This window comes from Scandinavium sp. (genome assembly GCF_051650185.1).
Classification (GTDB): Bacteria; Pseudomonadota; Gammaproteobacteria; order Enterobacterales; family Enterobacteriaceae; genus Scandinavium.
In genome coordinates this window covers 1-102,308 of sequence record NZ_JBOFIN010000077.1, presented here as the reverse complement: position 1 = coordinate 102,308, position 102,308 = coordinate 1, and the positions used below count along the sequence as shown (strand labels likewise).

Below are 102,308 nucleotides of genomic sequence, written 5' to 3'. Positions count from 1 at the left end.
CGCCGCGTTACGGGGTCAGGAGGCAACAGGGGCTTGATGATGGTCCATGCTTCATCGGAAAGGTCGTAGCGAGCCATAGTTCAATGTGTTGAGAAAACAGCTGGTTACTATAGCTCAGGCAATTAAGGGACACAGCCTAATGAAAAAGGTCGAAAATGAATGCGATTTTCCTTGCCACATAGACCCTGTTTATTGAGCAATGCGCTTCAAAAAGGGTAAATTATGCGCGGGCAAATCAGCCGTTTTGGATGGCAGATCCAAAGGAGAAATGAGGGAACTCATGGGCAATCGCGTTGACTATCAAATTGAGAAATACGTGTTCACGGAATTGAACGAATCGCCGCGAATCGCTCGCCAGTGGGCTGAAGTGGTTGAGGAATGCCGTGAGGAAAAAGCAGGAAGCGAAGAGCGCCTGCGGATTGCCTTGCTCAACGTGGATTATGTCAGCAGCTTCGAATTGCCTTTTCGGCTGCTATTGATTCGCACGCCCCAGCTTATTGAACGCCTGCGTAATGAGCTGCAGCTCAATCAAAAAACGGTGCTGGTCAATGATAAAAAACGCTGTCAGGTCTACAGCCTGAAGGCGGATTTAAGCCAGGTGCCGGATGAGGTTCGCTACCGTTTTTCGAACCGTATCCGTCGCAATGAAGAGGGCGTGGAAGCGAACTTATTGCCGCAGATAGCAAAGCAGGTGAAAGATCCCAAACAGCGTTTGAAGCTGGCGCTGGAAACCGGGCTTACGGTCAATGCGCTTGATGGGCTTTTCTGGCTGGGCAGCCAGCGTATTGCCGCGGATGTTTCGACGCTGCGAACCTCAGGCATGAACATCACCACGTCAGAGGTTGAGGTTTATGACGACCTGACTGCGACCACCCGAACCATTTCGGCCTATCGACTTTAGCGAAGCAGCTCGGCTTTGGCTTCGCTCAGTTCGCTCAATGCCTCTTGCAATTTACGCTCGCGCTTTTCAATTTTATCGCTGCGCCCTGAAGCCTGTGCTTCTTTAAGTTCCTGCTGGCGCTCCGCCACTTTTTGCTCTTTATCCTGCACATTCTCTTCGCGCTGTGCCTGAAGTGAGGCATCAGTACAATTCGCCCGAACTTCCGACAGGGCTTTTTCAAGCCCGGCGATGCGTCCGCTGTTATTGTGCGCTTTCGCGTAATCGAGCTGCTGTTGAATATTCGCCTCTTTGGCGGCACAGCCTTTGAGCGGCGTCTGAGCCAGCGTGGCGAACGAAGCGGTGCTCAGCAGAACCAGCGCGAGGGTATTTTTTACGGTGAAAGTCATGGCTTCTCCCTGAGGACTTTTCCAAACAAAAATCCAGTGTAGCGGGGAGTTCTTAACGGTTTCTTAAATGCCGCACATTATGTACGGCAAAACTGTCATTTTTTCACCAACCCTTGACCCGCAGCAAAGTTGAAAAAGGGCAACTCTCGCATACTCCGCGCGTCTTTCCTTTTCCCGGTGCGAGTGTATGGCTTACCAACTGAATCTGAACTGGCCAGAATTTTTAGAGAAATACTGGCAGAAAAAACCTGTGGTCCTGAAGAACGCTTTTCCTGGCTTCGTTGATCCGATTACCCCAGATGAACTGGCCGGGCTTGCGATGGAGCCCGAAGTCGACAGCCGTCTGGTCAGCCATCAGGGCGGTAAGTGGCAGGCAAGCCATGGTCCCTTCGAAGATTTTGACGGGCTGGGGGAAACCGACTGGTCGCTGCTGGCGCAGGCGGTAAACCACTGGCACATGCCGGCGGCTGAGCTGGTGCGTCCTTTCCGCGTGTTGCCGGAATGGCGTCTGGACGATCTGATGATCTCCTACTCGGTGCCGGGTGGTGGCGTGGGTCCACATATCGATAACTACGATGTGTTCATTATCCAGGGCATGGGCCGCCGTCGCTGGCGCGTGGGCGATGCGCTGCCAATGCGTCAGTTCTGCCCGCATCCTGCGCTGCTGCATGTCGATCCTTTTGAGCCCATCATCGATGTCGAAATGTCGCCGGGCGATATCCTCTATATTCCACCAGGATTCCCGCACGACGGCTTCACCTATGAAGATACGCTGAACTATTCCGTGGGCTTCCGTGGCCCGAATGGCCGCGATTTAATCAGCAGCTTTGCCGATTACGCGCTGGAAAACGATCTGGGTGGCGCACACTACAGCGACCCGGATCTCACCGTCCGTGAGCACGCGGGCAGGGTAGAACAGTACGAACTGGACCGTCTGCGTGAGCAGATGATGGCGGTCATCAACCAGCCAGAAGATTTCAAACAGTGGTTTGGCCGTTTTGCCAGCACGCCACGCCACGAGCTGGACATCGCCCCGGCAGAGCCGCCGTATCAGCCAGAAGAAGTGCAGGAAGCGTTGCTTAGCGGCGAAACCCTGATGCGTCTGAGCGGCCTGCGCGTGCTGAACGTTGAGGGCTGTTTCTTTGTGAATGCCGAACGTCTGACGATTTCTGATCTCAAAGCGGCGGACGCGTTGTCCCGTTACACCGAATTAGGTCAACAAGAATTGGGCGATGCTGTGAATCAGGCAGAATTTATCGCCGAACTGACCGAAGTGATCAACCACGGCTACTGGTTCTTCGAAGAGTAATCCCATTGCCCGGCGGCGAGGTGAACAGTAAAAATCCTCTCTTGAGAGGATTTTTTTGTGTTTGCTCCCCTCGCCCTGTGGGAGAGGGGCCGGGGGGAGAGGGCATCAGACCGCACAGCCGTACGCCCCGCCATCCTCGCTGGAGTCAGTTCACCGAAACAGGCCGTCCTTCCGGCTGTTGCTTCTCATCCTCAGACACCGCATGACGCCGCAGCGCCAGCAGGCGGCAGATCTCCGCATGCTTCTCTTCGGTGAAGGTGAAGCGCGACATAAATCCAAGGCGAATCAATGAGCCGATCGCCGGAAGCAGGCAAATCCCAAAGAACAACCCGTTCAGCACTGCATCGCTCTGGCTTTGCGCCTGTGGCACATAGCCGATCACCGTCAGGAAAATGCCGATTAACCCGCCGCCTACCGCGACAGACATCTTGCCGGTAAAGGTTTGCCCGGAGAAGGTGATCGCCGCGCAGCGCTTGTTGGTGTGGTACTCCGCGTATTCGATGGTGTCTGCAATCATCGACGACGTAAGAATGTTGGTCATCATCACGAAAATGGTGCTCAGTCCCAGCAGCAGGAACAGTACTGCCGTGTGCTGATAACCGGCAAACCACATCACCACGCGCACCGCGACATCCAGTCCGCAAAGGATCATGAACAGTTTTCGTTTCTGCATTTTTCGCGTCAGCATCGGCGCGACCAGACACACCACGGCAGCCACGATGCCCATCAGGCCAATCACCATTTGCAGGCTGGCATCGCCCATGTTGTAGATAAAGAAATAGATATAGATGCCGTTGGCAACGTTATGGAACACACAGAAAAAGAACGACAGCAGAATGATAAACAGCGGCTTGTTCTGCCTTAAGTTACGGAAGGTGTCACGTATCGTGACTTTTTCCGGGCTTGGCGGCACGCGCTCTTTGATTTGCAGAAAACCATTCAGCATCAGCGGCAGGCCGACCAGCATCATCACTAACGCCGCCATAAAGTAGCCTTTGTCATTGCTGTACTGCGCAAAGAAAGCGGCCAGTTTCGGGAAGAAAATATTGGCGCAGGCAATCCCGGCATTCACGCCAAGCATCGCGGCAGTCACCGCCCGAGTACGTTGCCCGGAATCGTTGGTCATCACGGATGACATCGACCAGAACGGAATATCGGAAATGGCGTACAGCGTGCCCCATAAAATGTAGGTCACTCCGGCGTACAAAATTTTGGTGGTGGTGTCGGCCTCGATCTTATAGAACGACAGCAGCGTCACGCCGGTTATCAGCAGCGGCGCAATCAGCATAAAGTGGCGGAACTTGCCGAAGCGGCTGTTAATGGTGTCCATGAAGCTGGCGAACAGCGGATCGTGGATGGCATCCCAGGCGCGGGCGATAAGGAAAATGGTACTGGCGGCGAGGGCAGAAATACCCAGCACGTCAGTATAGAAATAGTTAATAAACGAACCCACTAAACCAAAGCTAAAACACTGACCTAAACCATAGCCAAAATAGGACCACAACTCGCGAGACGGTATTTTCATCGTATTTGCCATAGTGCGTACCTTTGCACCCGGCGGCAGGCCGCCGGGCTGCTGTCATCAATATTATTATTAACGGGAAGGATGCAGACCAATGCGGCTCAGTTTGCGCACCAGCGCCATTTCCGCTTGTGAGAAAGGAATGCCGTTTTCTTCAAATACGTCATGGAACCACAGGCGGCAATAGTCCGGTGAGTTAGTCATCACTACCGGCCACGGCAGCCAGGTCTGGGTCTTGCCGCGCACCAGCCCCCATTGATAAGGCGCCACATTGGCGGCGTGCATCAGCGGCAATTGTTCCTCAATGGTGCTGCCCACGTGGCGCGCCAGCCACTCTGTGCAGAACATCGGGCGGTCCAGCTGTTCCAACTGGTGAATGATGGCGACCATTCTCGCGGTGTTGGTGTAAGCGTGGAAGCTCACCACGTCAGACAGCGCCAGTGCGGTCTGATCCAGCGGGTGCTGATAGAATGTTTCGCCTTCCGCTTCATGCGGCAAGCGCCACGCACAGACAGTGAGTGGTTGCTCCGGGTTTTCATCGCGCACCCATTCGAATGCTTTACGCATCAGCTCGTGGGCGAACGCTTCCAGCTTTTCGTCGTACTGCACTTCCACGGTACCGGTGGCGAAAATGCCGCGGTTGCCCGGCTCGTTGTACAAATCCCACAGCAGCACGCGCTTGTCGCTGCGGAATTCACGCACGATGTCACGCACGTAACGTTCGATGTGCGGCCATTCATCACGATTGCACACTTTCGCACGCCCCGGACTCGCGGCGGCCTGGCTATTGTGTTTGCCCGGAACGGGCGCTTTTTGTGGGCCAAGATAGGGTTCATCGCCTGAAAAGCCGCAATCGTCCATCAGCGTCAGCATGGTGCGAAAACCGTGTTTATCCGCAATCTGCAAAAACTGATTGATGCGGGCAATCAGCCCGTCGCGGTCAACTTCCCAGACAATAAACGGCAGGTTGATGCGCAGGCTGTTGTAACCCGCTTCAGCGGCCCACCCAAGCTCGCGTTCGATGGTCGGGGCGTCGAAGGTTTCTTTCTGCCAGATATCTGTCCAGTTCACCGCCGTTGACGGCAGATAATTAAAACCGCACAGCCAACCCTGTTGCTGATACCAGGCCTGCGCCTGTTCCTTTGTCCACTGCTGTTTCATGATGACCTCTCTGCTGATAATATTTAGCTAATAAATATTAGTTGACGCATTCATGAGCAATTACGATGAGCGGAAAAAGCGACAATCCTCACAAAGTTGGCGACGCTGTGAGGAAGAAACGTGATCGGCAACGCACAGCGCTGCCACCGGGTGAAGATGATGAGTATGATGTGGCCATCAAAAACCGTGGGCAGGGATTATGAAGCGGAAAAATAAAGTCACCATGAACGATATCGCACGCGCAGCCGGGGTGTCCCAGGCGACGGTATCGTTAGTGCTTAATCAGTCTCGCAATATCAAACTCAGCGACGAAACGCGCCAGCGGGTGATTAATGTGGCAGGGGAGCTGGGCTACGATCGCCTGCCAGCCATTCATTCTCCGAGGAATCAGGAAGAGATCGCGCTGCTGATCAGTTCATTGCAAAGCTACGATCCCTTTATTGACGCCATCAGCCAGGCGCGTGATGCGGCCTGGCGCAGCGAAGTGTTGCTCACGGTGTACGATTACGGCGACGACAGCGAGCTGGCGCTGAACATCATTCGCCAGTTAGAAAAGCGCAACTGCGTGGGGATCATTCTGGCCTCGCCGGTGACCACGGTGGTGGAACTGAGCGCCTTTCAGGACTGCACCACGCTGCCGTTGGTGCTGCTCAACCAGCGCGATCCGGATTCTCCGCTGCTGCCGTCCTTTGAGCCGGATGATTACGCCAACGCCTTTCAGGTCACCCGACATCTGGTGAATCAGGGCGCAAAGCGCATCGCACACATTACGGGAGAGAGCTGGATGGAAGCCACGCGTCAGCGCCTGGCGGGCTATCAGGCGGCGCTCACCCAATCGGGCATTACGCCGCAGGATGCGTGGGTGCAGCAAACCAACTGGCAGTTCAACGAATCTTATCAGGCCACCGTGGCGTTGCTGGCCCAGGCCGAACGCCCGGATGCCATTTTCTGCGCCAGCGACTGGCTGGCTATTGGCTGCTACCAGGCAATTTCCGACCACGGATTACGCATCCCGGACGACGTGCTGGTGGTGGGTTATGACGACCAAAAAATCTCAGAGCAATTAACGCCGCCGCTTACCAGTATTCAACTGCCTTATGGCGAGCTGGGAAGACTGGCGGTGGAATATCTCTGTAACGCTGAAGATGCCGCGACGCATTTAACGCTCGCCGGGCGTTTGAAAATACGGCGCTCCAGCCAGCCAAATTTATAATTAAACCCCGAATAGCACAGCCTGCTTAGTTTACAATAAGCAGGCTAATTATATTTATCGCATCAATAAATCAGCGATATCTGCCCACTCCGCCCTGATGAAACCTGCCACCGCGCAGGGCGTCAGCGTCTGTTTTTGCCTCACCTTTCCGACTCTGGTATCGCGCAAATAAAGAGATTTGCACATGAAAATGAAAAAGCTGCGTTTTATTTTATTGCTTGTCATACCGACGCTGGGAATTGCTGCGGGTAGCTGGGTTTATTTTTCCGGCGGCCGTTATGTGGAAACAGATAACGCTTATGTTAAAGCGGATAAAACAACCATCGGCGCTGAAGTGTCTGGTCGGGTATTGCATGTGACGGTGAAAGAAAACCAGCATGTGAATAAAGGCGATTTGCTTTTTAGCGTCGATCCTAAACCGTATGAATTAGCGGTCGCGCAGGCAACGTCTGAACTGAATAATACCGTTATCGATCTGAATACCATTAAATCGCAATACCGCAGTAAGCTTGCGAATATCGAGGTATCAAAAAGCCAGCTGGCTTACGCGCAGCGTGAAGAAGGGCGCTTGCATCGCCTGACCGGGCCGGGCTACGTGTCTGCATCAGACCTCGACGGTGCGCACCAGAAAAGCCTGCTGATGTCGCTGGAAGTGAACATGCTGCAAAAACAATTACAGGAAGTGGCCGACAGCTTTGGCGGGGATATTTCGATGCCCGTTGAGCAGCATCCACGTTATAAAAAAGCGCTGGCGGAATTGAATACGGCAAAAAATAATCTCGCGCATGTGAACGAATATGCGCCTTCTTCCGGCACTATCACCAAAGTCTTGCAAACCGGGGAATATGTGCAGAGTGGCAGCACCGCGATGTTGCTGGTGGCTGACAGCCATTTGTATGTAGAAGCCAACTTCACGGAAAAAGATCTCACGCATATTCGCGACAATCAGCCAGCGGAAATCAGCGTCGACTATGCCCCGGGCGTGACCTGGCACGGCAAAGTCAGCAGCATCAGCCCGGCGACGGGGGCGGAGTACTCAGTGATCCCCGCTGAAAATGCCACAGGGAACTGGGTGAAAGTGACGCAGCGTGTGCCCGTCCGCATTCGTCTGCAAACGGATGCCAACCAGCCGCAGCTACGTGCCGGGCTGAGTGCCACCATCAAAATTGATACTCAGGCAAACGCCAACAACGCTTCCTGAGGAGGTGGTTTATGACTGAAGTCATCGCGGCTCCGCTGCCGCAGAAGCAAAGCGCTGACCGCCGCCTGTTGATCACCTTCTCGGTGATGCTGGCGACCATCATGCAGGCGCTGGATACCACCATCGCCAACGTCGCACTGCCGCATATGCAAGGGGCGATGGGCGCAACGCAGGACCAAACCTCGTGGGTGCTCACGTCCTATATTGTGGCGGCCGCCATTGCGATGCCGCTGACGGGTTTTGTGTCGGCTCGCATTGGGCGCAAGCGTCTCTTTGCCTGGTCGGTGGTAGGCTTTACCGTCGCGTCCATGCTCTGCGGGGCGGCGCAGTCGCTCGACCAGATTGTGATTTTCCGCCTGATGCAGGGTATTTTCGGCGCAAGCCTGGTACCGCTGTCGCAATCCGTGATGCTCGACGCGTGGCCGAAAGAGAAACACGGCTCAGCCATGGCGATGTGGGGCATGGGCGTCATGGTCGGGCCGATCCTCGGCCCATCGCTCGGCGGCTGGCTGACGGAGTATTACAGCTGGCGCTGGGTGTTCTATATCAACATCCCGTTTGGCGTGCTGGCGTGGCTTGGGATCACCTCGTTTGTCAGCGAAACCGCGCTCGACAGCAAACGCAAATTTGACCTGTTGGGCTTCTTCTTTTTGAGCGTAGCGATTGGCAGCCTGCAGTTGTTCCTCGATCGTGGGGAATCAAAAGAGTGGTTTGCCAGCGGCGAAATTATCATTGAAGCGGTGCTGGCCGGGGTGGCGCTGTATCTGTTTGTCGCGCATATCTTCACGGCGAAAAAGCCATTTATCGAGCCGGGTATTTTCCGCGATAAAAATTTTGTGGTAGGGCTCCTGTTCAGCTTCGGCATGGGGACGATATTGCTGGCGACGATGGCGTTAATGCCGCCGCTGTTGCAGGGGTTTATGCATTATCCGGTGATTGATGTTGGGTTGCTGATGACCCCACGCGGCTTCGGTACCATGCTCAGTATGATGATAGTCGGGCGCATAGCCGGGAAAGTTGATTTGCGTTATGTCATTGCGATTGGCGTAGTGATCATGGCGATTTCGCTGTGGCAGATGACCCATTTCACCATGTGGATGAGCCCGTGGGACATTATCAGCTCCGGCGTGGTGCAGGGCGTGGGGATGGGATTAACCTTCGTGCCGCTATCCACACTGACCTTTTCGACACTGGTGCCGCAGTACCGCACCGAAGGCGCATCGCTCTACTCGCTGATCCGTAATATCGGCAGCAGCATCGGGATTTCCGTGGTGACGACCTACCTCGCACAGCAAAGTCAGCGCAATCACAGCGTGTTCTCCGGCTTTATTAATCCGTTCAACAAGGCGCTTCAGCATATGATGCAGCACGGTGTGTACAACCTGCATCAAACCTCCGGCCTGATGGCGATCAACGGCGAAGTCTCACGGCAGGCAACGGTGCTGGCCTACTATCAGGATTTCCGCCTGATGATGTTTCTGTGCTTCATTCTGCTGCCGCTGGTGCTGCTGTTTTCGAAGCCGACGCGGGTGGAAGAGCCGATTCTGGAGTAAAAAAAGCCGGGTGTCGCTACGCTTACCCGGCCTACGATCGCCGCCGTTGTCGGCCGGGCAAGCAAGGCGCCGCCCGGCAGTGGGGAGGGTTACTTCTGGCTACAACCTGCGCACTGTTTATTCTGAATCTGCTGGAAGAAGTCGTTACCTTTGTCATCCACGAGGATAAACGCCGGGAAGTTTTCCACTTCAATTTTCCAGATAGCTTCCATGCCTAACTCCGGATAAGCCACGCATTCAAGGCTCTTAATGCTTTGCTGTGCCAGAACCGCCGCCGGGCCACCGATGCTGCCCAAATAGAAACCGCCGTGTTTATGGCAGGCGTCAGTCACTTGCTGGCTGCGGTTGCCTTTTGCCAGCATCACCATGCTTGCGCCGTGGGATTGCAGAAGATCAACATAGGAGTCCATGCGCCCGGCGGTGGTTGGGCCGAGTGATCCTGATGCATAGCCTTCCGGCGTTTTCGCCGGGCCCGCGTAATAGATTGGGTGATCTTTCACGTACTGCGGCAGGGCTTCACCGTTATCGAGCAGCTCTTTCAGCTTCGCGTGCGCAATATCGCGCGCCACGATGATGGTGCCGTTCAGCATCACGCGAGTCGAAACCGGGTGCGCGGAAAGCTGAGCCTGAATGGCTTCCATCGGCTGATTCAGATTGATGCTGACCACCTCGCCTTCACCCTGCTGACGCAAAGCTTGCGGAATGTACTGGCCAGGGTTGGATTCCAGTTTTTCGATCCAGATCCCGTCACGGTTGATTTTCGCTTTGATGTTGCGGTCTGCCGAGCAGGACACGCCCATGCCGATAGGGCAGGATGCACCGTGGCGTGGCAGGCGGATCACGCGGATATCGTGGGCGAAGTATTTGCCGCCGAACTGTGCGCCGAGACCCAGATTTTGCGCTTCCTGCAACAGTTCCTGTTCCAGCTGTACGTCGCGGAAAGCCTGACCGTGTTCGTTGCCTTCGGTTGGCAGTTCATCGTAATAACGGGCTGAAGCCAGTTTCACCGTTTTCAGCGTGGCTTCTGCGGAAGTGCCGCCAATCACGAACGCAATGTGGTACGGCGGGCAGGCTGCCGTCCCGAGGGTACGCATTTTCTCGACCAGATAGTTTTTCAGCTTCGCCGGGGTGATCAGCGCTTTGGTTTCCTGATACAGGTAGGTTTTGTTGGCCGAACCGCCGCCTTTTGCCATGCACAGGAATTTGTATTCGTTGCCGTCCACGCTGTAGAGGTCGATTTGCGCCGGCAGATTGGTGCCGGTATTCACCTCTTTGTACATGTCCAGCGGCGCGTTTTGGGAATAGCGCAGATTGTCTTCGGTGTAGGTGTTGTACACGCCGCGCGCCAGGGCCGCTTCGTCGCCGCCTCCGGTCCACACGTTCTGCCCTTTTTTGCCCATGATGATGGCGGAGCCGGTGTCCTGACAGGTCGGCAGCACGCCTTTAGCCGCAATCTCAGAGTTGCGCAGGAATTGCAGGGCGACGTATTTGTCGTTATCGCTGGCTTGTGGGTCGAGCAGAATCGAGGCGACCTGTTTCTGGTGGGAAACTCGCAGCATAAAGGAAGCATCATGGAAGGCTTGTTGCGCCAGCAGCGTCAGCGCTTCAGGGGCGACTTTCAGCACTTCCTGACCGTCAAACTCCGCGACAGAAACGTGTTCGCGGCTCAGCAGGTAATACTCAGTGTCATCTTTGGCGAGCGGGAAAGGGGTCTGAAAGACAAACGGTTTATTCGACATACTCAACTCCAGAATCGTTATTTTTGCCTGATGGCGCTTCGCTTATCAGGCCTACGACACGCCCGGCTTGTAGGCCCGGTAAGCGCCAGCGCCACCGGGCAATCAGTACCACCGGGCATTGTCGAGGTATCAGAAGATCATCGACATCCACGGATAACCAATCAGCAGCAGGGCGGCGAGGAAGATAGCCCCGAAGAGGGTGCCCAGACGCCAGTAGTCTTTGGTCGGCAGATAGCCGCTGCCGTAATAGATTGGGCTAGGGCCGGTGCCGTACGGGGTGATAATCCCCATCACGCCGAGCGAGGTCACCATCAGCAAACAGAACACTTCCATATTCATGCCCGGAATGGTGGAGGCGATGGTCAGCATCGCTGGCAGCAGCGCCGTGGTGTGCGCGGTGGTGCTGGCAAATAAGTAGTGCAGCAGGTAGAACGCCAGCAGCAGAACAATGGTCGCTGTGCCCGGAGAGATACCGCCCATCAGCGCGCCGCCCTCTTTACCCAGCCAGGCGATAAAGCCAGTCGAAGAAAGACCATCAGCCAGCGCAACCAGCGTCGCAAACCACACAAAGGTGTTCCATGCCGCTTTGTTGCTGGTGATGTCGTTCCAGTTCAGCACGCCAGTCCACAGCATCAGCCCGATAACCAACAGGGCCGCCATTGCCGGTTCGATAAAGTCGGCGGCGAAGATCCACATCATCAGCGCACAGCACACGAACACCAGCAGAAGGATCTCATTGCGCGACAGTTTGCCGAGTTTTTCCAGCTCGCGTGCGGCCCACAGCGGCACCTCGTTGTTCACTTTCACTTCCGGCGGATAGAACCAGTAAGCCAGCAGCGGCATCACCAGAATCAGGATCACGCCGAGCGGCAGGAACGCCAGGAACCACATCCCCCAGGAAATATTCAGACCCACAATGCTTTTCACCAGCGCCAGCGCCAGCAGGTTAGGGGCCAGCGCAGACAGGAACATCGAGCTGGTGATACAGGCCGCGGTAATCGCCACCCACATCAGATAAGAGCCGATTTTACGCGCGCTTGGGTCATTCGGTTTTGAGCCGTACAGCGGCGGCAGGTTAGCGATGATCGGGTAGATAGTCCCGCCGCTACGCGCGGTGTTAGACGGGGTGAACGGGGCCAACAGCAGGTCGGCGAAGGTGATGGCATAACCCAGCGTCAGGCTGCGGCGACCGAGGTATTTCACCAGGATCAGCGCCAGACGGCGGCCAAACTGCGTTTTGTCGTAACCGGCGGCAAACATAAAGGCGCCGAAAATCAGCCAAACGGTGGAGTTACCAAACCCACTGACTGCCCATTTAAAGGAGGCGGTGGCCAGTTTAAATTTCGGCTCCAGCATTTGTTCCGGGCTGAACAACAGCCACTGGCTACACAGCGCGATAACGACCACGCCGGTTAAACCGATTACGGCACCCGGAAGCGGTTCAAAGATAAGGCCAACAATCACGCCGACGAAGATAGCGAAGTAGTGCCAGGCGTACGGAGGAAGCCCGTCCGGAACCGGAACGAACAGCAAAAGTACCGCGACGATGACGGGCAGAGCCATCATCAGCAGACGGTTCTTATTACCGGTTTTTGCGCTTGCTGAAGGAGCGGGCGCGGGGGTTGCAGTTTTGTCTTTCATAGTGAGACTCGACAAGTAGTTAAGAATTCGGTGGTGGCCCGAAAATAACGCGTTTGTTTTTTTAGTTTCGAAAGTTTCTTTAATTATAAATGACGCGGTTTACTTTTTCCGGATATCGCCATTTAACGCAATTGTGTCTGCGTTAAATAAAATATTTGGGTTATTTATATATTGCGCTTTCACTCTGCGTTGCAATTGATCGAGATCAAGAAATCGAAAATAGTCGCCGTTTTTTTTCATTATCGAATAACCCTATTGTGGCATGGGGTTATTTTCATAAATTCTCTATTATTGTTAACTTATTATTGAGATAAATTATCATTTGATTTTTTATTTATGGTTATCTTGTTGATTTGCATGTGTGTGGTATTGTGTTTTTGCCGTGACTTGACGTTAACAAACGTAACCGTATTGTTATCGGCGATGGCGAGGATGTGAATGCGCTATTTTAAAATGCTAATACCGTGGTGGTATCTCTGTTATATCAGGTATTAAATAGTTTTATAACTAACGTAATAACTTTAGTAATTAAAGAAAGCGTATATTAATAAGCATGAAATCGGACCACTAAATAAAACGCAGAAACTGTCCGTCACCGAATTCTTAAATTTCAATCTTAAAATCTGGAGTTCTATTATGACCAGTAACGAACGCATTCTGAGCCCTTTCACTTTACCGAATGGGACCGAGCTGAAAAACCGTTTGTTAATGGCTCCGATGACCACCTGCACAGGTTATTTCGACGGAACCGTCACCAGCGAGCTGGTGGAGTATTATCGGGTTCGTGCAGGCAGCATCGGCACCATCATTGTGGAATGCTGCTTTATTGACGATCTGGGCCTCGCGTTCCCGGGCGCCATTGGTATCGATAACGACGAGAAAATTGCCGGCCTGGCAAACATTGCCGCCGCGATCAAAGCCGAAGGCTCTAAGGCGATTTTGCAGATTTACCACGGCGGCCGCATGGTTGATCCGAAACTGATCGGCGGGCGTACTCCGGTTGGCCCAAGCGCTGTGGCTGCTCCGCGTGATGGCGCAGCCACCCCAGTTGCCCTGACCACGGAAGAAGTGGCAGGCATGGTAACCAAATTTGGTGACGGTGTGCGTCGTGCGATTCAGGCCGGTTTTGACGGGGTCGAAATCCATGGCGCGAACACCTATCTGATTCAACAATTCTACTCACCCAACTCTAACCAGCGTGACGACGAGTGGGGCGGCAGCCGCGACAACCGCGCGAAATTCCCTCTGGCGGTGCTGGATATCACTCACAAAATGGTCCGCCAGTACGCTGACGACAGCTTCATTATCGGCTATCGCTTCTCGCCGGAAGAGATGGAAGTCCCGGGCATCCGTTTTGACGACACGATGTATCTGCTGGAAAAACTGGCGGCGCGTGGCCTCGATTATCTGCACTTCTCGCTGGGGGCCAGCCTGCGTCCTTCCATCGTGGACACACAGGACCCGACTCCACTGATTGAAAAGTTCTGCTCGCTACGCTCTGACGCGCTGGCGCAAATTCCGGTGATGGGCGTGGGCGGCGTGGTGAACGCCAAAGATGCCGAAGAAGGCATCGATCATGGCTATGATCTGATTGCTGTCGGGCGCGCCACCATCGCTTATCCGGACTGGACTGACCGCATTGCTAACGGCGAAGAACTGGAGCTGTTCATCGACAGCACACAGCGTGAAGCCCTGAACATCCCTGAGCCTCTGTGGCGCTTCTCGCTGGTGGAAGCGATGATCCGCGACATGAGCATGGGTGACGCGAAATTCAAACCGGGCGTGTTCTGCGAAACCGTGAACGACGACGCCAGTGAACTGGTGATTAACGTCAGCCTCGACAGCGACAGCATTGCCGATATCGAACTGGTGTCCGGCCCATCTCAGGTTGAGTTCATCACCAGCTTTGAAGAAATCAAAACCCGCATTCTGGATGCCAATACCCCGCACGTGGACGCTATCTCTGGCGCAACCAGTCAGAGTGAAGCGGTGAAAAAAGCCGTCTCCAAAGCGATGCTCAAATCCACCAAAGCCCGCGTAGCGGAAGAGGGTGGCGACGAACAGGCACCGAAAAACTACGACGTGGTGGTTGTGGGCAGCGGCGGGGCTGGTCTGGCGGCGGCGATTCAGGCGCACGACGAAGGGGCGAGAGTGCTGATCGTAGAGAAAATGCCAACCATCGGCGGCAACACCATTAAAGCCTCTGCGGGGATGAACGCCGCGGAAACTCGCTTCCAGCGCGTGAAAGGCATTCAGGACAGCAAAGAGCTGTTCTATGCCGAAACCCTGAAAGGCGGCGGCAACAAAAACAACCCTGAGCTGCTGCGTCGCTTTGTGGAAAATGCACCGGAAGCCATCGAATGGCTGGCTCGTCGCGGCATCATGCTGAACGACATCACCACCACCGGTGGCATGAGCATCGACCGTACTCACCGCCCGCGTGATGGATCGGCTGTCGGCGGCTACCTGATTAGCGGCCTGGTTCGTAACATCACCAAACGCGGCATTGACGTGATGCTGGACACTTCCGTCGACGACATTCTGTTTGTTGAGGGCGAAGTGAGCGGCGTGCGTCTGCTGAACGACGAAAACGAAACCCTCACCGTGCAGACAAAAAGCGTGGTGGTGGCAACCGGTGGCTTCAGCGCCAACAGCGCAATGGTGGTGAAATACCGTCCTGATCTCGAAGGGTTCGTGACCACCAACCATAAAGGCGCTACTGGCGGCGGTATCGCGCTGCTGGAACGCATCGGGGCGGGCACTGTCGACATGGGCGAAATTCAGATCCACCCAACCGTCGAGCAGAAAACCTCATACCTGATTTCTGAATCTATCCGCGGTGGCGGCGCGATTCTGGTTAATCAGCAGGGCAGCCGTTTCTACAACGAAATGTCGACCCGCGATAAAGTCTCTGCGGCGATTATCGCGCTGCCGGAACACTTCGCTTACATCGTGTTTGATGAACACGTGAGGGCGAAAAACAAAGCGGCCGACGAGTACATCGCCAAAGGCCTGGTGGTCAGCGCCAGCTCACCGCGTGAACTGGCGGCGAAACTGGGCATGGATGAGCATGCTTTCCTCGCCACGCTGGAACGCTACAATGGCTTTGTGGAGAAACAGCACGACGACGATTTTGGCCGTACCACCGCGCTGCGTGCGCCCATCAACGAAGGCCCGTTCCACGCCATTCAGATTGCCCCAGGCGTACACCACACCATGGGCGGCGTGACCATCAACACCCAAACGGAAGTGTTGAACGCTGAGCATCAGGTTATCCCGGGTGCGTACGCGGCGGGCGAAGTGGTCGGCGGTATCCACGGTGGTAACCGTATCGGCGGGAACGCGGTAGCGGATATCATTATCTTTGGTACGCTGGCGGGCCATCAGGCGGCCGTTCGCGCCCGGGGTTAAGTCAGGCGCGTGCCCCTCTCCCTAACCCTCTCCCAAAGGGAGAGGGAATTGCCGGTTCTCTCCCTCTCTCTGGGGAGATGGCTGGGGAGAGTGAAGCACCCTTTCTCCCTCTCCCTTTGGGAGAGGGCAGGGGAGAGGGGGAACAAATCGACGCTATTGCCAAACGACTTTTGAACAATAAGAGCAGTAACCATGATGAGGGCAACCGCGATGCCAACAGATGAATCGGTTTACAGCTACTCCGCCGTCCTGATGGGCTCGCCCATTCTTCTTAAACTCTTCAGCGATAACCCGACGCTGGCTTCCCGCGTGTTTGGCCTGATTAAACAGTATGAAGACCTGTTCACCGTTAACCGGGCTGAATCGCAGGTGATGGATATCAACCACGCTGCGGGCGTTCGCCCGGTCGTCGTGAGCCGGGCTGTCTACCAGCTTATCAAGTGCGCGAAAGCCGCGAGCATTCTGCCGGGCAGCGCGTTCAATCTGGCTATCGGCCCGTTGGTGAAACGCTGGCGAATTGGTTTTAAAGGCGACAGCGTGCCGCCTGAAGAGGAGATTGCTTCGCTGCTGGCGATAACACAACCGCAGGATGTCATCCTCGACGACGCTCAACTCAGCGTGTTTCTGACCCATAAAGGGATGGAAATCGATCTTGGCGCGATAGCCAAAGGCTACATTGCCGACCGGGTTCGTGATTTGCTGCGTCGGGAAGGCGTCACCGAAGGGCTGATTAATCTTGGCGGTAACGTCCAGACGCTGGGTTCGCCCCAGGGGCACTGGAGCATCGGGCTGAAAAAACCGTTTTCTGCTGCTGATGCGTTAGTTGGCGCGATGGAAGTGAGCAATAAATCCGTCGTCACGTCTGGTACTTATGAGCGCTATTTCGAACAGGACGGCCGCCGCTATCATCACATCCTGAGTCCGCAAACCGGCTATCCGCTGGATAACGAACTGGACAGCGTGACCATCATCTCCACCGATTCGCTCGACGGCGATATCTGGACCACGCTGATTTACGGCGCGGGCATTGAGAAAGGCTGCCAGATGCTGAAAGGCAGGGACGACATCGAAGCGATTTTCGTTACGAAAGCGCGGGAAGTGGTGCTTTCTTCCCGGCGCCAGTTCCGTTTTACGCTGCTGGACGACAGCTACCGGCTTATTGACCGTACTGTTTGAGCAAGCCGTACTGCTCCGCCACCAGGCGATAGCGATACACCGGTCGCCCGGTGGCGCCGTAGTGAATGCTGGTGAAGAGAATGTTGATCTGCGCCAGCCAAATCAGGTATTTGCGACACGATACGCGGGAAATATTTACCGCCTGCGCCAGATCGTCTGTCGAAAACTCCTGCTCGGGGTGAGCGTCAATCCACTGGCAAATCGTGCGCAGCGTTTGCGGCGTTAATCCTTTGGGCAGCTTCTTGCTGTCGGCTACTTCCGGCGTGCCGCCGTGCAGCAATCTGTCGACGTCGGCCTGCTCATAATAAGCATGGCTGCCCATCAGGTTTTTCTTCTCACGCCACGCGCTCAGCGCCTCTTCAAAACGCGGGAACTGGAACGGTTTAATCAGATAATCCACCACGCCATAGTGAATGGAGGTCTGAATGGTGGCGGCATCGGCTGCCGAAGAGATCATGATGACGTCGATAGCGCGGCCAGAGGCGCGGATAACGGGCAGCAGATCCAGCCCATTGTCCTGCTGCATATAAACGTCGAGCAGCACCAGATCGATGGCAAGCGAAGTGTCGTTGATCATCATTGTGGCCTGGGCCAGCGTGGAAGCCGTGCCGCAGCAGGAGAAACCGGGCACCCGGGCGACGTACATCCGGTTCAGCTCGGTGACCATCGCGTCATCGTCAACAATCAATACATTTATCACGCACTCTTCCTTTCACTGTCCCACGGGAGATGAACAAAAAATTGGGTAAACACGCCGGGCTCGGATTCCACCGTCAGGGTGCCGCCCAGCTCGTCAAGTTGTTGGCTGGCGAGGAATAACCCGACGCCGCGGTTCTCGCCTTTGGTCGAGAAGCCTTTGGCAAAAATGGCCTCCAGATTGGCCTGTGGAATGCCCGGGCCGTCGTCGCTCACTTCGCCCATCAGCCAGCCATTCTGGTAATGCAGCAGCAGGCTCACTTCCCCTTCGGGCTGATCGCTCATGGCATCGAGCGCATTCTCAATCAGATTTCCCAGCACGGTCACCAGCACCGTGACCTGTTGTTCATTAGGATTATCCGGCACCAGGCTCTCTTCTGCCAGCGTCAGGCTGAAACCGCGCTCTTTGGCACGGCTGATTTTGCCGAGCAGGAAGCCCGCCACGACAGGGGATTTCACCTGGTGCTGAATGGCCCCAATGTCGGTCTGGTAAGTTTGTGCGGTTTGCAGCACGTACTTCTCAAGGCTGTCATAGCTTTTCATACTGAGCAGGCCGAGGATCACATGCAGCTTATTCATAAATTCATGCGACGTGGTACGCAGCGCATCCACGTAGTTCACCATGCCATCAAGACGCTGAAGCAGCTGGCTGACCTCGGTTTTATCGCGGAAAGTGCTGATGGCGCCAATCACGCGGCCCTGGCTGCGCACCGGCACGGTGTTGCTGAGCAGCAGCCGTCCGTTGCAGCCAAGCTCGCGGTCCTGAATCGCGTTGCCGCTGGCGAGCACTTCTTTCAGGCTGGCGACCAGCGCGGCTTGCCCCGGTTCGCCCTGCATCAGGCTCGAAGACGAAAGGAGTATCTGGCGTGCGGCGTGGTTGATCACCGTGACTCGCCCCTGGGCATCCACCGCCATAACGCCTTCTTTAAGCGATTGCAACATGGCCTGCCGCTGTTGATACAGGCTGGAGATCTCCGCTGGTTCTAACCCCAGCAGCACGCGTTTTAACACGCGCACCAGGCAGAGAATGCCAAAGGTGCCGACAATTACGCTGAAAAGGGCGCTCCACACCACGCTCCAGCGGCTGCGGCTCACCTGTTCATCCACTTTGCTCAGCGATATCCCGACCACCACCACGCCGATTTGCTGATGATTATCGTCATACACCGGCGTGAACACGCGCAGGGCTTCCGCCAGCACGCCATGGTTGATGGAGACGTTCTCTTTGCCTGCCAGCGCCGGATTCAGATCTTCGCCGATAAACGGTTTGCCGATGATGGCGTTATCCGGATGCGAGAAGCGAATGCCGTGCATGTCCGTCACCACCACAAACAGCAGGTCGTTGCGCTGCTTCACCGCCTGCGCCAGCGGCTCAATGATATTGTCCTGGGGCGACTGGCTCAGGCCACGCTTCGCTTCCGGTGAATCGGCAACCGTGCGGGCAATCGCCAGCGCGGTCTCTTTCACGCCGTCGCGGGTGGTGCTGCTAATCTGCCCAAGCCACAAGGCATAGACAAGGATAAGCACTGCACCCATCACGCAGCACACCATGATGGTGACTAACGTACTCAGTTTCATCGGGCGCTTAGCGGCGCTGCCGGGAAGAGGCGAATCGCTCATGTGAGGTCCAGGATAACCACAAAGTCATCATTATCGCCGTCAGGGTGGTTTTTTTAAAGGCTGGTAAAGAAAAGGAAAGTTATGCGGCTTCCCGGGGAAGCGTGACGGTACTCGCAGGTTCTTTCCAGGAATATCCTTATAGTGGCTATGGATGCTTACAAAGGAGGGTGTTATGAGCATAAAGCCAAGGGGTCATGCAATGGAACGTCGCAACGCCGCCACCGTGGATATCGATAAACTCGCTACCCACGACATGCTGGCACTTATCAACAGGGAAGATAAACAGGTCAACGATGCTATTGCCTCCTGTCTGCCGGACATCACACGTCTGGTGGACAATGCCGCCGCTACGCTGAGCCGGGGTGGGCGCGTCATTCTGGCGGGAGCCGGAGCCTCCGGGCGCGCAGCGGTAATTGCCGCAGGAGAATTTGCGCCGGATAACAAGCACTCGCTGATGGCGCTGATTGCCGGCGGCGCGCAGTCGATGATCAAAACCGAAGAGGGCGTCGCTTCTGATTACGAGCGCGGCGTGAAGGATCTTGAGGTTATTGCCTTCAGCAATAGCGACATGCTGGTGGGCCTGAGCGTCAGCGGGAAAACCCCGTGGCTGTGGGGCGCGCTGCGCTATGCGTGGTCGATCGGTGCAAGAACCGCCATCATCACTCAGGACGCGGCAAGTGAAGCTGCGCAGTTAGCCGATATCGCCGTCGTGCCACCGACAGGAGCGGAAGTGGTCGCCGGGTTCAACAACCCGAAAGCCCATCTCGCGCAGAAGCAAATTCTGACCATGCTGACAACCGGCATCGCTATCCGCAGCGGGCGGGTTTACAGCAACGTGCGTGTCGACGTGCAGGCCAACACCACGCGCTGGCAGGAAAGGCAGATTGCGCTGGTGATGGAGATTACCGGCTGCCAGCGTGCTCAGGCCAAAACGGCGCTGGAACAGTGTAACCATCATTGCCGCACGGCGATGCTGATGCTGATGAGCGGGCTGGATGCGTGGCAGGCGCGCGAAATACTGAGTGAGAACAACGACAACCTGCGCATCGCATTGCGCGAAGCACAGGCCCTGAAAGCCAGTTAACCGTCATACTTCCCGGCGGCGAGCCTCAGAAGAGGTTTGCTGCCGGGCAAGCTTCGCTAAAGGGCAAACTGACGGTGACCGTCTGGTCACGGTAGTGATAGCGATAGGCAAACTGAAAATCTTCCGGCACGCCCGGTTTCGTCTCCCCCAGACTGCACACCTTCTTCAGGTTGCCGTGATCGAAGGCATCCAGCAAATTCTGCCGTAATCGGGCTTTTGAATAGCCTTTACTGAAGCTGGCGTTAACCGTAAAGACGTACATCAGCGTGTTCTCTTCAGCCTGAAGCGCATCGAGCGTCACGCCTTTTGAGGCGGTTTTCGGCAATTGCTGGTTGGCCTGCGCGATATAGTCTTTCATCCCCTGATAAAACGTCGCCAGATTATCTTCGCGAGTGGGCGCAGCAGGCGCAACATAGTTTGTGGCCTGGCTTTGTGATGCGCCTTTCATGGCCTCGTTGATGATCCCCACCGCGCCGCCCGCGAGGATTAATCCGCCAATCCCCAATGCAATTTTCACCAACCGACGTACAAGCTTTTTGCTGCGATCAACCACTCGCGTTTCAGCGATAAACGATTTCACGGCGGCTGATTTCTCCGCAATGTCATTGCGCAAATCTTCCCGACGGCGTTCCCTGAACCACTGCTCCTTGCACTTCTGTAGCTGGTATTCTTCTTCCCACAGCGATTCCACCTGCCGCCAGAATTCGGCGTACTCCTGCTCGGTTCTTTTTTGTTGCTCCCACCACGCGCTGTCGTACTGCGCGCCTGCGGTTTGCCTTTCAGTGGCTTGCTGCTGATCGAGCCACTGGTCATAGCGCCTGCGCGATTCGCTGTCGCCCAGGATCCGCCATGCTTCGTTGATGGCTTTGATTATCTCGGTCTGGGCCTGCCGTTTATCTTCCGGAAAACGGTCCGGATGATTAAGGAAGGATAAACGTTTCCAGGCGCGTTTAAGTTCTTCCGTCGTCGCGTGGTGAGTGACCTTTAACGTATCGTAATGGCTGTGCATTCAGGGTCTGTGAAATCGAATTGAGGGGAGTTTCCATTGTAAACAGCCCGCCAAAAAGCGCGAGCTACCCGTTTTGATAGTTAAGTTTGACTTAAATACTGCTACGCCTCTTTGCCAAATCCCGTTTGCTGGATCAGCATCAAAATAATGCTGTTCAGCCAGCGGTGCGCGAGGCTTTGTTTCTCCGTGTTGATCGCAACCTGCACCGTCTGCTCATGGCCCACGTTGTGGTCAGCGGTTTCGCCCTCAATGGACACGCGATACCAGACGCTGTCCGGGCGCAGATCTTTCACCGGAGCCTGAGCGTTGAGAGTAACCGGGCCGCCGTGATTTTTGGCCAGGATCAGCGAAGGCAGCGTTTTCACAGCTTCATGATCGACGGATACAACTTCCCCAATCAGAGGTTCCCACCGCCCGCTCAACCAGACTTTTGCTCGCGCGCCTGTGGTGATGCGGGAGAGATCTTCCTCGCGCACCAGTGCTCGCACACGCCAGTGGCGATCGTCTATCACTCTCGCGATGGGCTCACCGGGTGAAACCCAGTTTCCCGGCTGTAAAGTGATATCGCTGTCGGTCACCACGCCGTCTTCTGCGGCAACCAGTCTTAACCGTTGCAGCTCAATGGCTCCGGCGCTGGCTTCAAGCTGATACTGGCGCATCATCTGCTCGGCCACGACCTGTTTGGCCGGGCCGTCTTTTGCCAGAGCTAGTGCACCCCGCGCACTGTTTTCCCATGCCTGATGCAGGGCGCGAGCGCGATCCTGCGCATCCTGCGGCACAGAGGCCTGAAGCTCGAAAAGCGCCTGTCCGGCTTTCACTCGTTCGCCATCGCTGACGTGAATTTGCGTCAGCTTCGCCGGGAAAGGGGTGTAGACAGGCTGCACCAGCGCACTTTCAAACACGCCGTCGAGCGACACACGCCCGGACCACGGAACAAAGAGCAATACCGCCAGAACCGCCAGCAGCGCTAGCAGTCGCCAGCGGCGGCGGGGCTGAATTTCACTGCGACGCTCACACCAGATGCGCAGCTCGCGCCACACGGGGTACACCACAAAAGTCATGATTTCCACCAGAAAAAGAATGACGCCCAGCGCTTTAAAAAACGCGTGATAGACCACTAACGCGATGCCGATGAACAGCATCAAACGGTAGATCCAGGTGACAAAAGCAAACAGGGTAAGGAAGCGGGCGAAGGCTGGAGTGACGTTATCCGGCAGCGGATCGCGCAGGCCAATAAGATGCCAGCGCAGCCAGCGTTTGGCCCAGTTGCCCGCACGTTCGTGCAGGCCGGGAAAATCGAGCAGATCGCTGAGAATAAAATAGCCGTCAAAGCGCATAAACGGGCTGGCATTGACCACCACGGTCATCACCCAGGCGGTAGTGGCGAGGAAAAACAGCGCATTTTTGATGCTGCCTTCGGGCGCGAAGGACCACAAAAAGGTGGCCCAGCCAGCTAACACCAGTTCGGAAACAATCCCGGCGGCGGCGATGCGAAAACGCTCAGTAGAGCGTGAGAGCTTCCAGCTTTCGCCCGTGTCGGTGTACGCCATCGGCAGCATGACTAACAACGCCACACCCATATGCCCGACGCGCACGCCGTGCCGGGTGGCCGTAAAGGCGTGGCCTAATTCGTGCCAGAGTTTGGAAAAAACCAGCGCGACAGCGAAGGCCAGCGCCCCGTGCCAGCTCACCGCATTGTGCAGGCTGGCGACAACGCTATCCCACTGACGTGTTGCCAGCACGATCCCGGTCAGCGCCACCAACAGCGTCAGCAGCAAAAACGGCAGGCTGAACAAGCCGTTCACCCACGGCAGCAGCGCCTGCAGCATTCGTTGCGGGTGGATAAGGGGAATGCGGATAAACAGATAGGTATGCAGCAGGTGCTGCCAGAGCGATTTTTCCGGGCGATAGCGGGCATTGCGCAGCAGCTGCTGTTGCTGGAGATAAACCACGAACTCCACCACGTCCTGCTCTTCAACAAACAGCGTGGTTTCCGTCTCGATAGCGGCGGCAATTTTTTCCGCCGACCCCAGTGACCAGCGCTGGAGGATTTCCATCTCCAGCCAGCCGAGGCGAAAGAACAGATTGCGCACCGGGTCAGCCAGATGCCAGGCCGGGGAGCCATCGCGGTTGGCGCTGGCCGAATGCAGGCGCAGTTCGTCGCGCAGCTGCGGCCAGGGCGGGGTCTGCGTGGCTGGAGTGAGAAGAGGGCGTGCGGCGTCCATTACACGCCAACCCACGCCCGGACGGTGGCCAAAGGCCGGCGCAGTAACAGATAGCCCAGCGGCCGCCAGTCGCCAGCGACTCGCGCTGTGCCTTGCAGACCAATGCGGGCCACGCTTTGATCGCCTTCGAGCGAACCACGAAGCAGGTAGCTCGCCACGCCGTTGGGGGCTTCGGTGGCCTTATAGCCCGCCCAGTTGAGCTTGCCCTCCAGCGGACTGAGCGGGGCGACTTTCAGAAACAGCGTCATCGGTGCGCCCTGACGCAGGTTGACGGATTCCGCCACCGGGGCCCAGGCGCGAATGCCAAGGGTAGCCGGGTCCGCCAGCAGGCCGATTCGCTCGCCGGTTTGTACCGGGCGTCCGGCCCAGTCATCGGGATCGGAATAGACGAACACGCCGTCCGTCGGGGAGCGGATCGTCAGCTTTGCCAGCTCGCGTTTGAGGGCGTCCACTTCAACCTGTTTCTCGCGCATTTTACCCATCGCCATCGCCAGGTCGGCTTTGGCGGACTGATCCTCAATGGCCTGCTGTGACGCCTGATGCAGCGTGACGTTGGCGGTTTGCAGTTCGGCGTTTGCCACAGCAAGACGGTTTTGCAGGGTGGTATCGTCGAGCAGCGCCAGCACCTGATCTTTTTTCACCTCGGTGTTGGGCTGCACCAGCATGCGCTTGAGCACACCGTCATTGGGCGCGGCGATCACATCGCTGTGCAGGGAGATAATTTCAGCGGGCACCAGGGTGTAGTCTCGCACCGGGATGCAGAGCGCAATCAGCACCAGCGCCAGTAACCCGAGCACGGCGCGTTTGCGATTCAGACCCAGCCAGCGCCTGGCTCGCGCAGGTTTCACCGCCAGCGACCACCAGGCGTAGCCGTAGGTTCCGCACAGTTGCAGCAGGGAATACTCAGCGCTGTCCATGTTCAGGCTGGCAGGCCACGGCTCGTCACGGGCCAGCAGAAGCAGGGCGTGAGCCTGCTGATCCGGCCCACGCAGGGCGATCGCCCAGACATTCGGCGGCAGCCACTCCTGCCAGTCGGCCGCCAGCTTTTCGTCGAGCATCTCCGCGCTGAGCGGCAAAACAGGCGCGGCTTCAGGCAGTGCTTTGATGCGAGGCGCGAGCTGCTGGCACACCTGCACCAGCCACAGCGCATAAGGGGTATTGCGGTCGAGCGTGCTTAAGCCTGAATGCCCGACCAGTTTTGGCGCGCCGGTAGCGGAAAGGCTGAGTAGCGCCGCCTGGCGATAGCTCACCAGCTGGCGCGTATCGTTACAGATGGCGAAGCCCAGTTCGCTCGCTTTCTCAATACGTTCCAGACGCGTCAGCAGGGCATAAAAAACGGGCAGGTGACTCATGAACTTGTCGTTCCTTTGCCCGCGCAATCGGCTTTGTCCGCCGGGCATACCGGAACGGCCTGGCCGCTCATGCCCGGAAGCAGATCTTTCACTTCGGGGCTGAAGGTGGTTTCAATCTCGATAGTCTGACTGACGGCATCCACGCGTCCGCTGATATGGGTCACCGTCAGCGGATAATGCTGACCGGTTTCCGCGACCAGCGCATTCAGCGTGGAACCCGTTTTCAGCCACACTATCCACGCTGAGGGCACATTCAGCCGGGCTTTCAGCGTGCCGCTTGCCACCAGATCGATAACCTGACCGCCAGCGGATACGCCCTGGCCTTCGCGGACATAAATTCTGGCCACTCGTCCGTCGAACGGCGCGACAAATTTGCACTGCGCCAGTTGGGCATCAAAGATCCCCATCTGGCCTTTGGTGCGGTTGACGTCAGCCGCAGCAAGGCCAACTTCCAGCGCAGCCGCCGATTGCAGGCCCTGAAGTTTGGCTTTCGCCTCATAGCGCAGCTGTGCCGCCCGGTATTCCGCCTGTGCCGCAGCACGGCGAGCGGTCAGATCGCTGCAATCCAGCTCTGCCAGTTGCTCTCCTTTTTTCACCGTGTCACCCAGCTGGACGTTGACCTTGTCAATGCGCCCTGGCACCACGCTGGAAAGCGGACTTTCGCGATTGGCGAGCACCAGAAAACGGACGGCGTTGTCGTCAGACCCCGGTTCCTGCGCCTGAACGCTGGTCACCGTCAGCAGCATCAGCAGCCCGCAAAGCAACTTTATTTTCATCTTCACACTCCTTCAGACAGCTTTCCTACGGGGTACCGACAGGTGTTGGGATCACGCCGCTTTGCTGTTGAACTTCACCGGTGATCGACAGGGTGGCAGCTTCCGCCAGCGCCTGCACCGAGCCTGTGGACACGGTATCTGGCAGATAGCTTTGGTACTGACGCTGCAACACCAGCGTGCCTTTCGGGTCAACCAGCTGCATTTGCCACTGCCCGCGCTGTGCGCCCGGGCTTGCCAGCGACACGAAATCCATCTGCAGCTGGAGCGTTTGCGGGCCAGAGCCCAGCGTGACCTGATTGGCTTCCAGTACGTGGCGAATCGACTGAGCAACCGCATTGCGATCGACCCCTCGCGGCAGGCGGCCCAGATGCAGCTCAACCGGATGATTTTGTGCCACCAGATTCGCCTGCTGCATAAACACTTCGCTTTCCGCCGTTTTCAGGCTGGTATCAATCTGGCGGGAGAGCGAGGCAATGTCCGTTTTCTGCACGTTATCCGGCGTTAAATCGATGCCGACGGAGTTCAGCACTCGCCCATAGGCAGACTGCGCCTGAGCGTAGGAGGAAGCCTGCTGGAAGCGTGAAACGATGGAGCGGGCTTGCGTGCGCAAGGTTTCGAGATCGCTGGTCAGTGAGTTATCCGAACCCGCGCGGGAGATGCTGGCGAGACGCTGATCGACCCATGCCGATTGCTGGGAAATCTGGTAGTCGTAAACCGACAGGCGGTAGCGCTCAAGCGACAGGCGAACCTGAGTGAGGACCGCCATACTGAGCGCCATCCGGCGGGCATCGCCGGTTTTTTCACGCGCATCGTTGGTTTCGCTGATAGCCGGAATGCTCAGCAGCTTAAACAGGTTCATCGACACGCCGACGCCGCCCTGCACCCAGTTGTTGTTGTAGAGGTAGTCGTTGGTGTCGTAGTTGATCCCGGCGAACAGGTTCAGGTTCGGGAACAGCGAGGCAATCTGGCGTTTGGTTTCGTAGCTGTCGATGCGGGCTTTGTAATCCTCTTCACGCAGCTCCGGACGCCGCTCCAGCGCCATCTGTTCAAGCTGGCTGGCGTCTTTCGGCATCTGCGTCAGCGGCGCAGGCGTTTCCACTTTCAGGGTGTAAGGCGTGCCCGGCGGCAGGTTGATCAGCGCCGCCAGCTGGCTTTTTGCCAGCTCCATCTCTTCGCGTTTCTGGTTAAGCAGGCTCATGGCGTCGAGCAGCGAACGCTGATATTCCAGCCCCTCAACCGGCGGCAGGATCCCGGCCTGTTCGGCTTTGCGGGTTTTCTCCAGCGCATCGTTGATCTGGTCCGCGAGCGGTGCGCTTTCCGCCAGAAGCTGTTGAGCACCTAACGCTCGCCAGTAAGCATCCCGCACTTCCTGGACGATGTTTTGCAGCACTTTGCGACGGCGCTCTTCGGCGATATTGACGTCATCCGCCTGCTGACGGGCGCGAAAATAGCTCATGCCGAAGTCCAGCACATCCCAGGAGAACGTCGCATCGGCGATAAAATGTTCGCGCTCCTCTGAGGTGGAAGGGCGCAGGCTCACCAGCCCATCGTCGATCCCCACGCTGGTACCGCCGGAGTCGTTATTTCGCCAGCGGTAGCCTGCATCGGTCATCAGCTTCGGCAGCATGTCCTGCTGAGACACATCCAGCAGACCGCGGGCCAGCGCGGTCTCCATCAGTTTCAGCCGGTAGTCGAGGTTGTATTTCAGCGCGCGCGCCATCGCATCGGAGAGCGACAGCGGGGCGGAAATCGGCTCCTGATCTTTATACATCGCCGCGCGATCTTTATTCACCCGCGCGGTGATCTCATCCTGGGTAAACGGCTCCGGTTTGACGGTGCCGCAGCCTGCCAGAATCGTCAGACTGACCAGCACCGCCAGGCTGGCTTTGAGCGGGACGCGGTTCACATTGCCACTGAACAGGACAGATTCATTCTTCATTTTATGATTCTTCTCGTCTTTATTCACAAACCCTGCTCCCCATCAGCGAGTGGCTGACGGAGGAGGCACAATAACAATCTGTTCCGGCAGGGACGCTGCACGGCTGGCACTCTTAAGTTGAGCGGATAAAGACGGTGCGCCGCGCTGTTCTGCGTGCGCCGCCGGGTGAGCGTGTTGCGTTTTGTCGCGCTCGGCGGCTTTCGCCACTGAGAACGGGCTAAAGGCATCCCACAAGAGATTCTCGCCGAGACCGTTTCCGCTCAGCGTTGGCGGCGTTTCGCGACGTGCGCGATCCTGTTCTGCCAGCATCCCTTCAAACAGCACCGCGTTTTGTAACACCGGGGCGCTGGCGTCCGTCAGCCCGTAACCGCTTTGTGCTTCGGCCCATGAACGCCCGCTGGCGCTGTTATCCTGGCTGTAAATCATCGGCAGAATAAACAGCGCGGGCTGATAGCTCAGGCGTTGGCCTGTTTGCGCCTGGCTGCCGTAGTCGTAGCGCTGCCACGGATCGATAAAGCGGTTGTCCGTTGAGGGGGGTATCGGCGGCGTGGTGCCATAAATGGTCACCGTCAGCGTAGCGGTTGAGGTATCGCCGTCGCTGTCGGTTATGGTGTAGGTGAAGACTTCTGTCAGCGATGCGCTGGCATCCAGTGCGGCAACCTTGCTGTTGCTGCGATCGAGTTCGTACTGCCAGTTGCCGTTTTTATCCAGTCGAAGCGTGCCGTATTCGCCCTGGGTGCTGCCGCCAATCACGCCATTGCGTCCGGTGTTGCCGGACTGCACGGCCGTCACCGGGCCATTGGCCGCCGGGCCGTCGGCACCGATGCGGTCGTCGTTGAACAGGTTGCCCTGAGCGCTTTGCTCGCTGCGGTCCTGAATGATTTCCGCATTGTTGTTGCGCGCGGTCGGCACATCGTCGATGACGGTGATGGTCAGCACGCCGCCAATCTGATCGTTGTTGCCGTTGATGTGCCAGGTGATGGTATCGCTGGTTTGACCGACCCCCGGCTGATGCAGCGCGTGCTGCAAAATAAAGCGGTAGCTCAGCAGCCCGGTGTCGCCCCGGTTGACATAGTTGAACAGCTGCACCAGCCCCTGCTTGCTGTTGAGCAGAAGCGGATTTTCCGACAGCTGTTGCAGGCGTGCGAGGCTCAGGATCGTGCCGTTAAACGACAGCTGGTTAATCGGCGTGAGGGAGACCAGCTGCACGCTGGTCACCACTTCGCTGAGATCGCGGTTGCCCGAGGTCAGGCTGGACTCGCGCACGGTGATATTGACCACCGGCGTGACGGCAATGCGCAGCAGGCTGGTGGCGGTGCCGCCGTCGTTGCCGTCGCTGGCTCGCCAGCTCACCAGCGGGATCACCCCGGAGTAGCTGGCTTCTGGCACAAAGCGCCAGCTGCCGTCGCGGTTGATGGTCAGGCGGCCTTGTCCGGCAAGCGTCACGCTTTGCCCGGCGGTAAAGGTTTCGCCGTTGACGGTAAACTGCTGGACGAAAATTTTGTCGCCGTCCGGATCGCGGCTGTTATCCAGCAGGTTGCCGCCAACAGGCACGCCTTCGCCGGTGATAGCGCCTTTCGGCGTCACAATCGGCAAGCTGTTGGTGACGGCAATGGTCACCGTGGCGGTTTCGGTGACGCCGCCGCTGGTGACGGTATAGGTGAATTTATCCTGGCCGACAAACCCGGTTGACGGCGTGTAAACCAACTGACCGTTCACCATCCGCACGCTGCCGTGGCTGCCCTGAGTGAAGCCGCTCAGGGTTTTATCGCTGTTGCTGAAGGTGTCGTTTGCCAGCACGTCGACGCTGATCGGCTGATTAGCATGGGTGCTGGCGCTGTCATCGATGGCATCCCGCACGGGCAGAATACCGAGCAGCAGCGCTGCCGAAGAGGTTCCTCCCTGGTTGCCATCGCTGATGGTGTAGGTGATGCGAGGCACCACGCCGTTCCAGTCGGCTATTGGCGTCAGGCTGTAGCTGCCGTCAGCGCGCAGGGTAAAGGTGCCGACCCCGGTTATTGTGACGGAATCGCCAGCATTGGCGGTCTGACCGTTGACGGTAAACTGGGTCACTACCAGCGGATCGTTATCCGGGTCGCTGTCATTGACCAGCACGTTTCCGCTCAGCACGTGATCTTCCTGCGCCAGATTCAGGTCATCTACCGCTTGCGGCACCGTGTCGGTGACGGTGACATGCACTGTCGCCGTTTCGGTGATCCCGGCGCTGGTCACGGTGTAGGTATAGGTGTCGTTGCCGACATAACCCGCGTCAGGCGTATAGCGCAATTCACCGTTCACCAGCGTGACCGTGCCGTGTGCGCCGTTGCTCCAGGCGCTGATGGCCGCATTCGGGTTGCTGAAGGTGTCATTCGCCAGCACATCCGTATCAACAGGATTGCCCGCGTGGGTGGTGGCCGTATCGTCAAAGGCATCCTGAACCGGAAGTACGGTGATAGCCAGGGGGCTGCTGCGCACGCCATTGCTGTTACCGTCGGTCAGGGTGTAGGTGATAACGGGCAGCGTGCCGTTCCAGTCGTTGACCGGGTTGAACAGCCAGACGCCGTTGGCAAGCAGCGTCAGCGAGCCTTTCCCGGCAATCGTGACGGCGGTTCCGGCGGCGTGAACCGTGCTGTCGCCCGCCACGGTGTACGACACCACTTTTAGCGTGTCGCCATCCAGATCGCGGTCATTGGTCAGTACGTTACCCGCCTGAAGCCTGTCTTCATTCCCTTGCGCGACATCCGGCAGCGGCGTTGGCGCGGTGTTGGTGACGTTCACCGTGACGGTAGTGGTTTCATTCACGCCGCCGCTGGTGACGGTATAGGTGAAGGTATCGGTGCCGACATATCCCGCCGCCGGGGTGTAGCGCAGTTGGCCGTTTTCAATGGTAACCGTTCCCCAGGAGCCGTTGCTGGTGGCGGTGAGGGTATGATCGCTGTTCTCGAACGTGTCGTTTCGCAGCGGATTAAACAGGATCGACACGCCCGAGTGGGTAGAAACGGTATCCGGCACGATATCCGCGACGGGGATGACGGTCAGATCCAGTGTGCTGCTGCTGGTGCCACCGGTGTTGCCGTCGCTGAGGTTATAGGTGATGGTCGGCACCACGCCGTTCCAGTCGGCAATCGGTGTGAAGCGCCACGTGCCGTCGCTGTTGACGACAATCGTTCCTTTCCCGGCAATCAACACGCTGCTGCCTGCGGCGTGGGTGGCCGTTTCGCCGGGGAGCTGGAAGCTGGTGACTCGCAGGGTGTCGCTATTGGCATCGGTATCATTGCTCAGTACGTTGCCGCTGAGCACGGTGTCTTCGTTGCCGCTGCTGATATCCGGAACGCCCACTGGCGGGGTGTTGGTGACAGTGACCGTTACGGTCGCGGTTTCCGTTACGCCGCCGCTGGTGACCGTGTAAGTGTAGGTATCGTTGCCGACGTAACCCGCAGTCGGGGTGTAGACCACCTGGTTATTCACAATACTGACGGTACCGTGGCCTGGCTGAGTGACGCCCGTTATCTGCGGATTGCCGGACTCGAAGGTGTCGTTCGCCAGCAGGTTGCTGGTCACTGGCGTCCCGGCGTGGGTGGTGATGCTGTCGTTAACGATATCGGCAACAGGCAGCACGGTGATAAACACTTTCCCTGAGACTTCGCCTGCGCCCGTGTCGTCGGTGGCGAAAATAGTGACGGTCGGCACCAGCCCGTTCCAGTCGGCGGCCGGGACGAACGTCAGCTGGTGATCCGCCGCGATCGTAATGCGGCCCACGCCGCTGATATCGGCAAAGGCGCTGCCGCTCAGGTCTCCCGGTGAACCGGGAATATCGTAGCGGGTGCCGTTGATTGAGAAGCCCGTAAAGCGTACTACGTCGGTGTCCTGATCCAGCGTCCCGATAGTGTCGGTGAGCGTGTGATCTTCCTGGACGGCAAGAACAGCGTCGATAACCACCGGAGTGGCGTTGGTGATATAGACCGTGACGGTGGCGGTTTCAGTCACACCACCGCTGGTGACGGTGTAGGTAAACGTGTCCTGTCCGGTCGGCACGCCCGCAGGCGGCTCATAATGCACAATACCGTTGGCATCCACGCTGACCGTGCCACCAAGCGCGGTGCTGCTTTGCGGCAGCGAAACCGTGCGGTCGCTGTTGCTGAAGGTGTCGTTTTCCAGCACGTCGATGTCGACCGCAGTGCCCGCGTGCGTGGCGGCCATATCGTCGTAGGCATCCTGCGCCGGAGTGACGGTGATGTTCAGGGTGTTATTGACGGAGCCGTTGCTGCTGCCATCGCTGACGGTGAAGCTGATCCCCGTTACTGTGCCATGCCAGTCACCCACGGGCGTAAAGGTGTAGCTGCCGTTGGCATTCAGGGTAAATGCACCCTGACCGGCGATTTGGACGGTGGTGCCTGCGGCAACCGTGGTGCCGTTTATCGTGAAGTTGCTGACGCTCAGGCTGTCACCGTCGCTGTCAATCGCATTCCCGAGCACGCTGCCGTTAAGCGGCGTGTCCTCCGCAGTGCTGACGACCAGCGGGGTTACCGTCGGCGCGATGTTCACCACATCAATGGTGATGGTGGCCGTTTCCGTTACGCCGCCGCTGGTGACGGTATAGGTAAAGGTATCGCGACCGACAAAGCCCGCTGCCGGGGTGTAAATCAGCTGATTGCCGTTTTGCACCACGCTGCCGTGTTGCGGCGTGCCGAGTGCGGTAATGGCGGCATTGCTGTTTTCGAAACTGTCATTGGCGAGCGGCGAGAGAGTCAGCGTTTTTCCGGCGTGGACCGTTGCGCTGTCGTTCGCAATATCGGCGACCGGCGTGACGGTTATATCCAGCGAGCTGCTGTTGGTGCCGCCTTCGTTGCCATCGCTGACGGTGAAATCAATGTGCGGCACGGTGCCGTTCCAGTCGGCAACCGGAATGAACTGCCAGCTGCCGTTAGTCTGGATAGTCAGTGCGCCGTAGCCCGCCAGCGTGATGGTTTGCCCGGCCTGGTAGGTTTGTCCGTTGACGGTGAAATCGGTGACCTGAATCGGGTCGCCGTCCGGATCCTGAATACGCGCCAGCAGATTACCGCTGACGGTGGTGTCTTCCGGCGTGCTGACAATGATGTTGTCTGCGGTAGGTTCGGTGTTGGTCACGTTGATGAACACCGTGCCGCGCTCCGTGACGCCGCCGCTGGTCACGGTGTAGGTGTAGGAGTCGGTGCCGACGAACCCGGCATCCGGCGTGTAGATAACCTGATTGTTCGCGCCAATCGTCACCGTGCCGTGGGTGCCCTGGCTGACCGCCGTGACCCTCTGGTCAGGGTTGCTGAAGCTGTCGTTGGCCAGCACGTCGGTGCTGACCTCGACCCCGGCGTGGGTGCTGCTGGCATCGTTCACGATATCCGGGACCGGGGTCACGATAAGTCCGATGTTGGTGCTTTTCTGCCCACCGTTATTGCCGTCGCTGACCACATAGCTCAGGCTGACCACGCCGTGCCAGTCGCTCACCGGCGTGTAGGTAAAGGTGCCGTTGGCGTTGAGTTGCAACGTACCGCGATTGTTGGTCAGCGTGACCAGCGTCCCGGCAGCATAGCTTTGCCCGTCAATCGTGAAGCTGGTGACGGTGAGCGGGTCACCGTCGGCGTCGGTGTCGTTATCCAGCACGTTGTCGGTAAACGGCGTGTCTTCCGGGGTGATAAACAGATCGGCGGCCGGGGCAGGCACGGTATTGGTGACGTGGATCGTCACGGTTGCTGTTTCGGTCACGCCGCCGCTGGTGACGGTGTAGACATAGCTGTCATCGCCCACGTAGCCCTGCGAAGGCTGGTAGGTCAGCACGCCGTTGACGAAAGTGAGCGTGCCATGCTGAGGCTGAGTCACGGCGGTAATCTGCCGTCCGGCGTTTTCGAAGGTGTCATTCGCCAGCAGATCGGCCGTGGTTTTCACCAGCGTATTGTTGGCGTGGATCGTGTAATCGTCTTTAAACGCATCCTGCACGGGCGTAATGCTGATGCCGATAGTGTTGCTGTTCGACCAGTGGCTGGTGGCGGTGTCGAGATTGGTCAGGGTGTAGATATCACCCGGCGAGTTGACGCCGGTGTCCGCGCTGGTGTTCGAGTCCGAGCCGCGTACCGTCAGGCCGCCGCTGACCGGGCCGTTGTAGTTTGCGAGCGGCACAAAACGAATCAGCGTGCTGCTGCTCAATACCAGCGCCCGGCTGTCACTGAGGCCAGTTGGCAACTGGAGCCAGGTGGTGCCGTTGAGCGAGTATTCCCAGTGGCCTTTGCTGCTGTCCACGCTGTTGCCCGTGATGGCGACGTATTGCAGCGTGCCGTCGGCTTTGCCCCCGCCTGCAATCGACGACTGATCGTCCGTTTTATCGCTCCAGGTGGTTTGCAGCAGTTGACCGAGCGTCAGGTTAGTTTGCGGTGAATCTTCGTTAATGGTGGTGTTGGTGACCCCGAGCGTCGGGCGATCGTTCACGCCAGTCACTGAGGTGCTTAATACGATCACGCCATCGCTAAAACGCGAGGTGCCGCCGTGATTGCTGCCGATGTTAAAGCTCGCGCCGTTGGTCGGTTCTGTGGTGGTGCTGGTCTGATCGTTATTGCTGTTGCCTTCAACCAGACGAACGCCGAGCGTTGTCGGCGTGCCGAAGAAGTTGGCAGCAGGCACAAAGCGGATCAGCGCGGTGCCGTTGAGGATCAGCGCATTGCTGTCGCTGCGCGCGCCGACGGCAGCCCAGCTTGCGCCGCCATCCAGCGAGTATTGCCACACGCCCTGAGCGGCATTTGGCGTGAGCTGGGTAATGGCAACGCCAAAGAAGCCATCGCTGCCCGTGCCCCCTGTGGCGCCATTGCCGCTGTTGCTGACTAAATCTTTGCTGTCATTGAATTTGCTCAGAAACAGGCTGCTCACTGAGCTGCCGCCGATGCTGCTTGCCGCGCTATCTTCGCTGACGGCTGGCAGGGTTTGCGTCGGCGTGCCGTTCACCACCGGTGCGTCGTTCACTGGATTGACGGTAAAGGTAAATTCGCGCGTGGTGACCAGCGCGGCCGAGGTGCCGTCCTGATAGGAAACGGAACCCGGATCGGCATTCGGATCGTCAGGCTGGTTAGCAATGTTCGACGGACGTCCGCCGCTGTTGCCCAAATCATTGACCACCACCGTGACGCCAAACGCGCCGTTCCAGTCTGCGGCGGTGGCAGAACCTGGCACATCTGGCAGCTGCACGACCAGCGAAGCCAGCCGGGAGTTGATCTGATCGGTGGTGCCGGTCAGGGTAATATGCCCGGTGCCGACGCCTGTTAACGTGCCGCCGCTGCCGCCGACGGAAGAGAACACAAACCCGTTGGCGAGCGTGACATCGACCTGAATCACGTCATCCAGCGCATCGATATCGTCGACGTTGATGGCAGGAAGGTTAACCGTGGCGCTGCCTTCATTGGCGGTCAGGGCAGGGTTATCGCCCAGCGTGACGCGAGCCGGATCGTTGGTGCTGTTCTGGAATACGCGAACAAAGCCGAAGGTCACGTTTTGCGTGAGCCCGCCTGGCACTGCCGCAAAAGGATTCACTTCGGTTGAAGGAGGGGCAACCGTACCCACGCCTCCGCTGGCATTGTCCGGGCCACCGTTGGCATCTGCGCCGACAATCAGGTTGCCGCTGGCATCGCGGGCGCGGTCATCGGCGATCACTTCGACATGAAGATAGTCGTTCATGTTGTCGACCTGAATGCCGGTCAGCTGCACCTGTAACCCGGCGAGGAAGGCGTTGATTTGCGCCACGGTGCCGCGAACGACTAACGGCATTCTGTCGCCGTTGTACGGTGGGTTGCCGTCGACGGACGTGCTTTGAATGGTGACGCCGGAGCTGGCGGCGTTGGTGGAGGTAATGGTTACCGCCGAGTTTTGCAGGTCGCGGTACTGAATCAGCGACAGCGGTACGCCGTTATCGTCCGTTAAACGGATGGTGACCTGAATCTGATCGCTTTCGCCAGGCTGAATGCCTCCGGCATCGGTCACATCGACATCGCCAATGGAGAAGCCGGGAACGTTATTGCCTCCCGGCGTGCCGTTTTGCAACTGAATGACCGTGCTGCTCGGTGGCGTCACAGTCGGCGCGTCGTTGACGATGCCAATGGTGACCGCAATCTGCTGGTCCGCAGGCGCAGGCCCGGTATCGCTGCCGATATGCGAGGCGCTGGTGTCCATGTGCATGTTGATGGTGACATCGCCCGCTGCCGCGCCGTTCTGATCCTGGTTGGCGTTTAACGCCGATTTATAGGTCAGGCCGAGGCTGTTGTCGTTGAGCAGAGCTTCGATATCTCGCGCCACGCCCGTCAGCACCAGCGTTCCCGTATTGTCGCCCGTGATCGTCACGCCATTCACGAGGGTCTGCGAGCCGTTCCCGCCGATGCCCAGCGTGCCCTGAGCCACCGTCAGTGTGACGGTCACCGGCAAATTGAAGGCGTTGGATTCCACATCGCTGACGACAAACTGCCCGCGCCCGATAGGCGAGTTCTGATCTTCCAGCGCATTAGCGCTGGTGGGGGCGGTGAAATTGCCCGGATCGTCTGTCTGCGAAGCGCGGATCACTACCGATGAGGCGGTGATGTTGCCGTCGCTGGCTGGTACAGCGTCGGCGTACCAGTTATAGATCCTGGCATCGACCGGCAGCGGGTTGCCCGGGAGCGGATTGGGCTGGTTGACCGGGCCGCCGTTGGCGCTGCCGGAGAGCGAGCCGTCCGGGTTCCGCAGGCGGTCGTCGGCAATCACCTGGAGCTGATACTGCTCGTTATGGTCGCCGCTGAAGGCGACGGTCAGGCTGGCGAGCGCGGCGTTGATTTGGGCGACCGTGCCGCTGAAGACCAGATAGCCGCCCTGCACGCTGGGGCTGCCCGTCACACCGCTTGCGGCATTGATAGCCAGCGTGACATCGCTGTAGTCCACCTGGCTAAAGGCGCTGCCGTCGTTGTGTAACAGGCGGACGATAACCGTGGTGTTGTCCGTTATGTTTCCTGCGCCGACGCTTAAATCCGGGTCGCTAAGGCTGAAGCCCGGCACGTTGGTTGGCGTATCGCCGCCGACGTTCACCGGCGCGGAAGGCCCGGACACGGCTGGCGGATCGTTAGCCGGGAGCTGATTAATGGCAAAGTGAACGTTGGTCTGCTCTTTGTTGCCGTCGGAGAGCGTGAAGTTAAAGCCGTCGGTGGTGTTGCCCTCGGTGCCGTTATTCACATACCAGATGTAGCCGTTGTTGATGTCCTGCTGAGTGAAGGACGAGCCGACCCCGATGGTGCTGAAATGCACGCCATCGGTGGAGTAGAGCAGGCGGCCCTGAGTCGGCACGCTGGTGATAGTGAACTGCACCTGATCGGCTGTGCTGTCCGGATCGTAAGCCTGCAACAGGCCGTTAGTGATTTGGCCGTAGCTGCCTTCCACCACGCTTAAAGGGTTATTCGCCGGAGGCCCGCCGATATTATTGGGCGAGTCCGGAGGCACCACCGGATCGGCTCCGTCAGGGGTTGGCGCGATCGTTGGGCCATCGTTCACGTTGGTGATGACGATGTTCACGGTGGCGACGCCGCTGGAAACCGCACCCCAGCGATCGACCGCCGACACGGTGAAGGAGGTTGAACGCGTTTCGCCGCCGTTGCTCACAAAACGCAGACCGGTCGTGCCTGCCGATGCCGTCAGCAAGGAAAGATCTAACTGTGTGTTACCGATATCCGCCTGCGTCAGCGTGATCCAGGTCCCGTTGCTCAGGTATTGCAACGAGCCGCCCTGCGGCAGGCTTTCGATAATAAATTTCAGGGCGTCTGCGCCACTGGCGGCATTGTTCAGCGCGTAGTTGGTATTGCCATCAAGCGTAGGGCTGGTTTCCCACGGCGAGCCGCTGTTGGCGTCATCCGGGTCGGTTATCGAAATCAGCCCAGTGGTGATGGGCAGCGTGTCACCTTCTTTGATAACCGCCTGCGTTGTGCCGCTGGCGTCTGGCGCATCGTTTACCGGCGTGACGTAGATGTCGATAACAGGATGCCAGGCGTCATCGAGCGGGTTGCCGTTGCTGTCCAGCCCGACTAATCCCGCCGATACTGAGAAGGTGGCCTGGAAATGGAAGGTTTCATTGCCGTCGTGCACGATGCGGATCAAGCCGTCATTGAGGTCGGCCTGGGTGAACGAGCCATACGGCTGAATGGTTATCCAGCCGCCGTTGCTGTCGGATTTTTGCAGCGTCAGGCCCGGGGTATTGAAGCCTTCAAAGGTATAGACGACCTGGTTTTCCGGGATGCCGCTGACGGTATAAGTCATGCCAGGATTTGTGGTGTTGGTGCTGTCGCCTGAGAGGGTTAGCGTCCCGCCTTCGCTAAAACTGCCGTGCGAGGTGCTGCCGGGATTATTGACGTTATCACCGAAATAATCGGGATCGCCGATAGTCACCTGGGGGTCGATAACCGGTACGTCTCCCGGCGGTGGCTCAAGCTGGCCGTTGGTCTGGTTGGTGTCAATCAGGTCGACGGTAAAGCGGAAATGGGTGACCGACGAATCGGGCTCGGTGCCGTCCCAGATCCCGCCGTTGCGATCGTGCGGGTTGCCTTCGCTGTCCCAGTAGCGGCTTTCGGAGTGGTCGATCACCACAAAATCAAAGCTGTCCTGCTGGCCGTCGAAATCCGCATCGGCGTACTGGTGATAGACCACTTTGCCGTCCAGCACGTCCTGTAAGGTAAAGCTGTCGCCATTCTGCACGCGCTCGCCGTTCACCGTCAGGTAGCCGTGCGTCATGTTGGTGGTATCAACGATAAAACTGATGCTGCCGGGGGAGGAGTCGGCGTCGGTGGCGTTGATCATGCCCGGCGTCAGCACCAGGGTGGCATTGCTGTCATCCACCGCGCCGTTACTGGTCATGTCCGGATCGATGACCGGTTCGTCATTCACCGGGCGCACATCAAGCGTAATCACGCCGTCGCTGCTGGCTGGCGTGCCCGTTCCGCCGCCGTTATCGGTGACGCGGATGCCAAAGTCATCCTGCGTGACGCCTTCTTCCCCGTAGTTTTGATAGGTCAGATATTGTTTGTCGGCGTAGCTGAACGTTTGCCCAATGGTGACCGGTTGACCGCGAAAATAGAGCGTACCGTGCGTGGGCAGCGAGGTAATGGTCAGGGTTAAATTTGTGTCCTGCGGATCGCCACCGCCGTCTGCGGTGATGTACTGCCCGACGTTGCCGGTATCCGTTGCATTCGCAGGCTGGCCTTCATACACCAGCCCTTCGCCGCTGACGGTCGGCGGCTGGTTCACCGGGGCGACGTTCAGCGTGACGGTGACCGACTCTGAGGCGCTGGCAGGTGTAGCGCCATCGTTGACGACGGCGGTGAAGTTATCGCTGCTGTTCTGCGTCGCGCCGGTGGCGGTATGCACGTATTGCAGACGTCCACTGATCACATCCTGCTGCGTAAAGACAGACCCGACGCCGAGCCGCTGCCCGTTAAGCGTCAGGTAGCCGTACTGCGGCATGGCGCTCAGTTCGTACACCACCTGGCTCCACGTTTGCCCACCTGCGGTGACATCGCTGTCCTGAGCATTCAGCGCACTCGTGTCGATGGTGGTGCTGCCATTTTCACGCACAGAGAGCGTACCGTCCGGAACCGTTGTGGGATCGTTGGCGGGGGTAATGGTGATGCCCAGTTCGCTGGCCGAAGAGCCGGACTCGCTGCTGATATTGACGTCTAAAAACGTGGAGGCTGATGTTTTACCGGTTTCGATATCTGCTGCGGTGAACGTCAACGAGTTAAGCCAGTTCTGCGCCTGAGCCGCCGTGCCGGTGAAGCTCAGCGTTGAGCCCTGATGAGTGCCATCACTCAGGCTGCCAAGCGTGGTATCACGGACGCTGATGCTGACGGTGACGCTGTCATCGGTGGCGGTCACCTGCCAGCCGCTAAGCTGCCCGCGTTCTGCCCCAGGGTTAAGCACAGTGGGTTCGGAAACCGTGAGCCCGCTGCTGCTGGTGCGGACTTCGGGGACCTCCAGCAGACGGTCATAGTCCAGCGCCAGGCTTCGGGTATCAATAGTGCCAATATGGCTTTCCAGCACCCAGTCTCCGCCGAGTGCGGCAGACCCTGTCATATCTGTCGAGGAGGCAACATCTGCCTGAGTGAGGCTGGCAATGCGGGTTACGAGCGCCGTGTCGCGCGAGCTGATATCACAGCCATAAAGAAGAATATCGCCGTCAGCGCTGAGGTGGCTGCCGAGCGTGTTGAGCTGCTGGCTGTACTTCGCCAGGTTTTGCGCGGTAAGCGTGTCGCTTCCCAGACCCAGCGTGTCGGACGCGCCATGGCTGAGAATATGGATTGCCTGAATGTTCTCGCTGCCCTGTAGCGCCTTGTTGATCTGATCGAGGCCCGAGCTGTTGTCGTTTAACACCACGACTTTGCTGCCCTGCGGCAGCTGGCTGACGAGCGATTGCCAGTTCTGAATATGGCTGTCGACAACGTAGACTTCGGCAGGTGCCGCGGAAACCGCTTTTGGGGCAGGGGGGGCGACGGTGATCGCTTTTGGCGCTTCGGCAACGCTGTCGTGATGCAGCGTGTCAGTATCCGCGTGGTGCGCCGTTTCCGTGACCGCCGCGCCATCAAACAGCTGGCGTGCTTCCAGAGCAAAACGGTGGCGGCGCGGACTCAGCGCGCGCAATCTTTCATTCATTGTCATTCAGGTACCCAACTCAGCTCAGCACGACGTTGCAACAACGATAAATACACAGCGTTAACAGGGTCTTATCGGGGTAAAAGCAGCGAGTATCCGCCTTTTTTAATCCTAAGCAGGAATGGCGGAATTTGCCTTAGAGTGGGTGAAAAAAAAGATACAAAAATGTGATGGGTTTGTAGCGGTGTAAAAAAATCCCCTGCGAAGGGCTTCGCAGGGGAAGGGCAGGGATTATGGCGTGACGATGTTGAACCAGAACTCGAATTTATCCATTGAGTTCAGCAGTTCATCCAGCTTGCCTGCGTCGCCGGTGATTTTGACGTCACCTTTGTCTTTGGCCTGCTGCAGCGTCTCTTCTTTCAGCACGATTTTGTTCAGCGTATCGCGAGAAAGGGTAATGGTCGCATCGGCTTTATCAGACTGCGCATTAGCCGTGTGGTTCAGCACCCCGTTTTCCAGCTCAAGCTTGTACTTGTCGCCGGTATCGGTGAAGTCGAAGTTCAGCACGGCCGTTTTGCCTGCGGCTTTCTCGCCGTTAACGTGAACCGCCAGATAGTCGAAGAACATTTCCGGCGTCATCGCACGGACGGTATCCGGGCTTGCGGTATTCGGCGTAGCCGCTTTTACCACACCGTTACGCAATTCCTGCGCACCGCTCAGGTAGAAGTTACGCCATGGGCCTGATTCTGCCTGGTAACCCAGCTGTTCCAGCGCGTCAGCTTCGAGGTTTTTCGCCTCCTGGTTGCTCGGATCGGCGAACACCACTTTGCTGACCACCTGCGCTACCCAGCGGTAGTTACCCTGGTCGTAGTCGGTTTTCGCTTTCTTCAGGATGGCATCCGCGCCGCCCATGTAATCGACGTATTTCTTCGCGGCATCTTCCGGTGGCAGTTCGTCGAGGGTTGCCGGGTTGCCGTCAAACCAGCCGAGGTACAACACGTAGGTGGCTTTGACGTCATGGCTGACGGAACCGTAGTAGCCACGGTTGGCCCAGGTATTCGCGAGGTCTGGTGGCAGCTTGAACTTAGCGGCGATTTCGTCGCGGGTCAGGCCTTCGTTTGCCATACGCAGCGTCTGGTCGTTGATGTAACGGTACAGGTCACGCTGCGATTTCAGCAGTTTGTTGATGTTGTCGTTACCCCAGGTCGGCCAGTGGTGTTGCGCCATCAGCACTTCCGCTTTGTCGCCCCAACGAACAATGGCTTCGTTGATGTATTTCGACCACGGCAGCGGTTCACGAATTTTCGCGCCGCGCAGGGAGTAGGTGTTGTGCAGGGTGTGCGTCACGTCTTCTGCGGTTTCGATGAGTTTTTTCTCTTCGATATACCACAGCATTTCAGACGGCGCTTCGGAGCCCGGCGCCAGCATGAAGTCATAGGTCAGACCGTCAATGACTTCTTTCTGACCGTCTTTCTCGATGATGTTGGTTGGCGCAATCAGGGTCACCGTACCCGCAGAGGTGGTGGTCCCCAGACCGGCACCGACCTGGCCTTTGGCATCAGGTTTCAGCAGGTTGCCGTACATGTAACTTGCGCGACGGCTCATTACGTTACCTGCCATGACGTTTTCTGCAACGGCGGCATCCATAAATCCGGTTGGGGCATAAATTTTCACTTTGCCGGCTTTAACGTCGGCTTCATCAATCACGCCGCGCACACCGCCATAGTGGTCAATGTGGCTATGGGTGTAGATAACCGCAACGATCGGTTTTTTACCGCGGTTTTTAAAGTAAAGATCCATCCCGGCTTTGGCGGTTTCCGCAGACACCAATGGGTCAACCACGGTGATGCCTTCTTTACCCTCGATGATGGTCATATTCGACAAATCGAGGTTACGAATCTGGTAGACGCCGTCGGTGACTTCAAACAGCCCGCTGATGTTGATCAACTGCGACTGACGCCACAGGCTTGGGTTGACAGTGTCAGGGGCTTTTTCGCCTTCTTTGATGAAGGCGTATTTAGCCGGATCCCAGATGACGTTGCCCTGCTCACCTTTGAGAACCTCCTGCGGCAGCGCGGCGATAAAGCCTTTGTGCGCGTTGGTGAAGTCGGTGTTATCAGAGAACGGCAGTTGGTTGTAGAGGGCATCGTTGGCTTGTTTTGTCGCCGCGGTAGCATCTTTTGGCTCTACCTGTGCAAAGGCAGGCGCTGTAACCGTGGTTAACATCCCTGCAAGCGCCAGGCTTTTAACAATGGCATTCAGTCTCATCTTGTTAGCCTCATGAGGAGTGCGATCGAAAAGGTATTATGTAAAACAACTGTGAATAAGTGATTCTTTTTATAACTACATATTTACACGACTAGTGTAGGCCAGAATGATAAATTTTCCTGTTCGAGTGATAAAAAAGCAGAATATATCGCTACCGCCCGTCATTACTCATGTAAGCGGGCGTCAGTTGCGTGAAAGGAAAGGGAAAACCGAAAAGTTGCCCATGTATATGATATAAATCAAGGTGTTGTTGCCTGGCTTATACGGTTACGGCCCTCGCGTTTAGCCTGATAAAGCGCTTTATCAGCCGACTCCAGCAACAAATCAAGCGACATGCCCGGTTGCCATTCTGCAATGCCCTGACTCACAGTCACCCGATCAGAAACCGTTGATCCGGCATGGCGTACGCGTGTATCGGAAATGGCCTGCTGTATGCGTTTGGCGATAGTGACGGCGTTGGGCATTCCGTCGCATACCGCCAGCACCACAAACTCTTCACCCCCGTAACGGAACGCGGCATCGCTGGCTTTACGTAGCGATTGTTCGATGCAGCGGGACACCTGAACGAGGCATTTATCTCCTTCAACATGGCCGTAAATGTCGTTGTACTGCTTGAAGAAATCGATATCTAACACGATCAGAAACAGCGATTTTCGGGTTTGTCCAAGCTGCTGAATGCTTTGCGTGAAATAGTCCGCGAAGCTGCGGCGGTTGAACAGGCCGGTTAAGGTGTCATAGTTCGCCAGCTTGACCAGTTTTTTGATCAACAGGCTTTTTTCATATTCGCTGCGCTGGGTGCGAAGCCAGGACTCCAGCAGGATGTAGCGAGCGGAAAGCACCACTGCCAAAATGATGACCGCGCCAATACCCTGAATCAGAGTAAATTTCACCGGCGAGAGGAGTTCGCCGTAAATCAGCGAGAAAATGATGGGCGCGGTGAACAGCGCCAGCAATCGGGCGGAAAGATAGAACGTAATGGTGGCGGGCAGCAGGATGATCACCAGAATCACCATGGTGATGGTCGGCTGGCTAAAGTCATTCAGCAGGTTATAAAAAATGATCGACCACAGAATGCTGAACACCAGCACGATACCCGGCAGGCATTTTCGGTACAGGCCTTTGTTGATGTTCTCGCGAAGCCGCAAGGTGAGCAGCATGTTAATCACCGAAAAGACCATCACCGCAATCAGCGTATAAGCATAGTCGCTGGTCTCAAGCAGGATCATGCCGCCGCCATAAACCCGCATCACCAGCCACGCGCCAAAGATAATATTCAGGCACAGAAACCAGAGATACCCCTTGACGCTGGCAATCGTTATTTCTCGTGTTCCGTGCTTGATATCCATGAAAAGGCTCCAGATTTTGTTACTGATGAGGATAGTTGAAGCCTCGGTTTCACTCAAATAGCCACCACAATGAAGGCTGAAAATTTTACACGCTAAAGACGTTGAATCTTTGGCTATGTACTACTTTTACAAAAAGTAACATCCCCGCCTGTTATCTGATGACGTTTTCGCCATTTTCGAACTTATTGATTTTTATGGAAGACGTATGAATAAAATTTATCGCCTGATCTGGAGTCCTGTCGCAGGAGCGTTGATCCCCGTCGCAGAATTTACTGCCGGGAAAAAAGGGAAGTCGCTACGTTCTGCTCAGCGCCGCATTATGCTGCTGGGGATGTTGCTTGCGTTATCTCACTTCGCTTTGGCTGACGATGTCCAGTGGTCGGCGGTCTATCCGGATTATGCGTTTCCAACCGATCCGAACTACGACTTCGACCAGGTTATCAGCACCGGATATGCCTTCACCGTGGCGGGCACGCCGGGCGCGAACAACTACGTGGCGGGCACTACGCTGAATATCCTTGGCCCGATACCGCTGTTTCCGGATTTCACTTCGGGTAATGGGGTCAGCGGGACTTCTGTTGCGGTGGTTGATGCGCTACCCGGTGCCAGCGCACCGGAAGGCAATCGCATTATTCAGATAACGGCTACCGACTCGCAGGGTGTGACCACGCCAATTACCGCCGCCAATATTAACGAATACAACTACTCACCTGCGCCAGCGAACCCACAGCAAGATCAGGAGCTGAACGTTGAAGTGCCTGGGCTCGATGGCAGCTATCAGGTTATCAGCGTCTACGATTCGACGACCTTTATTCCGGCGGAGGATACGCCGGTTTCAGGTATGCAACTGCCCGTCTATGATCCGTCATCGGTGCGCATTCTGTATCAGTTCGGCATCGTGAATGTGTCTGCTGGCGGCGGGACGGCGAACATCAATATTGGTGCCGACACCGCGGGTGATACGCCGATTTCAGCGGCGATGAACACGCTTGATTTACTGGCAAAAGAATCCACTTTGGCGCGGGCTGATGGCGGCGCAGGCGAACAAAGCGCCGTGAACTGGCAGTCAGATAACTATATTCATTTCCGCCCGGCGGCCGTCATCGCCAACAGTGACCAGGAAGTCACTGCCCAGAGTACGGCGTATAACTACAGCCTGACATTGCCAAACTATGAGGTAGGGCCACTGGGCAATGTACGTCGCCTGGCCGACAAAACCTTCACCATTAACTCGGCGACGGATATCGCCGACGTGAATGATTATCTGATCGGCCAGGGAAACTACGCGGGAAAAGCACAAATCCAGTACTGGCTTACCGCCGGGGCGACGGTCGACGGTGAAGTGATTGATTCCTCAGTAGAAGCCCAGCAGGTCTATAACACTATCATCACCAATCTGCTGTCTCAGGCTGAGAGCACCTCCATCGACATGCGCTATTACGTCTGGGACGATCGCGGAGTGCATAGCAACAATGCAACGGAGGGAACTGGCGACCTGCGGGTAATTTATGCCAATGGGGAAGGAACCAGCGGCACCGTAACCAGTACGGGGAGTCTGGCGGTGGATGGGGCTTCGGCTGTTATGGAGGCCCTTTCCGGGGGCGTGATTACTAACAACGGTGCCATTAATGCGTGGCGCAGCAGCGGTAACAGCCCGCTTCCCGTTGGCATGCTGGCGACGGATTCAGTGGCGATCAACAACGGCGTGCTGAATGCCGGGCTGTTTCTGGAAAAAAATGGCGTCAATCAGAATGTGAACAACGCTGGCGCGATGGGTATGGCAAGCCAGGGCGACAGTACCCTGACCAACAACGGCATTATCAACATCGCCGTTACGGACTCAGCCACGCATAACGCCTGGGGCATGATTGCTGCGGGGAATACGCAGGGCAGTAACAGCGCCACCGGGACGATTGTGTTGACCGGAAACAGCCATAATACCGACGGGCACGGCGGTGGCTACGGCGTGCTGGTGGGCGACGACGCAACCTTTACCAACAGCGGCAATATCTACCTTGGCGGTTCGCCGTTAACCAGCAGCGGCACGCCTGCCGCAGTGAACCTGGTCGGGAGCGGCGATCTTAGCGCCGGGATTTTCACCCAGAGCAGCGGGGCGGTAGAAAACAGCGCCGCGGGCACTATCACGATCCTTGATAACGTCCGCAACGCTGCCGGGATGATTGCCAGCGGCAACACCGGCCCGGTGACCAATAACGGAAACATTAACGTGCTGGGCCAACTGACCTCCGGCTCGGCGGCCGCCAACTATGGCATGTATGTGCAGGACAACACCGGTATCGTCACCAACAACGGCGACATTCAGGTGGACGGCGATAATAATATTGCCCTCAGCGTGCTGGCGTTGAATACCGATGCCAGTCTCACGTCTACCAACAGCAGTGCCATCACGGTCGGCAGCACCGGCGATCTGGGGGGGACGGACAGTAACCCTTATTCCTATCGCAATTATGCCGTTTATGCCGAAGGGCTTGACGGCAATGACGCGACGGTCCAGCTGGATTCCACGATTCGCCTGCTCTCAGCCGGAGCCATCGGCGTGCATGCCCGTGGTGACGCCACCATCAACATCGGCAATGATTCCACGCTGACCTTTGAGAACCAGAAGCAAATCGGCTACTACGCCTGGGGCCAGGGGGCGAACATCAACATCAGCAACCCGACGATCACCGACAGCGGGATGGCGGATTCGATCCTGTTTGCCGTCGACAGCGGGGCGATTTTCACCGGCGCGACCACCGGTGGCGCTTATGTGCTGAACGTTAACGGCAGTGGCTCGACTGGGGTGTTTGCCAACGGTGTGGATGATTTGAACACGGAAGATGAAAGCGACGATGTGCCCACGAAAATGTCGACGGGGGCCGCGAAAATTACCGTTACCGGCAATAACGCGGTCGGCGTAAAAGTCACGGGCGGCGCTGAAGGGACCATTGATGATGGCTCCATTGTCCTGGCGGGAAATAACACCACCGCCGTGTTGGTGGATGGGCGTGATTACGGCATTAACGGCGATATTGGCGAGACGCCTCGGGCGACGAATGTCACTTCCGCCGCGGTGATCGGTTCCGCGTCCGGGCAGAGTGGGATCGTCGGTTACAACGTGTCGAATCTGGGGAATTTAACGCTGAATGCCGGAGCGAATCTCAACCTGTCAGGCACCAACAGCAGCGGCATTGTGTTACACGATGCCGGGATTGCGACGGTTAACTCTAATGTCAGTGTTTCCGGCAGCGGCAACATCGGGGTGGATATTCAAAACAGCGGCACACTGACCAACAACGGCACCATTTCAGTGTCAGGCACGACGGGCAGCAACAACGTCGGGGTTCGCGTTCAGGGAGGCGGAGCGGTGGTTGACCGTCTCGGCGTCGTGAATGCCAGCGGGGGTAAGGCGGCTGTTCAGCTCACCGGCGACGGTGCGCAGCTCACCGTCAACGGCACCGGTAACCACATCACTGCGGGCGGTGATGCCGATGGTGTGCTGATTGACAGCACGGGCGCATCTTCGTTTACGGCGAGCGACACCGTTATCGATTTGACCGGTACCGGCGCAGGCATTAATAACAATGCCAGCTCAAGTAACATCAATCTTAACCGTGTCACCATCAATGCTGCCAATGGCCCCGCTATCCGCACGGCGGTGACTTTTGATGCCGAAGGCACCGGCAATATCCTGAATGTGAGCGGCAGCGGTAGCGGGTTCGCCTTTATGAAGGGCGATGGCTCAGCCACCACCGGGAACCTGACCATTGGCAACGGCTACACCATTAATGGCAACGGGGCCAATAGCGTGGGCGTGCTGGCGAAAACCAACGGCACCGTCAACAGTGGAACCAATATCACCATGGGATCTTCGGCGGGGGCGGCTATTGATGCGACTAATGCCAGCAGCCTGACTAATAGCGGTAATATCCAGACTACAAGCAATACCGGCAGCACGATCCTCGCCGCCAATACCGGCTCCTTCACCAACAGCGGCACCATCAATTCCAGCAGTACCAGCAACAGCAGTTCGCTGATTGTGCTTAACGGCACGGCGGCAAATCGCACCATTAACAACACCGGCACTATCACCAGCCAGAGCCAGAACGCGAAAGTGATTGATGCTTCAGGCGCGGCGAATAATACCGTCACCAACAGCGGCACCTTGCAGGCGGCGAGTTCGACGGCGCAGGCCATTCTTACGGGCAGCGGAAATGACAGCGTGACGCTGAGCGGCGGCAATACCCGTGGGGAGATCACCCTGGGAAGCGGCAGCGACCAGTTCACCTGGAACAGCGGGGTGTTCGCCGGGGGCGTGACCTTTAGCGGCAACGATGGGCAGGACCGGGCGACTGTCGGGAATGTCGATTTGAGTCAGACGACCCATATTTTGAGCCAGGGCGGAACGGGCAGTACGCTCACGCTGAACGGCACAAATGCAGGCGCTGATCCGGCTAAAATCGGCACCCTTACTGCGGATAACACCAGCGTGGCAACCAATATCGGCAGCGGCTGGAGCACGTTGACGCTGGACGGTGCAACAACCGATGTACGGGTAGTGAACGACCTGACGCTTTCCGGCACGCCAGTGATTAACGTGAATAACGGCGCGACGTTAAGAACAGGCGACAGCGCGACGCAAAGCGCACAGGCCACTATCCACAACTACAACATCAGTACGCTCGGTGCAGACAGCCTGGTCTCCTTTGATGGGGCTCTCGATCAAACCTACAGCGGGGTGATTTCCGGCAGCGGCGGGATGGAACGCATCAACAGCGGCGACACTGTTCTGCTCGGCAATAATACCTATACCGGCAATACGCTGATCGGCAGTAATTCAGAGCTGACTTTAGGTGCTGGCGGCACCACGGGCAGCCTGTCGACCGCCACCAACATTACCGATAACGGCACGTTCACCGTGAACCGTTCTGATGCAGTGGCGCTGAATGGCGTCATCTCCGGCAGCGGGAATTTCCACCAGATTGGGGCGGGGGTGACGCGTCTTGGCGGCAATAACACCTACGCAGGCACCACGAATGTTGAGCAGGGCACCTTGCTTATCAACGGCGTGCAGACGGGCTCCGGGCTGACAACTGTTTACAGCGGCAGCACGCTGGGCGGTAACGGCACGATCGGCGGCGACGTCGTGTTCCAGACGGGTACAACCATCAAACCGGGCGATGATAATCAGGGCAACGGCACGGGCACGCTGACGGTCAACGGCAGCCTGACGCTGGCGAGCGACACCAACAGCCAGTTCCAGCTGGGGCAGGCCTATCAGCCTGGCGGGGCGTTGAATGACCTGGTGCAGGTGAACGGCAATCTGACGCTGGACGGTACGGTCAATGTCGCCCTGACCGACGGCGGCAGCTTCCTGCCGGGGGTCTACCGGCTCTATAACTACACCGGCTTGTTGACCAATAACACTCTGGAGATAGGCTCGCTGCCCACCAATTTCCCGGGGCGGTACTCGGTTCAGACCAATATCAATCACGAAGTGAATCTGGTGCAAAACTTTACGCTGCCGCTTAACCAACAGCAGTTCTGGGACGGTGATATTTTGGGGAATAACCACGGTCCGAGCGGTACGGAAGGGAACGACGTGGTCGACGGGGGGAATGGCTACTGGTTCAGCGGATTAGGGAGTACCTCAAATAACTGGACCGTGTCTGACGGTGATGGCAATGCGCCATGGGCGGATAATGCCTTCGCCATCTTCCAGGGACTCAAAGGGAATGTGACTGTCACTAACGCCTTCGGTCAGGTCCGAACCTCCGGAATGCAATTTACGACGGATGGCTACGTTGTCAGCACTGACCCCCTTAACCCGGATTCCGACCTGGCGATGATCTTCACCCAGATTGGCGGCAATAGCACCCCGGATAACACCTATGCTGCACAAGGGCAGACTGCGGCCGATCGCTACTTCCTGATCCGCGTGGGTGACGGGGCGACGGGCGCGGATGTGACGGCGACCATCGACACCAACCTGGTGAAGAATAACCTTGATCTTTTCGATCTGCGTTTGCTCAAAACCGATCCGGGTCGGCTGATCCTCAACGGGGATAACGCTTACGCAGGTGGCACCGAAATTTGGGGCGGCACGCTGCAGGTCAGCAAGGACACCAGCCTGGGTGATGCTGGCACCTCCATCACCATCAGCAACGGCGCCGCTCTTCAGTCTGGTGCGGACTTCACCACTGACCGCCTGATTTTCCTGGATGCTGATGGCGGCGGCACGCTGGACCCTTACGGCCATACCTTTACGCCAGCGGGCGTGATTGGCGGGGATGGCGATCTGGCTGTGGTCGATACCTCGGTGGGTACAGCGGGCGCGCTGGATCTTAACGTGGCGAATACTTACAAAGGCGACACCACCCTCACCGGCAAAAACGGCAACGGCACTCTGACGGTCAACGCGAACACCACCGGGACGCTCGGGGGAACGGCAAACAGTGCGGTGACAATGACTAATCAGGCGCGGCTGAACTTCAACAACAGCGCCAGCGCACAGTCTCACGTCTTTGACGTCACTAACTCGACGCTGGCCTTCGCCAATAGCGCCAGCGCCGGGCAGAGCAACATTGGGCTGACAGGCGGCACGGCTATTTTTGCTGACAGCAGTAATGCCGGAAGCGCGGCGATAATCGTCGATGCCACTTCTCAGACTCTCTATTCGGGTTCGGCTGACGGCGGCACCAGCACCACAGCCAACGCAGGACTTGTCGCCTTCTCCGGCAATGCGCAGGCGGCTAACGCCAGCATCAGCAACCAAAGCGGCGGGAACGTCACCCTGGCGGATTCCTCCGGGAAGACGTCCATCGGTTCGCTTTCTGGCGCAGGCACGGTCAATCTTGGCGATGCCACCCTCAGCGAAGGCAATCTCAATCGCAATGACACCCTCAGTGGCCTGATTTCCGGTGTGGGCGGCGGGCTTGAAAAAGTGGGCACCGGCATTCTGACCCTGACCGCAGATAACACGTTTACCGGCGCGGCCTCCGTGCTGAAAGGCGTATTGCTGATTAACGGTAATCAGAGTGCGGCGACAGGGGCAACCAGCGTGGCAGGCAATGCCACTCTCGGTGGCAATGGCACACTCGGCGGCAATGTCAGCGTGGTGGATAACGGGCATCTGGCGCCGGGCAGCACCCTCGGGAGCGTCGGGGAGTTGACCATGCAGAGCCTTACGCTGGCCAGCAATGCCCAGCTCGATTTCCAGTTCGGCCAGTCCGGTACCCCGGGCGGGGCGCTGAACGACCTGCTCAACGTGAACGGCGATCTGACCCTCGACGGTAAGCTCAATATCACCCAGACCCCGGGCGGGAATTTTGACGTCGGCGTTTATCGCGTCATCAACTACACCGGTGCTTTAACCCACCGTATTCTGGAGATAGGCGCAGCCCCGGAGGCGGCAGACGATCTGTATGTCCAGACCTCGATTGACGGTCAGGTCAACCTCGTCAACCGCACGGGTTACACCATGCGCTTCTGGGATGGCACCGGCGGCGCAGGCGGGGTGCTGAAGAACAACGGCAAAATCGACGGCGGCGACGGCGTCTGGCAAAACAGCAACGGCAACGATAACTGGACGACGGATTTGACCGATCCGGGAGGCAAATTCAATACCCGTTTCAGCGATGGTGCCTTTGCGGTGTTCAGCGGGGAAGTGGGAAATGTGACGGTCGATAACAGCCTCGGTGCGATCGTCATCAGCGGCGCACAGTTCACGACCGACGGGTATGTGATAAACGACGGGACGATCACCACCAACACCGCGGACACATTGATTCGCGTCGGGGATGGAACCCTTGCAGGTAAAGGCTATACCGCCACGATTAACTCCGTGATTAACGGCAGCGGCGGGCTGGACAAAGCCGATCTCGGCACGCTGATCCTGACGGCGGATAACCAGTATCAGGGCGGCACCACCGTCAGTGATGGCGTGCTGCAGGTGGCGAAAGACAGCAATCTGGGGGCATCCGGCACCGGCATTACGCTGAACGGCGGGACATTCCGTTACGCATCAGCCTTTGAGACTTCCCGCGCCTGGACGCTGAGCGGCGACGGCGGCACCCTCGATACCAACGGCAACAACGTGTCGTTACTGGCGGCAGTCGGTGGCAGCGGCGATTTGACCAAAGCAGGCGACGGCACCCTCACCCTGACCAAAGACAGCACTTTCGAGGGCAAGACCACCATTCTTAATGGCACGCTGCAACTGGGAACGGGCGGAGGCAGCGGCAGCGTGACGGGCAATATCGTTAACCTGGGCGACCTGGTGGTGAACCGTAATAACACTTTGGATCTCGACGGCACTATCTCCGGCACCGGTGATTTCATCCAGCGCGGCAGCGGCACCACGGTGCTGAATGGCATCAATACCTGGCGAGGTATGACGCTGGTGGAAAACGGCACGCTGCTGGCGGGAGGCGTTTCTCGCTTCAGCGCTAACTCGCTGCATATCGTCAGCCAGAACGGGACACTTGATACAGGCGGGCGTAATCAAACGGTGGCGGGCCTGGTGAACCAGGGAACGGTCAATCTGCGCGGCGGAAACGTCGGTTCAACGCTGACCGTGAACGGGGATTACGTTGGGATGGACGGCACGCTGAAAATCGCCGCTCAGCAGCACAGTCCTGGTGTCGCAGACAAGCTGGTGATCAACGGCGGAACGGCGACCGGACGCACGCTGCTGGATATTGACGTGAGCCAACTTGGTGAACCGACAACCGGCGATGGCATTATGGTGGTGGAAGCCCTCAATGGCGCGACGACGACCGCACAAACCACCAAAGACGCGTTTTCCATTGGCGAGCAAAAGCTGATCGCCGGAGCCTGGCAGTATCAGCTGTACGCCGGGAATGCGAGCGGAGCAGGGGAAGACTGGTTCCTGCGGGCGGGTTACAGCCCGGTGGTTCCGGGCTTCGATACGCTGCCGTCGATTGTGCGTCAGGCTGATTTGTTTGTACTCGGCACGTTGCATCAGCGCGTCGGCGACGAACAGCCGTGGCGTGCCGATGTGCCGGAAGATCAGGAAGGGCGCTTCTGGGCGCGTTACCTGACCAAAACGGTGGATCAGCATCTGAACGACGCAACCAGCAGCAAAAGTCATTCGCAGTACGATGGCATGCAGATGGGGCTCGATCTGTGGCAGAACGACAAATGGCGTTCAGGTATTTACACCACCTTTATGGATCTCGACAGCTCCGTCAGCGGCAACACCGGAATGGGCGGCGGTTCAGCCTATAACTCCACCTTCTCTTCTTATCTTGGCGGGTATGCGACCTGGACAGACACCGACGGCCTGTATGTCGATAACGTCCTGCAATACGGCTATCACTCTGTCGATTTGAAAAGTGAAGGCAGCAACGACACCTATCATCCGGACGGCAACACCCTTACTGCCTCCGTTGAAGTGGGCAAACCGTGGCAAATTGGCGACAGCAACTGGGCCTTTGAGCCGCAGGCACAACTGGTCTGGCAGTGGAGCAACTTCGACGACACCACGCTCAATGACGGCGTCAACACCAAAGTAACCGTGGATGCCGACAGTGCCGTGATTGGACGTCTTGGCGCACGCCTGACAGCCGATTACGACACCAACATGGGCAAGGTAAAACCCTATGTTCGGGTGAACTACTGGCAGGAGCTGAGCGACGGGGAAGACGGCGTGACCTACCGCAGCGGCGACAACAGCAACGGGAAAACAACGCTGAAATCCAGTCAGAAGTTTTCTGCGACGGAAGCCGCTGTTGGCGCCACCTGGACCGTCACCAGTGACGTTCAGGCTTACACCGAAGTGGGCAAAACCTGGGATAACGGGGGCGATTCCAGCCTCGACGCGAACCTCTCCGCGTCAGTGGGGATGAAAATCCGTTTCTGAGGCGTCTTGAAATAGCCTAAGGCTGGTCTATGCTCAACAAAGAGTAAGCCAGCCTTTTGCTTTTGAGCTTATGAATAATAACGAAAATATTCACTTCTGCGGGTGTTGATTATGAACAGGATGCGGCATGTTTTGCTGGCGTGGATCTCATTGTTGCTCGCGTTTCCGCTTTTTGCCGCTGAGCCCCGGCAGCAGCCGACCGACCAGGAACGGGCGCGAACGGTTTATATTTTCCATCAACCCATCGTCATGCTTCAGGCCACCTTTGGCCTCAGTACGCCGGAAGAGCGCGTGCTGCGCATTCGTAATACGCTACGAGCCTTCACCCGTGAGGATGTCAGCAAACCGCTGACCATCGAACCTGTCACCCGTTACCACCAGCCTGCGCGGCTGTTCCTGATGAACGGCAAACCCATCATGCTGCTCAGCCAGGCTGACCTTGATGAAGGCGACGATTTAACGCTCGATCAGGCGGCACAGCGAGTGTTGGCGCGAATGGAGTTGCAGCGTACCGCGCTGCGTGACCAGTACAACACCGGCTATCTGGCACTGGCAGGGGTGAAATCAGTACTGGGCGCGGGGGTTCTGGCGCTGTTTTGTTACGGTGCTTACCGCGCCTGGCGCTGGGTGCAGCGTTATAACCGCCGGATGCTGTTGGAAAAACGCGGCCTCATCCCGCACAGCTGGCGGCGTTTTCTTGGGGCCATTGAGTCAAAGCTGTTTGGCCTGTTGATGATCCTGTTGAGCCTGGTGGCGGCTTACCTGTGGCTTGGCTGGATGTTCAGCCTTTTCCCGTGGACCCGGGTGTGGGGCGAATCGCTCGGCGACTGGACCGTACTGGTGCTGCAAAAGATTGCGTTGTCGATAGTCTCTGCGCTGCCGGGTTTAGTTATCGTCTTGATAATCTTCCTGATTACTTCGTTTATAATTAAATTACTCAAGGTTTTACTCAACCAGGTTGAGGCGGGTAAAGTTCAGGTCCCTGGTCTTCACCCCGAAACGGTCGGTGCGACGCGAAGGCTGATCACGGTCATGGTCTGGTTATTCGCTTTGTCTGCCGCTTATCCCTTCTTACCCGGAGCCAACTCGCTGGCCTTTAAAGGCATCAGTGTCTTTTTCGGTTTGATGCTGACGTTAGGATCGGCCGGGTTGATGAACCATGCAATGAGCGGTCTGGTGCTGATTTACTCCCGGGCGCTGCGTAAGGGCGATGTGATTCGTATTGCGGATAACGAAGGACAGGTGAGTGAAATCGGCATGCTGGCAACCAAAATCATCACCCGTGAAAACTATGTGGTGACCGTCCCCAATGCGGTGGTGGTCAGCGGCAAAATTACCAACCTCAGTGCACAGAATCCTGGCGGGGGCGTCAATCTCACTACCGGTGTCACTATCGGTTATGACACACCCTGGCGGCAGGTTCACGCCATGCTTGAACTGGCGGCCCGTCGAGCTGAAGGCATTGACCACAGTCAGCCGCCGATTGTGCGGCAATTGAGCCTGATGGACTGGTATATTTCCTATGAACTGCAGGTGAAGTTGCTGCCTGGCACCTCCCTGGCGGTGGCTCGTAATGCGCTGCACAGCCACATCCAGGATGTCTTCAACGAATTTAACGTACAGATAATGTCGCCAAACTTTGTGCTGCAACCGGAAGGCGCCGTGATGGTCGCCAAAGAGAACTGGTATGCGGCTCCGGCCACACCGCCTCAAAGGACCGATGCATGAGACTACCCCGGCTGGGATGGCTGCTGATGCTGCTGTTGTACGCCAGCACAAGCCCGGCGGCGAGCCTGTTCGACCCCGAAGATGGGATGCTCGATATGAGCGCTTACCTGCGGGATAACCCGTACGGATTTCTTCCCGTACCGATGATCATTACCGAGCCCGCGGTCGGTTACGGCGGCGGCCTGTTCGGGTTGTTTTTGCATGGCAAAGGGACGCAGCAAGGAGGGCGGTACATTCCGCCTGCCTTCAGCGCCTTTGGCGGCGGCGGCACGCAAAACGGCACCTGGTTTGTCGGCGGCGGGCATCGCCATACATGGAATAACGACCGCATTCGCTGGCTGGGCGGCGCAGGCTACGCCAACGTCAACATCGATATTTATTCGGGTGATGTGGCGGGGTTTGGCCACGATAAGGCGATCAACACCACCTCCAAAGGCTATGGCGGAATGCAAAAGTTGCAGTTTCGCGTGGGGGATTCCCCGGTGTTTGTCGGCGTGAGTCAGGTCTGGATAAACCTGGACGTGTCGGCCGACAACAACCCCGTTATTAATAAAGTCTGGAAACGCGTGCTGGGTGATAACAGCACCTCGTCGGCGGTAGGGCTGGTGGCAGAGTATGACACCACCAATAATCTGTTTTGGCCAAGCGACGGGCTTTCACTGAGCGGAGAGTACCGTTTTTACAGCAGTTTTTTGGGGGGCGACTATCGTTATAACCAGCTCGAGCTTGACGGGAAGTATTTCATGCCGCTCAGCTCAACCCTGACGCTGTCCCTTGCCGGAAACTATCAGTCGCTCACCCACAGCGATGCGCATCTCCCGCCGATGGCGCGACCGTTTATCGATTTGCGCGGCATCTCGCGTTATCGCTATCAGGGCGATTATGTCGGCACGTTGCAAACCCAGCTGGCCTGGAATGTCACGCCGCGCTGGGTGCTGCTTGGCTTTGTCGGTGCAGGCAGCGCCAGCGACGAGGCCAGCCATCTGTTTGATGAGACCCAGGTCGCCTGGGGCACAGGGTTTCGCTATTTGATTGCCCGGGAGTACGGGCTGCATACGGGAGTAGACGTCGCTTTCAGTGACCATGAGCAGGCGGTCTATTTTAATGTCGGTTCCGGGCTGTGACCGGGGCGACGACCTGACGAGAAACGATGATGAAATGGAACCGAATTCTGGTCTCGCTGGTGCTGCTCTCCGGAGCGGCGAGCGCTGCGACGACCACGAGCAGTGCGGCAGACGACACAACCTCAAGCGACAGTATGTTCCCCATCTGGGGTGATGAAGCGCGCGCGCGTGGGTATTCCATCCCGCTGCCATTTGGCGTCAACCTGAGCTACATGAATATGCGTCAGGACGTGAACGTCGAGAGCATCGCGCTGAGCGGGCTTCAGGTTGGCGGCAGGCCTATTCCGGACGACATGTTCATGATTGGCGTGGGCGATACCCGTGAAAAAAGCAAAACCGAGAACCTGCGCCTGGACATGTGGGTGTTTCCGTTCCTGAACGTCTATGGGATCGTCGGTCATACCAAGGGATCGTCGGTGTCGCAGATCTCGGTCAATGCCGATCCGTCGCAGTACGGCCGCCTTGATCCTAATCGCCTGATTGCTCAGGCGGTTCATGCCGGATATGAAAGCGGCGCTTTGCAGGATTTGAATTTCACCCTCAACTTCGAAGGCACCACTTACGGCACGGGTGTGACGCTGGCAGGAGGCTATCAGAACTGGTTTGGGCTGATTGATACCAACTACACGCAGACCAGTTTCGACATTCTTGACGGCAAAATTTCAGCCCTCACCGTGTCGCCACGCGTGGGATATCGCTTTGAGTTCCAGGGGATTTCCGGGCCTTCGCATCTGGGCATCTGGATTGGCGCCATGTACCAGGACGTTGAGCAGGAATTTAAAGGCAATTTGTCCGATCTCAACCTGCCTTCCGCACTGGATAACGTGGTGGAGAATGGGCGCTTTGATGTTAAACAGCACCTCACTTCGCCGTGGAATATGCTGGTGGGCGCGCAGTATGAAATTACCCAAAACTTCAACGTGTTGACTGAATTTGGCTTTAACGACCGCAACAGCTTCTTTCTCGCGGGTGAATACCGATTCTGATGAAAAAATGGATGATGGCAACGTTGGGCGTTATGAGCGTGAGCTGGACGCCCTTAACGCTTGCAGCGCTGGATGAAAAAACCATTGATGACTTTCTGGGAAAACTGGGCGCAGACAATCAGTACGATCCTGGCAAAGGCATTGACTGGAGCGTGCTGCCGGGGCCGTTTTACACCCCGGAGCTTCGCCTTGGGTTAGGGACGGCGGTGGCCGGGATTTACCGTGTTGATTCGAACGATAAAACCACGCAAAACTCATCCCTCTCTTTTACCGGCTTTGTCAGCACCAGCGGCGCGCTGGGATTGGGGTTACACAATTACACCTTTTTTACCGACGATCGCTGGCGGCTGTTTGTGGATGGCGGTGTGGCGAGAGTGCCAACCAAATTCTGGGGCGTGGGCTACGACGCGGCACAGGGCAGCTCGCAAAAATACGACAACAATTCCATTCAGGTGCATCCGCAGCTGATGCGACAGCTGGCGCCCAATTTATATCTCGGTGCGGGCTGGGACTTCTCCGCGATGAACGCCAATGTGGAAGACCGGCAGCCGAACGATAAATTCTCGCAATATGCTGACTCCACGACGCCTGTCAGTTCTGGCGCGACAATCAGCCTGAACTACGATTCCCGCGATGTGATTACCCGGCCGCAGCGCGGGCAATTTATCAGCATTGAATACAGCTATTTCGACCCGGCGCTGGGGTCGGATACCCATTTCACCGCCACGCAGCTGCAATACAATTACTATCATCCGATAGATGATAAACGCGTGCTGGCGTTCGATTTATGGGGGCGCTTTACTCACGGTGATGTGCCGTGGGACAGGCTTTCGCAGGCAGGCGATGACAGCCGCCTTCGTGGTTATTACCAGGGGCGCTACCGCGATAATGACGTGGTCAGCGGCCAGGTGGAGTACCGTCAAAAGCTAAACTGGCGACACGGCTATGTGCTGTGGGCAGGGGTGGGGGCGCTGGGCAGTTCTCCGGCAGATTTAGGTGAACACCCGCTACTGCCCACGGTGGGTGTCGGGTATCGTTTCGAAGTGAAGCCGTCGATGAACATCCGGCTCGATTTAGGGTTTGGTCGCGAGAGCGCCGGTTTTTATTTTCAGGTTGCGGAGGCGTTTTGATGCGAGGGTGGTGGCTGAGTCTGATGATGTTAAGCAGTGCAGCGATGGCGGCAGAAACCTTGCTGCCGATAGAACACGCACATCGCGTTTCGCCGGTTGTGCAAAAACTTTCTGCGCCTGAATCGCTGCGCCCTTGCTGTGCCTTTGGTTACGATCTCAACGTACGTGCTGTAGGAGTGCCGATCCCGGTATATCAGATTGGCAACGTGCTGACGCTGGATGGCCTGGGGCATCATCATTACAACGACAGCGCGCTGGGGGCCGTGAAAAACCTTGTTGGGCTCAGCGATGAGAAAAGCGGCCTCATCTATACCCATCGCGGGGGCTTTATTGATATTGCCCATGTGCGCGACACGGCCGATAACACCTTCTATTTATTCTCTGAAATCTACCCCAAACTGGGGCAGCAATGGCGGCTGTTCTACAGCGAAGAGTTAGGGCTGCGCCGTATTCAGCTGAATGCCTTCACGCCGCCTGCGGGCATGACTCAGCGCTATACGCTCGCCGCCTGGCTCGCAGGGAAAATCGGCTTCGAATTAGCGCAGTGGCACGAGATTGCGCAATGGTATGGTTTTCAGTCGGTGCCAGGATTCTCAGAGGAAATATCGGCGTTTTCGCCCGAAGATCTTTATTCGAACTTGCTCGGTGCCAGGCTTGCGATTAACGTCATTCTGCAAGGCCATGCCGGGTCGGTTGAGGATTATAACAAAGCCATGGATGCCGAATTACACAAAGCCCTTGTCGGGCTTGATGTTGCCACGCGAGAAGAGACTGAAAAGAAATTCCGCGAAATTGACGGCGACTGGTGGAACAGCAAACGCAGAGTGCCGGATAAATTTCTGGTGCTGAAACGCAATTATTCTTTGAGCGACAGCCGTGTGCCAACCCCGGTGCCGTTTGAAAAAGCCGAACCGTTCCATTTAATGATGCCGGATACGGTTGTGCGGTACCGACTTTCTACTCTGGGTGAACTGCAAATTCACAAAGGGCGCGATATGGAACGCTTGCCAGCGCCCGCTGATTATTATTCTCCCGATGAGTTTCAGGGGCTGGCAAATAAAGCAGAAGCGGCCGACAAAACGCAACTGGATCGCATGCAAAAATAAGTGGGCTGGGTTTAATAATAAACAACACTGTAGCTGAATAAATAAGCATCTCTTTGTTATCATTTCGCCCCTTTAAAATAGAGGGGTATTCGCGTTGATTTGAATGGCAATTTCAAGGCGAGTAACTATGCTTCTTTTACACATAACAATGATGAATTCGCTCATTTTCGGCAGGTGGCAAATGAAAAAAATCGCCCTCGTGTGCTCTGGTCTTATTTTCTCCTCTGTGGCGAACGCCAGCGCACTCTATTTTTACGAAATTGGTACGGAAGATACCGCACTGGCGGGAGCCGGGCAGGCTGCCCGAGCGCAGGACGCCTCGACAATTGCGACCAACCCGGCGGGCATGACGCGTTTACCCGATCACATGTTTACGGGCGGACTTCAGGCGCTGGGTGGTGATATCAATTACCAGCTGGATAACGACGCTCAGCAAAGCCCCGGTAATGTATTAAACGTCACGCCAAATGCCAGCGGATTCTACAGCCAGAAGATTAATGACAATTTATATGCCGGGATTGGGTTGTACGGCAATTTCGGTCTGGGGCTGGATTTCGGTGACTGGTCAGGCGATCGGGTGCTGAAAAAAGCCACCGTTGCGGCGCTGACCATCAGTCCTTCACTGGCGTATAAACTCAGCGATCGCGTGTCTGTGGGCGCGTCCGTCAATGCTAACTACGGGTTTTTGAGTCTGACGCGTAACGTGAATGGCAATGACGAAAAAGATAAGGATCACGACTGGGAAGCGAGCTATCGTCTCGGGCTGCTGATGGATCTGACTGACCAGACTCGCGCAGGCATCACCTGGAACAGTGAAACGAAGTACGATTTTAACGTCAATGCGACAGCGCGACTGCCGCAGGGCGACTATCGCTTACCTATTTCCGCACAGGTAAATGCCCCACAGCAGTTGATGTTTAGCCTGGTGCACGATATCGACAAACAGTGGTCGGTGATGGGGGATCTGGGTTGGCAGGACTGGAGTCAGTTTGGTGCGCCAGAAATCCGTGTTAATGGCCAGCAGGTCAACAATACCAATCGCATGAAGGACACCTGGCATACGGCGGTGGGCGTGCAGTATCGTCCGACGGAAGACTGGCGTTTGAACGCAGGAGTTGCGTTTGACAGCACCCCGTATCGCGATCAGAGTGATGTCTCATTGAGTTTGCCTACCGGCGACGAATGGCGTTTCGCGACGGGTGCGCAGTATCAAATTACGCCCGCCAGCAACGTTGGCTTCGCGGTGGAATATCTGCATATGCAGTCTTCAAAAGTCCAGACTCCGGCCATCGCCGCAGGCAGCTATGACCATCCTTACCTGTGGTTTGCTAGCGTGAACTACAGCTACCAGTTCTGAGTTCAGGCCGGTCTGAAACAAGCGGAGAGTGTCGTAAGGCGCTCTCTTTTTTTATCTTAGCTTCCCCCCTCTTACTGTCTCTCTCTGCGCTTTCCGCTTGAAGAAATAAAGATAATGCGTATAGTTCTCATTCTCTTTTTTGTTTGATTTTGGCAGGGAACTTTTGATGAAACGTACACTCACCGCGTTCGCCGTAGCGTTCGCGCTGGTTGGCTGTGCTGCGCAGAGCACGCCGACGGCAAAACAAGCGCCACAACCCGTTGTGCCAGCCGCCACCGATATCGTGACCCGCAATCTGGCCGATGGCCTGTATGAGATGGCCTTAAGCCCGGCGGGCGATGCGCTGTACGTCGCCAGCGCCGAAGGATTTAAAGATGTGCAGGGTGGGGTGGTATACAAACTCGATCCGGCTACCCTGAAAACCACGGGCGCCAGCCATACCGATCTGAAAAACTTCGCCATGGCGATGTCAGCCGATGGCAAAACGGTGTACGTCACCAACTCTCTCGACGGTGGCATCAGCGCCATCAACACCGCCGATGGCAAAGTCAAAGCTCGCCTGCTGTTCCCGGAACGTAACGAAAAAGGCCTGCCGTATGGCGCACGCCAAATCCTGCTGCACAACGACACGCTGTATGTCGGTGCCGTTGCTGATCCAGCGGTGATTTGGGTGGTGGATGCCAAAACGCTGAAGCTGAAGACCCGCATTAAAAACACCGGGAAGTGGATGACCGGCCTGCATTACTCCGATAACACCGGGCGTCTGTATGCCGCGAACGGCGGCGGTGAAATTCTGGTGATCAACCCGCGCAATAACCGCATCGAACAGCGCTGGAAGCCGCTCGGCGATAAGCCTGCTCTGCTGCTGAATATGGCGGAAGACAGTGAAACGGGACGTCTGTTTGTGACCGATAACTCGCAGGCCAAAACCACGCTGGTGCTGGATATTCACAGCGGAAAAGTAGTGAAAGACCTGAACATCGGCGACTCGCTGGGCGTGATTTTCAACCCGAAGCTCCACGAGATTTACGTTTCCCAGCGTGAAACAGGCAAGGTGCTGAGCCTCGATGCCACAAGCTATGCGGTGAAAAAGAGCTGGGATCTCAAACCGAATCCCAACAGCCTTCTGCTTTCCGCTGACGGACAGACGCTGTACGTCACCGTCAAACAAGCCTTCAACAAAGATCATTCCACCGATGGGCCCGACCACGTCGTGCGCATTGCGCTGAACCACTAAAAAAGTCCGGCCCGGCAACGGGCCATTTTGTTTCACTTAGCCTCGTTAAAAACAAATCATGCATAACTCCAACACAACTGCGTTTCGTAAAACGCTGCTGGCACTCGCCATCGGCGCGGTTTCTCACTCTGCCCTGGCGGCAGACACTCAGCAAAAAACAGCCAGCGAAGAAACCATGGTGGTTCAGGCGACCGAAGGGAATGATTTCATACCCGGTGGCAACGATCTGGTGCCGGCGTTCCTCGACGGGCAGGTGGCCCACGGTGGGCGTCTGGGGATGCTCGGCGAACAAAACGCAATGGACGTGCCGTTTAACGTTGTCGGCTACACCTCAAAACTGGTGAAGGATCAGCAGGCAAAAACCATCGCTGATGTCGTGCGCAACGATGCCAGCGTGCAGCCGGTGCAGGGTTACGGCAACTTCGCGGAGACCTATAAAATCCGTGGCTTCGAACTCGATGGCGACGACATTACGATGGGCGGCCTGGCGGGCGTGGTGCCGCGTCAGGTGATGGACACCCAAATGCTTGAGCGCGTCGAGATTTTCAAAGGCGCAAACGGCCTGCTAAACGGCGCGGCGAGCACCGGTGTCGGCGGGATGATCAACCTCGAGCCGAAGCGTGCGGAAGACACGCCGACAGCGAGCGTTGGCGTGGATTACACTTCTGATTCTCAGGTAGGCGGCACGCTGGATCTGGGCCGTCGCTTCGGTGACAACAACCAGTTTGGCGCACGATTCAACTTTGTCGATCGCGAAGGGGAAACGGCTGTTGATGCTGACAAACGCCGTACCACACTGGCGTCGCTCGGCCTGGATTACCGTGGCGATCGCCTGCGCACGTCGCTGGATTTGGGCTACCAGAAGAAAACGTTCCACGGCGGGGAAATGGGCGTCAACATCAGCGGCGTGAATTTCATTCCTGAAGTGCCTGACAGCAGTAAAAACTACAGCCAGACCTGGGGCTACAGCGATATCGAAAGTGAATTCGGGATGGCAAAAGCCGAATACGATCTGACCGATAACTGGACGACCTATGCGGCGTTTGGCGGGCAGCACTCTCACGAAATCGGCACTTACTCTGCACCTAAGCTGATCAATGAAAGCGGCGATGCCACCGTCGGCCGTCTGGATACTAACCGTATCATTGACGCCTGGAGCGGCATGGGCGGCCTGCGTGGCAACTTCGATACCGGCCCGGTCAGCCACAGCGTTAACGTCGGATACGCAGCCCAAATTAAAGAAGACAAAACGGCATGGCGCATGTCTTCCAACAATCCGACCACCAATATCTATGACAACCAGGGGGTGGCGAAACCGGACAACGCCTGGTTTGGCGGCAACTATTTCGACCCGCTGACCACAGCCCGTAGCCGGACTCAGGGCTGGCTGTTAAGCGACACGCTGGGCTTCTTCGACGATCAGGTGCTGTTCACCGCCGCGGCCCGTCACCAGAAAGTCGTGGTGCGCAACTACAGCAACGCGACGGGGCTGGAAGATACCTCTTCACGCTATACCGAAAGCCGCTGGACGCCCACTTACGGCATTGTTTACAAGCCGTGGAAAGAGCTTTCGCTGTACGCGAACCACACCGAAGCGCTGCAACCCGGCGACAATGCGCCAACGGGGGCTGCGAACTACGGCCAGAGCATGGGCATTCTGCACTCCAAACAGAATGAAGTGGGGGTGAAGATTGATTACGAGCGGGTGGGCGGCTCACTGGCGCTGTTCGAAATTAAGAAGCCCTCTGCGCTGCTGAACAGCGATAACTACTATGTGCTGGATGGCGAGCAGCGTAACCGGGGCGTCGAACTGAACGTGTTTGGTGAACCGGTTCTCGGCCTGCGTCTGAACGGCAGCACGACATGGCTTGATCCGGAACTGACCAAAACGGCGGGCGGCACCAATGATGGCAACGATGCCATTGGCGTGTCTCGTTTCTATGCGGTGCTGGGCGCGGAATACGATATCAAGCCTGTGGATGGTCTGACGGCAACGGCAAAAGTGAGCCACACCGGTTCGCAGTATGCCGATGCGGCAAACACCAAAAAGCTGGACAGCTACACCACGCTTGATCTCGGCGTGCGCTACCGTACCCGCGTAAACGCAAATCAGAACGAAATGGTCTGGCGCGTGGGCGTGGATAACGTCACCAATGAGAAATACTGGTCCGGGGTAGAAAGCTACGGCACCTACATCTTCCAGGGTGAACCTCGCACAGTGAAGGTATCGATGAGCTACGACTTCTGATGATGGCCTCATTCCGGCGGGATAACTCGCCGGAACGAAACTTGCGACACCTCCGATGAAGTGTTAAAAGGTGCCCCTTCGAAAAAACGCTACAGGGGAACGACGTGAGAAACGCGTCATCCGCATCCGAAAATTTGCCAACGGATGCTGAGTCGGACAGTCAGCCGACGCTTCACCGCGGTTTGCAAAACCGCCATATCCAGTTAATCGCTCTCGGCGGGGCCATTGGCACCGGGCTGTTTCTTGGGATAGGTCCTGCCATTCAGATGGCCGGGCCTGCCGTGGTGCTGGGCTATGCCCTCGCCGGGATCATTGCTTTTCTTATCATGCGCCAGCTCGGTGAAATGGTGGTTGAAGAGCCCGTCTCCGGTTCTTTCGCCCACTTCGCCTATAAATACTGGGGGCCGTTCGCCGGGTTCCTGTCTGGCTGGAACTACTGGGTGATGTTTGTGCTGGTCGGGATGGCCGAGTTGACCGCCGCCGGGATTTATATGCAGTACTGGCTGCCCGACGTGCCAACCTGGGTCTGGGCCGCAGGCTTCTTTCTCATCATTAATGCCGTGAATCTGGTGAATGTGCGCCTGTATGGCGAAACCGAATTCTGGTTTGCGCTGATCAAAGTGCTGGCGATTGTCGGGATGATTGGCTTTGGGCTGTGGATGCTGTTTACCGGCCATGGCGGTGAGCGCGCCAGCTTCGATAACCTCTGGCAGCACGGAGGGTTCCTCGCAACAGGCTGGCATGGGCTGGTCCTGTCGCTGGCGGTTATCATGTTCTCATTTGGCGGGCTGGAACTGATTGGCATTACCGCTGCCGAAGCGCGCGATCCGGAAACGACCATCCCCAAAGCGGTTAATCAGGTGGTGTACCGTATTTTGCTGTTCTATATCGGTTCGCTGGTGGTGCTGTTGGCGCTCTATCCGTGGCTGGAAATCAAATCGGACAGCAGTCCTTTTGTGATGATTTTTCACAACCTTGACAGCAACCTGGTGGCCTCTGCGCTTAATTTCGTGATTCTTGTGGCATCGCTGTCTGTTTATAACAGCGGGGTCTATTCCAACAGCCGCATGCTGTTTGGCCTGTCTGTGCAGGGGAATGCGCCGAAATTCCTCACCCGCGTCAACCGTCGCGGTGTACCAGTGAATTCGTTGATGCTCTCTGGCGTGATCACCTCGCTGGTGGTGCTGGTGAACTACCTGCTGCCACACGAAGCATTTGGCCTGCTGATGGCGCTGGTTGTGGCAACACTGCTGCTGAACTGGGTGATGATTTGCCTCGCGCATTTGAAGTTCCGTGTCGCGCAGCGTCGCAAAGGGCGCGAGCCGAAATTCCGCGCCCTGTGGGCACCTGCCAGCAACTACCTGTGCATTGCGTTTCTGCTGATGATTTTTGTGCTGATGCTGACAATGGACGGGATGCGCCTGTCGGCAATCCTTCTACCGGTGTGGGTGATTTTCCTGTTCGTTGCTTTTAAGACGTTGAGAAAACGTGCCTGATAAACGAATCCCGCCGTCTGGCGGGATTTTTTTTCTATGCGTGGGCACCTGATAATGCGCGAATATCATTGCCGGTCGGACTCTGGTGAATGCGTAAACCAAACTCATCGACGACCGCAAAAATGTGGTCAAAAATATCGGCCTGAATCCCTTCATATTCCGCCCAAACCACGGTGTTGGTGAAGGCGTAGATTTCCAGCGGCAGACCGTTAGCATCCGGCGCTAACTGGCGAACCATCAGGGTCATGTCTTTACGAATGCGAGGGTGATTGCGCAGGTACTCATTCAGGTACACGCGGAACGTGCCGACGTTGGTCATTTTGCGTCGGTTGAGAATGGACTCATCGCCACCCTGTTGCTGGTTCCACTGACTGATTTCCTGATGACGGCTGTCCATGTACGGCTTCAGGAGTTTCGCCTGAATCAGTCGTTCCTGTTCCTGCTCATCAAGAAAATGGATGCTGGTGGTATCGAGATTAATGCTGCGTTTAATACGACGGCCGCCGGAGGATGACATGCCGCTCCAGTTTTTGAAGGAGTCCGACACCAGTGCCCAGGTTGGAATGGTGGTAATGGTGTTATCCCAGTTGCGCACTTTGACGGTCGTCAGACCGATATCGGTGACGGCACCATCTGCGCCATATTTCGGCATTTCCAGCCAGTCGCCCAGACGCAGCATGTCGTTCGCCGAAAGCTGTATCCCCGCAACCAGCCCGAGAATCGGATCTTTAAATACCAGCATTAATACCGCTGCCATCGCGCCCAATCCGCTGATTAATATGGCTGGTGACTGACCCAGCAGCAGCGAAATAATCAGGATCCCGACCAGGATAGCGCTGATCAGTTTAATGCCCTGGAAAATGCCTTTCAGCGGAAGCTGGGAAGAAAAGGTATATTTCCGCGACAGATTAAGCACGACATCCAGAAGCGAGAAAAAGGTCAGCAGCGAATACAACATCACCCAAAGCTGGGCGCAGTTGATAAGAATGCTGGACGCGTCGCTGCCTTTTTGCAGCCAAAGCATCGCCTGTACCTGAACCACAATCCCTTGAACCGTCAGGGCGGCACGGTGAAAGAGCTTGTTCTGGGTGATGATTTGCAACCAAAAATGCTGGCTGGTCTGCGCCCGTTTTTCAAAAGCGCGCAGCACCACCCGGTGCAATATCACGTGCAGAATAATCGCGGTGAGAAAAATAATTCCGAAAATGATAATAAGCGATGTGGTGTGATTAATGTCGATGCCCCATTTCTCGAAGGCTTTTATTATTTCCTGCATAACTTCTCCTCTATTTCAGCGGTCATGATGACCGCTGAGAGAATAAGATGCAAACCGCATGGCCTCAGAGTGACGGTACCGGACAGCCAGATAAATGCTGACGGAAGCTCAATGCGACCGCCGCGAGCAGCAGCATCAACAGCACTTCCAGCCCCAGAAAACCGACGATCGCCGTAATGTAACCGCCGCCTGAAGCCAGGGCCAGAAACATGCTTCCCAGCACCGCAGGGCCCAGCCCGAGCGTGGATTGCTGAAGCGTACTCAAAATAGCACTGCCTGCTCCCGCATCCTGTTTTTTGATATCACGCATGCCAATCCGGTAAAAACTGTTGACGATAAGCGCCTGCCCGTAGCCAATCAGCGCCGTGGCCGGAGCCAGCGTTACCGCACTGGTGTGCAGGCCAAAATGCCAGAAGGTCAGCATCAGCAGCAGCAGGCCTGCGAGTTGTACTGACAGGCCAGTCAGCAGGATTTTGCCCATGCTGTAACGCGCGATAAGCTTTGGTGCGAAGAGGGCTGAAACAAAATAGGCGATGCCGAGCGCGATAAAACTGTTGCCCGACTGCCAGGGAGCCATGCCCAGCCCACTCTGCATGGTCAGCGCCATGCAAAACATAAAACCGGACCAGGCGCTGAAAAAGAGCAGGGCGATCACCAGCCCAAAACGGATGCTCGGCAGCTTCAGCAGGCGCGGTGGCAGAAGCGGCATTTGTCCTTGCTGCTGCTTTGCCAGCGCATTCTGACGCATTAGCCAGATAAGCGGGATGAGTGCCACTAACATCAGTTGCAGGGCTAACGGCCAGTGCAGCTCTCTGCCGAGTGCCATGGGAAACAGCAGGCAGCAGAGGATCATGGCCAGGTAAACGGTGCCCGGCCAGTCAATGCCAGAAGGGCTTTCGCTGCGGGTTTCCGGGACATAGTGATGACTCAGTGCCAGGACTAAAAGACAAACAGGCACGTTGATAAAAAAGGCATTCCGCCAGCCTAATCCGCCAAAATCGGCGGAAACCAGCCAGCCACCGCCCATTTGCCCGACAATAAATGCGATGCCGCCAATGCCGCCATAAAGACTGATTGCGCGGGCATGTTCGCGCCCTTTAAGCGTCACATGCAGCGTCGCCAGAATTTGCGGCACGATGAGCGCGGCGCCTGCCCCTTGTAAGGTTCGTGCGGCAAGCAGGGCGTGAACTGAGCCGGCCATCCCGCACAACAATGAGGCTAAGCCAAACAGGGCGACACCCCACATAAATACCCGGCGGCGGCCGTGGTTATCGCCAAGCTTACTGCCCATCGCCAGACAAACCGCGAAGGCTACGCCGTACAAGGCGACAATCAGCTCCAGTTGAGTGGGCGTGGTGTGCAGCGACCGGGTGATGGGATCCAGCGCCACGTTGGTAATGGATGTGTCTATCAGCGGCAGCATTTGTCCGGTCAGAAGTATCAGCAAACCGGCACGGCCAGGTGAAACAGCAGACGAATTCATGGGAGACTCCATTGCGTCATTCAGGGATCGGACGTAGCATCGCTGAATGAATAAACGGGTACCAGTTCCTGGTTATACTGGTACTGGCACTACTATGCTGGAGGACCGATGTCGCTGATCGCGCCTGTTGAGTTGACCCCATCACTGCATGACGATAGCCGCAAACAGTTGGGCGCTTTTCTGCGCTCGCGGCGTGAAAGTCTTGATCCACAACGGCTAGGCATGCCACGCAGTGGACGGCGGCGAACGCCTGGCTTGCGTCGTGAAGAAGTCGCGATGCTGGCCGATGTGGGCGTCACCTGGTACACGTGGCTGGAGCAGGGCAGGGAAGTGAACCCCTCTGCGGCCGTGATGCAGGCCGTGGCCAATGCGCTTCAGTGCTCGCCGTTAGAAACACGCCATCTTTTTGTGCTGGCAGGATTGCCGCCTCAGGAATCCTTGCAAATTCCACAATGTGAAGGGATCAGCGCAGGAACGCGGCGGATGCTGGACACCCTCATGCCGCAGCCCGCCAGCATTCAGAAGCCCAATTTCGATATCGTGGCCTGGAACGACAGCTTTTGCCGCTTAATGGGCGTGGATTTTGCCACCCTGCCGGAGGAAGATCGGAACTGCATTTATCTCTATCTGACTCATGAAGCCTGGCAAAGCCGCCTCGCCCATCCGGACGTGTTGCCCACTTTTGTCTCCTACTTCCGCGCGGCGATGGCCGAACATCGTGGCGATCCGGCCTGGGAAGACAAACTGGCGCGTTTTTTTGCCGCCTCCTCTGAATTTGAATCGCTCTGGCATCAGCGCTACGAAGTGCGCGGCGTCGAAAACCAGCTCAAAACGTTTCACCATCCCGTGCTCGGCGTCTTCAATCTTCAGCTGATGTACTGGTATTCTGCCCCCCGGAATGGTTCGCGTCTTTTAGTCTATCTGCCGGTGGATGAAGCCGGTGAAAACGCGCTGCAATGGCTTGATTCACAGCGATAAGTCAGCGTCCGTTATGTCGTTATCGGAAAGGAAACAGGATGAACGTCACCCGCAAACAGGAACGTATTATTCGCCGGGCTTTGGCTGACTGGCAGGGGGAAGGGGAGTTGAGTGAAGCTGAACACCAGCGTTTGGCGGCCACGCTTCGACCTGCGGATTTTGACTGGCGACGGCTGAGCCGTTATGCCTTTTGGATCGCCATCGCGTGCGTACTGATCGCGCTGGCAAGCCTGTTTGCGGACAGCGAGTTGATGGCGTATTTGCTGGCGATTTTTTCATTTTCTGGTCTTTCGCGCATCCTTTTACCTGCCGTTATGGCGGCCGTGTTTTATGTGTGGGGGTTTCGGCGGCAGCGTCGGGAAACCCAATGGCATTACAGCACGGAAGCTATTTTATTCCTTGGCGTAGTGTTCACTGCGCTGGCGCTTTGGCAACTTGGTGAAAGGCTGGATGACGGCAGCGGACATATCGCGCCGCTGTTCCTGCTTGGCTGCGCGGTTTACGGCGCGGTGGGCTGGTTGGCTCGTTCCTCACTGGTATGGCTGTTCTTCCTGCTGGCGCTGGGTAACTGGTTTGGCGCGGAAACTGGCTATGTCTCCGGCTGGGGCGCGTACTGGCTAGGGATGAACTACCCGATTCGCTTCGTCCTGTTTGGCGGTGCGTTGTTGACCGGGTGCGTGTTGCTGAAACGTATTTTACAGGCTCGCCAGCTGTTGACCGTCAGCAAAGCCATGGGGCTGACTTATCTGTTTATCGCCCTGTGGATCATGTCGATTTTCGGTAACTACGATCTTGATAGCTGGAGCATCAGCTCGCATGCCGAGCTGCTTCCGTGGGCATTGCTGTTTGCGGTTGCTGCCGGGGTGTGTCTTTATATCAGCCTGAAAACCGATGACGGCATGCTGCGTGGCTTCGGCCTCACGTTCCTCGCCATCAATCTCTACACCCGCTTCTTCGAGTATTTCTGGGATGGCCTGCATAAAGTGGTTTTCTTCCTGATTTTAGCGGCCTCGCTGGCCGTTCTTGGGCGGTATGCCGAGAAAATCTGGCATGCAGGAATGTATTCCACTGCAAAAAAGTAAAACTCTTCTGAAGCCAACTCGCTCTTTTCCCTGCGGGTTCCTGCACTTTTCTGCCTGATACGTTAACGTTCAGGTGAAAAGTGCAAATTTAGCCTTTAAGGCAATTTGCCTTATATGCTAAGTTCTCAGGGAGAAGAGCGATATGTTTCGACTGGAAGTACATGACTCGGCGCAGGAAGAGCTTCTTGCTTTGCCGAAGCGGGTTCAGGCCCGACTTATTCGCCAACTGGATAAACTGCGAGCAAACCCTACGGTGTTACGTGAGCCAGACTCAAAGCCATTAGGGAATGGGTTATTTGAAATTCGCACAGTAGGTTTCTTCCATACTCGCGGGATCTATGTGTACCGACGAGGCAAAGTTATCTGGTTGTTAAGGGTCTTTGTGAAGAAAACACAGAAGACACCGAAGGCCGAGCTTCACCTCGCGATGAACAGACTAAAGGAGATGCACGATGAGTAAGAATATCATTCCCTGGGATGAAGTCAGAGCGAAAATGCTTGCTCAGCCCGGCGTGAAGGAAGCTTATGATGCCCTGGAGCGGCAAGAGCGTCTGCGAGACATGCTGGCGCAGTGGCGTCAGGTTGCAGGGTTAACGCGTTCTCAGGTTGCTGAACGAATGGGCGTGACGCCACCGACGGTATCCAGAATGGAGGCCAATGTGACTCGTGCAAGCCTCGACACGCTGACACGCTATGCGCTGGCGTGTGGCGTTGAAAATCCGATCATTAAGCTTTATTGAAAGACGCCCGACGACAGAACATCGCCGGGCGACGAGATTAGATCTCGGTCACTGTCGTGCTCTGCGGCAGACGGGATTTTGGCAGGCTGGCGTTGAAGTCTTCCACGCTGTGGCGGCCAACCGGCACCACCACGACGCTGGTGAAGCCTTTTTCTTCCAGGCCAAACTCTTCATCCATGATCGCGGCATCAAACCCTTCGATAGGCACTGCATCCAGACCCATAGCGGCCACGCCGAGCAGGAAGTTACCGACGTTCAGGTAGACCTGTTTCTGCATCCAGTGGCTGTCATCTTTCAGCTCTTTGCGGTGTAAATCGGCGAAGAAGGTGCGGCCTTTGTGGTTGCCCGCTTTGGCTTCTGGGGTGGCGAAACGGCCATCTGCGTCTTCCTGATCGACCACTTTTTCAAGCCAGGCATCATCCATTGCGGTTTTCGCACAGAACACCACGACGTGGGAAGCATCCAGCATTTTGCGTTCGTTGAAAACGAAACCGCCAGCGGCGGATTTCGCCACGCGAGCTTTGCCTTCTTCCGTGCTGGCAACGATAAAGTGCCACGGCTGAGAGTTGGTGCTGGACGGGCTGAACTGCAGCAGGGTTTTCAGATTTTCAGCCTGAGCGGCGGTCAGCTTCACGCTGGCATCAAAAGCTTTGGTTGAGTGGCGTTTTAAGGCGACGGAAATGATGTCCATGATGGCTCCTCAAAGTGGTAACACCCCGTAGCGGGTGCGTTCAGTGGGAGCAGAGTACAGCGCAAGCTGCGAAAAGATAAGTATTAAATAACCGATAACACTTGTTGTTAAAAACAGAAAATCACAGCGGGCGCATCATTTTTTGCTGCCGTTTAGGCAGCTTATCCACCACGCAATGCCAGGAGTCGTCGATGAGCGATTCGACCAGTTCAGGGCTGATATCATCGCCACCGTAGACGGTTATCCAGTGTTTTTTATTCATGTGATAACCCGGCCCAATGCTCTTATAAATCTCCTGATGCAACAGGACGTTATCCGGTCTGGCTTTGAGGTTGATGATGGGCTGACCGCGCAGCGTCAGGGCAATCATGAAGATTTTGCCGCCGACCTGGTAGACGTCATATTCCGGGCCAAACGGCCAGGCTTGCTCGGTGAAGGGCAGTTCAAGGGCGAACTGGTGAGCGTGTTTGACGACCGCTTCCCCCTTCATGAGACGCCTTCCTCAGCCAGCGCCAGCCACATTGCTTCAAAACCCAGTGCGGTCAGGTCGCCTGCGCGCTTTGGTTCATGGCTGGCAAACTCAATGGTGGTTTCGGCCAGAGACAAAAACAGCGCATCGCCAAAGGCACGATAGGATTCAGAGAGAAACACCTCGCGCACGGAACGTTCGCAGAGCTTATTCAGCTCCGGGAACATGTCGGAAACCTGCTGTTTGGTGTCGGCGGTGATTTTTTCACTGACGGCCATACGACGAATGGCTTTGTGACCAATGGGGTTTTGCACGCCCCAGCTGATGTAGCTGTTCCAGATGCAGCGGGTGAAGTCTTTCGGCGTCACCGCGCTGCGGATCCCGGCAAGCATGGTTTCGCACAGCGAGCTCTTCAGGTGCAGATAAAGCGCGTTGAGCAGATCGTCTTTAGTGGCGAAATAACGAAACAGCGTCCCTTCGGCAACCCCTGCATTTCGGGCAATCAGGGCAGTCGATGCCGCGATGCCTTGCTGGGCGATGGCGGCCGTTGCGGCCTCCAGCAACGCTTGTTTTTTATCTTCACTCTTCGGACGAGCCACTACACTTTACCTCTCAGTCTGTAAAATACGTCGATTGAAACATGCCGCTTGCAGCACTTCAACGGCGAATGTCAAAAATTGAAAATCGTCTTGACGACTTTCTTCTCCTTTCTATAATGAGTGCTTACTCACTCATAATCAAGTTTCTTCCCACAGTGTCTCCAGGATGGAGCCTGTCTTCGGTCAGGATATGAAGCGTCTTTTGTTAAGTGTGGTCGTCATTATGTTAATTGCCAGCGCAGCAAGTTTACCGTTTGTCCTGAATGCCGGGTTTGGCAAAGCGCCACAGGGCGCGCAGCTCAGCACCGTTGAACGCTCTGCAAACTATCGCGACGGTCAGTTTCACAACCAGCAGCCCACCCCGAGCTGGTCCGGGCAAAAAAGTATGCCTGCCGCAATCTGGGAGTTTCTGACCGTTAAGCGTGAAAATGCCCGTCCGCAGCAGCCGTTACCGAGGGTCAAAACCGATCTCGCGAGCCTGCCAGCGCAACAAGATGTGATGATTTGGCTCGGGCATTCTTCCTGGTATTTACAGCTTTCCGGGAAACGCATTTTGATTGATCCGGTGTTCAGCAGTTATGCCGCACCGTTTTCCTTTTTGAATAAAGCTTTTGCAGGGGACTATCCCTGGAGTGCGGCGACAATGCCGGAGATTGATCTGCTGATTATCTCGCACGATCACTACGACCATCTGGATTACGCCACCATCAAAGGGCTGATGCCCAAAATTAAGCGTGTGGTGACGCCGCTGGGCGTAGGGTCGCATCTGCGCTACTGGGGAATGGACAGCGAGATCATTACCGAGGCGGACTGGAACCAGAAGGTTGAGATAAGCGACGAGTTGACCATCCATGTGCTGCCTGCTCGCCACTTTTCAGGCCGCGGCCTGAAGCGCAATCAGACCTTGTGGGCGAGCTTCATGTTCGTCACCCCGGAGCAAAACATTTACTACAGCGGTGACAGCGGCTATGGCCCGCATTTCAAAGCCATCGGCGAGCAGTTTGGTCAGGTCGATTTAGCCATTATGGAAAACGGCCAGTACGACCAGGACTGGAAGTACATTCATATGCTGCCAGAAGAAACGGCGCAGGCCGCGGTTGATCTCAACGCCCGCGCCGTGTTGCCAGGCCATGCCGGGCGTTTCGTTCTTGCGAAACACACCTGGGATGATCCGTACAAACAGCTGACCAAAGCCAGTGAAGGGAAAGACTATCGCCTGTTAACACCGGTTCAGGGTGAACCTGTTTGGGTCGCCAATCGCGACCAGCAATTTCGTGCCTGGTGGGAATAATCGCCGGGCCATTCAGAGGAGGGGAGGAAGGTATGACGATTTCCGCTCAGGTTATTGACACCATTGTCGAGTGGATTGACCACAATCTGCACCAGCCACTGCGTATTGACGATATCGCACGTCATGCGGGGTACTCAAAATGGCACCTGCAACGCCTGTTTTTACAGCAAAAAGGGGAGAGTCTTGGACGCTACATTCGCGAGCGCAAGCTGCGACTGGCAGCAGAAGAACTGCGAGAAACCGATCAGAAGGTGTACGACATTTGCCTGAAGTACGGCTTTGACTCGCAACAGACGTTCACCCGGGTCTTTACCCGAACGTTTAAACAGCCGCCTGGTGCCTGGCGTAAAGAACACCAGAGCCGGACGCATTAGCCGCTATCCACTAGCCCGTTTAACGGGCTTTTTTTATGTCTTCACGACATATCCACAGCACAAATGTTATTGAAAACAATTCCCATTTGCATTAGCGTGATGCGCAATGTTCATCAGGGAAACAAGCACAATGAAGACGGCGTGGAGTGGCGTGTTGATGGGGCTCAGTGCAATGCCCGCAGCGGCAGTAACCTGCGAATCTCCTTCGGTTCAGGGAGAACAAAAAGGGAAGTTTGATGCCAGCGGAGAAGTCTGTTTTGAACTGCCCGAGCTTGGGGAAAACTATGTTCAGGCCACGCTTGTTGGCGTGACCGATGCGCGCCTGCTGGACAGAGACAACCGGCGAATTCGTACCTTACTGGAAGGCGGGCCGGAAGACGGCACGCAAACCCTGCTGTTTTCTCTGCCGCCGTACCAGCCGACGACGCTGGTTCTCAACGGCAACGAAGGCGCGCGCTGGCATTTTCAGTGGAGAATGAAAGAAACCACGTCGCTGGCAAAAAGTGAAAGCCCATCACCGACCAGCCCTTTGTTGCAGCAATTAGCGAAAACGCTGGCGCAGGGCGGTTCGACCGCTGATTTCTGGCAAGCGCGTCAGCAGGAAGGCACGCCGTTGGTGGAACCTGTCGATGATAAACATAAGCGTGTCACCTTCCTTTGGCGCGGCGCTCGCCACAACGTCTTTCTTCTTGGCTCCCCTGCGGGCGATCACGACCCGCTCTATCGACTGGGGGATTCCGACGTCTGGTTTCACAGCTATGTGGTTCCCGCAGACACCCTGATGCAATACAAACTCGCGCCCGACGTCCCGCTGATTGAGGGGAACAGGCGTGAACAGCAGCGTGCGATTTTGGTCAGCGCTCAGGCCGATCCTTTGAATCCGGATACGCTACAACCCCAGCAAGATCGCTGGAACCGTTCCTCTCTGTTGGCGCTCAATCCTTCTCGATATTGCAGCCTGTCGGCCATGAAAGCACCGATTAAGTCAGGCTCGCTGACCCGCCATCAGCTGCACAGTGACTTTCTCGGCAACACACGGGAAATTACGCTCTATCGTCCAAGACTGCCGCAGCCAGCACGCTGGACGTTACTGCTCTTTGACGGCAGGCAGTATCAGGACGACTACCATTTCGCCAATATTCTCGACGGGCTGATTGCGAGTCATGCGTTGCCGCCGGTTAACGTCGTCTTTATCGATTCGTTAGATCACGCACGCCGCAGCGCCGAGCTGCCTCCCAATCCGCATTTTGCGGATTTCATGGCGCACGAGCTGCTGCCCTGGCTTCATCGTCAGGGGCTGAACATGCAGCGGCAGAAAACAGTGGTGGCAGGATCGAGTTACGGCGGGCTTGCCGCCTCGTGGGTGGCGTTACGCTATCCGCGCTTGTTCGGGAATGTGCTCAGTCTTTCCGGCTCTTACTGGTGGGCGCCGAAAGGGGAAGCGGCCAGCTGGCTTACTCGTGAATATCAGCGAACGCCGCGCTATCCGGTGCGTTTCTGGCTACAGGCAGGTGCGTTTGAGGCAAGCGGCCCCGGCGGCGGCAACTACAAGCACACGCTGGAGTTTGAACAGGTGCTGCGTGAAAAAGGGTATCGCGTGAGCTTTCATCCTTCCTCCAGCGGCCATGACTATGCGGGCTGGTGCGAAGCGCTGGTGGAAGGGATGAGGGATTTCACCGGATTAGCGAGAAGGTGACAGCCAGCGCCGCCAGACGTAACGAATGACGAAAAACTCAATCGCGCCAAGGGCCAGGAACCAGACGCAAAACAGCAGCGTATAAAGCTGGTTCAAATCCATCAGGTGGAAAACCGTCACTATATTTTGCGCCACTGTCAGCCCCAGGGAAGGGGCGGGCAGCAGCAGGCAGGAGAGAAACGCCATCAGTAAAATGCCACCGGCGGTGATCAGGGAGTCGAGCATAATGTTCATTGTCAGTCAAAAATGATGCCTGATGATACCTCAAGTTCCTGCCTCAGGCGGCCCAAATCTCGCAGTGTTTTTCCACCAGTGAAATCAGCGATCCCCCTCCGGCGATAAACGCTCTCATCTTATCGGCCTCGCTATGACCTTGTTTTACCAACAGAGAAAGGGCATCGATGGCGCTGCCTGCCTGGTGCATTTCGGCCCACGGTGCAACGGTGTCCAGCAGACGTTGGATGTCCTCGGTAAGCGTTCGTTGCTCTCCGCTATGAACATCGGTCAGAACGCCTTCCAGCCCATATCGGCAGGCCTGAAAACGGTTAAATTTATACAGCAGGTAATCGCGTTCCTGATGCTTAAAGGGCCGGGTTTCGAGCAGCCAGCGGGCGGTGGCCTGAATCAGCCCGGCAATGTTGACCGCGTGACCCAGGGTTAGCGGCGTATCCATCACGCGGACTTCCACCGTGCCAAAATGCGGACTGGGGCGAATGTCCCAGTGCAAATCTTTAATGCTGTCAATCATGCTGGTGTAGCTTAGCCGACGGAACAACCCTTCAAACTCCTGCCAGTTCGTCACCCAGGGCATGGGCCCCATGTCGGGAAACGCGGAAAAAACGTTGAGGCGCGAAGAGGCAAACTTGCTGTCAGCGCCCTGAAGGTACGGGGAGGCTGCACTCAGCGCGATAAAATGAGGGACAAAGCGCGAAAGCCCGTGCAGCAGATAAATCGCGTCATCACCGTTCGAACACCCTACGTGAACATGCTGGCCGAAAACCGTTGCCTGCTGGATCAGATAACCAAACTGCTCCAGCGTCCGCAGATAACGCTCGTTATCGCACACTTCCTGGCGTTGCCATTTCTGAAACGGGTGGGTGCCACCACCACAGATTTGCACATGCTGACGAGAAGCCGCTTCCAGGACCGTCTGGCGAATGGCGGAAAACTGCGAGCTGGCCTGGTGGATATCCTCACAAACGCCCGTCGCAATCTCCAGCATGCTTTCGGTGATGTCGTGCTTGATTTCACCTGCGGTGACCGCTTCTCGTATCTGCGCAATCAGTGCAGAAGAGTCCTGGCTCAGGTCAAAGCCCGGCGGATTCACAACCTGCAATTCCAGTTCAATGCCTAAGGTAAACGGGGTGGAAACGTGGAAATCGGGGAGCGGCATGGGCATCTCGGCGCGTGGAGGGAGGTCTGAACAGTATTGTCGCGCTCAGCCATCTGCGCCACTTCCCCGGCCGGGAAACCGAACCGGGGAAGGGAAGGTGAATTAGCCCGCAGACCAGGTGTACGGTGCGGCGACGCCGAGCGGCATCCCCAGCCCCCACCATGCCAACAGGAACAGGCTCCAGGTGATAAAGAAGGCGATGGAGTAAGGCATCATCATCGACACTAATGTGCCGACCCCTGCGCCTTTCACATAACGCTGGCAATACACCACGACCAGCGGGAAGAAGACCATCAGCGGCGTGATGATGTTGGTACTGGAGTCACCAATACGGAAGGCGGCCTGGGTCAGTTCAGGTGAAATGCCTACCGCCATCAGCATCGGCACCATAATCGGTGACAGCAATGCCCATTTCGCTGAAGCGGAACCGATCAGCAGATTGACCACCGCCGTCAGGACAATCATCCCAATAATGGTGGCTTCTCCCGGCAGCGCCATCGCTTTCAGGCCATCGGCTCCTGCCAGCGCAACCAGCGTGCCGATGTTGGAATCGCTGAATGCCTTGATGAACATCGCGCAGAAGAACGCCATCACCATGTAGGAGCCCATCTTGCTCATGGAGTCGTTCATCGCGCCAATAACGTCTTTCCCGGTTTTAAACGTGCCGGAGGCGAAGCCAAAGACAATGCCTGGAATAATGAAGATCAGGAAAATCAGCGGCACGATGGATTTCATGATCGGCGCGCTGTAAGCGGTCAGAGAGCCATCGGTGCTACGCAGCATTGACCCTTCAGGCCAGGCCGCAGCCGCAAGGGCCACCAGGCCGAGGATCATCACCAGCCCGGCGCGGGTAAATGCACGACTTTCCTGGTCGCTGACGTGAGACATATCTTCGTCGTGCTTAAAATCACCGTCGATGGTCATCTTGCTCACGCGCGGCTCAACGATGCGTTCCGTTACCCACCAACCGACCAGCGTAATCACGATGGAAGAAGCGATGCCGAAGAACAGATTGCAAAGCGTATTGACCGTGTAAGTACTGTCGAGCAATTGTGCGGCAGCCTGCGTGAAGCCCTGAAGCAGTGCATCGTTGCCAGTCGGCACCATATTGGCGGCAAAACCGCCGGACACGCCGGAGAACGCAGCAGCAATACCGACCAGGGGATGACGACCCGCAGACATAAAGATGATGGCGCCAAGCGGGATCACCAGAACATAGCCCGCATCAGCGGCGACATGGCTGAACATCGCGACAAAAATCAGCATCGGCGTCAGCAGTTTTTTCGGCGTCACGCGCAGCATCTTTTTCAGCGCGACGTTGATAAAGCCAGAGCTCTCGGCCACGCCAACCCCCAGCATCGCAACCAGCACGATCCCGAGTGGCGCAAAACCGGTGAACGTCGTGACCATGTTGGCGAGCGTATTGGTCAACGCTTCGGCAGACAGCAGGTTATTGATCTGCACCGTTTGCTGATTGACCGGGTTCACGATGTCGAACTCGACCATCGACAGCACGGCAGAAAGGCCCATTACCGCGAGTAAAAAATAGAAGAAAATAAGGGCGGGCTCAGGCAGACGGTTGCCCGCTTTTTCAATGGCATTGAGGAAGCCGCTCATCAGGCGACTTTCCTGCCCATCCTTTTTTGTCCTTGTCAGTGTATTCATAGGTCCCCTCTCAACCGACTTGATGTTTCATTTCATTGCTAAATGTATCAAGGGGAGATAATAGAGACTCTGTGACCGGGTGACACGTCATTTTTCGTCATTAAAGCCGATTTTGATCTCGTTTGCAGAGTATGATTCCGAATAATTCGGTTATATCTGGTTTTTGATTCGGTTAATGTTTCTTTTGGTGGTGATATGGGCTATGTGGTGGTCTGGCGGCTTTAACCTCGTTTCTGGCGGCGTGCTATAACGTGGAGAAATGTTAAAAGGGGGATGACGTGGCAGAGCTGAATGAATACGGGCAATGGGTTGGCGATCGGGTTCCTGACTGGAAGGGGGCAGAAACACTGGCCAGAAAAGTGCTGACGGGGCGAAGCTGTCAGCTGCAACCGCTGAATGCGAGCCAGCATGCCGCCGATCTTTTTGATGCCTTTGCTCAGGTGGGCGACGATCGCGACTGGACATGGCTTGGCAGCGAGCGCCCGGCAACCGTTGCCGCCGCCCACGCCTGGCTGCAGGCAAAAGTCGACGATTCAGGGTTGGTGCCGTTCGCTGTCATTGATCGGGATTCGGATCGCGCCGTGGGCGTGGTGTGCCTGATGGCTATCGACCAGACGCACGGCACTGTTGAAATCGGTCACGTCAGTTGGTCAGTACGAATGAAACGCAGCACCTTGAGTACGGAAGCGGTATGGCTGTTACTCAAAGAAGCCTTTGCCTGCGGCTACCGCCGTGTGGAATGGAAGTGTGATTCCCTCAACACCGCCTCCCGCAAAGCCGCAGAGCGTATGGGTTTCACCTTCGAAGGGCGCTTTCGACAGCGTATGGTTCGTAAAGGGCGCAACCGCGACAGCGACTGGCTGTCGATAATCGACGGTGAATGGCCGGACATTGATAAAGCGCTGCAGGCGTGGCTTGCGCCCGCTAATTTTGATCAACAAGGCCAGCAGCTACGTAAGCTGGAAAGTTTTCGCCAGTAGCGTCACGACCTGCTGATCCCATTGATGCCAGACGAGCGAGTGACACTCTCCGTCAAGCTCCGGAGAGAGCGCAGCTGTCGTTTTCAGGGTGATCATTCGTTCGTTCAGGCCAATGATTTGCGCGCTGGCAAAACCTGGCATTCCGGAGGTTGCAGAAGAGAGCGCTTTGAACAGGCTTTCTTTTGCGCTGAAAGCGAGCGTCAGCGCTAAAGGGAAGGGCAGGTTACTGGTTCGCAGAATCGGCTCTTCAGCATCACAGATAACGCCAGAGGCAATCTCAGCGCACAGCGCTGGCGTAAAAATCTCTTCAATATCGATTCCAACCGGGCTTCTGCTCACCACGGCCAGCGCCGTGTTTCCACCATGGCTGATGCTGCCACACCAACCTTCAGGCCAGAGTGGCTGGCGCTGCTCGCCGATATCGGGAATGTGCCTGATGCCCTGTTCCCGCAAGGCATAAAATGCCGCTAATCGCCCGGCAAGGTGTTCAGCTTTACGCTTTCTTCCCGAGTGCGAAAGCTTGCCGTGATGCGGCAGCCACAGGAGATCTGTTTCGGTGAAAGTAACAGGCTGGAAGTCGATTCGATGCAGGGTTAGGTGGGCGAATGGAAAGGGAGTGTGCTCGATATTCATAGTGAGTAACCCCTCTCCCTTGAGGGAGAGGGGGTTAGTCTCCGGATCAGAAGTGCGTATTCACACTCAAATAGTAAGTCCGACCAGACTCGTTATAAGTCTCAGCACCCGCACCGTACATATACCCGGTTGCGCCGCCAGTGGTCTGGGCGTTACCCGCGCGCCAGTGGCGCTTATCGAACAGGTTGTCGATACCCGCCGTCAGGCTGACGTACTTCGTCGCATCCCAGGTGCCGCTCAGGCCAACAATGCTGTACGGGCTAACTTCGTTGAGTTCGCTGCCGGTCGCCGGTTGGCCTTTGTAGTTGTACTTCTTCGGCTGCTGTTTGCCGTACCAGGTAAAGGTCGACTGCACCGAGAAGTCCTGTACCACCTGCCAGCTCAGGGTTGAGTTCAGGGTGTATTCCGGAATGATCGACAGACGATCGCCGGTTTCCTTGTTCTTACTTTGCAGCATATAGGTGATGTTGTTGGTCCAGTTCACGGTGTCGGTGACCGGCACATTCAGCGTACCTTCCAGGCCTTCAACCACGGCTTTCGGCACGTTTTCCCACTTATAGACATCGGTGCCGGCGGCGTTGGTGTAGACCGACGCGTAGCCCGCTTCAATCTTGTTGCGGTAGTCGTTGCGGAACCAGGTCGCCCCGGCCAGCCAGCCGTCGCGTTTGAACTCCAGTCCAATCTCTTTGTTGATACTGGTTTCGGCCTTCAGGTCGTCATTGCCTTGCAGATAGCAGCCGCTGGCGCTGGCATAGCAGCCCTGGCCTTTGCTGTAGAGAATGTAGTTCGGGTTGGTCTGATACAGGCTTGGTGCTTTATAGGCGCGGGCAATCCCCATTTTCAGCGTGAAGTCATCCCACAGACCTTGTGACAGATTCAGAGACGGGCTCCAGTTGTCGCCCACAATGCTGTGATGATCGTAACGCAGTGCTGGCGTCAGCATGGTGGTGTCGGTGACTTCGATATTGTCTTCAGCAAACAGCGAGAAGATTTCAGCCTGAGAGTAAGGGCTGCGGCCGGTACTGCTGAAGCCTGGGATCGTGCCGCCCATAAAGGTCTGGGTGTTCGAGCCGTTATCCTTCATCTTCTGCTGGTTCCACTCGGTGCCGAGCGTCAGGTTCTGGTTGAAGACGAAATCGATGGGAATGTTCACTTCGCTGTGCAGCAGGATATCGTCGAGGTCGATATCCACGAACTTATTGGTATTGAAAATCCCCTCGGTGCCGCCCGCCAGGCCTTCGCCTTTACGCGAGTTGCGGGTGTGCTCGTATTGCACCCAGTTGCTGGTGGTCAGGCCGTTATCCCAGCCGCCGTTCCAGGTCAGAGAGAAGTTCTGGCGGTAGAGGCGGTTGGTCTCTTTGCCATAGTTTTCTTTGACGAAATTGTTGGTGTTGGTGTTCTGGGTATCGCCCGCATAAAGGTTGTTCTGGCGGCTGTAGCCGGCCTCCAGTTCCAGAGACTGCATCGGGGCGAAGTCCCAGCGCAGCAGGCCGTTGATGTCTTTGTTTTCAACGCCTTCACGCCCGGCCGGCAGGGTGTTCTGGTAAATGCCGGTACGCTCGGACTGATGGCCCTGGTTGATATCCCAGGCATCGGCCTGTGTTTTATCGAGGTTGCCGTACAGACGGAAGCTAAAATCGCCGCCCATCGGGCCGGTCAGGCTGAAGTTGGTGCGCTTGGTGGAGCCTTCGTCTTTGTGCTCCGGCAGGTTCATGTAGGTGTCCCAGGAGCCGTGCCACTCATTGCTGGATTTTTTGGTGATGATGTTCACCACGCCGCCCGCCGCGCCGTTGCCGTAACGGGCGGCAGCAGGGCCACGAATGACTTCAATGCGCTCAATCATTTCTGGCGGCACCCAGCTTGTATCGCCGCGGGTATCACGCTCGCCGCGCCAGCCCAGACGCACGGAGTTACGGCTGGTGACAGGCTTACCGTCAATCAAAATCAGGGTGTTTTCCGGGCCCATTCCGCGAATATCAATCTGGCGGTTGTTGCCGCGCTGGCCGCTGGTGGAGTTCCCGGTCAGGTTTACGCCTGGCATGGTACGAATAATTTCAGAGACGTCGCGAGCAGGAGGTCTTTTACGAATTTCCTCAGCGGTAATGGTGGAAACGCCCGGTGCCTGCAAGTTCTGCTGAGCTGCGGTGACAACCATCGTTTCATCATTCGCTGTGGTTTTCTCCTCAGTGGTTCCTTCGGCGTGCAATGGAAACGCCACCCCATAAATCCCCAGATTGACCAGTAAGGCCAAAGATTTGAGCTTGTTATTCATTGTCGTCCTGCTTTGCAGTTGTGTGTGTCAAAAACGCGCGTCAATACGCTATTGCAAATGCAAATAGTTATCAATAATATTATCAATAATTTTTAACGTGTAACAAAGAATTCCACAGCAAACACGGGGTTAACGTGATGCAGACGGCAGTAACAGGGAGTGATGAGTGGTGGCAAATCCTCCACGGGCCGCAGTGGCACAGGGAAGGTGACCAATGCCATGTCACGTTTTACTGGCGTGATCCTGCCGGAAAGGAAAATACGTCGCCGCACCGGCGAGTGTGGATTTACATCACTGGCGTCACCGATCATCACCAGAATGCCGTGCCGCAGACGCTGTTCCGTCTGCCCGGCACTGACGTCTGGCAGTGGCAAACGACGCTGCCCGCTACCTGGCGCGGGAGCTACTGCTTCATCCCGGTGACGACCGAAAACGATTTTGATGCCTCTTTGTTTCATACCGAGAAGCCCGATCGCCCATTGTTGCGCGAAGGCTGGCGAAAGCTTCTGCCCCGGGCGATAGCCGATCCGCTGAATGCACAAAGCTGGCGGGGCGGGCGAGGTCATGCGGTTTCAGCGCTTTCGCTTCCCGATGCGCCTGTTCAGCCCGGCTGGGATCTACCTGACGTGCCATACGCGCCACCGGTCTGTATTCACTGGCGAAGCCCGCGGCTTGGAAATTCGCGCAGAGTGTGGATCTACACCACGGGTGAGGCCGCAGAACGGCCGATGGCGCTGCTGCTTGATGGCCAGTTTTGGGCAGAAAGCATGCCCGTCTGGTCGCCGCTCGCCCGGTTGACTCGTGAAGGGCAGCTTCCGGCTGCGGTATATGTGCTGGTGGATGCCATCGACACGGCACATCGCGGCGCAGAGCTGCCCTGTAACACCGATTTCTGGCTGGCGCTTCAGCAGGAGCTTCTCCCGCAAATTCAACGTATCGCCCCTTTCAGTGAGCAGGCGGAGCGCACCGTGGTCGCCGGGCAGAGCTTCGGTGGCTTAGCAGCCATGTTTGCCGGGCTGAACTGGCCGCAGCGGTTTGGCTGTGTGCTCAGCCAGTCAGGCTCTTACTGGTGGCCGAAACGCGGCGAAGGGCATGGCGGCGTTATCCTCGAAAAACTTTCTCGTGGTGAAGTTTCACCACAGGGCTTGCGTATCTGGCTTGAGGCCGGACGGCGTGAGCCGATTATCTTTCAGGCCAATCAGGCCCTCTTACACCAACTACAGCAGACACAGCAGCCGCTTTTCTGGCGTCAGGTTGACGGCGGACACGATGCGCTGTGCTGGCGAGGTGGGCTCACGGCCGGGCTGACTGCGCTCTGGCAGGCACTCGTCACGCCATAAGCGCGCTTTACGACAGGAGTTAGGTATGCAAATCAGTAACCCTTTCGATGATGCGCAAGGGCAGTTCTATATTCTGCAAAATGCTCATCACCACTACAGCCTGTGGCCGCAGCACTGCGCGTTGCCCGAAGGCTGGAATGTCGTCTGCCAGCCGCAATCGGCGGAGGCTTGCAATGCCTGGCTGGCGGAACGCTGGACGACCCTGAACCCATCTTATTATGCCGGAGCCCGCCATGAGTGAACGTTTACCGCTGGTGGCGGCACAACCTGGCATCTGGATGGCGGAGCAGCTCTCCACGCTGCCCAATGCCTGGAGCGTCGCCCATTATGTTGAGCTGGAAGGCGATATCAACGGCGCGCTGTTCCAGCAGGCCATCGCCACAGGCCTGAATCAAACAGAGACGGTGCGAACTCGCTTTACACAAGAAAATGGCGAGGTCTGGCAGTGGCTGGACGATCAACCGTTCCCCGCGCCAGCCCTGTTCGATCTGCGTGGTGAGGCCGATGCCTGTGCCACAGCCAAAGCGAAAATACAGGCTGATTTAGCGCAAAACACCCGTGTGGATAGCGGAAACCCGCTGGTCTGCCATCAGCTTTATCAGGTCGCAGAAAACCGCTGGTACTGGTATCAGCGTTACCATCACTTATTGGTCGATGGCTTTAGTTTTCCGGCCATCACCCGTCAGATTGTCCAGATTTATAAAGCGCTGTTGAACGGCGGAGTTGTTCCCGACTCTCCCTTCACGCCTTTCGCTGAAGTGGTCGAAGAGTATCAACGATATCGTGAGAGCGAAGCCTGGCAACGCGATGGCGCATTCTGGGCGGAACAGCGAAAGAACCTGCCTTCACCAGCATCGCTTTCCTCTGCGCCGTTGCCGGGGCGCGCCCATTCCACCGCCATCTGGCGCTTGAAGCTGACCGCAAACAAACAGGCTTTCACCCGATTAGTGACAACCTGCTCCAAGCCGCGTACGGATTTGGCGCTGGCACTGGCGGCACTGTGGCTGGGGCGTTTATGCGGGCGCAGTGACTATGCGGCAGGGTATATCTTCATGCGTCGCATGGGCTCTGCTGCGCTGACGGCAACCGGGCCGGTGCTGAATGTGTTGCCACTGGCCGTTGACATTCGACCCCACGAAACGCTGCCTGAACTGGCTGAGCGACTGGGTACTCAGCTGAAAAAAATGCGTCGTCATCAGCGTTATGACGCCGAGCAAATTGTCAGAGACAGTGGCAAAGGGGCTGGGGATGAACCGCTGTTTGGCCCGGTGTTCAACGTCAAAGTTTTCGATTATCAGCTTGATATTGATGCTGTCAGCGCCACCACGCACACGCTTGCAACCGGCCCGGTTAACGATCTCGAACTGGCCTTGTTCCCGGACGAGTCCGGTGGCCTGTCTGTGGAAATTCTGGCGAACCAGCAGCGTTACAACGAAACCGAACTGCATAACCATGCCTCGCGTCTACTGTCGATTCTGGAGCAGTTTGCCGCCAATCCTGAATTGCGTTGCGGTGACGTGGAACTGGTATCAGAGGCAGAATATCAGCGTCTGGCGAGTATCAACGACACCGGCATGATGCTGCCAACGGAAACCCTGAGTTTGTTGGTTGCGGCACAAACAGAGAAAACACCGGACGCCCCGGCGCTGGCTGATGCGCACTGGCAATTCAGCTATCGTGAAATGCGCCAACAGGTACAGGCGCTGGCCGCGCTGTTGCGTGAACGTGGCGTCAGGCCGGGCGACAGCGTAGCGGTGGCATTGCCACGCTCTGTTTTCCTGACGCTGGCGCTGCACGGCATAGTGGAAGCAGGCGCAGCCTGGCTGCCGCTCGACACGGGCTATCCTGACGATCGTCTGCAAATGATGCTTGAGGATGCGAAGCCCTCGCTGCTCATCACCGCTGAAGATCAATTGCATCGCTTTGCTGATATCGACACGCTTTGCTATACCGCGCCGTTGCCAGTGACGGACGAAGTGCTGCCCACGCTTTCGCGACCAGAGCAGACCGCCTACATCATCTTTACTTCCGGCTCCACCGGGCGGCCAAAAGGGGTGATGGTCGGGCAAACGGCTATTGTGAACCGCTTACTGTGGATGCAGGAGAGCTATCCGCTCACCGCCGAAGATGTGGTGGCGCAGAAAACACCGTGCAGCTTTGACGTATCGGTATGGGAATTCTGGTGGCCGTTTATAGCCGGGGCAAAACTGGTGATGGCGGAGCCGGACGCGCATCGCGATCCGCAGGCGTTGCTGCAGTTCTTCGCCCATCATCGCGTCACCACGACTCACTTTGTGCCTTCGATGCTGGCGGCTTTCGTCGCCTCGCTGGATGAAGACAACGTTCAGAGCTGCCAGTCACTGCGACGCGTATTTTGTAGCGGCGAAGCGCTGCCCACGGCCTTGTGTCGTGAATGGGAACAGCTGACCGCAGCACCCCTGCATAACCTTTATGGCCCCACGGAAGCCGCCGTGGATGTGAGCTGGTATCCGGCATGCGGGCCAGAACTTGCAGCGGTAACCGGCAATAGCGTGCCGATTGGTTTCCCTGTGTGGAATACCGGGCTACGGATACTGGACGGCATGATGCGACCGGTGCCGTTTGGCGTGGCAGGCGATCTCTATTTGACGGGCATCCAGCTTGCGCAAGGCTACATGGGCCGGCCCGATCTGACCGCCAGCCGCTTTATTGCCGATCCGTTTGCTCCCGGTGAGCGAATGTATCGCACAGGGGATGTGGCGCGCTGGCTGGATAACGGCGCCGTGGAATATCTGGGCCGCAGCGACGATCAGCTTAAAATTCGCGGCCAGCGCATCGAACTGGGTGAAATTGAACGCGCGATACAGAGTCTGGACGACGTAGATCAAGCCGTGGCTCATGCCTGCGTGTTCAATCAGGCGGCCAGCGTGGGCGGCGATGCGCGTCAGCTTATGGGCTATTTTGTCGCTGATTCCTGGCTACCGCTGGACTGCAATGTGCTGCTCGAACAACTGCGTGAAAAGCTGCCTCCGCACATGGTGCCGGTGGCACTTATTCAGCTGTCTTCCTTGCCGTTAAGCGCGAATGGAAAACTGGATCGTAAAGCGCTGCCGCTGCCGGAGTTGTCACAAAAAGCGCCAGGCAGGGCAGTGGAAACGGAAACAGAGCAAGCCGTGGCTCAAGCTTTCAGCGACTTGTTGGCCTGTGACATCAACGACGTTGATGCGGATTTCTTTGCCCTTGGCGGCCACTCGCTGCTCGCAATGCGGCTGGCAGCCCAACTGAGTCGACGCTTTGAGCGGCAGGTCACGCCAGGCCAGGTGATGGTGGCTTCGACAGTGGGCAAGCTCAGCAAACTGCTTGAGTCCGCGAATGATGAGCAAAGCCAGCGCCTGGGTTATGAAGCGATTTTGCCGCTTCGTGAAGGCACCGGGCCGACGCTGTGGTGTTTCCATCCTGCGTCCGGTTTCGCCTGGCAGTTCAGCGTGCTGGCGAGATGGCTGACGCCTCGATGGTCAATCACCGGCATTCAGTCGCCACGTCCGGAAGGGCCGATGGCGAGCGTAGAAAATCTGGATGCGCTGTGTGAACACCATCTTGCGACGCTGCTGAAACACCAGCCGCACGGCCCGTATTACCTCTTCGGTTATTCCCTCGGCGGCACGTTAGCGCAGGGCATGGCGGCACGCTTACGTCAGCGAGGGGAAACCGTCTCCTTCCTCGGCCTGTTAGATACCTGGCCGCCGGAAACACAGAACTGGTCAGAGAAGGAAGCTAACGGTCTGGACCCGGAGGTGCTCGCAGAAATCAACCGCGAGCGTGAAGCGTTCCTGGCCGCCCAGCAAGGCCAAACCTCAGGGGAGTTGTTCACCGCCATCGAAGGAAATTATGCGGATGCAGTCCGGTTGTTGACGACAGCGTACAGCGTACCGTTCGACGGAAAAGCGACGTTGTTCGTGGCGCAGAAAACGCTAACGCCGGGCATGGACCCGCAAAAAGCGTGGGCGCCGTGGGTGGCTGAACTGGATGTGTTTAATCAGGATTGCGCGCACGTTGACATCATCTCGCCAACGGCTTTTGAACGGATTGGCCCTGTGCTCAAGGAGATACTGGGTTAACGGTTCATCGTAAACAAGCATCGGTGGAATCTGCGCGAAGCGCCGCCGCGCAATAAAACAGGAAATGCCCCACGCAAATGGGGCATTGTTTTACTCCGGATTACCAGCCGTAGCTCACACCACCACCAACCACGAAGTTCTGCTGAGTGTCATCAGACACCGAAGCTTTCACCACAACGTGCTCGGTTGCACGAGCAGAGAAACCAACGGCTAACGCGCTCTCGCTGTCGGTTGTCCCGACGCCTGCGCCAACGCTGAAGGTCTGGCCCTGAATCACTTGTGGAATGTTCGCCATCGCCGCCACGCCGGAAATGGCCGCAGAAGCACGCTGACGGTTGTCATCCACTTCGTTTTTCAGCTTGCCGAAGCTGGCGCTGTTATTAGCTTCCAGTGTTTGAATACGCTGCTCATGGTTTGCCAGTTCCTGGCTGTTTTCAGCAACGCGATGGTTGGTGGCCTTCAGCGCCTGCTGATTAGCCTGGGTATTGGCATAAGCCGCATCCGCGCGAGATTGGGCATAGGCACCCGTATTTTTGTTTTGCTGCACGCCAGCGGTCAGGGTGTTGATGTCTGTGGATTGCTGATCGTCAAGCTGCCGGGTCTGAGTGAACTCCTTACCAATAGCCTGATCGATTTCATTCTGGCGATCTGTGCGGATATCAAGATTGTGTTCGAGCTGCTCAATATGCTGTTTGTTCTCAGCAATGGCAGTAGTGCTGTCGCTGGCTTTTTTGGCTGCAGCCGCATTGTTCACATCAAAACGATACTGGCGGGCATCTTTGTCGTGGGCCGCAGCTTCGTCATTCAACTGCTGCTGCACGGCGTTGTTTTTAGCATTGGTGTCTTTCTGCACTTTACGCGCAGCTTCGTCGTTCACAGCGAAACGGTACTGGCTGGCGTCTTTGTTGTACGCCGCAGCTTCACCCTCAGTTTTCACCATGTTCTGGATTGCGTTGTTCTGCGCAGTCACGTCTTTCTGCACTTTGCGCGCAGCTTCGTCGTTCACAGCGAAACGATACTGGCTGGCATCTTTGTTGTACGCCGCAGCTTCACCCTCATTTTTCACCATGTTCTGGATGGCATTGTTCTGAGCAGTCACGTCTTTCTGCACTTTGCGCGCAGCTTCGTCGTTCACAGCGAAACGGTACTGGCTGGCATCTTTGTTGTACGCCGCAGCTTCACCCTCAGTTTTCACCATGTTCTGGATTGCGTTGTTTTGCGCAGTGACGTCTTTCTGCACTTTGCGCGCAGCTTCGTTGTTCACAGCGAAACGGTACTGGCTGGCATCTTTGTTGTACGCCGCTGAAGTACTTTCACGTAATTGTCGTTCAGCAGTGACATTAGCAGCAGTGGTGACATCGCGGCGATAATCAACAGGATTTTGCTGGTGAGAAGCAGCATCATCGGGTCCTGTCTGAACCGGAGGAACTGAAGCATCATGATCAAATTTATCAGCAGCGAAAGTCATAAAATTATGAAGACGCTGGATATCAGAAATACTACCCATTTCTTTGATGTAGCCGTCAGGAACATCAGGATGTGCCTGGTGAAAGTTCTCAATTTCAGTCGCGGTGCTTAAACTCAGCTGAGCCTGCGCCATTCCAGAGACAGCACCAGCCATAATTGCTAATGCAATAAGTTTCATTTTCATATCTAATAAGCCTGTTAATTTGATGTCGAAATCACTTAACGTCGGAGCTTCGGTTTTCGCGAACCTGAAACTCCATCCCCAACGCGACGGGTACTTGCCGGTATCCGTCGCGTTACTTTTTTGTCTGTACGACGTTCTGCAGACGAAATATATCCTGTGCCTGTATTCGCACATTCTTTTTCTGTTTTCTGTGGTGTTAGCTAAGACGTGCATAAGCACGGTTTATCATTGTGTCTGGCGGCATTTGTCGCTACTGACAGGCAGAAAGTTTGCTGTTTTGCAAGCAGGGACGTGGAATGACCTTCAACGAATAATAAACGCAGTGCATATTACCGTGTCATTTTAATTATTCAATATTTGTTGGTGTTTATTTGCTATTGGTATTTATCTTATTGTTTTTAAGTTGTTTATTTTTCTTTCTGGCGTGATTTTTCACATGAATAAATTTCATGGTTGAGGGCTTTTTGCGCTATTGTTTTGTTCTGTGGTGGGTTGTTGTTGAAATATTGTTTTAATTTTATTCCTGAACTGTGTTTTTAATTCCCTGTAATTTCTCTGCTGATTGTTTATGCCGTAATAGAGTAATTTCATTAATCTGTTTGCTTGAATTTCTCTTTCACTTGAAAATTTCTTTATGCAACAAACGAAACAGCATGGCTGACGGTTGTAGAGTAATAAATCAGTGAAGCAGAAATAAATTAGCCTTAATCACCAGTCAATGTGCTGGCCGTACGTTGAGTGGATCTATTTTGTGGGGATAGGTAGTTTATTCTGCTGTCAAAGAATGTATTAGGCTTATTACTGTTCACCGAATCCGCAGCTTAGCCGCCGGATCTCCCCAACGGCACCACCAGTGGCGTGCCTGCCACCGGGTCGTCGATGATCATGCAGCGCATGCCATAGATTCGTTCGATCAATTCCGCGGTCACGATGTCACGCGGTGCGCCTTGCGCCACAATTTTACCGTCGCGCAAGGCAATCAGGTGTGTGGCGTAGCGGCAGGCCTGATTCAGGTCGTGCAGGACCGCCGCAAGGGTGTAACCCTTTTCACGATTTAACTCGCGGAGCAGTTCCAGCAGGTCAATCTGATGGCTGATATCAAGCCAGGTGGTGGGCTCATCAAGCAGCATAATGGCCGTTTCCTGAGCCAGCACCATCGCTATCCACGCTCGCTGTCTCTGCCCTCCGGAAAGTGTGTCCACGCTTTGATTCGCCAGTTCCACAACGCCGGTTGCCTGCATGGCCCGCTTAACGGCCTCTTCGTCCTCTTTTCGCCAGCGGCTGAACAGGGGTTGGTGCGGATAGCGTCCTCGGGCCACTAATTCCTGCACCGTGATATCGCCGGGCGTGGTGGCATTTTGCGCTAACAGGCCAATACGTCGCGCGACGTCTTTGCTGGCAAAGTGCTGAATCTGTTCTCCATCAAGCCAGACATGGCCTTGCTGCGGTGTCATCAGGCGGCTGAGCGTGCGCAGCAGCGTCGATTTCCCGCAGCCATTGGGGCCGATTATCGCGGTGAAATGCCCGTCCGGGATCGCCACCGTTAAATCGTCGGCGATGACTTTTTTGCCATAGCTGAGCGTTAAGTGCTCGCCGTGCAGGCGGGAGGAGAGGGCGGTCATTTTTTACGGGACTCCTGAATAAGCAGCGCGATGAGATAGATCCCGCCAAGGCTGACGGTTACGACGCCCACCGGAAGCTGGTAAGGCATAAACAGCCGTTGCGCGAAGTAATCGGCCAGTGCCAGCACAAAGGCACCGCAAAGTGCGGACTGAGTTAACCCCCAGCGGGCGGTGCCGCTGAGCCTGCGCGCAATATGTGGCGCAACAAGGGCAATAAAGGAAATCGGGCCTGCCAGCGCTGTTGCTCCGGCGGTGAGCACTACCGCGACCAGCATCATCAACAGGCGAGAACGTTCGACTTGTACCCCGAGCGCGCAAGCGCTGTCATCGCCCATTTCCAGCAGACGCATGCGGCGGACTAACAGCGCCGCGCAGGCCAGCATAATGAGTAACAGAGGGGCTGACGGCCAGGTTTTCGCCCACGTCATGCCATTGAGCGAGCCCGCGTACCAGAGTCCGGCCGATACGGCGGTTTCCAGCGAGGCGCGTAGCAGCAGCCAGGTGTTGAACGCCATCAGCATGGCTCGCACGCCGATACCAATAATGATCAGGCGAAACGTGTCTATGCCATCGCGCCACGCCAGCAGCCAGACAATCACCGAAGTCACGATCCCACCGGCCATTGCAGCGAGCGCAATTGCAGTCAGATGTTGACCATAAAACACCATCGCGACCAGCACGCCGCTCCAGGCGCCGGTGTTGAAACCCATCACGTCCGGGCTGCCGAGCGGGTTACGCATCAGCGACTGAAAAATGGCTCCGCTGACGCCCAGCGCCGCGCCAATCAGCAGCGCCATCAGCACGCGGGGCAAACGCCATTCGGTCACGACTAAAGTGACATTGCGTGGCGCGTCACCGAATAGCGCCGAGAAGATCTGTGTGAACTCAAGCGTGACCACCCCGCTGCGAAGGCTGAAAAGCGCGGTCAGCAGGCTGGCAAGCACCAGCATGAGGCAACTCAGCACCAGCCTGCGGGAAGGGGCAATCATGCCGTACCTCCGCGAGGCTGGCGGCGTACCAGCCAAATCAGCACAGGTGCGCCAATAAAGGCGCTCACGACCGAAACGCGTAATTCACCCGGCACCAGCAGGCGTCCGAGAATATCCGCGAAAAGAAGAAGCGCAGGGGTGGCGAGCAGGGTAACGGGCAATGACCAACGATGATCGGCTCCGACCAGCCAGCGTGCCATATGCGGCATCATCAGGCCGATAAAGGCTATCGGGCCGACCAGGGCTGTTGCGCTGCCGCTCAAAAGCGTGATGGCAAGCAGGCCGAGCAGCTGCGTGCGGGCCACTTTATTGCCCAGTGCGGTCGCTGTGTCTGCCCCCAGGCTCAGGCTGTTTAACGAACGGCTTAAACCCAGGGCGATGGCTGTGGCCAGCAGCATCGGGAATACGGCAACTTTCAGGGTTTGCAGCGAGCGGATATCAAGGGAACCCGCTTGCCAGAATCGAAGTTGATCGTAGACATCCGGGTTGAGCAGTGAAATCCCTGTCGATAACCCTTCCAGCACGGCGGCAAGCGCCACGCCCGCCAGGGTCAGGCGAACCGGGCTGAGCTGTCCACCGCCCTGGCTGCCGGTGAAGGCGACCAACAGCGAGGCGACAAACGCGCCGCAATAGGCGAGGAATAATTGTTCCTGCGGTGAAGTCATCCCCAGCAACGCAGCGCCCAGCACAATGGCGAAACTGGCCCCGGAATTGACGCCCAGAATACCGGGATCTGCAAGGGGATTTCGGGTCAGCGTTTGCATTAATGCACCCGCCAGGCCAAGTGCTGCACCAGCCAGCAAACCGGCCAGCGTTCGTGGCAGACGGGCATCGAGCACGATGGTGCAATCGGCGCTTTGACAACTGCCATGGAGGGCATCCACCACCACGTTCAACGGCAGCGATTTGGCACCAACCAGCAGGCTGAGGGCAACAGCAGTCAATAACAGTATCAGCAATCCGGGCACTGCGACGGTACGCAGAGCGGCGGGGGAGAACGACATCGCCAGGTCCTTTGGTTGATAATGATAGTAATTATCGTTATCGATCTTATTTGTCTATGCTACCATGTGCGGCCACGGAAATGGTATCGAAAGTTCGTTGAAGGCCCTGTGATGCAAAGACAATCCTGGCTGCTGAACGTCAGCCTGCTGAAGACTCACCCGGCGTTTCGCGCCGTCTTTATTGCCCGTTTTATCTCCATTCTTTCTCTCGGTTTGCTTGGCGTTGCGGTGCCGGTACAAATCCAGATGATGACCCAATCCACCTTGCAGGTCGGGCTGGCCGTCACCTTAACCGGCAGCGCGATGTTTATCGGCCTGATGCTGGGTGGGGTGCTGGCCGATCGCTACGAGCGCAAAAAATTGATCCTGCTGGCGCGCGGAACCTGCGGCATCGGTTTCTTAGGCTTGTGGCTGAATGCGTCGATGCCAGAACCCTCGCTGCTGGCGATTTATTTACTCGGCATTTGGGACGGGCTGTTTGCTTCCATTGGCGTGACGGCATTACTGGCTGCCACGCCAGCTCTGGTCGGGCGTGAAAATCTGATGCAGGCCGGGGCAATCACTATGCTGACTGTTCGTCTGGGCTCGGTGATTTCTCCGATGGTCGGCGGCCTGTTACTCGCCAGCGGAGGTTTCTCCTGGAACTATCTGCTGGCGGCTATCGGGACGTTTACCACCACTCTGACGCTATTGCGTTTACCTGAGTTACCGCCTCCGCCGCAGCCTCGTGAGCATCCGCTTAAATCGTTAATGGCTGGCCTGAAGTTTCTCTTTAACAGCCCTTTAATTGGCGGCATAGCACTGCTCGGCGGCTTGCTGACGATGGCGAGCGCCGTGCGCGTGCTTTATCCGGCGTTGGCGATGCAGTGGCAAATGCCAGCGGCGCAAATCGGCCTGCTTTACGCGGCAATCCCGCTGGGTGCAGCGCTGGGTGCGCTTACCAGCGGGCGGCTCGCGCATCATGTGCGGCCAGGGATGTTGATGTTAACCACCACGGTGGCGGCGTTTATCGCGATTGGTTTATTCAGCCTGATGCCTGTGTGGCTGTTGGGCGTAATTTGTCTGGCGCTGTTCGGCTGGCTGAGCGCCGTCAGTTCGCTGCTGCAATACACCCTTATTCAGACGCAAACGCCCGAAGCGATGCTCGGCAGAATTAACGGACTGTGGACGGCGCAAAACGTGACGGGCGATGCCATCGGCGCAGCACTGCTGGGCGGGATGGGCGCGATGTTAACGCCAGCTGCCGCCGCAAGTGTCAGCGGTTGGACGCTGGCGGTGGTGGGAGTGGCATTAATTCTGCTGTTGCGGGAGTTACGTGGATTTCGGCAGGTGGAAGAGGCCGCCTGATTGCCCGGCGGCGCTTCGCTTGCACGGGCCTACAAATCGGGTAGGCCGGGTCAGGCGAAAGCCGCCACCCGGCAATAACCCGGCAAACCTTCAGCCAAACAAAGCATCGAGACGCTGCAAAACCAGCATCGCGCTGTAGTAATCAAGACGGAACGTTTCGGTACCCAGCGCATAAACATGCTTGTTCTGCACGGCGGTCAGGTGTGAGAGAAGCGGATTAGCGTAAATCGCGTCGGCATCTTTCTGGTCGCCAGCAAACAGGAACAGCGATTGCCCGTTCAGGCCGGTCGCCAGGTTTTCGCCGCCAAGCTGAAGGATGTCATGGCGTTTGCCCTGGCTTTGGCTGGTGTGCAGCCCTTCAGGCAGCGGTGCCAGGCTGAAACCTAACTGTTCCAGAAGCTTGCCCTGTGCGGATTCCGGCGTCCACAGGTTGGCGGTATGCGCTGCGGCGGTGTAAACCAGCGCGCTGACAGGCTGTGGCGGCAGTTTCATTTTTTGCCTGAGCGTCGCGAGCCTGCTGTCGAATTCGCTGATGCGCACTGTGGCTTGTTTCTCCTGGCCGGTGATGGTGCCGAGCTGCGTCAGGAGCTGCTGCCAGCTCTTGTCGTCGTAATTGATGATAAGCACAGGCGCGATGGCGGAGAGCTGGTCGTAGAGCGCTAACGCGGAGTCACCGCCAGTGGCGCTGATAAGGATCAGATCCGGCATCTGGGCGGCAACCGCTTCAGCGCTGGGTTCGCCAATGTACAGGCGTGCAAGTTTGCGTTGTTTCGCAACCTCGCCCCATTGACGCAGAAAACCCTGATTATCCGCGACCCGGTTATTTGGGGTTGTGGCACCACTTGCTACCACGGGGGCATCAATGGCGAGAAGTGAACCGGTGAGGGTGACGCTGGTGGAGACAATGCGCAGCGGCTTGCTCTCAAGCGTATGCGTCCCGCGGCTGTCTGTGACCTGACGAGGCCAGTCAGCGGCCTGGGTTGAGGATAATCCTAAAAGCGAAAGAGTGAGAAACAGCAGGGCATTACGGAAAAAAGCAGGGGATTTCACGAGGTCAGTATCCTGTCTTGTTGATATTAATGCTTCTCATTTTCACTTGCGAGGCGCACAGATGCAAGCAGGATGATGCGTCGGAAGTTGACAATCAGCGCGTTTACTTTTAGCTTACCGGACCAAAATATAAATGATAATTATTCTTAATATCTTTATCATTTTGGAGGATGATATGGAAACGTCACTGGCTGAGGCCGTTCACGAAGTCGCACCAACGCTGTCGCCCGACAGCTTTTTCTTTATGTCGCCGTACCGCAGCTTTACGACCCACGGCTGTTTCCGTCGGATCTCTCAACCGGTTGAAGGCGGGGAGACGCTAAACGGCGAATTCCAGACCAGCATCGCTCAGGCCTTTGCTGACGCCAAAGCGGCAGGTATCGACAAACCGCTGCTGGTTGGGGCTATTCCCTTCGACACGACACAACCTTCCGCGCTGTTTATCCCGAAAAGCAGCGAAGCGTTTTCCCGCACTGACAAACAACACTCCGCGCCATTCGCCGCGACGCTGAAACCCATGCAGGTGACAGCCCGTAAGGAGATCCCCGAACAGGATGTGTTTATGTCGATGGTGGCGAAAGCCGCAGAACTGACTGCCACGCCGCAGGTGGATAAGATTGTCCTGTCGCGTCTGATTGAGATGACCACCGATACCGCCGTGGATACCGGAGCCTTGCTGGAACGTCTGATCGCTCAGAACCCGGCGAGCTTTAATTTCCATGTGCCACTGGCAGACGGCGGAGTGTTGCTCGGTGCAAGCCCGGAATTGCTGTTACGCAAAGAGGGCAAACATTTTAGCTCTCTGCCGCTGGCCGGTTCTGCACGTCGTCAGCCGGATAACGTGCTGGATCGTGAAGCGGGTAACCGCCTGCTGGCGTCTGAAAAGGATCGCCATGAGCACGATCTTGTCACCCAGGCGATGAAAAAAGTGCTGACTCCACGCAGCGAGAAACTCTCACTGCCGTCATCCCCGCAGCTGATCACCACCCCAACACTCTGGCACCTCGCCACACCCATCGAAGGCGAAGCAAAAGCGCAGGAAAACGCGCTGTCGCTGGCTTGTCTGCTGCACCCGACGCCGGCGTTAAGCGGCTTCCCACATGATGTGGCTAAAGCGCTGATTGCCGACCTTGAACCTTTCGAACGCGAGCTGTTCGGCGGCATTGTCGGCTGGTGTGACGCAGAAGGAAATGGCGAATGGGTGGTGACGATTCGCTGCGCCAAAGTCCGTCAACATCATATTAGTCTGTTTGCTGGCGCAGGCATCGTGCCTGCCTCTTCACCGCTCGGGGAGTGGCGTGAAACGGGCGTGAAGTTAACCACCATGCTGAATGTGTTTGGCCTGAATTAAGGAGTGACCATGAGCGTCGCGTTTACCCGCTGGCCAGACGACCTGGCGGCTCGCTACCGTGAAAAGGGCTACTGGCAGGATTTGCCGCTGACCGACATTTTGACCCGTCATGCTCATAGCGATGCGCTGGCGGTGATTGAGGGAGAGCGCCGTGTCACCTACAGGGAGCTCAATGCGCAGATTGATAATCTGGCGTCGTCATTGCAGCGTCTGGGTCTGAAACCGGGCGAAACTGCGCTCGTGCATTTGGGCAATGTGGCGGAGTTTTACATCACGCTGTTTGCGCTGCTGCGTATTGGCGTGGCACCAGTGAACGCGCTGTTCAGCCATCAGCGGAGCGAGCTGCGTGCGTATGCCGCACAGATTGAGCCTGCCATTCTGATTGCCGATCGCGAACACGCGCTGTTTGCCAGTGATGAGTTTCTGAACTCGTTTGTGAGTGAGCATCGCTCGGTGCGGGCGGTACTTCTGCGGAACGATCGCGGCGAGCACGACCTGGCGGCCGCCACCGCCAAACCGGCCGATAATTTTGTGCCCACGCCGACAAAGTCTGATGAAGTGGCCTTTTTCCAGCTTTCCGGCGGCAGCACCGGCACCCCAAAACTGATCCCTCGTACCCACAACGACTATTACTACAGCATCCGCCGTAGTAATGAAATTTGTGAGTTTGATGCCCGCACGCGCTATCTCTGCGCCTTGCCTGCGGCCCATAACTACGCCATGAGTTCGCCCGGCGCATTGGGCGTTTTCCTCGCTGAAGGTTGCGTCGTGCTGGCGGCTGATCCCAGTGCGACGCTCTGCTTCCCGCTGATTGAACAACACCAGATTAACGTGGCAGCCCTGGTTCCGCCTGCCGTGAGCCTGTGGTTGCAGGAAATTCAGGCGACCGGCAGCAATGCGCAGCTTGCTTCCCTGGAACTGTTGCAGGTGGGGGGCGCTCGCCTGTCCGCGACGCTCGCCGCGCGCATTCCTGCGGAAGTGGGCTGTCAGCTGCAGCAGGTTTTCGGCATGGCGGAAGGGCTGGTGAACTACACCCGTCTGGACGATTCGCCGGAGCGCATCATTCACACCCAGGGCTGCCCGATGTCGCCAGACGACGAAGTGTGGGTGGCTGATACCGATGGAAATCCTTTGCCGCAGGGCGAAGTGGGGCGGCTGATGACGCGCGGCCCGTACACCTTCAGGGGCTACTACAAAAGCCCTGAGCACAACGCCAGCGCCTTTGATATCAACGGGTTTTACTGCTCTGGCGATCTGATTTCGATTGATGCAGACGGCTACATCACCGTGCAGGGGCGCGAGAAAGATCAGATTAACCGTGGCGGAGAGAAGATCGCTGCAGAAGAGATTGAAAACCTGATGCTGCGCCATCCGGCTGTGATCCATGCCGCGCTGGTCAGTATGGAAGACAACCTGCTGGGCGAGAAAAGCTGCGCGTATCTGGTGGTTCGCGAACCGCTGAAAGCCGTGGCGGTGCGTCGCTTCCTGCGTGAGCAGGGCGTTGCGGAATTTAAGCTGCCGGATCGCGTGGAGTGCCTTGCCGCACTGCCGCTGACGCCGGTAGGGAAAGTCGATAAAAAACAATTACGTCAGTGGCTGGCTGAACGCGCCCTGGCCTGAAGGAGAAGAGTATGGCAATTCCAAAACTGCAGGCCTATGCACTGCCGACCGCCGCCGATATTCCGGCCAATAAAGTGGACTGGGCGTTTGAGCCTGAGCGCGCAGCGCTGTTGATCCACGACATGCAGGAATACTTCCTCAACTTCTGGGGCGAAAACAGCGCGATGATGGAAACCGTCGTGGCGAACATTAAAGCCCTGCGCGATTTCGCCAAAAAGCACAACATTCCGGTTTACTACACCGCTCAGCCAAAAGAGCAGAACGATGAAGATCGCGCCTTACTCAACGATATGTGGGGGCCAGGACTGACTCGCTCGCCAGAACAACAGCGCGTGATTGCAGCGCTTGCCCCGGATGAAGCGGATACCGTACTGGTGAAATGGCGCTACAGTGCATTCCACCGCTCGCCGCTGGAGCAACTGCTCAAAGAAACCGGGCGCAACCAGCTGATCATCACCGGTGTGTACGCGCACATTGGCTGCATGACCACCGCGACGGATGCATTCATGCGTGATATCAAACCGTTCTTTGTCGCGGATGCGCTGGCGGATTTCAGCCGCGAAGAACATCTCATGTCCCTGAAGTATGTCGCCGGACGCTCAGGTCGGGTGGTTATGAGCGAAGAACTGCTGCCAGTACCGGCTTCTAAAGAGGCGCTGCGGGCGATTGTTCTGCCGCTGCTGGATGAGTCTGACGAGCCGATGGATGATGAAAACCTGATTGATTACGGTCTGGATTCGGTGCGTATGATGGCGCTCGCGGCACGCTGGCGTAAGGTGCATGGCGATATCGATTTCGTGATGCTGGCAAAGAACCCGACGCTGGATGCCTGGTGGGCGCTGCTTTCCCGTGAGGTGAAATAATGGCGGGCTGGGATTTTCAGGGTAAAACAGTTTGGGTAACCGGAGCAGGCAAAGGGATTGGCTATGCGACCGCGCAGGCCTTCGTTGAAGCGGGGGCGAACGTTACCGGTTTCGATATTGTCTTTGGCGAAGACGTTTATCCGTTTGCGACCGAAGTACTCGACGTGGCGAATGCAGAACAGGTTCAACAAGTGTGTGCTCGCGTGTTAAACGACGTTCAGCGCCTGGATGTTCTGGTCAACGCGGCGGGGATCTTACGAATGGGCGCAACGGATCAGCTCAGCCTGGAAGACTGGCAGCAGACGTTTTCAGTGAATGTGGGCGGCGCGTTTCATCTGTTTCGCGCCACGATGTCTCAGTTTCGCCGCCAGCAGGGCGGAGCGATTGTGACCGTGGCCTCCGATGCCGCACACACGCCGCGAATGGGTATGAGTGCTTACGGCGCATCGAAAGCGGCGCTGAAAAGCCTGGCGCAAACTGTCGGGCTTGAGCTGGCTTCCAGCGGTGTGCGCTGCAATATTGTCTCGCCAGGGTCGACGGACACGGATATGCAGCGAACGCTGTGGGTGAACGAAGACGCAGAGCAGCAGCGCATTCGCGGGTTTGGCGAACAGTTTAAACTGGGCATTCCGCTGGGCAAAATCGCCCGTCCGCAGGAGATTGCCAACACCATCCTGTTCCTCGCCTCGGATAACGCCAGCCACATCACGTTGCAGGATATCGTGGTGGATGGCGGGTCGACACTGGGGGCGTGATGATTTGGGTTCGACATTTAACGCTTGAGCAGCTCAACGCCACCAGCGCCGATACGATGGTCGCGCATTTAGGGATCGTCTACACCCGCTTAGGGGACAACACTCTTGAAGCAGAAATGCCGGTGGATGGCAGGACGCATCAGCCGTTTGGCCTGCTTCACGGCGGCGCTTCTGCGGCACTGGCCGAAACGCTGGGGTCGATGGCGGGCTATCTGATGACACGTGAAGGGCAATGCGTTGTGGGAACGGAGCTCAACGCAACTCATCATCGAGCCGTTTCTCAGGGCAAAGTGCGTGCGGTCTGCCAGCCGCTGCATTTGGGCAAACAAACCCAGAGCTGGGAGATAGTGGTGTTTGATGAGCAGGGCCGGCGGTGCTGTACCTGCCGTTTGAGTACGATGGTGATGGGGTAACTGTGCGGTAATCTCCCCCTCTCCCTAACCCTCTCCCTTGAGGGTGTACGGTCCGGAGACATGGTAGACAGGTGTTCGGGGACATGGTGAACACTATTTAACATCCTTTACCCATGGTTATCGACCTTTTCTTCAGGTCGATAACCCCCACT

The 102,308-nt window shown here is 56.7% G+C and carries 65 protein-coding genes; 35 read left to right on the top strand and 30 right to left on the bottom strand.

The window, feature by feature from the left end:
* Positions 1-280 precede the first annotated feature (280 nt).
* Complete coding sequence (locus ACRCWW_RS10000) at positions 281-901, top strand: DNA-binding protein (RefSeq protein ID WP_438682282.1); 621 nt, start codon at positions 281-283, stop codon at positions 899-901.
* On the opposite strand, the gene ACRCWW_RS09995 is transcribed toward ACRCWW_RS10000, so the two are convergent.
* Positions 898-1,287: a DUF1090 domain-containing protein gene (locus tag ACRCWW_RS09995; RefSeq protein WP_438682281.1), complete on the bottom strand. Its 390-nt coding sequence runs from the start codon at positions 1,285-1,287 to the stop codon at positions 898-900. The two genes, ACRCWW_RS10000 and ACRCWW_RS09995, sit on opposite strands and share 4 nt — an antisense overlap.
* 187 nt (positions 1,288-1,474) lie before the next feature.
* Here ACRCWW_RS09995 and ACRCWW_RS09990 point away from each other — a divergent pair, with 187 nt between their 5' ends.
* The gene (locus ACRCWW_RS09990; RefSeq protein WP_438682280.1) at positions 1,475-2,596 is read left to right on the top strand and encodes a ribosomal protein uL16 3-hydroxylase; all 1,122 of its coding nucleotides are present in this window, start codon (positions 1,475-1,477) and stop codon (positions 2,594-2,596) included.
* A 145-nt stretch (positions 2,597-2,741) separates the two neighbouring features.
* Here ACRCWW_RS09990 and ACRCWW_RS09985 read toward each other — a convergent pair whose 3' ends face one another.
* Positions 2,742-4,133 (bottom strand): MFS transporter, encoded by a 1,392-nt coding sequence (locus ACRCWW_RS09985; RefSeq protein WP_438682279.1) that lies wholly within the window; start codon positions 4,131-4,133, stop codon positions 2,742-2,744.
* A 57-nt stretch (positions 4,134-4,190) separates the two neighbouring features.
* On the bottom strand, positions 4,191-5,279 hold the full coding sequence (locus ACRCWW_RS09980; RefSeq protein WP_438682278.1) for a cellulase family glycosylhydrolase: 1,089 nt from the start codon (positions 5,277-5,279) through the stop codon (positions 4,191-4,193).
* A gap of 199 nt (positions 5,280-5,478) precedes the next feature.
* On the opposite strand from ACRCWW_RS09980, the gene ACRCWW_RS09975 reads away from it, so the two are divergent.
* The 3 genes from ACRCWW_RS09975 to ACRCWW_RS09965 all read left to right on the top strand — a co-directional run bounded on the left by ACRCWW_RS09975 (position 5,479) and on the right by ACRCWW_RS09965 (position 9,246).
* Positions 5,479-6,492, top strand: a complete 1,014-nt coding sequence (locus ACRCWW_RS09975) for a LacI family DNA-binding transcriptional regulator (RefSeq protein ID WP_438682277.1) — start codon at positions 5,479-5,481, stop codon at positions 6,490-6,492.
* 184 nt (positions 6,493-6,676) lie between these two features.
* A complete protein-coding gene (locus ACRCWW_RS09970) occupies positions 6,677-7,693 on the top strand; it encodes an HlyD family secretion protein (protein WP_438682276.1) in 1,017 nt (338 codons plus the stop codon).
* A gap of 11 nt (positions 7,694-7,704) precedes the next feature.
* Positions 7,705-9,246 (top strand): DHA2 family efflux MFS transporter permease subunit, encoded by a 1,542-nt coding sequence (locus ACRCWW_RS09965; protein ID WP_438682275.1) that lies wholly within the window; start codon positions 7,705-7,707, stop codon positions 9,244-9,246.
* 89 nt (positions 9,247-9,335) lie between these two features.
* On the opposite strand, the gene fumA is transcribed toward ACRCWW_RS09965, so the two are convergent.
* Both fumA and ACRCWW_RS09955 read right to left on the bottom strand, forming a co-directional pair.
* Positions 9,336-10,985: a class I fumarate hydratase FumA gene (fumA, locus tag ACRCWW_RS09960; protein ID WP_438682274.1), complete on the bottom strand. Its 1,650-nt coding sequence runs from the start codon at positions 10,983-10,985 to the stop codon at positions 9,336-9,338.
* 129 nt (positions 10,986-11,114) lie between these two features.
* Positions 11,115-12,626 (bottom strand): anion permease, encoded by a 1,512-nt coding sequence (locus tag ACRCWW_RS09955; protein ID WP_438682273.1) that lies wholly within the window; start codon positions 12,624-12,626, stop codon positions 11,115-11,117.
* 636 nt (positions 12,627-13,262) lie between these two features.
* Here ACRCWW_RS09955 and ACRCWW_RS09950 point away from each other — a divergent pair.
* Entirely contained in the window at positions 13,263-16,037 is a 2,775-nt protein-coding gene (locus tag ACRCWW_RS09950; RefSeq protein WP_438682272.1) for a flavocytochrome c, read from the top strand.
* Between the two features lie 210 nt (positions 16,038-16,247).
* Positions 16,248-17,213, top strand: coding sequence for an FAD:protein FMN transferase (locus ACRCWW_RS09945; protein WP_438682285.1), 966 nt, complete (start codon positions 16,248-16,250; stop codon positions 17,211-17,213).
* On the opposite strand, the gene dcuR is transcribed toward ACRCWW_RS09945, so the two are convergent.
* Together dcuR and ACRCWW_RS09935 are read right to left on the bottom strand one after the other, a co-directional pair.
* Complete coding sequence (gene dcuR, locus ACRCWW_RS09940) at positions 17,194-17,913, bottom strand: two-component system response regulator DcuR (protein WP_438682271.1); 720 nt, start codon at positions 17,911-17,913, stop codon at positions 17,194-17,196. The two genes, ACRCWW_RS09945 and dcuR, sit on opposite strands and share 20 nt — an antisense overlap.
* Positions 17,910-19,529, bottom strand: coding sequence for a sensor histidine kinase (locus ACRCWW_RS09935; protein WP_438682270.1), 1,620 nt, complete (start codon positions 19,527-19,529; stop codon positions 17,910-17,912). The genes dcuR and ACRCWW_RS09935 overlap by 4 nt, the downstream gene beginning before the upstream one ends.
* Positions 19,530-19,701: 172 nt before the next feature.
* Here ACRCWW_RS09935 and ACRCWW_RS09930 point away from each other — a divergent pair, with 172 nt between their 5' ends.
* Complete coding sequence (locus ACRCWW_RS09930) at positions 19,702-20,613, top strand: N-acetylmuramic acid 6-phosphate etherase (protein ID WP_438682269.1); 912 nt, start codon at positions 19,702-19,704, stop codon at positions 20,611-20,613.
* Between the two features lie 25 nt (positions 20,614-20,638).
* Here ACRCWW_RS09930 and ACRCWW_RS09925 read toward each other — a convergent pair whose 3' ends face one another.
* The 8 genes from ACRCWW_RS09925 to ACRCWW_RS09890 form a co-directional block, all read right to left on the bottom strand.
* Positions 20,639-21,622 (bottom strand): J domain-containing protein, encoded by a 984-nt coding sequence (locus ACRCWW_RS09925; protein WP_438682268.1) that lies wholly within the window; start codon positions 21,620-21,622, stop codon positions 20,639-20,641.
* A gap of 101 nt (positions 21,623-21,723) precedes the next feature.
* A complete protein-coding gene (locus tag ACRCWW_RS09920) occupies positions 21,724-23,847 on the bottom strand; it encodes an HlyD family efflux transporter periplasmic adaptor subunit (protein ID WP_438682267.1) in 2,124 nt (707 codons plus the stop codon).
* Positions 23,847-25,199: an efflux RND transporter periplasmic adaptor subunit gene (locus tag ACRCWW_RS09915; RefSeq protein ID WP_438682266.1), complete on the bottom strand. Its 1,353-nt coding sequence runs from the start codon at positions 25,197-25,199 to the stop codon at positions 23,847-23,849. Before ACRCWW_RS09915 ends, ACRCWW_RS09920 begins: the two co-directional genes overlap by 1 nt.
* Positions 25,196-25,975, bottom strand: coding sequence for an efflux RND transporter periplasmic adaptor subunit (locus tag ACRCWW_RS09910; RefSeq protein WP_438682265.1), 780 nt, complete (start codon positions 25,973-25,975; stop codon positions 25,196-25,198). Before ACRCWW_RS09910 ends, ACRCWW_RS09915 begins: the two co-directional genes overlap by 4 nt.
* A 25-nt stretch (positions 25,976-26,000) precedes the next feature.
* Positions 26,001-27,914 (bottom strand): TolC family protein, encoded by a 1,914-nt coding sequence (locus ACRCWW_RS09905; protein ID WP_438682264.1) that lies wholly within the window; start codon positions 27,912-27,914, stop codon positions 26,001-26,003.
* A 42-nt stretch (positions 27,915-27,956) separates the two neighbouring features.
* Complete coding sequence (locus ACRCWW_RS09900) at positions 27,957-40,583, bottom strand: Ig-like domain-containing protein (protein WP_438682263.1); 12,627 nt, start codon at positions 40,581-40,583, stop codon at positions 27,957-27,959.
* A gap of 231 nt (positions 40,584-40,814) precedes the next feature.
* The gene (locus tag ACRCWW_RS09895; protein WP_438682262.1) at positions 40,815-42,791 is read right to left on the bottom strand and encodes an alkyl/aryl-sulfatase; all 1,977 of its coding nucleotides are present in this window, start codon (positions 42,789-42,791) and stop codon (positions 40,815-40,817) included.
* A gap of 239 nt (positions 42,792-43,030) precedes the next feature.
* The gene (locus tag ACRCWW_RS09890) at positions 43,031-44,137 is read right to left on the bottom strand and encodes a GGDEF domain-containing protein (RefSeq protein WP_438682261.1); all 1,107 of its coding nucleotides are present in this window, start codon (positions 44,135-44,137) and stop codon (positions 43,031-43,033) included.
* Between the two features lie 205 nt (positions 44,138-44,342).
* On the opposite strand from ACRCWW_RS09890, the gene ACRCWW_RS09885 reads away from it, so the two are divergent.
* From ACRCWW_RS09885 to pheP, 10 genes are all read left to right on the top strand, one after another.
* Positions 44,343-54,020: an autotransporter-associated beta strand repeat-containing protein gene (locus ACRCWW_RS09885; RefSeq protein ID WP_438682260.1), complete on the top strand. Its 9,678-nt coding sequence runs from the start codon at positions 44,343-44,345 to the stop codon at positions 54,018-54,020.
* Between the two features lie 111 nt (positions 54,021-54,131).
* A complete protein-coding gene (locus ACRCWW_RS09880; protein WP_438682259.1) occupies positions 54,132-55,748 on the top strand; it encodes a mechanosensitive ion channel family protein in 1,617 nt (538 codons plus the stop codon).
* On the top strand, positions 55,745-56,872 hold the full coding sequence (locus ACRCWW_RS09875) for a BamA/TamA family outer membrane protein (protein WP_438682258.1): 1,128 nt from the start codon (positions 55,745-55,747) through the stop codon (positions 56,870-56,872). Before ACRCWW_RS09880 ends, ACRCWW_RS09875 begins: the two co-directional genes overlap by 4 nt.
* A gap of 29 nt (positions 56,873-56,901) precedes the next feature.
* Positions 56,902-57,858 (top strand): hypothetical protein, encoded by a 957-nt coding sequence (locus tag ACRCWW_RS09870; RefSeq protein ID WP_438682284.1) that lies wholly within the window; start codon positions 56,902-56,904, stop codon positions 57,856-57,858.
* Between the two features lie 32 nt (positions 57,859-57,890).
* Positions 57,891-58,988 carry a BamA/TamA family outer membrane protein gene (locus ACRCWW_RS09865; RefSeq protein WP_438682283.1) on the top strand — a complete coding sequence of 366 codons (1,098 nt, stop codon included), beginning with the start codon at positions 57,891-57,893 and terminating at the stop codon, positions 58,986-58,988.
* A 23-nt stretch (positions 58,989-59,011) separates the two neighbouring features.
* Positions 59,012-60,094 (top strand): DUF4056 domain-containing protein, encoded by a 1,083-nt coding sequence (locus ACRCWW_RS09860; protein WP_438682257.1) that lies wholly within the window; start codon positions 59,012-59,014, stop codon positions 60,092-60,094.
* A 181-nt stretch (positions 60,095-60,275) separates the two neighbouring features.
* Positions 60,276-61,451: an OmpP1/FadL family transporter gene (locus ACRCWW_RS09855; RefSeq protein ID WP_438682256.1), complete on the top strand. Its 1,176-nt coding sequence runs from the start codon at positions 60,276-60,278 to the stop codon at positions 61,449-61,451.
* A gap of 166 nt (positions 61,452-61,617) precedes the next feature.
* A complete protein-coding gene (locus tag ACRCWW_RS09850; protein ID WP_438682255.1) occupies positions 61,618-62,688 on the top strand; it encodes a hypothetical protein in 1,071 nt (356 codons plus the stop codon).
* 58 nt (positions 62,689-62,746) lie between these two features.
* On the top strand, positions 62,747-64,936 hold the full coding sequence (locus tag ACRCWW_RS09845; protein ID WP_438682254.1) for a TonB-dependent receptor: 2,190 nt from the start codon (positions 62,747-62,749) through the stop codon (positions 64,934-64,936).
* Between the two features lie 104 nt (positions 64,937-65,040).
* Positions 65,041-66,432: a phenylalanine transporter gene (pheP, locus tag ACRCWW_RS09840; RefSeq protein ID WP_438682253.1), complete on the top strand. Its 1,392-nt coding sequence runs from the start codon at positions 65,041-65,043 to the stop codon at positions 66,430-66,432.
* Between the two features lie 34 nt (positions 66,433-66,466).
* Here the strand turns inward: pheP and ACRCWW_RS09835 are convergent, their stop codons facing one another.
* Both ACRCWW_RS09835 and ACRCWW_RS09830 read right to left on the bottom strand, forming a co-directional pair.
* The gene (locus ACRCWW_RS09835; RefSeq protein WP_438682252.1) at positions 66,467-67,708 is read right to left on the bottom strand and encodes a mechanosensitive ion channel family protein; all 1,242 of its coding nucleotides are present in this window, start codon (positions 67,706-67,708) and stop codon (positions 66,467-66,469) included.
* Between the two features lie 64 nt (positions 67,709-67,772).
* On the bottom strand, positions 67,773-69,191 hold the full coding sequence (locus ACRCWW_RS09830; protein WP_438682251.1) for an MFS transporter: 1,419 nt from the start codon (positions 69,189-69,191) through the stop codon (positions 67,773-67,775).
* A 108-nt stretch (positions 69,192-69,299) separates the two neighbouring features.
* On the opposite strand from ACRCWW_RS09830, the gene ACRCWW_RS09825 reads away from it, so the two are divergent.
* The 4 genes from ACRCWW_RS09825 to ACRCWW_RS09810 all read left to right on the top strand — a co-directional run bounded on the left by ACRCWW_RS09825 (position 69,300) and on the right by ACRCWW_RS09810 (position 71,991).
* Entirely contained in the window at positions 69,300-70,169 is an 870-nt protein-coding gene (locus ACRCWW_RS09825; RefSeq protein WP_438682250.1) for a helix-turn-helix transcriptional regulator, read from the top strand.
* Between the two features lie 38 nt (positions 70,170-70,207).
* Entirely contained in the window at positions 70,208-71,251 is a 1,044-nt protein-coding gene (locus ACRCWW_RS09820) for a DUF2157 domain-containing protein (protein ID WP_438682249.1), read from the top strand.
* A gap of 142 nt (positions 71,252-71,393) precedes the next feature.
* Positions 71,394-71,711: a type II toxin-antitoxin system RelE/ParE family toxin gene (locus ACRCWW_RS09815; protein ID WP_438682248.1), complete on the top strand. Its 318-nt coding sequence runs from the start codon at positions 71,394-71,396 to the stop codon at positions 71,709-71,711.
* Positions 71,704-71,991, top strand: coding sequence for a helix-turn-helix domain-containing protein (locus tag ACRCWW_RS09810; RefSeq protein WP_438682247.1), 288 nt, complete (start codon positions 71,704-71,706; stop codon positions 71,989-71,991). Before ACRCWW_RS09815 ends, ACRCWW_RS09810 begins: the two co-directional genes overlap by 8 nt.
* A 37-nt stretch (positions 71,992-72,028) precedes the next feature.
* Here ACRCWW_RS09810 and nfsB read toward each other — a convergent pair whose 3' ends face one another.
* From nfsB to ACRCWW_RS09795, 3 genes are all read right to left on the bottom strand, one after another.
* A complete protein-coding gene (gene nfsB / locus ACRCWW_RS09805) occupies positions 72,029-72,682 on the bottom strand; it encodes an oxygen-insensitive NAD(P)H nitroreductase (protein WP_438682246.1) in 654 nt (217 codons plus the stop codon).
* A 121-nt stretch (positions 72,683-72,803) separates the two neighbouring features.
* Entirely contained in the window at positions 72,804-73,172 is a 369-nt protein-coding gene (locus ACRCWW_RS09800; protein ID WP_438682245.1) for an MmcQ/YjbR family DNA-binding protein, read from the bottom strand.
* A complete protein-coding gene (locus tag ACRCWW_RS09795) occupies positions 73,169-73,750 on the bottom strand; it encodes a TetR/AcrR family transcriptional regulator (protein WP_438682244.1) in 582 nt (193 codons plus the stop codon). Before ACRCWW_RS09795 ends, ACRCWW_RS09800 begins: the two co-directional genes overlap by 4 nt.
* Before the next feature lie 190 nt (positions 73,751-73,940).
* Between ACRCWW_RS09795 and ACRCWW_RS09790 the strand changes: the two genes are divergently transcribed.
* The 3 genes from ACRCWW_RS09790 (at position 73,941) to ACRCWW_RS09780 (ending at position 77,111) form a co-directional block, all read left to right on the top strand.
* Positions 73,941-75,041 carry an MBL fold metallo-hydrolase gene (locus ACRCWW_RS09790; RefSeq protein ID WP_438682243.1) on the top strand — a complete coding sequence of 367 codons (1,101 nt, stop codon included), beginning with the start codon at positions 73,941-73,943 and terminating at the stop codon, positions 75,039-75,041.
* 32 nt (positions 75,042-75,073) lie between these two features.
* Positions 75,074-75,415 carry a RamA family antibiotic efflux transcriptional regulator gene (locus tag ACRCWW_RS09785; protein ID WP_438682242.1) on the top strand — a complete coding sequence of 114 codons (342 nt, stop codon included), beginning with the start codon at positions 75,074-75,076 and terminating at the stop codon, positions 75,413-75,415.
* Positions 75,416-75,545: 130 nt separating this feature from the next.
* Positions 75,546-77,111: an alpha/beta hydrolase-fold protein gene (locus ACRCWW_RS09780; protein WP_438682241.1), complete on the top strand. Its 1,566-nt coding sequence runs from the start codon at positions 75,546-75,548 to the stop codon at positions 77,109-77,111.
* Here ACRCWW_RS09780 and ACRCWW_RS09775 read toward each other — a convergent pair.
* From ACRCWW_RS09775 to ACRCWW_RS09765, 3 genes are all read right to left on the bottom strand, one after another.
* Complete coding sequence (locus ACRCWW_RS09775; RefSeq protein WP_438682240.1) at positions 77,097-77,336, bottom strand: DUF1158 domain-containing protein; 240 nt, start codon at positions 77,334-77,336, stop codon at positions 77,097-77,099. The two genes, ACRCWW_RS09780 and ACRCWW_RS09775, sit on opposite strands and share 15 nt — an antisense overlap.
* A gap of 52 nt (positions 77,337-77,388) precedes the next feature.
* Positions 77,389-78,504, bottom strand: coding sequence for a YbdK family carboxylate-amine ligase (locus tag ACRCWW_RS09770; protein ID WP_438682239.1), 1,116 nt, complete (start codon positions 78,502-78,504; stop codon positions 77,389-77,391).
* 102 nt (positions 78,505-78,606) lie between these two features.
* Positions 78,607-80,169, bottom strand: coding sequence for an AbgT family transporter (locus ACRCWW_RS09765; protein WP_438682238.1), 1,563 nt, complete (start codon positions 80,167-80,169; stop codon positions 78,607-78,609).
* A gap of 278 nt (positions 80,170-80,447) precedes the next feature.
* On the opposite strand from ACRCWW_RS09765, the gene ACRCWW_RS09760 reads away from it, so the two are divergent.
* A complete protein-coding gene (locus tag ACRCWW_RS09760; RefSeq protein ID WP_438682237.1) occupies positions 80,448-81,149 on the top strand; it encodes a GNAT family N-acetyltransferase in 702 nt (233 codons plus the stop codon).
* Here the strand turns inward: ACRCWW_RS09760 and entD are convergent.
* Both entD and ACRCWW_RS09750 read right to left on the bottom strand, forming a co-directional pair.
* Positions 81,120-81,782 carry an enterobactin synthase subunit EntD gene (gene entD, locus ACRCWW_RS09755; RefSeq protein WP_438682236.1) on the bottom strand — a complete coding sequence of 221 codons (663 nt, stop codon included), beginning with the start codon at positions 81,780-81,782 and terminating at the stop codon, positions 81,120-81,122. The two genes, ACRCWW_RS09760 and entD, sit on opposite strands and share 30 nt — an antisense overlap.
* A gap of 46 nt (positions 81,783-81,828) precedes the next feature.
* Entirely contained in the window at positions 81,829-84,054 is a 2,226-nt protein-coding gene (locus ACRCWW_RS09750) for a TonB-dependent siderophore receptor (protein ID WP_438682235.1), read from the bottom strand.
* Positions 84,055-84,191: 137 nt separating this feature from the next.
* On the opposite strand from ACRCWW_RS09750, the gene fes reads away from it, so the two are divergent.
* Genes fes through entF form a run of 3 tightly spaced genes read left to right on the top strand, consistent with a single transcriptional unit; the run spans position 84,192 to position 89,491 of the window.
* Complete coding sequence (gene fes / locus ACRCWW_RS09745; protein ID WP_438682234.1) at positions 84,192-85,394, top strand: enterochelin esterase; 1,203 nt, start codon at positions 84,192-84,194, stop codon at positions 85,392-85,394.
* A 25-nt stretch (positions 85,395-85,419) separates the two neighbouring features.
* Positions 85,420-85,635: an MbtH family protein gene (locus ACRCWW_RS09740; protein WP_438682233.1), complete on the top strand. Its 216-nt coding sequence runs from the start codon at positions 85,420-85,422 to the stop codon at positions 85,633-85,635.
* Positions 85,628-89,491 carry an enterobactin non-ribosomal peptide synthetase EntF gene (gene entF, locus ACRCWW_RS09735; protein ID WP_438682232.1) on the top strand — a complete coding sequence of 1,288 codons (3,864 nt, stop codon included), beginning with the start codon at positions 85,628-85,630 and terminating at the stop codon, positions 89,489-89,491. Before ACRCWW_RS09740 ends, entF begins: the two co-directional genes overlap by 8 nt.
* Before the next feature lie 100 nt (positions 89,492-89,591).
* On the opposite strand, the gene ACRCWW_RS09730 is transcribed toward entF, so the two are convergent.
* The 4 genes from ACRCWW_RS09730 to fepD form a co-directional block, all read right to left on the bottom strand.
* Complete coding sequence (locus ACRCWW_RS09730; protein ID WP_438682231.1) at positions 89,592-91,142, bottom strand: YadA C-terminal domain-containing protein; 1,551 nt, start codon at positions 91,140-91,142, stop codon at positions 89,592-89,594.
* A gap of 821 nt (positions 91,143-91,963) precedes the next feature.
* Entirely contained in the window at positions 91,964-92,764 is an 801-nt protein-coding gene (gene fepC / locus ACRCWW_RS09725) for an iron-enterobactin ABC transporter ATP-binding protein (RefSeq protein WP_438682230.1), read from the bottom strand.
* Positions 92,761-93,753, bottom strand: coding sequence for an iron-enterobactin ABC transporter permease (fepG, locus tag ACRCWW_RS09720; RefSeq protein ID WP_438682229.1), 993 nt, complete (start codon positions 93,751-93,753; stop codon positions 92,761-92,763). The genes fepC and fepG overlap by 4 nt, the downstream gene beginning before the upstream one ends.
* Positions 93,750-94,757 carry a Fe(3+)-siderophore ABC transporter permease gene (gene fepD / locus ACRCWW_RS09715; RefSeq protein WP_438682228.1) on the bottom strand — a complete coding sequence of 336 codons (1,008 nt, stop codon included), beginning with the start codon at positions 94,755-94,757 and terminating at the stop codon, positions 93,750-93,752. Before fepD ends, fepG begins: the two co-directional genes overlap by 4 nt.
* A gap of 111 nt (positions 94,758-94,868) precedes the next feature.
* Between fepD and entS the strand changes: the two genes are divergently transcribed.
* Positions 94,869-96,104: an enterobactin transporter EntS gene (gene entS, locus ACRCWW_RS09710; RefSeq protein ID WP_438682227.1), complete on the top strand. Its 1,236-nt coding sequence runs from the start codon at positions 94,869-94,871 to the stop codon at positions 96,102-96,104.
* Between the two features lie 90 nt (positions 96,105-96,194).
* On the opposite strand, the gene fepB is transcribed toward entS, so the two are convergent.
* Positions 96,195-97,154, bottom strand: a complete 960-nt coding sequence (gene fepB, locus ACRCWW_RS09705; RefSeq protein ID WP_438682226.1) for a Fe2+-enterobactin ABC transporter substrate-binding protein — start codon at positions 97,152-97,154, stop codon at positions 96,195-96,197.
* A gap of 175 nt (positions 97,155-97,329) precedes the next feature.
* Between fepB and entC the strand changes: the two genes are divergently transcribed.
* Genes entC through entH form a run of 5 tightly spaced genes read left to right on the top strand, consistent with a single transcriptional unit; the run spans position 97,330 to position 102,156 of the window.
* Positions 97,330-98,505, top strand: a complete 1,176-nt coding sequence (gene entC, locus ACRCWW_RS09700; RefSeq protein WP_438682225.1) for an isochorismate synthase EntC — start codon at positions 97,330-97,332, stop codon at positions 98,503-98,505.
* Between the two features lie 9 nt (positions 98,506-98,514).
* Positions 98,515-100,125, top strand: a complete 1,611-nt coding sequence (gene entE / locus ACRCWW_RS09695) for a (2,3-dihydroxybenzoyl)adenylate synthase EntE (protein ID WP_438682224.1) — start codon at positions 98,515-98,517, stop codon at positions 100,123-100,125.
* 11 nt (positions 100,126-100,136) lie between these two features.
* Positions 100,137-100,988, top strand: a complete 852-nt coding sequence (locus ACRCWW_RS09690) for an isochorismatase family protein (protein WP_438682223.1) — start codon at positions 100,137-100,139, stop codon at positions 100,986-100,988.
* Positions 100,988-101,743: a 2,3-dihydro-2,3-dihydroxybenzoate dehydrogenase EntA gene (entA, locus tag ACRCWW_RS09685; RefSeq protein WP_438682222.1), complete on the top strand. Its 756-nt coding sequence runs from the start codon at positions 100,988-100,990 to the stop codon at positions 101,741-101,743. The genes ACRCWW_RS09690 and entA overlap by 1 nt, the downstream gene beginning before the upstream one ends.
* Entirely contained in the window at positions 101,743-102,156 is a 414-nt protein-coding gene (entH, locus tag ACRCWW_RS09680; protein ID WP_438682221.1) for a proofreading thioesterase EntH, read from the top strand. The genes entA and entH overlap by 1 nt, the downstream gene beginning before the upstream one ends.
* Positions 102,157-102,308 lie beyond the last annotated feature (152 nt).

Coding starts and splice junctions, on each gene's coding strand:
- ACRCWW_RS10000 (WP_438682282.1), top strand. CDS start 281: ATGGGCAATCGCGTTGACTATCAAATTGAGAAATACGTGTTCACGGAA.
- ACRCWW_RS09995 (WP_438682281.1), bottom strand. CDS start 1,287: ATGACTTTCACCGTAAAAAATACCCTCGCGCTGGTTCTGCTGAGCACC.
- ACRCWW_RS09990 (WP_438682280.1), top strand. CDS start 1,475: ATGGCTTACCAACTGAATCTGAACTGGCCAGAATTTTTAGAGAAATAC.
- ACRCWW_RS09985 (WP_438682279.1), bottom strand. CDS start 4,133: ATGGCAAATACGATGAAAATACCGTCTCGCGAGTTGTGGTCCTATTTT.
- ACRCWW_RS09980 (WP_438682278.1), bottom strand. CDS start 5,279: ATGAAACAGCAGTGGACAAAGGAACAGGCGCAGGCCTGGTATCAGCAA.
- ACRCWW_RS09975 (WP_438682277.1), top strand. CDS start 5,479: ATGAAGCGGAAAAATAAAGTCACCATGAACGATATCGCACGCGCAGCC.
- ACRCWW_RS09970 (WP_438682276.1), top strand. CDS start 6,677: ATGAAAATGAAAAAGCTGCGTTTTATTTTATTGCTTGTCATACCGACG.
- ACRCWW_RS09965 (WP_438682275.1), top strand. CDS start 7,705: ATGACTGAAGTCATCGCGGCTCCGCTGCCGCAGAAGCAAAGCGCTGAC.
- fumA (WP_438682274.1), bottom strand. CDS start 10,985: ATGTCGAATAAACCGTTTGTCTTTCAGACCCCTTTCCCGCTCGCCAAA.
- ACRCWW_RS09955 (WP_438682273.1), bottom strand. CDS start 12,626: ATGAAAGACAAAACTGCAACCCCCGCGCCCGCTCCTTCAGCAAGCGCA.
- ACRCWW_RS09950 (WP_438682272.1), top strand. CDS start 13,263: ATGACCAGTAACGAACGCATTCTGAGCCCTTTCACTTTACCGAATGGG.
- ACRCWW_RS09945 (WP_438682285.1), top strand. CDS start 16,248: ATGCCAACAGATGAATCGGTTTACAGCTACTCCGCCGTCCTGATGGGC.
- ACRCWW_RS09935 (WP_438682270.1), bottom strand. CDS start 19,529: ATGAGCGATTCGCCTCTTCCCGGCAGCGCCGCTAAGCGCCCGATGAAA.
- ACRCWW_RS09930 (WP_438682269.1), top strand. CDS start 19,702: ATGAGCATAAAGCCAAGGGGTCATGCAATGGAACGTCGCAACGCCGCC.
- ACRCWW_RS09925 (WP_438682268.1), bottom strand. CDS start 21,622: ATGCACAGCCATTACGATACGTTAAAGGTCACTCACCACGCGACGACG.
- ACRCWW_RS09920 (WP_438682267.1), bottom strand. CDS start 23,847: ATGGACGCCGCACGCCCTCTTCTCACTCCAGCCACGCAGACCCCGCCC.
- ACRCWW_RS09915 (WP_438682266.1), bottom strand. CDS start 25,199: ATGAGTCACCTGCCCGTTTTTTATGCCCTGCTGACGCGTCTGGAACGT.
- ACRCWW_RS09910 (WP_438682265.1), bottom strand. CDS start 25,975: ATGAAAATAAAGTTGCTTTGCGGGCTGCTGATGCTGCTGACGGTGACC.
- ACRCWW_RS09905 (WP_438682264.1), bottom strand. CDS start 27,914: ATGAAGAATGAATCTGTCCTGTTCAGTGGCAATGTGAACCGCGTCCCG.
- ACRCWW_RS09900 (WP_438682263.1), bottom strand. CDS start 40,583: ATGAATGAAAGATTGCGCGCGCTGAGTCCGCGCCGCCACCGTTTTGCT.
- ACRCWW_RS09895 (WP_438682262.1), bottom strand. CDS start 42,791: ATGAGACTGAATGCCATTGTTAAAAGCCTGGCGCTTGCAGGGATGTTA.
- ACRCWW_RS09890 (WP_438682261.1), bottom strand. CDS start 44,137: ATGGATATCAAGCACGGAACACGAGAAATAACGATTGCCAGCGTCAAG.
- ACRCWW_RS09885 (WP_438682260.1), top strand. CDS start 44,343: ATGAATAAAATTTATCGCCTGATCTGGAGTCCTGTCGCAGGAGCGTTG.
- ACRCWW_RS09880 (WP_438682259.1), top strand. CDS start 54,132: ATGAACAGGATGCGGCATGTTTTGCTGGCGTGGATCTCATTGTTGCTC.
- ACRCWW_RS09875 (WP_438682258.1), top strand. CDS start 55,745: ATGAGACTACCCCGGCTGGGATGGCTGCTGATGCTGCTGTTGTACGCC.
- ACRCWW_RS09870 (WP_438682284.1), top strand. CDS start 56,902: ATGAAATGGAACCGAATTCTGGTCTCGCTGGTGCTGCTCTCCGGAGCG.
- ACRCWW_RS09865 (WP_438682283.1), top strand. CDS start 57,891: ATGAGCGTGAGCTGGACGCCCTTAACGCTTGCAGCGCTGGATGAAAAA.
- ACRCWW_RS09860 (WP_438682257.1), top strand. CDS start 59,012: ATGATGTTAAGCAGTGCAGCGATGGCGGCAGAAACCTTGCTGCCGATA.
- ACRCWW_RS09855 (WP_438682256.1), top strand. CDS start 60,276: ATGAAAAAAATCGCCCTCGTGTGCTCTGGTCTTATTTTCTCCTCTGTG.
- ACRCWW_RS09850 (WP_438682255.1), top strand. CDS start 61,618: ATGAAACGTACACTCACCGCGTTCGCCGTAGCGTTCGCGCTGGTTGGC.
- ACRCWW_RS09845 (WP_438682254.1), top strand. CDS start 62,747: ATGCATAACTCCAACACAACTGCGTTTCGTAAAACGCTGCTGGCACTC.
- ACRCWW_RS09835 (WP_438682252.1), bottom strand. CDS start 67,708: ATGCAGGAAATAATAAAAGCCTTCGAGAAATGGGGCATCGACATTAAT.
- ACRCWW_RS09830 (WP_438682251.1), bottom strand. CDS start 69,191: ATGAATTCGTCTGCTGTTTCACCTGGCCGTGCCGGTTTGCTGATACTT.
- ACRCWW_RS09825 (WP_438682250.1), top strand. CDS start 69,300: ATGTCGCTGATCGCGCCTGTTGAGTTGACCCCATCACTGCATGACGAT.
- ACRCWW_RS09820 (WP_438682249.1), top strand. CDS start 70,208: ATGAACGTCACCCGCAAACAGGAACGTATTATTCGCCGGGCTTTGGCT.
- ACRCWW_RS09815 (WP_438682248.1), top strand. CDS start 71,394: ATGTTTCGACTGGAAGTACATGACTCGGCGCAGGAAGAGCTTCTTGCT.
- ACRCWW_RS09810 (WP_438682247.1), top strand. CDS start 71,704: ATGAGTAAGAATATCATTCCCTGGGATGAAGTCAGAGCGAAAATGCTT.
- nfsB (WP_438682246.1), bottom strand. CDS start 72,682: ATGGACATCATTTCCGTCGCCTTAAAACGCCACTCAACCAAAGCTTTT.
- ACRCWW_RS09800 (WP_438682245.1), bottom strand. CDS start 73,172: ATGAAGGGGGAAGCGGTCGTCAAACACGCTCACCAGTTCGCCCTTGAA.
- ACRCWW_RS09790 (WP_438682243.1), top strand. CDS start 73,941: ATGAAGCGTCTTTTGTTAAGTGTGGTCGTCATTATGTTAATTGCCAGC.
- ACRCWW_RS09785 (WP_438682242.1), top strand. CDS start 75,074: ATGACGATTTCCGCTCAGGTTATTGACACCATTGTCGAGTGGATTGAC.
- ACRCWW_RS09780 (WP_438682241.1), top strand. CDS start 75,546: ATGAAGACGGCGTGGAGTGGCGTGTTGATGGGGCTCAGTGCAATGCCC.
- ACRCWW_RS09775 (WP_438682240.1), bottom strand. CDS start 77,336: ATGCTCGACTCCCTGATCACCGCCGGTGGCATTTTACTGATGGCGTTT.
- ACRCWW_RS09770 (WP_438682239.1), bottom strand. CDS start 78,504: ATGCCGCTCCCCGATTTCCACGTTTCCACCCCGTTTACCTTAGGCATT.
- ACRCWW_RS09765 (WP_438682238.1), bottom strand. CDS start 80,169: ATGAATACACTGACAAGGACAAAAAAGGATGGGCAGGAAAGTCGCCTG.
- entD (WP_438682236.1), bottom strand. CDS start 81,782: ATGAATATCGAGCACACTCCCTTTCCATTCGCCCACCTAACCCTGCAT.
- ACRCWW_RS09750 (WP_438682235.1), bottom strand. CDS start 84,054: ATGAATAACAAGCTCAAATCTTTGGCCTTACTGGTCAATCTGGGGATT.
- fes (WP_438682234.1), top strand. CDS start 84,192: ATGCAGACGGCAGTAACAGGGAGTGATGAGTGGTGGCAAATCCTCCAC.
- ACRCWW_RS09740 (WP_438682233.1), top strand. CDS start 85,420: ATGCAAATCAGTAACCCTTTCGATGATGCGCAAGGGCAGTTCTATATT.
- entF (WP_438682232.1), top strand. CDS start 85,628: ATGAGTGAACGTTTACCGCTGGTGGCGGCACAACCTGGCATCTGGATG.
- ACRCWW_RS09730 (WP_438682231.1), bottom strand. CDS start 91,142: ATGAAAATGAAACTTATTGCATTAGCAATTATGGCTGGTGCTGTCTCT.
- fepC (WP_438682230.1), bottom strand. CDS start 92,764: ATGACCGCCCTCTCCTCCCGCCTGCACGGCGAGCACTTAACGCTCAGC.
- fepG (WP_438682229.1), bottom strand. CDS start 93,753: ATGATTGCCCCTTCCCGCAGGCTGGTGCTGAGTTGCCTCATGCTGGTG.
- fepD (WP_438682228.1), bottom strand. CDS start 94,757: ATGTCGTTCTCCCCCGCCGCTCTGCGTACCGTCGCAGTGCCCGGATTG.
- entS (WP_438682227.1), top strand. CDS start 94,869: ATGCAAAGACAATCCTGGCTGCTGAACGTCAGCCTGCTGAAGACTCAC.
- entC (WP_438682225.1), top strand. CDS start 97,330: ATGGAAACGTCACTGGCTGAGGCCGTTCACGAAGTCGCACCAACGCTG.
- entE (WP_438682224.1), top strand. CDS start 98,515: ATGAGCGTCGCGTTTACCCGCTGGCCAGACGACCTGGCGGCTCGCTAC.
- ACRCWW_RS09690 (WP_438682223.1), top strand. CDS start 100,137: ATGGCAATTCCAAAACTGCAGGCCTATGCACTGCCGACCGCCGCCGAT.
- entA (WP_438682222.1), top strand. CDS start 100,988: ATGGCGGGCTGGGATTTTCAGGGTAAAACAGTTTGGGTAACCGGAGCA.
- entH (WP_438682221.1), top strand. CDS start 101,743: ATGATTTGGGTTCGACATTTAACGCTTGAGCAGCTCAACGCCACCAGC.